At 52.1% G+C, this 115,343-nt stretch carries 101 protein-coding genes and 1 riboswitch (1 of these 102 only partly in view); of the genes, 52 read left to right on the top strand and 49 right to left on the bottom strand.

Annotated elements, in window-relative coordinates; all coding sequences use genetic code 11:
- Positions 1-151 precede the first annotated feature (151 nt).
- A complete protein-coding gene (lysP, locus tag OGY04_RS20035) occupies positions 152-1,621 on the top strand; it encodes a lysine-specific permease (protein WP_003834517.1) in 1,470 nt (489 codons plus the stop codon).
- 65 nt (positions 1,622-1,686) lie between these two features.
- Here the strand turns inward: lysP and OGY04_RS20030 are convergent, their stop codons facing one another.
- Positions 1,687-3,672: a ligand-gated channel protein gene (locus tag OGY04_RS20030; RefSeq protein ID WP_079934542.1), complete on the bottom strand. Its 1,986-nt coding sequence runs from the start codon at positions 3,670-3,672 to the stop codon at positions 1,687-1,689.
- Positions 3,673-3,951: 279 nt separating this feature from the next.
- Positions 3,952-4,788: an S-formylglutathione hydrolase gene (gene fghA / locus OGY04_RS20025; protein WP_008785267.1), complete on the bottom strand. Its 837-nt coding sequence runs from the start codon at positions 4,786-4,788 to the stop codon at positions 3,952-3,954.
- A 322-nt stretch (positions 4,789-5,110) separates the two neighbouring features.
- Between fghA and folE the strand changes: the two genes are divergently transcribed.
- The 6 genes from folE (at position 5,111) to mglC (ending at position 12,031) form a co-directional block, all read left to right on the top strand.
- Complete coding sequence (gene folE, locus OGY04_RS20020) at positions 5,111-5,779, top strand: GTP cyclohydrolase I FolE (RefSeq protein ID WP_003027410.1); 669 nt, start codon at positions 5,111-5,113, stop codon at positions 5,777-5,779.
- A gap of 14 nt (positions 5,780-5,793) precedes the next feature.
- Positions 5,794-6,951 (top strand): DUF418 domain-containing protein YeiB, encoded by a 1,158-nt coding sequence (gene yeiB, locus OGY04_RS20015; RefSeq protein ID WP_071444681.1) that lies wholly within the window; start codon positions 5,794-5,796, stop codon positions 6,949-6,951.
- A 144-nt stretch (positions 6,952-7,095) separates the two neighbouring features.
- The gene (gene galS / locus OGY04_RS20010; protein WP_020996668.1) at positions 7,096-8,121 is read left to right on the top strand and encodes an HTH-type transcriptional regulator GalS; all 1,026 of its coding nucleotides are present in this window, start codon (positions 7,096-7,098) and stop codon (positions 8,119-8,121) included.
- A 293-nt stretch (positions 8,122-8,414) separates the two neighbouring features.
- The gene (gene mglB / locus OGY04_RS20005; protein WP_003027399.1) at positions 8,415-9,413 is read left to right on the top strand and encodes a galactose/glucose ABC transporter substrate-binding protein MglB; all 999 of its coding nucleotides are present in this window, start codon (positions 8,415-8,417) and stop codon (positions 9,411-9,413) included.
- A gap of 71 nt (positions 9,414-9,484) precedes the next feature.
- Positions 9,485-11,005, top strand: a complete 1,521-nt coding sequence (gene mglA, locus OGY04_RS20000; RefSeq protein WP_003027396.1) for a galactose/methyl galactoside ABC transporter ATP-binding protein MglA — start codon at positions 9,485-9,487, stop codon at positions 11,003-11,005.
- 15 nt (positions 11,006-11,020) lie between these two features.
- Positions 11,021-12,031: a galactose/methyl galactoside ABC transporter permease MglC gene (mglC, locus tag OGY04_RS19995; protein ID WP_003027393.1), complete on the top strand. Its 1,011-nt coding sequence runs from the start codon at positions 11,021-11,023 to the stop codon at positions 12,029-12,031.
- A gap of 52 nt (positions 12,032-12,083) precedes the next feature.
- On the opposite strand, the gene OGY04_RS19990 is transcribed toward mglC, so the two are convergent.
- The 6 genes from OGY04_RS19990 to OGY04_RS19965 form a co-directional block, all read right to left on the bottom strand.
- Positions 12,084-12,323, bottom strand: coding sequence for a DUF2542 family protein (locus OGY04_RS19990; RefSeq protein ID WP_003834502.1), 240 nt, complete (start codon positions 12,321-12,323; stop codon positions 12,084-12,086).
- Positions 12,324-12,325: 2 nt separating this feature from the next.
- Positions 12,326-13,045 (bottom strand): outer membrane permeability protein SanA, encoded by a 720-nt coding sequence (sanA, locus tag OGY04_RS19985; RefSeq protein ID WP_003027383.1) that lies wholly within the window; start codon positions 13,043-13,045, stop codon positions 12,326-12,328.
- A 163-nt stretch (positions 13,046-13,208) separates the two neighbouring features.
- Positions 13,209-14,093: a cytidine deaminase gene (gene cdd, locus OGY04_RS19980; protein WP_234096350.1), complete on the bottom strand. Its 885-nt coding sequence runs from the start codon at positions 14,091-14,093 to the stop codon at positions 13,209-13,211.
- A gap of 148 nt (positions 14,094-14,241) precedes the next feature.
- The gene (locus OGY04_RS19975; RefSeq protein ID WP_003027380.1) at positions 14,242-14,937 is read right to left on the bottom strand and encodes a CidB/LrgB family autolysis modulator; all 696 of its coding nucleotides are present in this window, start codon (positions 14,935-14,937) and stop codon (positions 14,242-14,244) included.
- The gene (locus OGY04_RS19970; RefSeq protein WP_003834497.1) at positions 14,934-15,338 is read right to left on the bottom strand and encodes a CidA/LrgA family protein; all 405 of its coding nucleotides are present in this window, start codon (positions 15,336-15,338) and stop codon (positions 14,934-14,936) included. The genes OGY04_RS19975 and OGY04_RS19970 overlap by 4 nt, the downstream gene beginning before the upstream one ends.
- Positions 15,339-15,469: 131 nt before the next feature.
- Entirely contained in the window at positions 15,470-16,378 is a 909-nt protein-coding gene (locus tag OGY04_RS19965) for a LysR substrate-binding domain-containing protein (RefSeq protein WP_008785262.1), read from the bottom strand.
- Between the two features lie 126 nt (positions 16,379-16,504).
- Between OGY04_RS19965 and mhbT the strand changes: the two genes are divergently transcribed.
- From mhbT to dusC, 6 genes are all read left to right on the top strand, one after another.
- On the top strand, positions 16,505-17,863 hold the full coding sequence (mhbT, locus tag OGY04_RS19960; RefSeq protein ID WP_008785261.1) for a 3-hydroxybenzoate transporter MhbT: 1,359 nt from the start codon (positions 16,505-16,507) through the stop codon (positions 17,861-17,863).
- A gap of 11 nt (positions 17,864-17,874) precedes the next feature.
- A complete protein-coding gene (gtdA, locus tag OGY04_RS19955) occupies positions 17,875-18,912 on the top strand; it encodes a gentisate 1,2-dioxygenase (RefSeq protein ID WP_008785260.1) in 1,038 nt (345 codons plus the stop codon).
- Between the two features lie 15 nt (positions 18,913-18,927).
- On the top strand, positions 18,928-19,629 hold the full coding sequence (locus OGY04_RS19950; RefSeq protein WP_060683539.1) for a fumarylacetoacetate hydrolase family protein: 702 nt from the start codon (positions 18,928-18,930) through the stop codon (positions 19,627-19,629).
- 8 nt (positions 19,630-19,637) lie between these two features.
- Entirely contained in the window at positions 19,638-20,282 is a 645-nt protein-coding gene (gene maiA / locus OGY04_RS19945) for a maleylacetoacetate isomerase (RefSeq protein WP_003834489.1), read from the top strand.
- Positions 20,283-20,296: 14 nt separating this feature from the next.
- On the top strand, positions 20,297-21,490 hold the full coding sequence (locus OGY04_RS19940; RefSeq protein ID WP_286585945.1) for a 3-hydroxybenzoate 6-monooxygenase: 1,194 nt from the start codon (positions 20,297-20,299) through the stop codon (positions 21,488-21,490).
- Between the two features lie 61 nt (positions 21,491-21,551).
- Positions 21,552-22,496, top strand: coding sequence for a tRNA dihydrouridine(16) synthase DusC (dusC, locus tag OGY04_RS19935; RefSeq protein WP_286585944.1), 945 nt, complete (start codon positions 21,552-21,554; stop codon positions 22,494-22,496).
- A 103-nt stretch (positions 22,497-22,599) separates the two neighbouring features.
- Here dusC and yohP read toward each other — a convergent pair whose 3' ends face one another.
- Together yohP and OGY04_RS19930 are read right to left on the bottom strand one after the other, a co-directional pair.
- Positions 22,600-22,683: a small membrane protein YohP gene (yohP, locus tag OGY04_RS23255; RefSeq protein WP_015572324.1), complete on the bottom strand. Its 84-nt coding sequence runs from the start codon at positions 22,681-22,683 to the stop codon at positions 22,600-22,602.
- 70 nt (positions 22,684-22,753) lie between these two features.
- On the bottom strand, positions 22,754-23,488 hold the full coding sequence (locus OGY04_RS19930; RefSeq protein WP_048224585.1) for a class I SAM-dependent methyltransferase: 735 nt from the start codon (positions 23,486-23,488) through the stop codon (positions 22,754-22,756).
- A 169-nt stretch (positions 23,489-23,657) separates the two neighbouring features.
- On the opposite strand from OGY04_RS19930, the gene mdtQ reads away from it, so the two are divergent.
- Positions 23,658-25,097 carry a multidrug resistance outer membrane protein MdtQ gene (mdtQ, locus tag OGY04_RS19925; RefSeq protein ID WP_286585943.1) on the top strand — a complete coding sequence of 480 codons (1,440 nt, stop codon included), beginning with the start codon at positions 23,658-23,660 and terminating at the stop codon, positions 25,095-25,097.
- 38 nt (positions 25,098-25,135) lie between these two features.
- Here the strand turns inward: mdtQ and OGY04_RS19920 are convergent, their stop codons facing one another.
- Entirely contained in the window at positions 25,136-25,705 is a 570-nt protein-coding gene (locus OGY04_RS19920; protein ID WP_286585942.1) for a DedA family protein, read from the bottom strand.
- Between the two features lie 240 nt (positions 25,706-25,945).
- On the opposite strand from OGY04_RS19920, the gene OGY04_RS19915 reads away from it, so the two are divergent.
- Positions 25,946-26,533, top strand: a complete 588-nt coding sequence (locus OGY04_RS19915) for a Yip1 family protein (protein ID WP_003834475.1) — start codon at positions 25,946-25,948, stop codon at positions 26,531-26,533.
- A gap of 180 nt (positions 26,534-26,713) precedes the next feature.
- A complete protein-coding gene (gene pbpG / locus OGY04_RS19910) occupies positions 26,714-27,661 on the top strand; it encodes a D-alanyl-D-alanine endopeptidase (RefSeq protein ID WP_048234922.1) in 948 nt (315 codons plus the stop codon).
- 100 nt (positions 27,662-27,761) lie between these two features.
- Here the strand turns inward: pbpG and dld are convergent, their stop codons facing one another.
- Positions 27,762-29,471: a D-lactate dehydrogenase gene (dld, locus tag OGY04_RS19905; protein ID WP_020996666.1), complete on the bottom strand. Its 1,710-nt coding sequence runs from the start codon at positions 29,469-29,471 to the stop codon at positions 27,762-27,764.
- 232 nt (positions 29,472-29,703) lie between these two features.
- On the opposite strand from dld, the gene bglX reads away from it, so the two are divergent.
- The 5 genes from bglX (at position 29,704) to OGY04_RS19880 (ending at position 35,988) form a co-directional block, all read left to right on the top strand.
- Entirely contained in the window at positions 29,704-32,001 is a 2,298-nt protein-coding gene (bglX, locus tag OGY04_RS19900; protein ID WP_191215566.1) for a beta-glucosidase BglX, read from the top strand.
- A gap of 232 nt (positions 32,002-32,233) precedes the next feature.
- A complete protein-coding gene (osmF, locus tag OGY04_RS19895) occupies positions 32,234-33,151 on the top strand; it encodes a glycine betaine ABC transporter substrate-binding protein OsmF (protein WP_008785251.1) in 918 nt (305 codons plus the stop codon).
- A gap of 15 nt (positions 33,152-33,166) precedes the next feature.
- Positions 33,167-34,333, top strand: a complete 1,167-nt coding sequence (locus OGY04_RS19890) for an ABC transporter permease (RefSeq protein WP_286585939.1) — start codon at positions 33,167-33,169, stop codon at positions 34,331-34,333.
- Entirely contained in the window at positions 34,326-35,273 is a 948-nt protein-coding gene (locus OGY04_RS19885; RefSeq protein WP_060683543.1) for an ABC transporter ATP-binding protein, read from the top strand. Before OGY04_RS19890 ends, OGY04_RS19885 begins: the two co-directional genes overlap by 8 nt.
- On the top strand, positions 35,257-35,988 hold the full coding sequence (locus OGY04_RS19880; RefSeq protein ID WP_048234924.1) for an ABC transporter permease: 732 nt from the start codon (positions 35,257-35,259) through the stop codon (positions 35,986-35,988). The genes OGY04_RS19885 and OGY04_RS19880 overlap by 17 nt, the downstream gene beginning before the upstream one ends.
- On the opposite strand, the gene OGY04_RS19875 is transcribed toward OGY04_RS19880, so the two are convergent.
- Both OGY04_RS19875 and mlrA read right to left on the bottom strand, forming a co-directional pair.
- Positions 35,969-36,076 (bottom strand): protein YohO, encoded by a 108-nt coding sequence (locus OGY04_RS19875; RefSeq protein WP_003027354.1) that lies wholly within the window; start codon positions 36,074-36,076, stop codon positions 35,969-35,971. The two genes, OGY04_RS19880 and OGY04_RS19875, sit on opposite strands and share 20 nt — an antisense overlap.
- A 259-nt stretch (positions 36,077-36,335) precedes the next feature.
- A complete protein-coding gene (gene mlrA, locus OGY04_RS19870) occupies positions 36,336-37,067 on the bottom strand; it encodes an HTH-type transcriptional regulator MlrA (protein ID WP_008785248.1) in 732 nt (243 codons plus the stop codon).
- Positions 37,068-37,292: 225 nt separating this feature from the next.
- Between mlrA and OGY04_RS19865 the strand changes: the two genes are divergently transcribed.
- The 3 genes from OGY04_RS19865 to OGY04_RS19855 are packed head-to-tail and all read left to right on the top strand — an operon-like array spanning position 37,293 to position 40,211.
- Positions 37,293-38,978, top strand: a complete 1,686-nt coding sequence (locus OGY04_RS19865) for a sensor histidine kinase (RefSeq protein WP_020996665.1) — start codon at positions 37,293-37,295, stop codon at positions 38,976-38,978.
- Positions 38,975-39,694: a two-component system response regulator BtsR gene (gene btsR, locus OGY04_RS19860; protein ID WP_003840155.1), complete on the top strand. Its 720-nt coding sequence runs from the start codon at positions 38,975-38,977 to the stop codon at positions 39,692-39,694. Before OGY04_RS19865 ends, btsR begins: the two co-directional genes overlap by 4 nt.
- 46 nt (positions 39,695-39,740) lie before the next feature.
- On the top strand, positions 39,741-40,211 hold the full coding sequence (locus tag OGY04_RS19855; protein WP_003834454.1) for a YehS family protein: 471 nt from the start codon (positions 39,741-39,743) through the stop codon (positions 40,209-40,211).
- Positions 40,212-40,254: 43 nt separating this feature from the next.
- Here the strand turns inward: OGY04_RS19855 and OGY04_RS19850 are convergent, their stop codons facing one another.
- Entirely contained in the window at positions 40,255-40,713 is a 459-nt protein-coding gene (locus OGY04_RS19850) for a YehR family lipoprotein (protein WP_020996664.1), read from the bottom strand.
- A 205-nt stretch (positions 40,714-40,918) separates the two neighbouring features.
- Positions 40,919-42,952 (bottom strand): methionine--tRNA ligase, encoded by a 2,034-nt coding sequence (gene metG, locus OGY04_RS19845; protein WP_048224563.1) that lies wholly within the window; start codon positions 42,950-42,952, stop codon positions 40,919-40,921.
- 164 nt (positions 42,953-43,116) lie between these two features.
- Here metG and apbC point away from each other — a divergent pair, with 164 nt between their 5' ends.
- From apbC to OGY04_RS19815, 6 genes are all read left to right on the top strand, one after another.
- Positions 43,117-44,226: an iron-sulfur cluster carrier protein ApbC gene (gene apbC / locus OGY04_RS19840; RefSeq protein WP_003027343.1), complete on the top strand. Its 1,110-nt coding sequence runs from the start codon at positions 43,117-43,119 to the stop codon at positions 44,224-44,226.
- 265 nt (positions 44,227-44,491) lie between these two features.
- Positions 44,492-44,773, top strand: coding sequence for a DUF2574 family protein (locus OGY04_RS19835; RefSeq protein WP_048234930.1), 282 nt, complete (start codon positions 44,492-44,494; stop codon positions 44,771-44,773).
- A 285-nt stretch (positions 44,774-45,058) separates the two neighbouring features.
- Complete coding sequence (gene yehD, locus OGY04_RS19830; RefSeq protein ID WP_286585936.1) at positions 45,059-45,601, top strand: fimbrial protein YehD; 543 nt, start codon at positions 45,059-45,061, stop codon at positions 45,599-45,601.
- 51 nt (positions 45,602-45,652) lie between these two features.
- Entirely contained in the window at positions 45,653-46,336 is a 684-nt protein-coding gene (locus tag OGY04_RS19825) for a fimbria/pilus periplasmic chaperone (RefSeq protein ID WP_286585934.1), read from the top strand.
- A 12-nt stretch (positions 46,337-46,348) separates the two neighbouring features.
- On the top strand, positions 46,349-48,829 hold the full coding sequence (locus OGY04_RS19820; protein ID WP_286585932.1) for a fimbrial biogenesis outer membrane usher protein: 2,481 nt from the start codon (positions 46,349-46,351) through the stop codon (positions 48,827-48,829).
- Positions 48,830-48,844: 15 nt separating this feature from the next.
- Positions 48,845-49,873, top strand: a complete 1,029-nt coding sequence (locus tag OGY04_RS19815; RefSeq protein WP_286585930.1) for a fimbrial protein — start codon at positions 48,845-48,847, stop codon at positions 49,871-49,873.
- 51 nt (positions 49,874-49,924) lie between these two features.
- Here the strand turns inward: OGY04_RS19815 and OGY04_RS19810 are convergent, their stop codons facing one another.
- Positions 49,925-50,257 carry an RcnB family protein gene (locus OGY04_RS19810; protein WP_286585929.1) on the bottom strand — a complete coding sequence of 111 codons (333 nt, stop codon included), beginning with the start codon at positions 50,255-50,257 and terminating at the stop codon, positions 49,925-49,927.
- A gap of 234 nt (positions 50,258-50,491) precedes the next feature.
- Positions 50,492-50,587, top strand: a riboswitch (TPP riboswitch).
- A 31-nt stretch (positions 50,588-50,618) separates the two neighbouring features.
- Here OGY04_RS19810 and thiM point away from each other — a divergent pair.
- The 3 genes from thiM to OGY04_RS19795 are packed head-to-tail and all read left to right on the top strand — an operon-like array spanning position 50,619 to position 52,993.
- Positions 50,619-51,407: a hydroxyethylthiazole kinase gene (gene thiM / locus OGY04_RS19805; RefSeq protein WP_079934526.1), complete on the top strand. Its 789-nt coding sequence runs from the start codon at positions 50,619-50,621 to the stop codon at positions 51,405-51,407.
- Entirely contained in the window at positions 51,404-52,204 is an 801-nt protein-coding gene (gene thiD / locus OGY04_RS19800; RefSeq protein WP_057068846.1) for a bifunctional hydroxymethylpyrimidine kinase/phosphomethylpyrimidine kinase, read from the top strand. The genes thiM and thiD overlap by 4 nt, the downstream gene beginning before the upstream one ends.
- A 42-nt stretch (positions 52,205-52,246) precedes the next feature.
- Positions 52,247-52,993, top strand: coding sequence for a GntR family transcriptional regulator (locus OGY04_RS19795; RefSeq protein WP_008785236.1), 747 nt, complete (start codon positions 52,247-52,249; stop codon positions 52,991-52,993).
- On the opposite strand, the gene OGY04_RS19790 is transcribed toward OGY04_RS19795, so the two are convergent.
- From OGY04_RS19790 to OGY04_RS19780, 3 genes are read right to left on the bottom strand one after another with little or no spacing between them, the layout of a single operon-like run.
- On the bottom strand, positions 52,967-53,932 hold the full coding sequence (locus OGY04_RS19790; protein ID WP_286585926.1) for a PfkB family carbohydrate kinase: 966 nt from the start codon (positions 53,930-53,932) through the stop codon (positions 52,967-52,969). The two genes, OGY04_RS19795 and OGY04_RS19790, sit on opposite strands and share 27 nt — an antisense overlap.
- Positions 53,929-54,933, bottom strand: coding sequence for an ADP-ribosylglycohydrolase family protein (locus OGY04_RS19785; protein WP_060683555.1), 1,005 nt, complete (start codon positions 54,931-54,933; stop codon positions 53,929-53,931). Before OGY04_RS19785 ends, OGY04_RS19790 begins: the two co-directional genes overlap by 4 nt.
- On the bottom strand, positions 54,930-56,207 hold the full coding sequence (locus OGY04_RS19780; RefSeq protein WP_008785233.1) for a nucleoside permease: 1,278 nt from the start codon (positions 56,205-56,207) through the stop codon (positions 54,930-54,932). Before OGY04_RS19780 ends, OGY04_RS19785 begins: the two co-directional genes overlap by 4 nt.
- A 252-nt stretch (positions 56,208-56,459) precedes the next feature.
- On the opposite strand from OGY04_RS19780, the gene fbaB reads away from it, so the two are divergent.
- A complete protein-coding gene (gene fbaB / locus OGY04_RS19775; RefSeq protein WP_286585925.1) occupies positions 56,460-57,512 on the top strand; it encodes a class I fructose-bisphosphate aldolase in 1,053 nt (350 codons plus the stop codon).
- 20 nt (positions 57,513-57,532) lie between these two features.
- On the opposite strand, the gene yegS is transcribed toward fbaB, so the two are convergent.
- From yegS to OGY04_RS19740, 7 genes are all read right to left on the bottom strand, one after another.
- Positions 57,533-58,432: a lipid kinase YegS gene (gene yegS / locus OGY04_RS19770; RefSeq protein ID WP_048215937.1), complete on the bottom strand. Its 900-nt coding sequence runs from the start codon at positions 58,430-58,432 to the stop codon at positions 57,533-57,535.
- Between the two features lie 131 nt (positions 58,433-58,563).
- The gene (gene artJ, locus OGY04_RS19765) at positions 58,564-59,295 is read right to left on the bottom strand and encodes an arginine ABC transporter substrate-binding protein ArtJ (RefSeq protein WP_003027308.1); all 732 of its coding nucleotides are present in this window, start codon (positions 59,293-59,295) and stop codon (positions 58,564-58,566) included.
- Between the two features lie 260 nt (positions 59,296-59,555).
- Positions 59,556-60,224 carry an arginine ABC transporter permease ArtM gene (gene artM, locus OGY04_RS19760; protein WP_003840185.1) on the bottom strand — a complete coding sequence of 223 codons (669 nt, stop codon included), beginning with the start codon at positions 60,222-60,224 and terminating at the stop codon, positions 59,556-59,558.
- Positions 60,224-60,940 carry an arginine ABC transporter permease ArtQ gene (gene artQ, locus OGY04_RS19755; protein ID WP_003027301.1) on the bottom strand — a complete coding sequence of 239 codons (717 nt, stop codon included), beginning with the start codon at positions 60,938-60,940 and terminating at the stop codon, positions 60,224-60,226. Before artQ ends, artM begins: the two co-directional genes overlap by 1 nt.
- Before the next feature lie 6 nt (positions 60,941-60,946).
- Complete coding sequence (gene artI, locus OGY04_RS19750; RefSeq protein ID WP_003027298.1) at positions 60,947-61,678, bottom strand: arginine ABC transporter substrate-binding protein ArtI; 732 nt, start codon at positions 61,676-61,678, stop codon at positions 60,947-60,949.
- Positions 61,679-61,694: 16 nt separating this feature from the next.
- Positions 61,695-62,423, bottom strand: a complete 729-nt coding sequence (gene artP / locus OGY04_RS19745; protein WP_003027295.1) for an arginine ABC transporter ATP-binding protein ArtP — start codon at positions 62,421-62,423, stop codon at positions 61,695-61,697.
- Between the two features lie 225 nt (positions 62,424-62,648).
- Positions 62,649-63,164: a lipoprotein gene (locus OGY04_RS19740; RefSeq protein WP_003834409.1), complete on the bottom strand. Its 516-nt coding sequence runs from the start codon at positions 63,162-63,164 to the stop codon at positions 62,649-62,651.
- Between the two features lie 520 nt (positions 63,165-63,684).
- Between OGY04_RS19740 and cspG the strand changes: the two genes are divergently transcribed.
- The 4 genes from cspG to OGY04_RS19720 all read left to right on the top strand — a co-directional run bounded on the left by cspG (position 63,685) and on the right by OGY04_RS19720 (position 65,451).
- Complete coding sequence (cspG, locus tag OGY04_RS19735) at positions 63,685-63,897, top strand: cold shock protein CspG (RefSeq protein WP_020996661.1); 213 nt, start codon at positions 63,685-63,687, stop codon at positions 63,895-63,897.
- A 10-nt stretch (positions 63,898-63,907) separates the two neighbouring features.
- A complete protein-coding gene (gene ymcF / locus OGY04_RS19730; RefSeq protein WP_239606550.1) occupies positions 63,908-64,096 on the top strand; it encodes a cold shock small protein YmcF in 189 nt (62 codons plus the stop codon).
- Positions 64,097-64,300: 204 nt separating this feature from the next.
- Positions 64,301-64,624 (top strand): heavy metal-binding domain-containing protein, encoded by a 324-nt coding sequence (locus tag OGY04_RS19725; protein ID WP_001160725.1) that lies wholly within the window; start codon positions 64,301-64,303, stop codon positions 64,622-64,624.
- Positions 64,621-65,451 carry an N-acetylmuramoyl-L-alanine amidase gene (locus OGY04_RS19720; protein ID WP_286585924.1) on the top strand — a complete coding sequence of 277 codons (831 nt, stop codon included), beginning with the start codon at positions 64,621-64,623 and terminating at the stop codon, positions 65,449-65,451. Before OGY04_RS19725 ends, OGY04_RS19720 begins: the two co-directional genes overlap by 4 nt.
- A gap of 100 nt (positions 65,452-65,551) precedes the next feature.
- Here the strand turns inward: OGY04_RS19720 and OGY04_RS19715 are convergent, their stop codons facing one another.
- The 4 genes from OGY04_RS19715 to poxB form a co-directional block, all read right to left on the bottom strand.
- Positions 65,552-66,565, bottom strand: coding sequence for a 3-beta-hydroxysteroid dehydrogenase (locus tag OGY04_RS19715; RefSeq protein WP_063940500.1), 1,014 nt, complete (start codon positions 66,563-66,565; stop codon positions 65,552-65,554).
- Between the two features lie 97 nt (positions 66,566-66,662).
- Positions 66,663-68,093 (bottom strand): SDR family oxidoreductase, encoded by a 1,431-nt coding sequence (locus OGY04_RS19710; RefSeq protein ID WP_048216410.1) that lies wholly within the window; start codon positions 68,091-68,093, stop codon positions 66,663-66,665.
- A 10-nt stretch (positions 68,094-68,103) separates the two neighbouring features.
- Positions 68,104-69,105 (bottom strand): low-specificity L-threonine aldolase, encoded by a 1,002-nt coding sequence (gene ltaE, locus OGY04_RS19705; protein ID WP_079934522.1) that lies wholly within the window; start codon positions 69,103-69,105, stop codon positions 68,104-68,106.
- Positions 69,106-69,260: 155 nt separating this feature from the next.
- A complete protein-coding gene (gene poxB / locus OGY04_RS19700; protein WP_032943955.1) occupies positions 69,261-70,979 on the bottom strand; it encodes a ubiquinone-dependent pyruvate dehydrogenase in 1,719 nt (572 codons plus the stop codon).
- 153 nt (positions 70,980-71,132) lie between these two features.
- On the opposite strand from poxB, the gene OGY04_RS19695 reads away from it, so the two are divergent.
- Positions 71,133-71,567, top strand: coding sequence for a DoxX family protein (locus tag OGY04_RS19695; protein ID WP_257119506.1), 435 nt, complete (start codon positions 71,133-71,135; stop codon positions 71,565-71,567).
- A 69-nt stretch (positions 71,568-71,636) separates the two neighbouring features.
- Here OGY04_RS19695 and OGY04_RS19690 read toward each other — a convergent pair whose 3' ends face one another.
- The 5 genes from OGY04_RS19690 to aqpZ form a co-directional block, all read right to left on the bottom strand.
- Positions 71,637-73,253 carry an FAD-NAD(P)-binding protein gene (locus OGY04_RS19690; RefSeq protein ID WP_286585919.1) on the bottom strand — a complete coding sequence of 539 codons (1,617 nt, stop codon included), beginning with the start codon at positions 73,251-73,253 and terminating at the stop codon, positions 71,637-71,639.
- A 179-nt stretch (positions 73,254-73,432) separates the two neighbouring features.
- The gene (hcr, locus tag OGY04_RS19685) at positions 73,433-74,401 is read right to left on the bottom strand and encodes an NADH oxidoreductase (RefSeq protein ID WP_003027256.1); all 969 of its coding nucleotides are present in this window, start codon (positions 74,399-74,401) and stop codon (positions 73,433-73,435) included.
- A gap of 10 nt (positions 74,402-74,411) precedes the next feature.
- Complete coding sequence (hcp, locus tag OGY04_RS19680) at positions 74,412-76,064, bottom strand: hydroxylamine reductase (RefSeq protein WP_008785224.1); 1,653 nt, start codon at positions 76,062-76,064, stop codon at positions 74,412-74,414.
- Between the two features lie 155 nt (positions 76,065-76,219).
- Entirely contained in the window at positions 76,220-77,119 is a 900-nt protein-coding gene (locus tag OGY04_RS19675) for a LysO family transporter (protein ID WP_003834295.1), read from the bottom strand.
- Between the two features lie 268 nt (positions 77,120-77,387).
- Positions 77,388-78,083, bottom strand: a complete 696-nt coding sequence (gene aqpZ, locus OGY04_RS19670; RefSeq protein ID WP_003840208.1) for an aquaporin Z — start codon at positions 78,081-78,083, stop codon at positions 77,388-77,390.
- A gap of 371 nt (positions 78,084-78,454) precedes the next feature.
- On the opposite strand from aqpZ, the gene OGY04_RS19665 reads away from it, so the two are divergent.
- Positions 78,455-80,113 (top strand): ATP-dependent endonuclease, encoded by a 1,659-nt coding sequence (locus tag OGY04_RS19665; RefSeq protein WP_003834292.1) that lies wholly within the window; start codon positions 78,455-78,457, stop codon positions 80,111-80,113.
- On the opposite strand, the gene OGY04_RS19660 is transcribed toward OGY04_RS19665, so the two are convergent.
- On the bottom strand, positions 80,110-81,057 hold the full coding sequence (locus OGY04_RS19660) for a VirK/YbjX family protein (protein ID WP_048234957.1): 948 nt from the start codon (positions 81,055-81,057) through the stop codon (positions 80,110-80,112). The two genes, OGY04_RS19665 and OGY04_RS19660, sit on opposite strands and share 4 nt — an antisense overlap.
- A gap of 159 nt (positions 81,058-81,216) precedes the next feature.
- On the opposite strand from OGY04_RS19660, the gene macA reads away from it, so the two are divergent.
- Both macA and macB read left to right on the top strand, forming a co-directional pair.
- Positions 81,217-82,332: a macrolide transporter subunit MacA gene (macA, locus tag OGY04_RS19655; RefSeq protein ID WP_286585918.1), complete on the top strand. Its 1,116-nt coding sequence runs from the start codon at positions 81,217-81,219 to the stop codon at positions 82,330-82,332.
- Positions 82,329-84,275, top strand: coding sequence for a macrolide ABC transporter ATP-binding protein/permease MacB (macB, locus tag OGY04_RS19650; protein ID WP_286585916.1), 1,947 nt, complete (start codon positions 82,329-82,331; stop codon positions 84,273-84,275). Before macA ends, macB begins: the two co-directional genes overlap by 4 nt.
- Before the next feature lie 74 nt (positions 84,276-84,349).
- Here the strand turns inward: macB and cspD are convergent, their stop codons facing one another.
- Positions 84,350-84,574 carry a cold shock-like protein CspD gene (gene cspD, locus OGY04_RS19645; protein ID WP_003036813.1) on the bottom strand — a complete coding sequence of 75 codons (225 nt, stop codon included), beginning with the start codon at positions 84,572-84,574 and terminating at the stop codon, positions 84,350-84,352.
- 323 nt (positions 84,575-84,897) lie between these two features.
- On the opposite strand from cspD, the gene clpS reads away from it, so the two are divergent.
- Both clpS and clpA read left to right on the top strand, forming a co-directional pair.
- A complete protein-coding gene (gene clpS, locus OGY04_RS19640) occupies positions 84,898-85,218 on the top strand; it encodes an ATP-dependent Clp protease adapter ClpS (protein ID WP_003036810.1) in 321 nt (106 codons plus the stop codon).
- A 30-nt stretch (positions 85,219-85,248) separates the two neighbouring features.
- Positions 85,249-87,525: an ATP-dependent Clp protease ATP-binding subunit ClpA gene (gene clpA / locus OGY04_RS19635; protein ID WP_003036804.1), complete on the top strand. Its 2,277-nt coding sequence runs from the start codon at positions 85,249-85,251 to the stop codon at positions 87,523-87,525.
- Positions 87,526-87,794: 269 nt separating this feature from the next.
- Here the strand turns inward: clpA and trhP are convergent, their stop codons facing one another.
- From trhP to OGY04_RS19595, 8 genes are all read right to left on the bottom strand, one after another.
- Positions 87,795-89,156 (bottom strand): prephenate-dependent tRNA uridine(34) hydroxylase TrhP, encoded by a 1,362-nt coding sequence (gene trhP / locus OGY04_RS19630; RefSeq protein WP_286585913.1) that lies wholly within the window; start codon positions 89,154-89,156, stop codon positions 87,795-87,797.
- Positions 89,157-89,315: 159 nt separating this feature from the next.
- Entirely contained in the window at positions 89,316-89,648 is a 333-nt protein-coding gene (locus OGY04_RS19625) for a YegP family protein (protein ID WP_048224506.1), read from the bottom strand.
- A 135-nt stretch (positions 89,649-89,783) separates the two neighbouring features.
- Positions 89,784-90,506: an envelope stress response regulator BaeR gene (gene baeR / locus OGY04_RS19620; protein WP_032943946.1), complete on the bottom strand. Its 723-nt coding sequence runs from the start codon at positions 90,504-90,506 to the stop codon at positions 89,784-89,786.
- The gene (gene baeS, locus OGY04_RS19615) at positions 90,503-91,906 is read right to left on the bottom strand and encodes an envelope stress sensor histidine kinase BaeS (RefSeq protein WP_003834277.1); all 1,404 of its coding nucleotides are present in this window, start codon (positions 91,904-91,906) and stop codon (positions 90,503-90,505) included. Before baeS ends, baeR begins: the two co-directional genes overlap by 4 nt.
- A complete protein-coding gene (locus OGY04_RS19610; RefSeq protein ID WP_003834276.1) occupies positions 91,906-93,318 on the bottom strand; it encodes an MFS transporter in 1,413 nt (470 codons plus the stop codon). The genes baeS and OGY04_RS19610 overlap by 1 nt, the downstream gene beginning before the upstream one ends.
- Positions 93,315-96,395 (bottom strand): multidrug efflux RND transporter permease subunit MdtC, encoded by a 3,081-nt coding sequence (gene mdtC / locus OGY04_RS19605; protein WP_137377507.1) that lies wholly within the window; start codon positions 96,393-96,395, stop codon positions 93,315-93,317. Before mdtC ends, OGY04_RS19610 begins: the two co-directional genes overlap by 4 nt.
- Positions 96,396-99,518 (bottom strand): MdtB/MuxB family multidrug efflux RND transporter permease subunit, encoded by a 3,123-nt coding sequence (locus OGY04_RS19600; RefSeq protein ID WP_286585908.1) that lies wholly within the window; start codon positions 99,516-99,518, stop codon positions 96,396-96,398.
- Positions 99,518-100,765 carry an MdtA/MuxA family multidrug efflux RND transporter periplasmic adaptor subunit gene (locus tag OGY04_RS19595; RefSeq protein WP_057067263.1) on the bottom strand — a complete coding sequence of 416 codons (1,248 nt, stop codon included), beginning with the start codon at positions 100,763-100,765 and terminating at the stop codon, positions 99,518-99,520. The genes OGY04_RS19600 and OGY04_RS19595 overlap by 1 nt, the downstream gene beginning before the upstream one ends.
- A gap of 279 nt (positions 100,766-101,044) precedes the next feature.
- Between OGY04_RS19595 and OGY04_RS19590 the strand changes: the two genes are divergently transcribed.
- The gene (locus tag OGY04_RS19590) at positions 101,045-101,104 is read left to right on the top strand and encodes a type I toxin-antitoxin system Ibs family toxin (RefSeq protein WP_106672390.1); all 60 of its coding nucleotides are present in this window, start codon (positions 101,045-101,047) and stop codon (positions 101,102-101,104) included.
- Between the two features lie 99 nt (positions 101,105-101,203).
- Here the strand turns inward: OGY04_RS19590 and yegD are convergent, their stop codons facing one another.
- Positions 101,204-102,556, bottom strand: coding sequence for a molecular chaperone (gene yegD, locus OGY04_RS19585; protein WP_032943940.1), 1,353 nt, complete (start codon positions 102,554-102,556; stop codon positions 101,204-101,206).
- A gap of 136 nt (positions 102,557-102,692) precedes the next feature.
- On the opposite strand from yegD, the gene alkA reads away from it, so the two are divergent.
- Entirely contained in the window at positions 102,693-103,562 is an 870-nt protein-coding gene (gene alkA, locus OGY04_RS19580) for a DNA-3-methyladenine glycosylase 2 (RefSeq protein ID WP_234692127.1), read from the top strand.
- Here the strand turns inward: alkA and OGY04_RS19575 are convergent.
- The gene (locus OGY04_RS19575) at positions 103,530-106,859 is read right to left on the bottom strand and encodes a diguanylate cyclase (RefSeq protein ID WP_286585906.1); all 3,330 of its coding nucleotides are present in this window, start codon (positions 106,857-106,859) and stop codon (positions 103,530-103,532) included. The genes alkA and OGY04_RS19575 overlap by 33 nt on opposite strands.
- A 315-nt stretch (positions 106,860-107,174) precedes the next feature.
- On the opposite strand from OGY04_RS19575, the gene udk reads away from it, so the two are divergent.
- From udk to asmA, 3 genes are all read left to right on the top strand, one after another.
- On the top strand, positions 107,175-107,816 hold the full coding sequence (udk, locus tag OGY04_RS19570; RefSeq protein ID WP_003036776.1) for a uridine kinase: 642 nt from the start codon (positions 107,175-107,177) through the stop codon (positions 107,814-107,816).
- Between the two features lie 91 nt (positions 107,817-107,907).
- The gene (gene dcd, locus OGY04_RS19565) at positions 107,908-108,489 is read left to right on the top strand and encodes a dCTP deaminase (RefSeq protein ID WP_003834269.1); all 582 of its coding nucleotides are present in this window, start codon (positions 107,908-107,910) and stop codon (positions 108,487-108,489) included.
- Between the two features lie 26 nt (positions 108,490-108,515).
- Positions 108,516-110,369: an outer membrane assembly protein AsmA gene (asmA, locus tag OGY04_RS19560; RefSeq protein ID WP_267457601.1), complete on the top strand. Its 1,854-nt coding sequence runs from the start codon at positions 108,516-108,518 to the stop codon at positions 110,367-110,369.
- 44 nt (positions 110,370-110,413) lie between these two features.
- Here asmA and OGY04_RS19555 read toward each other — a convergent pair whose 3' ends face one another.
- Complete coding sequence (locus OGY04_RS19555; protein ID WP_032941964.1) at positions 110,414-111,997, bottom strand: TerC family protein; 1,584 nt, start codon at positions 111,995-111,997, stop codon at positions 110,414-110,416.
- A 655-nt stretch (positions 111,998-112,652) separates the two neighbouring features.
- On the opposite strand from OGY04_RS19555, the gene OGY04_RS19550 reads away from it, so the two are divergent.
- The 3 genes in view from OGY04_RS19550 to wzc are tightly spaced (at most 5 nt apart) and all read left to right on the top strand, a layout consistent with a single transcriptional unit that may run on beyond the window.
- Positions 112,653-113,792 (top strand): polysaccharide export protein, encoded by a 1,140-nt coding sequence (locus OGY04_RS19550; protein ID WP_003834266.1) that lies wholly within the window; start codon positions 112,653-112,655, stop codon positions 113,790-113,792.
- 5 nt (positions 113,793-113,797) lie between these two features.
- Entirely contained in the window at positions 113,798-114,247 is a 450-nt protein-coding gene (gene wzb / locus OGY04_RS19545) for a low molecular weight protein-tyrosine-phosphatase Wzb (RefSeq protein ID WP_032949610.1), read from the top strand.
- A protein-coding gene (wzc, locus tag OGY04_RS19540) for a tyrosine-protein kinase Wzc (protein WP_286585903.1) crosses the window boundary here: on the top strand, positions 114,244-115,343 show its 5' portion. Its footprint extends 1,063 nt past the window's final position; the window shows 1,100 of its 2,163 coding nt (coding positions 1-1,100); its start codon is at positions 114,244-114,246; its stop codon lies off the right edge, out of view. The genes wzb and wzc overlap by 4 nt, the downstream gene beginning before the upstream one ends.

Below are 115,343 nucleotides of genomic sequence, written 5' to 3'. Positions count from 1 at the left end.
TATCTTAACCGCTGTGCGCCGCATATTTTCTGCTTTACTTATAATCCGCGGCCAGTCATGAAGGTCTCTTATAACAGCGTATTTGTGCCGGAAGAATGCCATTTCGTCTGCTACAATCGCGCCTCATTTTTTGGATGGATAGCATTTTCACATGGTTTCCGAAACTAAAACCACAGAAGCGCCCACGCTACGTCGTGAACTGAAGGCGCGTCACCTGACGATGATTGCCATTGGAGGCTCCATCGGTACAGGTCTTTTCGTTGCATCTGGTGCAACTATTTCTGCAGCGGGTCCAGGCGGCGCGTTGTTCTCTTATATTCTGATCGGTCTGATGGTGTACTTCCTGATGACCAGCCTCGGTGAACTGGCTGCCTATATGCCGGTTTCCGGCTCGTTTTCCACCTACGGTCAGAACTACGTAGAAGAGGGCTTTGGCTTCGCGCTGGGCTGGAACTACTGGTACAACTGGGCGGTAACGATTGCCGTTGACCTGGTGGCCGCACAGCTGGTGATGAGCTGGTGGTTCCCGGACACGCCGGGCTGGATCTGGAGTGCGCTGTTCCTCGGCGTTATCTTCCTGCTGAACTACATTTCCGTTCGCGGGTTTGGTGAAGCGGAATATTGGTTCTCACTGATCAAAGTTACCACCGTCATTATCTTCATCGTGGTTGGTGTGATGATGATTTTCGGTATCTTCAAAGGCGCTCAGCCGGTGGGCTGGAGCAACTGGACGACCGGTGATGCACCGTTTGCCGGTGGTTTTGCTGCGATGATTGGCGTGGCGATGATAGTCGGCTTCTCCTTCCAGGGGACAGAGCTTATCGGTATCGCGGCTGGCGAATCTGAAGATCCTGAAAAGAACATTCCACGTGCGGTACGTCAGGTATTCTGGCGAATCCTGCTGTTCTATGTGTTCGCGATTTTGATTATCAGCCTGATCATTCCGTACACCGATCCAAGCCTGCTGCGTAACGATGTAAAAGACATCAGCGTTAGCCCGTTCACGCTGGTATTCCAGCATGCGGGTCTGCTGTCTGCGGCAGCGGTGATGAACGCAGTTATCCTGACGGCGGTGCTGTCGGCAGGTAACTCCGGGATGTACGCCTCCACGCGTATGCTTTATACCCTGGCATGTGACGGTAAAGCGCCGCGTATTTTCGGCAAACTGTCTCGTGGCGGCGTACCGCGTAACGCGCTGTATGCGACCACCGTGGTGGCGGGGCTGTGCTTCCTGACTTCAATGTTTGGCAACCAGACCGTGTATCTGTGGCTGCTGAATACTTCCGGGATGACGGGCTTTATCGCCTGGCTGGGGATTGCTATTAGCCACTATCGCTTCCGTCGCGGTTATGTGCTGCAGGGTCACGATGTGAAGGACCTGCCGTACCGTTCTGGCTTTTTCCCGCTGGGGCCGATCTTCGCCTTTGTGCTGTGCCTGATTATCACCCTGGGTCAGAACTACGAAGCGTTCCTGAAAGACAGCATTGACTGGGGCGGCGTGATGGCTACCTATATCGGTATCCCGCTGTTCCTGATTATCTGGTTTGGCTATAAGCTGACCAAAGGAACCCGTTTTGTTCGCTACAGCGAAATGAAATTCCCGGGTCGCGTGAAGAAGTAACAGTATAAAAAAGCATAACAAAAACCCCGGTATGATGAGTACCGGGGTTTTTTATTGCGTCAGACTTAGAAGCTGTAAGTCATGCCAACCGTGTAACGACGTCCATCAAGGACGGTGTCGTAGGTATCGTAATCGATTTGTTTATCCAGCACGTTATACACGCCAGCGGTCATCAACAGATCCTTGGTAGCATAGTAACGTAAACCAACGTCGACCTGAGTATAGGACGGGGTGCCCTGTGCCATAGAGGTTCGGCTCAGGTATTCAGACGTTTTCCCGCGCAGATTCAGACGGCTCCAGAAACCGAGATCCTGCGTAGCCTGCCAGTCCAGCGTCGTGTTAAACATATGCTTTGGCATTTTGTTCAACGGCTGGCCAGAGAACTGACCGCTTTTCTGCTCAGATTCCGTGTAGGTGTAGTTCGCGGTCCAGTTGACGTCGGAGGTTATTTTCCAGCCGAAGGTGGATTCTACGCCGCGCATATTGGCTTTATCGACGTTAACGCGATCGCTGACGAAGTCATAATGGGTGCCGCCGATGGTGCAGGCCGGATCGGAACTGCTGTTACAACGGCGAACTTCGGTGATTTTGTTTTTAAAGTCGGTATTGAACAGCGTAACGCCTGCGTTGAGGTCGTTGCCGTTATCCCACAGTAAACCGATCTCTTCGCTGAGGCTTTTCTCTGGCTTCAGATCCGGGTTGCCGACAATGATTCCGTTCAGACGGCCGCCGCCGGTAACCTGTCCCCAGCTGGCAGAGGACTGGCGCAGATCCGGTGCGCGATAGCCCGCGGAAACGCCACCTTTTAAGGTCCACTGATCGCTCAGATGCCATACGCCATAGCCGCGCGGCGTCCAGTTGTCACCGTAGTTTTCATCCTTATCCATACGCAGACCGCCGGTCAGCGTGAAGGTATCGGTAATGGCCCATTCATCTTCAGCAAACAGCGCCCAGCTCCAGCGGGTCAGTTTGTTCAGTCCATCAGCCGCTTGCAGTTGGTTGCCGTTATCGCGCAGTTTTTCATAACGGTATTGTCCACCCAACGTCAGGGTGTGCGCCCCAAGGAAGACCTGGTTCTGGTTATTGAAAATCGTGTTGTAGGACTTCATCTGGCGACCGGGGTTATCGGTTTCTTCCTGCTGGACATAGCTGGTGGAGTTGAAGTCGTCGTAATAACCGCTGTGGGTTATTGAGTACGTGGTGTGCACATACTTGTTTTCGCTTTTACTGTTGGGCTTACAGCTTCCGTTACGGCAGTTTTCCTCTGCCATGGATTTGCCTGGCGTACTGTCGCGATCCTGCAATTCACGTGCGTAATCGAAATCGATGTCGTTTTTATCATCTGGCGTAAAGTTCAGGGTTAATCCCCCGCTACGCATACGCTGTTCATTGTAGCCATTTACGATTTCATCTTCCGCGCGGTGGGAGAATAATCCGGTCACCTTCGCGCCAAGTAATCCGTCAATCAGTGGTCCAGACGCATAGGCGTTGGTCTGGTAAATATCGCCGGAGTCTCTGTCTTCCTGGAAAGTGGCATCGCCGTGCAAAGAGCCGGTCCAGGCTTTAGTATTCGACACTTTTTTGGTGATGACGTTAATGACGCCGCCCATCGCATCGGAGCCGTAGAGGGATGACATCGGGCCGCGGATTACCTCGATACGCTCGATGGATTCCAGCGGCGGCAGCCAACCTTGCTCAATACCTGAGTTGTCGCTGTTAGGACGTGTACCGCGGGTGCTGATGCGTTTACCGTTGACCAGGAAGAGTGTGTATTGCGAAGCCATACCGCGAATACTGATATCGCTACTGCTCCCCCCGCCAGTGACGACGACGCCAGGGACATCTTTTAGCGCATCGGTGACATCTCGATAGGCTTTGTCCTCAATCTGCTGCTTGGTAATAACAGATATTGAAGCCGGGGCATCCTGAATTTTCTGCTCGAAACCGGTAGCGGTAACGACCACGGTGTCTTGTTCAGCGGCATGGCCGAGTGATGGGAGGCAGGCGACGCATACTGCGGCAGCTACAGCCTTAACGTGAGGTATAGTCATTTGTATCATTCCATTTAAATGAATCAAACTGCGCGTCATGTGAAAGGCCATGACAATTGTATGTGTTTGTCTTTTAAGGACTCTTTTCAGTAAAGAAGCGGGGGGATTGTACAAAAGTATGAATATTTGTAAACACAAATGATAATAGAAATCATTTGTGTTTAATATGATTTGGAGTGAAATGCTTTTTTAATCAATAAGATAGTGGGGGAAGAAAAAAGGAGAAAAAGTGAAGGAATGATGGAGAAATGAAGAGGGCTTCCGCCCTCAACTCAGGAATTACTTCAGCAAATACTGGGCGTGGAAGCGCAGGTGATCCTCAATAAACGACGCAATAAAGTAATAGCTGTGGTCGTAACCAGGCTGGATGCGTAGCGTCATTGGCCATGCGGTCTGACGGGCAGTTTCGGCCAGTACCGCGGGCTGCAACTGATCGGCAAGAAACTGATCGCTGTCTCCCTGATCGATTAACGTCGGGATCGCGTCTGCGGGTTTGCTGGCCAGCATTAACGCGCAGCTATCCCACTCTGCCCACTGTGTTTTATCTTCGCCCAGATAAGCGCTAAACGCCTTCTCACCCCACGGAACGCGACAAGGGTTGACGATCGGCGCAAAGGCGGAAACGCTGGTGTATCTCCCGGGATTTTTCAGCGCCATAATCAATGCGCCGTGGCCGCCCATGGAGTGTCCGCTGATGGCGCAGCGATCGCTGACGTTAAACTGCGACTGAATCAGTGCCGGAAGCTCATCACGCAGATAGTCATACATACGAAAATGCGTTGCCCACGGCTGCTGGGTGGCATTGAGGTAAAATCCGGCCCCTTGACCTAAATCGTAGCCATCATCGTTGGCAACCTGCTCGCCGCGCGGGCTGGTGTCCGGCATCACGAGAACAATACCCAGCTCAGCTGCAATGCGCTGCGCGCCTGCTTTGGTAGTGAAGTTTTCATCATTACAGGTCAGGCCCGACAGCCAGTACAGCACCGGAGGCGCGGCGTTATCACGGGGTGGTGGAAGAAAAATACTGAAGGTCATGGCGCAATTTAACGTGGCGGAGTCGTGACGCCAACGTTGCTGCCAGCCTTCAAAACAGCGGTGCTCTTCAAGCATTTCCATGCGTGGCTCCTTGTTGTGTTGAACCTGAATGTGTTTGCGAACTCATCATAATACAGATTATTCATAGCACTGTGAGTAACTTTCACTTCCGCATTGAGCAAACATACTTCATCATCTATATAACTTTACATTAACACTCGACGTCACCGGGCTGAACGACAAGTGAAATCAGCAACGCTGAAAGGCTGTGCCAATTTCAATAATTATCACGGTGAATACTGGATTATGTGCGCCGCCTCACGCACAATGTTCTGGCTGTGACACAGCCTAAAAACTTTGCCCCATGCAGGGCAGAGGCGCCCCACCTGCAGGAGAAGAAGAAATGTCATCACTCAGTAAAGAAGCGGCACTGGTTCATGAAGCGCTGGTTGCGCGTGGTCTCGAAACCCCGCTGCGCCCGCCCGTGCAAGAGATGGATAACGAAACACGCAAACGTCTTATCTCTGGCCATATGACCGAGATTATGCAATTGCTCAATCTCGATTTGAGCGATGACAGTTTGATGGAAACTCCGCATCGCATTGCGAAAATGTATGTCGATGAGATTTTCTCCGGCCTCGATTACGCCAACTTCCCGAAAATCACCGTCATTGAAAACAAAATGAAGGTGGACGAGATGGTCACGGTTCGTGATATCACGCTGACCAGCACCTGCGAACACCACTTTGTCACTATCGATGGCAAAGCGACGGTGGCGTATATTCCGAAAGATTCGGTCATTGGTCTGTCGAAGATTAACCGCATTGTGCAGTTCTTTGCGCAACGTCCGCAGGTACAGGAACGTCTGACTCAGCAAATTCTCACCGCGCTGCAAACGCTGCTCGGGACGAATAATGTGGCGGTATCGATTGATGCGGTGCATTACTGTGTGAAAGCGCGCGGCATTCGCGATGCGACCAGTGCGACCACCACCACTTCTCTTGGCGGATTGTTTAAGTCCAGCCAGAACACGCGTCAGGAATTTCTGCGCGCAGTACGTCATCACAACTGATTAGGACAGGAACCATGGAGCGTAATGTCACGCTGGATTTTATTCGTGGCGTTGCCATTCTTGGTATCCTGCTTCTCAATATTAGCGCCTTTGGCTTGCCGAAGGCGGCATATCTCAACCCCGCCTGGTATGGCGACATTACCTTATCTGACGCCTGGACCTGGGCGCTGCTCGATCTCTTCGCGCAGGTAAAATTCCTCACGCTGTTTGCTCTGCTGTTTGGTGCTGGTCTGCAAATGCTGCTCCCGCGTGGTAAACGCTGGATCCAGTCGCGGCTTACGTTGCTGGTGCTGTTGGGATTTATTCACGGTTTACTCTTCTGGGATGGCGATATCCTGCTGGCATATGGCTTGATCGGCCTGATTTGCTGGCGGCTGATCCGGGATGCGCCGTCGGTGAAAAGCTTGTTTAACACCGGCGTGGTGCTTTATTTGGCGGGCGTTGGTGTATTGCTGCTGTTGGGTGTGATCTCCGGGAGCGAAACCAGCCGGGCCTGGACGCCGGATGCTTCAGCGCTGCTGTATGAAAAATACTGGAAAGTGAACGGCGGAATGGAAGCAATCAGCAATCGCGTGGATATGATGTCCAATAGCTTGCTGGCGTTAGGCGCGCAATATGGCTGGCAACTGGCGGGGATGATGCTGCTCGGCGCGGCATTAATGCGTAGCGGCTGGCTAAAAGGGCAGTACAGTTTGCAGCATTATCGACGCACTGGCGTTCTGCTGGTTATTATCGGCATGGCGATTAACCTGCCTGCTATCGTCGCCCAGTGGCAACTGGACTGGTCCTACCGCTGGTGTGCCTTCCTGTTACAAGCCCCGCGAGAGCTGGGGGCGCCTTTGCAAACCATTGGTTATGCTGCGCTGATGTTTGGTTTCTGGCCGCAGCTTAGTCGCTTCAAATGGGTCATTGCTATCGCCTGTGTGGGGCGCATGGCATTAACCAACTATCTGTTACAAACCTTAATCTGCACCACGTTGTTTTATCAGGCCGGTTTATTTATGAAATTTGACCGGCTGGAGCTGCTGTTTTTCGTTATCCCGGTCTGGGCGATTAACTTACTTTTCTCTGTCATATGGCTGCGTTTTTACCGCCAGGGCCCGGTGGAATGGCTGTGGCGTCAATTAACCCTGCGTGCTGCGGGGACATCATTACCGCGAACATCCAGATAACGATCTGGATCACATTCATTAACAAAATGGATGTAAGCGCTTTCATTCCTGTGACATCACTCACGCAGTCCGTTTCATTGTGCTGACAAAATACCCAGCCTGGGGTGTCTGCGGGCAGCCGCAATCTAAAACAGGGCAGTGAATATGGTAACCATTCGTGATGTGGCACGGCAGTCTGGCGTTTCTGTAGCGACCGTTTCCCGCGTACTGAACAACAGTGCGCTGGTGAGTCCCGATACGCGTGAAGCGGTAATGAAGGCAGTCACTCAGCTTGGCTATCGACCTAATGCCAACGCACAAGCGCTGGCGACGCAGGTTAGCGACACGATTGGTGTTGTCGTCATGGATGTATCAGATGCGTTTTTTGGCGCGCTGGTAAAAGCCGTGGATATGGTTGCCCAGCAGCATCAGAAGTATGTCCTGATTGGCAACAGCTACCATGAGGCGGAAAAAGAACGTCATGCCATTGAGGTGTTGATTCGCCAACGTTGTAACGCGCTGATTGTACACTCTAAAGCACTGAGCGATCGGGAACTGGCCGAGTTTATGGATCAAATCCCCGGCATGGTACTGATCAACCGCCTTGTTCCGGGTTATGCTCACCGTTGCGTATGCCTGGATAACATCAGCGGTGCCAAAATGGCTACCCGAATGCTGCTAAATAATGGTCATCAACGCATAGGTTATCTGGCATCAAGCCACCGCATTGAAGATGACGCCATGCGCAAAGAAGGGTGGTTAACTGCCCTGCAAGAGCAGGGGATTGTTGCGGCAGAAAGCTGGGTCGGCACCGGTTCGCCCGATATGCAGGGCGGAGAGTCCGCGATGGTGGAACTGCTGGGGCGTAACTTACAACTGACGGCGGTCTTTGCTTACAACGACAATATGGCAGCCGGCGCGCTGACTGCGCTAAAAGATAACGGCATCGCTATTCCATTACACCTTTCTATCATTGGCTTCGATGATATTCCCATCGCGCGTTACACCGATCCGCAGCTAACCACTGTGCGCTATCCCATTGCCTCAATGGCAAAAATGGCGACGGAGCTTGCGCTACAGGGGGCGGCTGGCACGTTGGATCCGCAGGCGTCACATTGTTTTATGCCAACGCTGGTGCGTCGCCATTCAGTAGCGCTGCGGCAGAATGCGGCACCGATCACTAACTCATAACGTTGCGCGATGTAACCGCTTTCAATATGTGAGTAAATTCACAGTATATTAACAATGCGATAGCTATGATGACACTGTTTGTTGCGCTGTAACTACTATGTAACGGTGAATAATCACTTTCATCGAGGTATAGGTGCCTTAAACAAAAATTAAAGCCTGTTTTTGGAGCGTTGCCAGACACGGAAGAAATATTTTTTAAAAGTGAGCTTCGGCGTTCAGTAACACTTCAGTAACGTTCTGCCTGCCGAGCATTTATCTCAAGTACTACCCTGCATAATAAAACCGGAGATACCATGAATAAGAAGGTGTTGACCCTGTCTGCTGTAATGGCAAGCATGTTATTCGGCGCGGCTGCGCACGCTGCTGATACCCGCATTGGTGTGACTATCTATAAGTATGACGATAACTTTATGTCTGTAGTACGTAAGGCTATTGAAAAAGATGCCAAAGCGGCACCAGATGTACAGCTGCTGATGAACGACTCGCAGAACGACCAGTCCAAACAAAACGATCAGATCGACGTGCTGCTGGCAAAAGGCGTTAAAGCACTGGCGATTAACCTGGTTGACCCGGCAGCTGCTGGCACGGTCATTGAAAAAGCACGCGGACAGAACGTACCGATCGTATTCTTCAACAAAGAACCTTCTCGTAAAGCGCTGGACAGCTATGACAAAGCGTATTACGTCGGTACCGACTCTAAAGAGTCCGGCATTATTCAGGGTGATTTGATTGCCAAACACTGGGCAGCTAACCCGAACTGGGACCTGAACAAAGACGGCAAAATTCAGTTTGTTCTGCTGAAAGGCGAACCGGGACACCCGGATGCTGAAGCACGTACCACTTACGTGATTAAAGAGCTGAACGACAAAGGCATTAAAACTGAGCAGCTGCAGTTAGATACTGCAATGTGGGATACCGCTCAGGCGAAAGATAAGATGGATGCGTGGATGTCTGGTCCAAACGCGAACAAAATTGAAGTGGTTATCGCTAACAACGATGCGATGGCAATGGGTGCAGTTGAAGCGCTGAAAGCGCACAACAAAACCAGCGTACCAGTATTTGGTGTGGATGCGCTGCCTGAAGCGCTGGCTCTGGTGAAATCTGGCGCCATGGCCGGTACCGTCCTGAACGATGCCAACAACCAGGCGAAAGCCACCTTCGATCTGGCGAAAAACCTGGCTGACGGCAAAGGAGCGGCAGATGGCACTAACTGGAAAATTGAGAACAAGATTGTTCGCGTACCGTACGTAGGTGTCGATAAAGATAATCTGGCAGAGTTCACCAACAAATAAATACTCCGTATGTGGGCGCAATTTCATTGCGCCCTTAATAACGCACTCTGCAAGGCCAACAAGGTATAATTATGGTCAGCACACATACTCAGTCGTCAGGCGAATACTTGTTGGAAATGACCGGCATCAACAAGTCCTTCCCCGGCGTTAAGGCGCTTGATAATGTCAATTTAAAAGTCCGCCCGCATTCTATTCACGCCCTCATGGGAGAGAATGGCGCGGGGAAATCAACATTATTGAAATGTCTTTTCGGCATCTATCAAAAAGATTCCGGCAGTATTTTATTTCAGGGTAAAGAAATCGATTTTCATTCTGCGAAAGAAGCGCTTGAAAATGGTATTTCGATGGTACACCAGGAATTAAACCTGGTATTACAACGTTCTGTAATGGACAACATGTGGCTGGGACGCTATCCCACCAAAGGCATGTTTGTCGATCAGGAAAAAATGTACCGCGATACCAAAGCGATATTTGATGAACTGGATATTGATATCGATCCGCGTGCGCGTGTCGGCACATTATCCGTTTCACAAATGCAGATGATTGAAATTGCGAAAGCATTCTCCTATGACGCCAAAATCGTCATCATGGATGAGCCAACTTCATCGTTAACCGAAAAAGAAGTTAACCATCTGTTCACCATCATCCGTAAGCTGAAAGAGCGTGGATGCGGTATTGTTTATATCTCTCACAAAATGGAAGAAATCTTCCAGCTGTGCGATGAAATTACCGTTCTGCGCGATGGCCAGTGGATTGCGACCCAGCCGCTGGAAGGGCTGGATATGGATAAGATCATCGCCATGATGGTTGGACGTTCACTGAACCAACGTTTTCCGGATAAAGAAAACAAACCTGGTGAAGTCATTCTGCAAGTGCGTAACCTGACCTCGCTGCGCCAGCCGTCGATTCGTGATATCTCGTTTGATTTGCACAAAGGGGAGATTCTTGGGATTGCAGGTCTGGTAGGCGCAAAACGCACGGATATCGTTGAAACGCTTTTTGGTATTCGTGAGAAATCATCGGGTACGATTACGCTACACGGCAAAAAAATTAATAACCACAGTGCAAATGAAGCCATCAACCATGGTTTTGCACTGGTCACGGAAGAGCGCCGCTCAACCGGTATTTATGCGTATCTGGACATTGGTTTTAACTCGTTAATCTCCAATATCCAAAACTATAAAAACAAAGTTGGTCTGTTGGATAATTCCCGCATGAAGAGTGATACCCAGTGGGTAATTGACTCTATGAGGGTAAAAACACCGGGTCATCGCACGCAAATCGGTTCACTTTCTGGCGGTAATCAGCAAAAGGTGGTTATTGGTCGTTGGTTATTAACCCAGCCAGAAATTCTGATGCTGGATGAACCGACGCGCGGAATCGATGTTGGTGCGAAATTTGAAATTTATCAGTTGATTGCCGAACTCGCGAAAAAGGATAAGGGGATTATTATTATTTCCTCTGAAATGCCGGAGCTGCTGGGTATTACCGATCGTATTCTGGTGATGAGCAATGGTCTCGTTGCTGGAATTGTTGACACTAAAACAACAACGCAAAACGAAATCCTCCGTCTTGCGTCTTTGCACCTTTAAGATTAGGGGCTCCTCATGAGTGCGTTAAATAAGAAAAGTTTTCTTACTTACCTGAAAGAAGGCGGAATTTACGTTGTTCTTTTGGTTTTGCTGGCGATTATTATTTTCCAGGATCCCACTTTCTTAAGCTTACTGAACCTGAGTAATATTCTCACGCAATCCTCGGTGCGTATTATTATCGCATTGGGTGTGGCTGGACTGATTGTTACCCAAGGGACCGACCTGTCGGCGGGGCGTCAGGTTGGCCTGGCGGCAGTGGTGGCGGCAACTCTGTTGCAGTCGATGGAGAATGCCAACAAGGTGTTCCCGGAAATGGCGACAATGCCGATCATTGTAGTGGTGCTGATTGTTTGCGTGATTGGCGCCATTATCGGTCTGGTGAACGGTATTATCATTGCTTATCTGAACGTAACGCCGTTTATTACCACACTGGGTACGATGATTATCGTTTACGGGATCAACTCCCTGTACTACGACTTCGTCGGCGCATCGCCAATTTCTGGCTTTGACAGTGGATTCTCAACCTTTGCGCAGGGCTTTATTGCACTGGGCAGTTTCCGACTCTCCTACATCACATTCTATGCGCTGATTGCGGTGGCCTTTGTGTGGGTGCTGTGGAACAAGACCCGCTTCGGTAAAAACATTTTCGCCATCGGCGGAAACCCGGAAGCTGCGAAAGTGTCCGGTGTAAACGTTGCGCTGAACCTGCTGATTATCTATGCGTTGTCTGGCGTGTTCTATGCCTTCGGTGGTTTGCTGGAAGCCGGACGTATCGGCTCAGCGACCAACAACCTCGGCTTTATGTATGAGCTGGATGCGATTGCGGCGTGCGTGGTTGGCGGCGTGTCGTTCAGTGGCGGGGTAGGTACCGTGTTTGGCGTAGTGACCGGTGTGATTATCTTCACCGTCATCAACTACGGTTTGACCTACATCGGCGTGAACCCATACTGGCAGTATATTATCAAGGGTGGCATTATTATCTTCGCGGTCGCGCTGGACTCACTGAAGTACGCGCGTAAGAAGTAATCTGGGAAGAGAAAAATAAAACCGGTGCAGAGGCATTCTGCATCGGTTTTTTTTATTTGATAAAGAGTAACCAGATACCAGTGAACAGTGCACCAATGGCCATACCGAAATAAACGATGATATAGCTCCAGTAAGTGCTGGGTTCTTTAGCGCGAGAAATGATCATTGGCGTCTGCGAACCTTTCACGGTTTTCTCGACGATACCGGAACGCAGTCCCTTCAGGCCTTCTCTGCACGTCCAGAGAACAATCATCAGTACGCCAATAACGATAAAGATCGTTTTTCCTTCCATGCTTATTTTCCTTGTTTCTTTTGTAATTCGAGTAATTGTTCAGGCGTGACCGCCGGATACCCCTGCGCATCGTCCGGTACCTGATGCATGGTAGGGATGGGCACCAGTGGGCCTAAAAAACGGGGCTCACGTTTGAAAATGTAGAGATCGGCGAGTGCGCCAAAACGGGCGCCAAATTCACGTACCCGCACGGTGAGCATATCTTTTGGCGAAGGTACCGCATAGCACTGGGCCTGGATACCCATATGCAGCGCAATAAACAAGGCGCGCTCACAGTGGAATCGTTGAGTAATAATAATGAAATCGTTGGTGTCGAATACTTTACGCGTACGCACGATGGAGTCGAGCGTGCGGAACCCGGCGTAATCAAGCACGATGTCAGCGGGATCAACGCCTGCGGCAATCAGATCCTTACGCATCGTCATGGGTTCGTTGTAGCTTTGCTGGGCATTGTCGCCGCTTAACAGCAGATAGTTTACCTTCCCGCTGTTATAGGCGTTCAATGCGCCCTGAATGCGGTAGCGGTAATACTGATTGATGACGCCGGTGCGGTAATACTTCGCCGTGCCCAGAACCACACCGACCTGGCGGTAGGGTAAATCCTGCAGTTCGTCGTAAATGTAGGGAGCAGTCTTCCAGCTCATCCAGCGATCGAGTCCAAGCACAGTCAAAAGCAGCAAGCCTAACAGGACTAACAGGCTGTAAAACACGCGCTTTAACATGCAGAAAACTCGTTATTTGGATGGAATTTCAATCAGGCTACTGTACCGGAAGACGTAGCGCAAGAAACAGCAGTCTGATTGAGGGGATTTTAGGCATTCTGCATAGTGCCGGATGGCGGTGTAAACACCTTATCCGGCCTACGAACCGGCGTTATTGAGTCGATTAACCCAGGAGAACGCGCTCAATATTATTGCAGCCCAGTGCTTTCAGCGTGGCGGAGGTCGCATCCCACTGAATCAACGGCGCGTCGGCTTTTTCAGCCAGCACGGCGCGTTGGATATCTGGATAATCATAACCGTTCAGATTCAACAGGTTTAACGCGCCTTGCAGCGGTGGCAGGGTCGGGTTAAAGGCGGCATTTTCAGCATAGCTGCCGCTAAAAATACGGCCATCTTTACACTCCAGCGCCACGCCGCTTGGGGATTTGCTGTATGGCATATGACATCTGTTGGCAGCGGTGATTGCCGCTTGGGTCAACGTATCGCCCTGCAGCGCGAAGCCGTGATCCTGATCGTCCATCAGCAGCGTTTTAATCTCCAGATCTTTCGGGCCGAAGGCATCTGGCAGGTAATCACGCAGCACGTGTGGCGCACGTCCCGGCAGATGAATCCGTAAATCCAGTCCGCTGTTCAGTTCGTTCATAAACTGGCGGCAGTGGCCGCACGGCGTGTAGTTGACGGTGATGGCGGCGAGCCCTTTTTCACCGCGCAGCCAGGCGTGGCTGATAGCGCTTTGCTCGGCATGAACAGTTTGCTGCATGGTCGCGCCCAGGAACTCCATGTTCCCACCGAAGTACCAGTTGCCGCTGATGCCGCGAGAAATTGCCCCAACGTTGAAGTTGGACAGCGGAGTACGTGCGCAGGCCGCAGCCAGCGGCAGCAGAGCGAATGCCAGCGCGTCTTCGTCCAGTCCCGATTCGCGTTTTAGCAAAGAGACCTGCTCAGCAGTCAGCATGGCGGGGAAATGTGCATCCGCCAGAACAGGGGCCAGGGCTGATTGCAAGTTATCCGCGAGTTGGGCAAAAGCAGTTTGAAAACGTGGATGCATGGCGATGCCTCATAACAATGTAATGGAATCGTAGTTTACGGGCCTGTTATGGCTTTATATGTGATCCAAATCTCATTGTGTATGCAACTTATGAAACTTAAATGAAAAATGTGCAACGCATCGCAAATAAATAGCTAAAAAATGAAGATTAACCCACCACTGCCAGAATAATCGGGAACAGGAACGGGGCTACCAGCGAGGTAATAATGCCGCAAATGACCAGCGCCAGTGAGCTAAACGCACCTTCCTGATAGTCCAGTTCCGCACAGCGTGCGGTGCCCAGGGCGTGCGACGCGGTGCCCATTGCCAGCCCACGAGCGGCCTTAGTGCGAATACGCATGGCATTGAGTAACGTATGTCCAAATACCGCCCCGAGAATGCCGACAAAAATGACGCATACGGCGCTGATCGCCGGAATACCGCCAATACTGCCTCCCACGGCCATAGCGATAGGTGTAGTGACCGATTTTGGCATGATAGACGCAGCAATTTGCGGTGATGCGCCCATCAACAAGGCGATTGTTGTACCTGTTACCATCGCCACAACGCTCCCGGCAAAACAGATAGCAATGATTGATTTCCAGCGGGCGCGAATCTGATGCAACTGTTCGTATAACGGATAGGCCAGCGCGACCACGGCAGGTTGCAGCAAATCGTTCAGCACTTCGCTGCCTTTGAAATAGTGATCGTAGGGAATACCTGTCAGCAGCAGAATGGGAATAATTACCACCATGGCGACCAGCAGAGGGTTCAGCAAAGGCATTTTAAAGCGAGCTGCCAGCTTACGTGCGCCAAAAAATACCGCCAGCGTAAGAGGTAATGACCACCAGATATACGACATCATTTTTTTGCTTTAGCCTCTTTTTGCCCAACGATTTTGCGCTCACCGTGCACAATGTGCGAGCTCCAGCTCACCACCAGGAAAACGACCAGCGTACTGATGGTACAAGACACCACCACCGGACCAAATTGCGCGCGCAGCAGGTCAAAGTACTGCATGATCCCCACGCCAATCGGGACAAACAACAGGGCCATATAGCGAATCAGCACGTAGCAGCCGGGGTTAACCCATTTTGCCGGTAACACCTGCAAAGCCAGTAAAACAAACAGAATCAGCATGCCGATAATGCTGCCCGGAATGGTGATAGGGAGTAGCGATGCAAGAAAAATACCTGCATAGAGGCAGGCATAAATCAGGACGAATGCGCGCAAATATTGCCAGATAACGTTCAGTGCTTTGCTCATAGTTGAAACCCTTGACGAGACTCATTCATCATACAATTAAACTTAAAAACGTGCTACCGATCACATCATGAATTCTAAGCATAGAGGAAATAGATATCTGGAACATCGGGCGATGGCCCTAACTCTCCGCGCTAAACTTGTGCCAGGTAGTACAGAAAACGGTTCAGGGCGGTAGTAGGCGTTTCGTTGTTGCGCCAGAATACGCCGACGCTGCCTTTTTGTTCAATCTTCGGCAGATTCAGGATAGCCAGTTGTCCCTGGGCGGCATACCGTTGTGCCAGCCGTAGAGAAAGAATAGAGATCATGTCGCTACTTTGCAGCAGGTTGGTACTGACGTTGATTGATGCCGATTCAATGATGTTTTCCGGCAACATTACGCCGTTATCAACCAGCGCGTTATCAATGCTTATCCGGATAGGGGTTCCTGTCGGCCAGACAATCCAGCGCCAGTTAGCCAGATCGTGCCAGGTGAGCAGGGGATATTTTGCCAAGGGATGATCGGGGCGGGCGACGAAACAGACCGGCTCGGTATACAGCACTTGATAATTGAGCGGCAACTGAAGCGCCCGACCGCCGACGCGACCGACGACGACATCCACCGAACCCGCGAGCAGATCGTGCAGCAGCGGGGTCATCACCTTCTCTTCAATATTAAGATGCAGGGTTGGCAGTTCTGTGAGCAAACCCAGTATTGCCTGTGAAACACAATCGGTCGCTACCGGCGAGCAGCCAATCTTCAGACTCCCTACAAGTCCGCCTTGCTTAAAACGGGCGATTTCATACTGCGAACGCTCCATATCATTGATCAGGCGTTGGGCATGTTGCAGTAGCAACTTGCCGCCTTCGGAAGGGCGCAAGCCTTTACTGTGACGTTCAAAGAGCGTGATGCCAATCTCATCTTCGAGCTGTGATAACCATTTCGACAATGCGGGCTGGGTGATATTCATCATCCGGGCGACGTGCGTCAGATTTCCCTGTTCGCCCAGCGCGATAAGCGTTTGCAGGTGTTGCAACTTCAGTTTCTGCGCCCAGTTTGCCATTTGCTATAACCTCCAGGTTATGCCTCTGCATGAAAAGCCATTGTACATTTCATCTCCAAACATACAAAGTCGCAACATACCTAAAACAAAACAGAAATCTACTCTACCTGCACTGAGGCATTCACTATGACTCAACAACGTGATCTACAAGCACTGATCGATTCCGCCCCCGTCGGTAAGACCCAGTGGCGCGTTATCATCTGCTGTTTTCTGGTTGTCATGCTCGACGGATTTGATACCGCGGCGATTGGTTTTATCGCACCCGATATTCGCACTCACTGGCAGCTGACTGCTGGCGATCTGGCACCGCTGTTTGGTGCAGGTCTGCTGGGGCTGACCGCTGGCGCGCTGCTCTGTGGCCCACTGTCCGACCGTTTTGGCCGCAAACGGGTGATAGAACTCTGCGTGGCGCTGTTCGGTGCACTGAGCCTGCTCTCGGCTTTTTCACCCGATCTGCAAACGCTGGTTATTTTGCGCTTTCTTACCGGCTTAGGGCTGGGCGGGGCAATGCCGAATACCATTACTATGACCTCGGAATACCTGCCCGCGCGTCGGCGTGGCGCACTGGTCACCATGATGTTCTGTGGCTTTACTCTGGGATCGGCAATGGGCGGTATCGTCAGCGCACAGCTGGTGCCGGTGATTGGTTGGCACGGCATTCTGGTGCTGGGAGGCGTTCTTCCGCTAATGCTGTTTGTTGCTCTGCTGTTTGCGCTACCGGAATCCCCGCGCTGGCAGGTTCGTCGTCAACTGCCGCAAAACGTGATTGCCAGAACCGTCAGTGCCATCACCCGGGAACGTTATGACAATACCCATTTTTATCTCAACGAAGGTGCCGCGATAGCTAAAGGCAGCATTCGCCAGCTGTTCGTTGGGCGACAGTTGCCTATTACTCTGATGCTATGGGTAGTGTTCTTTATGAGCCTGCTGATTATTTATCTGCTCTCCAGCTGGATGCCAACGCTGCTTAACCATCGTGGAATTGATCTGCAGCATGCCTCCTGGGTAACTGCCGCCTTCCAGATTGGAGGAACGCTGGGGGCACTGGCGCTGGGCGTGCTGATGGACAAATACAATCCTTTCCGCGTGCTGGCCGTGAGTTATGCGCTGGGCGCAGTGTGCATCGTCATGATTGGCCTGAGCGAAAACGGTCTGTGGCTGATGGCACTGGCTATTTTTGGCACCGGCATCGGCATTAGCGGTTCTCAGGTTGGTCTTAATGCGTTAACCGCCACGCTTTATCCGACACAAAGCCGGGCGACGGGCGTCAGCTGGTCTAATGCAGTGGGGCGCTGCGGCGCGATTGTCGGCTCGCTTTCCGGCGGGGTGATGATGGCGATGAATTTCTCATTCGATAACCTGTTTTTCATTATTGCCGTCCCGGCGGCCATCAGCGCGGTAATGCTTACGCTGCTGACGGTTGTTATCCGCCAGTCGGCCTCTGCCTCAAATACTCTGCCACGCGCAGGTGTTGTGAATGAATAAGGAGAATCCCTATGTCTGAACTGAATCAGGACGTTAAGAACAGCCGTCAGCAGTTTTACCAGCATATTTCCGGGCAGAATCTGACCCCGCTGTGGGAGTCGCTGCACCGCCTGGTGCCGCCAACACCGAACGCACATTGCGCGCCTGCGTACTGGAACTATCAGGAGATCCGCCCGCTGCTGCTGGAAAGTGGCGATCTGATTGGCGCGAAAGAGGCGATTCGCCGCGTGCTGGTGCTGGAAAACCCAATGCTGCGTGGACAGTCTTCAATCACCCCAACGCTGTACGCGGGATTGCAGTTAATTATGCCGGGCGAGGTTGCGCCGAGTCATCGTCATAATCAGTCTGCGCTGCGCTTTATTGTCGAAGGGAAAGGGGCATTTACCGCTGTGGACGGTGAGCGCACCCAGATGCATGAAGGCGATTTTATTCTGACGCCGCAGTGGCGCTGGCACGATCACGGCAACCCGGGCAGTGAACCGGTGGTGTGGCTGGACGGTCTGGACCTGCCGTTGGTGAACCTGCTGGGCTGTGGCTTTGCGGAAGACTACCCGGAAGATCAGCAGCCGGTCACGCGCAAGGAAGGGGATTACTTACCGCGCTACGCGGCCAATATGCTGCCGCTGCGTCATCAGAAAGGTAACTCATCGCCGATTTTTAACTATCGCTACGATCGCAGCCGTGAAGCTCTGCATGACCTGACGCGCATGGGCGACGCCGATGAGTGGGACGGTTACAAGATGCGTTACGTCAACCCGGTAACCGGCGGTTATCCCATGCCTTCGATGGGAACCTTCCTGCAACTGTTGCCGCAGGGCTTTTCCTCACGGATGGCGCGTACCACCGACAGCACTATCTACCACGTGGTGGAAGGATGTGGGCAGGTCACCATTGGTAACGAGACCTTCAACTTTTCGCCAAAAGATATCTTTGTGGTGCCAACCTGGCACGGCGTGTCGTTCCAGACCCACGAAGATACCGTCTTATTCAGTTTTTCGGACAGACCGGTTCAGGAAGCACTGGGGTTGTTCCGCGAAGCACGCTATTAATTTGGGAGAGAGAAAATGACGCAATACGTATTTGAACCACAAGCGCCTGTTACCGTTCCGGTTGTTGGCTGTGATGAACAATTTCCTGTGCGCCGTGTTTACTGTGTGGGCCGTAACTATGCCGCTCATGCCCGTGAAATGGGCTTTGATCCGGATCGCGAACCACCGTTCTTTTTCTGTAAACCTGCCGATGCGGTAGTCCCGGTGGCGGCTGGTCAGATCCTCGAACTGCCGTACCCATCGCAAACCGATAACTATCACTATGAGATAGAGCTGGTGGTGGCGATTGGCAAAAAAGGCAGCGATATTCCGCTGGAAAAAGCGCACGAATATATCTGGGGCTATGCCACCGGTCTGGATATGACCCGCCGTGACCGGCAGATGGAGATGCGCCAGATGGGGCGTCCGTGGGAAATTGGCAAAGCGTTTGATCTCTCCGCGCCCATCGCGCCGCTGCATAAAGCCAGCGAAAGTGTGGATGTTAACCATGCGCCAATCTGGTTGCAGGTCAACGGCGACGATCATCAGCGGAGCGATATTCGCCACCTCATCTGGTCTGTGAATGAAACCATCAGCTATCTGTCTGGTTTCTTCGAACTGCAGCCGGGCGATCTGATCTACACCGGTACCCCAGAAGGCGTGGGGGCGGTAGTGAAAGGGGATGTGATCACCGGAAACGTAGACGGTTTAACCCCCATCGCCGTGAAGATTATCTGAGGTGGATGATGAAGCTGTACAGTTTCTTTAATAGCTCGGCGTCATATCGGGTGCGCATTGCGCTGGCGCTGAAGGGGCTGGATTACCAGACGGTGGGCGTCAACATTCGCATCGGTCAGCAGAACGAACTGGCCTACCGACGGATGAACCCGGTGGGACTGGTGCCGACTCTGGTGACCGATGACGGAGAATCACTTGGGCAGTCGCTGGCAATAATTGACTGGCTGGATGGCCACTTTCCGCAAACGCCACTGCTGCCTGCCGACTTCCCGGTGCGCAGTAAGGTGCTGGAAATTGTCTATGCCATCGCCTGTGATATCCACCCGGTGAATAACATGCGGGTACTGCGCTACCTGAGCGAAGAGTTAAAGGTCAGTGAAGAAGATAAAAAACGCTGGTATGCACACTGGATCCAGCAAGGGTTAAGCGCGGTGGAACAGATGCTGCGCCAGAGTCATTCGGGGAAGTTCTGCGTGGGTGATGCGCCGACGCTGGCGGATTGCTGTCTGATCCCACAGTGGGCGAATGCGTTACGTATGGGGTGCGATCTGAGCGGATATCCGCGCTGTAAGGCGGTATATGATGCCTGTACTCAGCTTCCGGCGTTTATCGCCGCCGCGCCCGAGAATCAACAAGATAAAATTCCAGCCTGATAAGGAGAACGACAATGGCTAAAGTGACACGCGCAATTATCGTGGGTGGCGGGATTGGCGGCGCGGCGACCGCGCTATCGCTGGCTCGTCAGGGCATTAAAGTGATGTTGCTGGAGAAAGCGCACGAGATTGGTGAAATTGGCGCGGGTATTCAGCTCGGGCCGAATGCATTCTCTGCTCTGGACAGCCTTGGCGTGGGGGAAGTCGCCCGTCAGCGTGCCGTTTTTACCGACCACATCACGATGATGGATGCGGTAAACGCAAAAGAGGTGGTCCGCATTGAAACCGGCCAGGCGTTCCGCGATCACTTTGGCGGTCCTTATGCGGTTATCCATCGGGTTGATATTCACGCCAGCGTTTGGGAAGCGGCGCTGGTGCATCCTAACGTTGAGTATCGCACTTCAACTAACGTGGTTGATATCCGCCAGACAGAGAATGACGTGACGGTATTTGACGAGCACGGCAACAGCTGGACGGCGGATATTTTGGTCGGCTGTGACGGTGTGAAGTCGGTTGTCCGCCGGTCTCTGATTGGCGATGCGCCACGGGTTACCGGACACGTGGTCTATCGCGCCGTGATTGATTGCGATGATATGCCGGAGGATTTACGCATTAACGCACCGGTGCTGTGGGCCGGACCACACTGTCACCTGGTGCACTATCCGCTGCGCGGCGGTAAGCAATATAACCTGGTGGTGACCTTCCACAGTCGTCAGCAGGAAGAGTGGGGCGTGAAGGATGGCAGCAAAGAGGAAGTGCTCTCCTATTTTGCGGGTATCCATCCGCGCCCGCGCCAGATGCTGGATAAACCGACATCATGGCGGCGCTGGTCCACTGCCGACCGCGAGCCGGTAGAAAAATGGGGAACCGACCGCATCACGCTGGTGGGAGACGCCGCGCACCCGGTTGCGCAATATATGGCGCAGGGTGCCTGTATGGCGTTGGAAGACGCGGTAACGCTCGGTAAAGCGCTACAGCAGTGTGGTGGCGATGCGGCTGATGCCTTTGCGTTGTATGAGTCGGTGCGTATTCCGCGTACCGCACGCATCGTCTGGTCAACGCGTGAAATGGGCCGTGTCTACCACGCCGCAGGCGTCGAGCGTCAGGTACGTAATCTGCTGTGGAAAGACAAATCGCAGGTGGAGTTTTATCGCGGTATGGAATGGCTGTACGGTTGGAAAGAAGATAACTGCCTGTTGCCGCGCTGAGCCTCTTTAATCTCCCGAACGGAGGCGCTACCATAGCGCCTCTTTTTTTGCGGATAACGATATGCGTGTTTTACTGGCGCCGATGGAAGGCGTGCTCGACTCACTGGTGCGCGAGCTGCTGACTGAAGTGAATGATTACGATCTGTGCATCACCGAGTTTGTGCGCGTGGTGGATCAGCTCCTGCCGGCAAAAGTATTTCATCGACTCTGCCCGGAACTCCATAACAACAGCCGGACGCCATCCGGCACGTTGGTTCGCATTCAGCTGTTAGGACAGTATCCGCAGTGGCTGGCGGAGAATGCCGCGCGCGCGGTAGAACTGGGCTCATACGGTGTCGATCTAAACTGTGGCTGTCCATCGAAGCTGGTGAACGGTAGCGGCGGTGGCGCAACGCTATTGAAAGATCCTGAGCTTATCTACCGGGGCGCAAAAGCTATGCGCGAGGCGGTCCCGGCTCATCTTCCGGTGACAGTGAAAGTTCGTCTGGGCTGGGACAACAGCGACCGGCAGTTTGAAATTGCCGATGCCGTCCAGCAGGCTGGTGCCAGCGAACTGGCGGTGCATGGCCGAACCAAAGAGCAGGGCTACAAGGCGGAACATATCAACTGGCAGGCGATTGGCGAGATCCGCCAGCGGCTGACCATTCCGGTTATTGCGAATGGCGAAATCTGGGACTGGCAGAGCGCCCAGGATTGTATGGCCATCAGCGGATGCGATGCGGTGATGATCGGACGTGGCGCATTAAATATTCCGAACCTGAGCCGCGTGGTGAAATACAACGAGCCGCGTATGCCGTGGCCTGAAGTCGTGATGCTGTTGCAAAAATATACCCGCCTTGAAAAGCAGGGGGACACCGGGCTGTATCATGTAGCGCGGATTAAGCAGTGGTTAGGGTATTTGCGCAAAGAATATTCAGAGGCAACAGAACTGTTTCAGGAAATTCGTGCGTTAAATAATTCGCCGGATATCGCACGTGCGATTCAGACTATTGAGATTACTGCCTGAACTCAGCTCCAGTAGGCCGGATAAGGCGTTTACGCCGCCATCCGGCATCAGAGAGAATAATAGCCTGAGATTTCTGCTATCAGGCCTGGGCGAAATGACGACATCAGAAAATCATCTTAAACACGCCTGTTACCACCAATAGCCCAATCAGAAAAATAATCAGAATTACCCACAGCAGAATTTTCATTAACTTTCCTTTTTTTGGTAAGTTCAGATTGAGTATAGGAAAGTATCAATCATTCTGCCTGGAGGCGTTGTTATGCAGGTTTACGTGCGCTGAGCAGAAACACCATCGGCCGCTCTTTTTCTTCATCTAAAGCCGGGTTTTCAGCAATCTGTTGCGCGGACGGTCCCCATTCATCGACACAAACGATCTCGAATCCGGCGGCAATCAGCGCATTAATCCAGGTCGCCAGCTTACGGTGCTGTTTTTTGACGCCTTCAGCAAACCAGTTACTGATGCGCTCACCTTCCTGCTGATAATGATTAACCGGCCAGGACAGCTGCCCAGTTTTATCTTTTATCCAACCCTGATTAAGCGGTGCGGTATAAATTGGATGCTCGGCAGAGAAAACTAACATACCGCCTGGTGTTAATGACTGGTAAATGGTTACGAATAATCGTTCTATATCGTGCAAATAGTGCAGGGCAAGCGAGCTATAAACCAGGTCAAAAGAATTTGGGGACAGGGTTAGCGTTTCGAGATCTTCACGCTGATAAACGATGCCATTACCCTGCGTCATACTGTGTGCCTGGGTTAACATTTTTTGTGAAATATCCAGTCCCATTACGCTGGCTGCCTGATTATCGCGCGCGTAGCGGCAAAACCAACCATATCCACAGCCCAAATCAAGAATGTTTTTGCCTTGAAGAGAGGGGAGCATCGCTTGTATTGTCGGCCATTCTGGCGCGCCGTCGAGTCCCTTTACTGAACGATCCAGCGTGGCATATCCGGCAAAGAACTCAGGATTGTCATAGATATTCTGTGACATAACATCTCCATCCATTAATTATTAAAATTATTTAATCTATATTATTCACTAGGTGTATATTTTGCTGATTATATATTTTTATTGCCAAAGATGTATTGCCACGCGTAACTAAAAAAGCAACAGCGACAAGTCGTAATCTCTGCACATCTTTTCTTACCTGTATATCTCCATGAATCGTAATTCTGTGTTTGTCACGACGGCATTGTTGCCGCTTTTTGTTCTGATGTCTGGCTGCGCGCCGATGCATGATGACCGCCAGTCTCTGTCACAGCAGACGCCTTCCGCAAATGTCGATACCACATTGCCTGCCGCGTTAAAAAATGGCTGGCCGGACAGCCAGTGGTGGAAGGCATATCACGACCCCCAGCTTAATGCGTTGATTGACAGCACCTTGCGAAATTCTCCTGATATGCAGGTCGCGGAACAGCGCATTCAACTGGCGGAGGCGCAGGCTAAGGCCGTGGAAGCGCAAGATGGCCCGGAGATCGACTTCTCCGCAGACGTTGAGCGTCAGAGAATGTCAGCTGAGGGGCTGATGGGACCTTTCGCCATAACCGATCCCGCAGCAGGAACCACGGGGCCGTGGTACACCAACGGTACTTTTGGTTTAACCGCCGGCTGGAATCTGGATCTGTGGGGTAAGAATCGGGCCGAAGTGACTGCGCGCATTGGAGCCGTTAAGGCGCGTGAGGCTGAGCGCGAGCAAACCCGGCAGCTGCTGGCGAGCGGTGTCTCCCGTCTTTACTGGGAATGGCAGACGCAGGCCGCACTGAAAACCGTGCTGACGCAAATCGAAAGCGAGCAGCAAAATGTGATTACCGTCGATCGTCAACTGTATCAAAACGGCCTCACTTCTTCGGTGGAAGGCGTCGAAACCGATATCGATTCCAGCAAAACAGAGCAGCAGCTGAATGATGTCAGCGGTAAAATGAAGGTGATTGAGGCGCGCCTAAGCGCGTTGAGCAACTCGCAGTCCGTTGCCCTGAAGCTCCATTCGACCAAACTGCCCGTGGTTGAAAGTCAGCTCCCGTCCCAGCTAGGTTATTCGCTGCTGGCCCGTCGACCAGATTTGCAGGCAGCACACTGGTACATTGAGTCATCGCTGAGCAGTATTGATGCGGCGAAAGCGGCGTTTTATCCCGATGTGAATCTGATGGCATTTTTACAACAGGATGCGTTACATCTGAGTGACCTGTTCCGCCATTCCGCGCAGCAAATGGGCGTAACCGCCGGGCTGACGCTGCCTATCTTTGACAGTGGCAGGCTGAATGCGAATCTCGATATTACGAAAGCGCAAAGTAACCTGACGGTGGCGAATTACAACAAAGCTGTGGTGGATGCGGTGAATGACGTGGCACGTGCGGCATCGCAGGTAGAAACACTGGCGCAGAAAAATCAGCATCAGCAGCAGATTGAACATGACGCTCAGCGCGTAGTGGGGCTGGCACAGGCGCGCTTTAATGCGGGTATTATTGCGGGCTCCAGGGTTAGCGAGGCAAAGATCCCGGCATTACGTGAGCAGTGCAACGGTCTGCTTTTGCAAGGCCAGTGGCTGGATGCCTCAATCCAGTTGACCAGCGCGCTGGGCGGCGGTTATCACGCATCCTGATTTAATCGGCCCGCCGGTGTTCCGCTGTCGGGCCATCTTCATTGCGCTTTACGCGTGCTTCGGCGTTTCATCCACCAGCGGACGCCCGCGACTATCGCGATAACCAGCACCAGCCAGATGCCACGCTTGATATGCTGGTCGAGGCTGTGCAGCCACGGCGCGATCACTTCGCCACCGACGTAGCCGAGGGTGGTAAATAGCAATGCCCAGACAAATGCGCCAAGAATATTTAGCGGTAAAAAGATCTTCGGCGGCAGGTGACTGGCGCCAATCAGTAAGGGACCAATAACGCGAAAGCCGTACATAAAGCGCGTACCGACCACAAACAGGTAAGGACGCCGTTGGATCATTTTCTGCGCATAATGAATTTTCGCCTGATGGCGCGAGAAACGACGCAGAATTTTGCCGCCAAAACGACGTCCGAGTAAATAGAGCAACTGATCGCCAATCATCCCACCCAGCGCGACCGAGAGTACCACCAGCGGGAATTTCAGGACTCCCTGATGCGCCACGACGCCGCCTAACAGGGTAATGGTTTCACCTTCCGCCAGGCTGCCGATGATTAACGCAGCATAGCCGTACTGCGCAACATAATGCGTTATATCCATACGTTGTATGACCTCCACTGGTCATAGCATACACCCTATGAATACTTGATGCCGGAAAAGACGCATAGTAGCGCTTAACGTCGTTCAGTTCCCTAATGCCTGATGGCGCTTCGCTTATCAGGCCTACGGCTTACACACTTTTTACCCGGCGCTTCGGTATTTTTCATGTGTACATAAAATAATCAAAAGCTGAATTATACTTGAAGTGTTGAGGTCCGGAGCTGACAAGAAGGGGGCGGTATGAACCATGTCTGGGGGCTATTTTCCCATCCCGATCGTGAAATGCACGTGATCAACAGCGAAAACGAAAGTGTTTCGCATCACTATACCCACCATGTACTGCTGATGGCGGCAATTCCGGTTGTTTGCGCGTTTATCGGCACGACGCAAATCGGCTGGAATTTTGGCGATGGCAATATCCTGAAGTTATCTCTGTTGACCGGATTTGCGATGGCAATTCTGTTTTACGGGGTGATGCTGGCAGGCGTCGCCGTCATGGGCCGGGTTATCTGGTGGATGGCACGTAATTACCCGCAGCGCCCATCGTTGGCGCATTGCATGGTCTTTGCCGGATATGTCGCGACGCCGCTGTTTTTAAGCGGGCTGGTCGCACTTTATCCGCTGGTCTGGCTGTGCGCATTGGTGGGGACCATTGCGCTGTTTTACACCGGTTATTTACTCTATCTCGGCATTCCGACGTTCCTGAATATCTCTAAAGAGGAAGGCCTGAGCTTTTCCAGTTCGACGCTGGCGATCGGTGTGCTGGTGCTGGAAGTTCTGCTGGCGATTACGGTAATCCTGTGGGGTTACGGCTATCGGTTATTCTGACGGATAAACCTGTCTGCGCTGCGTTGTTGACGTAAAAGTCAGCAACGCAGCATTTCGAGACGATTCTCCTGTGGCGGCAAACCTGCCGGATCGCTATGATGCCTGAGCTAGCTTGAGATAATACTTAGTCTCTGGCGGTGTGCGTTGTGACGTGCGTGAACCATTATCAGAAATCTCATCATGCTGAAATTCCGAGTTTCATTATTAAGCCTTGCCCTGGTGCTGGCCGTTCCTTTTGCACCCCAAGCCGTGGCGAAAACGGCAACTACCGCAGCAGCTTCTCAGCCTGAGATAGCGTCCGGTAGCGCGATGATTGTTGATCTGAATACCAACAAAGTTATCTATTCGAACCACCCGGACCTTGTGCGTCCGATTGCGTCGATTACCAAATTAATGACCGCGATGGTGGTGCTTGATGCACGACTGCCGTTGGATGAGAAGCTGAAAGTTGATATCAGCCAGACGCCGGAAATGAAAGGCATCTACTCTCGTGTGCGACTGAACAGTGAAATTAGCCGTAAAGACATGCTGCTGCTGGCGCTGATGTCATCAGAAAACCGTGCGGCGGCGAGCCTGGCGCATCATTACCCTGGCGGTTATAACGCGTTTATTAAGGCTATGAATGCCAAAGCGAAAGCGCTCGGCATGACTCAGACACGCTTTGTGGAACCAACCGGCTTATCGATTCATAACGTCTCGACCGCTCGTGATTTAACCAAGCTGCTGATCGCCAGCAAGCAGTATCCGCTGATTGGCCAGTTAAGCACCACGCGTGAAGATATGGCGACCTTTGCCAACCCGGCTTATACGCTGCCATTCCGTAACACTAACCATCTGGTATACCGCGATAACTGGAATATTCAGTTAACCAAAACCGGGTTTACCAATGCGGCAGGCCACTGTCTGGTGATGCGCACCGTGATCAATAACAAACCGGTGGCGCTGGTGGTGATGGATGCGTTCGGTAAATATACCCACTTTGCCGATGCCAGCCGTTTACGTACCTGGATCGAAACGGGCAAGGTGATGCCGGTTCCGGCAGCGGCGCTGAGCTATAAAAAGCAAAAAGCGGCGCAGATGGCAGCGGCGGGTTCAGCGACGAGCGAGCAAACTGCACAGAACGATTAAATAAGACAACTTATCCGGCATACACATAGCTAATGTAGCGGTAGGCCGGGCAAGCGAAGCGCCCCCGGCAACATGCCCGGTGGCGCTTATCTTTTTTGCTTTATGACTCTTTCCAGAACTTCTGCTTACTCGTTTTCCCAATACCCGGATTCATACTGTTGGTGGGATCGTTCTCACGGTAAAAACGGGTTAATGTTTCCGGTGCTTTATACAGATGTCCGACGTTATGCTCTGCTGGATACTGTGCTCCGCGCTCGTGCAGAAGCTCCAGCATCTGCTCTTTCAGCGCATGCGCATCCACGCCTTTTTTCACGATGTAATCCTGATGGAAGACGTAGCACATAAAGTGGCCGTAATAGAGTTTGTGCACCAGTTGGCTGTCGATCTCTGCAGGCAGATGCTCGTACCATTCGGTGTCGTTACGGCGCAGCGCGATATCCAGCGCCAGAATATCTTCCACTTCATCGGCATGTACGGCCTGATAACGAATCGCCGCGCCAGCCGCCGCAAAGCGATGCAAAAACGCCTTGCTGCCTTCTTCCGGCGTACAGGCAAAGAAGTCGCCTTCAGCGGTTTTGAAAAACTCGCTTAGCCAGTTTTGCGCTTCAGCCACGCCACCACCGGCCATTTTTAACAGCAGGTGATGTTCGTACTTATCGCGCCAGCTTTTCATGCGCGCGGGTAAGTGGCTGGGGAACAAATGGCCAAATTTCTGCATTGCCCGATCGGTGAAATGTGGACGGAAAATTTTCACTTTTTCCAGCATTGCATCGGTGCGACCTTTCAGGGTGAAGAAGAACGGCATTTTGTCGGTGCCGAGCTTGTCGATCATCAGAAACGTATCTTTGCCGTATTGCTCAGCGATGTCATAAATATCGCGGTGCATATATTCACCGGCGACCGGCAGATGCTCAAATTTTGCCAAAATATGACGGCGGATCTCCGTCAGCACCTCTGGCTGGTTGGTACCGATGTAAAAGACCTGCTGGTTTTTTTCGGCTTCGAAGGTGTCCAGACGCACCGCAAAAACCGCGAGCTTGCCTGCACAACCGGATGATTCAAACAACCGATCCGGGTCGGCGTTATAGCGAGCGGGCGTGTCCGCCTCAATATCTCTGACGCGGGTAACGTAGTCGTGATCGTGTGCATGACGCCCGTCATGGCGCACATCGTCATCTTTGATCCGCTCGTCATCAAGTTTGCTCAGGATCTGTTCCGGTGTCTGGCCCAGTTCGATACCCAGATGGTTAACCAGCTGTAATTTACCCTGCTCGTCAATACGCGCAAACAGCGACATCTCCGTGTATGCCGGACCGCGCTGAACCAGCGAGCCGCCGGAGTTGTTACAAATACCGCCAATCACTGAAGCGCCGATACAGGAAGATCCGATCACCGAATGCGGCTCACGGCCAAACGGTTTGAGCGCTTTTTCCAGTGAATAAAGCGTGGTGCCGGGATAGGCCAGCACCTGTTCGCCTTTGCCGATGACGTGCAGCTTATCAAGGCGCAGGGTGCTGATAATGACAATCTCGCGGTCGTAATCATTACCGCTCGGCGTAGAGCCTTCGGTCAGGCCAGTGTTGGCGGCCTGCATCAGGATAATTTTATCTGCGGCGACGCAAGCGTTGAGGACGCGCCACAGTTCTAAAAGCGAGCCAGGGAACACCACGGCGAGTGCATCGCCCTGACCGGAGCGGAATCCCTTGCGATAGCGGGCGGTTTTAGCAGGGTCTGTGAGCAGGTGTGAATGACCTACCAGACGGGTCAGTTCATTCAGAAAAGCTTTATTATCTGTTGTAATGGAAGACATTCTCCACTCCTTGTGGTGGGACTCAATATCAGAAACAAGCATAGCGCTTTGTATGACAATACGCTTTCTCATTCACATTGTCTCTGGGTTGTCTTCCACTGAGTCGCGTTGGTTTCGAAAATTAGGAGAATAACCTTAGCTTTCTTTATCGCTCCCGTTTAGTCTTACGGCAAACTGCGGTTTTTGTTATATTTTCGCTGCCTCGTCGGGAAAAAATAAAGAGAGAATCAACATGAAATGGCTATGTTCTGTAGGTGTCGCGGTGAGTCTGGCGTTGCAACCAGCGCTGGCGGACACGCTGTTTGGTAACCATCCTCTGACGCCAGAAGCGCGGGATGCATTCGTTACCGATTTACTTAAACAGATGACCGTGGATGAGAAAATTGGGCAACTACGCTTGATAAGCGTAGGGCCTGATAACCCGAAAGAAGCCATCCGCGAGATGATCAAAGACGGGCAGGTTGGGGCAATTTTTAACACCGTCACGCGCCAGGATATCCGCAAAATGCAGGATCAGGTGATGGAGCTCAGCCGCCTGAAAATTCCTCTCTTTTTTGCCTACGACGTATTGCACGGCCAGCGTACCGTGTTCCCGATAAGTCTCGGCCTGGCGTCCTCTTTTAATCTCGATGCGGTCAGAACCGTTGGCCGTATTTCCGCGTATGAGGCTGCCGATGATGGTCTGAATATGACCTGGGCGCCAATGGTCGATGTCTCTCGCGATCCGCGCTGGGGCCGTGCTTCAGAAGGTTTTGGTGAAGACACGTATTTAACGGCTACGATGGGTAAAACCATGGTGGAAGCGATGCAGGGGAAAAGCCCGGCTGACCGCTATTCGGTGATGACCAGCGTCAAGCACTTCGCCGCCTATGGCGCGGTTGAAGGTGGCAAGGAATATAACACCGTCGATATGAGCCCACAGCGTCTGTTCAACGACTATATGCCGCCGTATAAAGCCGGGCTGGATGCCGGTAGCGGTGCGGTGATGGTGGGTCTTAATTCGCTGAACGGTACACCAGCAACCTCAGATGCATGGCTGCTAAAAGACGTGCTGCGAGATGAATGGGGCTTTAAGGGGATTACCGTTTCCGATCACGGCGCGATTAAGGAACTGATTAAGCACGGTACCGCCTCCGATCCTGAAGATGCGGTGCGTGTGGCGATCAAGTCCGGCATCAACATGAGTATGAGCGATGAGTATTACAGCAAATATCTGCCGGGCTTGATTAAATCCGGCAAAGTGACGATGGCGGAGCTGGACGACGCCGCGCGTCATGTGCTGAACGTGAAATATGATATGGGGTTGTTTAACGATCCGTACAGCCATCTGGGGGCCAAAGAATCTGACCCACAGGACACCAACGCAGAAAGCCGTTTGCATCGCAAAGAGGCGCGTGAAGTGGCGCGCGAAAGCCTGGTGCTGCTGAAAAACCGTCTGGAAACGTTGCCGCTTAAAAAATCCGCCACCGTGGCGGTTGTCGGACCGCTGGCCGACAGCAAGCGTGATGTAATGGGCAGTTGGTCCGCCGCCGGTGTTGCCGATCAGTCGGTAACGGTGCTGACGGGGATTAAAAATGCCGTCGGCGAACAGGGCAAAGTGCTGTACGCCAAAGGGGCGAATATCACCAACGACAAAGGCATTGTCGATTTCCTCAACCTGTATGAAGAAGCGGTAAAGGTTGACCCGCGTTCGCCGCAGGCGATGATCAATGAAGCCGTTAACGCCGCGAAGCAATCTGATGTGGTTGTCGCGGTAGTCGGTGAAGCGCAGGGCATGGCGCATGAAGCCTCCAGCCGCACCGATATCACCATTCCGCAAAGTCAGCGTGACCTGATTGCCGCGCTGAAAGCCACGGGTAAACCGCTGGTTCTGGTGTTGATGAACGGTCGTCCGCTGGCGCTGGTGAAGGAAGATCAACAAGCCGATGCGATCCTCGAAACCTGGTTTGCCGGGACGGAGGGCGGTAACGCCATCGCCGATGTGCTGTTTGGTGATTACAATCCGTCAGGCAAGCTGCCGATGTCTTTCCCGCGCTCTGTTGGACAGATCCCGGTCTATTACAGCCATCTCAATACCGGTCGTCCGTATAACGCCGATAAGCCGAACAAGTACACGTCGCGCTACTTTGATGAAGCCAATGGTCCGTTGTATCCCTTTGGTTATGGCCTGAGCTACACCACGTTTACGGTTTCTGATGTGAAGCTCTCTTCTCCGACGATGAAGCGTGACGGAACCGTGACGGCCAGCGTGCAGGTGACCAACACCGGCAAGCGCGAAGGTGCAACGGTGATTCAGATGTATTTACAGGATGTGACCGCCTCCATGAGTCGTCCGGTAAAACAGCTGAAAGGTTTTGAAAAAGTGAATCTTAAGCCAGGTGAAACCCAGACAGTCAGCTTCCCGATTGATATTGAAGCGCTCAAATTCTGGAACCAGCAGATGAAATACGATGCAGAACCTGGCAAATTTAACGTTTTCATCGGCGTGGATTCCGCCAGAGTGAAGCAGGGCGAATTTGAACTGCTGTAATAGATGAATAAAGTCATGCAGCATGCCTGATGGCTCTACGCTTATCAGGCTGACAAAGTCGTATCATCCGGCAAATTCATATTGGGTTTGCCGGATTTTTTTTATTTTATTATCGCCTTACCGCTAATAACTCTCAGCGTTACCACCCAATTGCCAGGTTAAGGCTTGATTTTTCGACTATGCTTTTTCCTCAAGTCTCTGAAAAGGGCCGCAAAAGGATGAGGAGTACAGCATGATAATCTCAAAAGTATCGGTGGGTTCGCTGGTGCTGTTAGCCGCGATAAGCCTACCCTTACAGGCCGCGTCACCCGTCACAGTTGGTTCAAAAATAGATACCGAAGGGGCGCTGCTCGGCAACATTATTTTGCAGGTGCTCGAAAGCCATGGCGTGAAAACTGTCAATAAAGTACAGCTGGGCACCACCCCAGTAGTACGTGGGGCAATCACCTCCGGTGAGCTGGATATTTATCCGGAATATACCGGTAATGGCGCATTCTTTTTTAAAGATGAAAATGATCCCGCGTGGAAAAATGCGCAGGCCGGTTTCGAGAAAGTGAAAAAGCTGGATGCAGAGCAAAATAAGCTGGTCTGGCTAACACCTGCACCCGCCAATAATACCTGGACCATTGCGGTACGCCAGGATGTCGCGCAAAAGAACAAGCTTGAGTCCCTTGCTGATTTAGGCCGCTACCTGAAAGACGGGGGAACGTTCAAACTTGCTGCCTCTGCTGAATTTATCGAACGGGCTGACGCGTTGCCTGCGTTTGAAAAAGCCTATGATTTCAAACTGAATCAAAATCAGCTGTTGTCGCTGGCAGGAGGAGATACCGCGGTGACGATTAAAGCAGCGGCGCAGCAGACTTCTGGCGTCAATGCGGCGATGGCTTATGGCACCGATGGCCCGGTAGCGGCGCTCGGTCTGCAAACTTTAAGCGATCCCAAAGGTGTCCAGCCCATTTATGCGCCAGCACCCGTCGTACGTGAATCGGTGCTGAAAGACTACCCGCAAATGGGAGAATGGCTACAACCGGTTTTTGCCAGCCTGGATGAAAAAACATTGCAGCAGCTGAATGCCAGTATTGCCGTGGAGGGGCTGGATGCGAAAAAAGTTGCAGCAGACTACCTGAAGCAAAAAGGATGGGTGAAGTAACGGAGTTTGCAGCAGGTGGGTGTTTTGTCAAAGATTTCAGTTAATCGGGTGCTGTTGTTACTGGTACTTCTTACCTTCGCGGCGGCAGCGCTGCCTTTCATTAGCTATGCGCCTAATCGCCTGGTCTCCGGTGAGGGGCGCCAACTCTGGGATATCCGGCCCGACATGGCGTGGGGATTGGCAGTAGCCTGTTCGCTGCTGTTTCTTCTGTGCTTTGTACCGGGAAAGCCCGGCAATATATTGACGCTTGTTATTAGCCAGTTGCTGGTGATTGCGGCGCTGGTAACCGCAGGAACAACGGCAACGTATCTGGCCCAGACGGGAAGTCCACTGGCCAGAACCAGCCTGGGCAGCGGGTTCTGGTTGGGGCTAGGACTAATGTTGCTGGCCGCCAGTGACGCCATTCGTCGCATAACCGAGCTGGCATCATGGCGTTGGCTGTTGCACGCGCAAATGTTTATTTTTCCGCTGGTGCTTTTGTTCTCCGGCACGTTTAACGATCTTTCCCTGCTTAAAGAATATGCCAACCGTCAGGATGTCTTCAACGACGCCCTGGCGCAGCATCTGACAATTCTGTTCGCTACCGTGGTGCCCGCGCTGCTTATTGGTGTGCCGTTGGGCATCTGGTGTGCTTTCTCTGTCTCCCGTCAGGGGCCGGTTTTTGCGGTACTGAATATCATCCAAACCATTCCCTCAGTCGCGCTGTTTGGCCTGTTAATTGCGCCCCTTTCCGGGTTGGTGAAGCACTTTCCTGTGTTGGGTTCGCTCGGCGTCGCCGGAACCGGCCTGACGCCTGCGCTTATTGCGTTAGTGCTGTATGCGCTGTTACCGCTGGTACGTGGCGTTGTGGCTGGGTTGAATCAGGTGCCGCAGGATGTACTGGAAAGCGCCCGAGCGATGGGGATGAACACTTTCCAGCGGTTTGTCTCGGTGCAGTTCCCGCTGGCATTGCCGGTCTTCTTGCGCAGTTTACGGGTAGTGATGGTGCAAACGGTGGGAATGGCGGTGATTGCTGCGCTGATTGGCGCAGGGGGATTTGGCGCGCTGGTCTTTCAGGGATTGCTCAGTAGCGCCGTCGATTTAGTGTTGCTGGGCGTGATCCCGGTTGTGGTACTGGCAGTATTGATTGATGCGCTGTTTGATTTAGGGCTCGCGCTGTTGAAGGTAACAAACAATGATTGAATTTCGCCATGTCAGTAAAACCTATGGTCAGCAAACAGCCGTTGACGACCTTAATCTGCGGTTGGGGGAGGGCAGCTTTTCGGTGTTAATTGGCACGTCAGGTTCCGGGAAATCCACCACGCTGAAAATGATCAATCGGCTGGTTGAACATGACAGCGGACAGATTCGCTTTGCCGGGGAAGAGATCCGCAGCCTACCGGTGCTGGAGTTAAGGCGGCGCATGGGATACGCGATTCAGTCGATTGGCTTGTTTCCCCACTGGACAGTCGCGCAGAACATCGCCACGGTGCCGCAGCTACAAAAGTGGTCGCGTTCTCGTATTGATGACCGAACAGACGAACTGATGGCGCTGCTGGGTCTTGAGGACAGTTTGCGCCATCGTTATCCGCATCAGCTGTCTGGCGGGCAACAGCAGCGGGTCGGAGTGGCGCGTGCCCTGGCGGCAGATCCGCAGGTACTGCTGATGGATGAGCCTTTTGGCGCGCTGGATCCGGTCACCCGCGGTGCGCTGCAGCAGGAGATGACGCGTATTCATCGTCTGCTCGGGCGTACCATTGTGCTGGTGACGCATGATATCGACGAGGCGCTAAGGCTGGCGGAGCATCTGGTTCTGATGGATGCAGGAAAGGTAGTGCAGCAAGGCACGCCGCTGTCGATGCTGACAGCACCGGCGAACGAATTCGTGCAAACATTCTTTGGCCGTAGTGAACTGGGCGTACGTCTGTTGTCGCTTCGCACGGTAGGGGATTTTATCCGTCGCGGTGAACACACAGCCGGTGAACCGTTGGTAGATGAAATGACGCTGCGTGATGCGTTGTCGGTGTTCGTAGCGCGCGGTTGCGACGTCTTGCCGGTCGTGACCCCGCAGGGGGTGTCCTGCGGGACGCTTCATTTTCGTGATTTGCTTTCGGAGATGCCGACCCGTGAAACGTCTTGCTGATCCGTTGTTATGGCTTATTGTTCTGTTTCTGGTCCTGTTAGTTGGGTTGCCTCATAGTCAGGCCTTGTTCAGTGCGCTATTTCCGGCGCTACCGCGTCCCGTGTATCAGCAGGAAAGTTTTGCGGCGCTGGCATTGAGCCATTTTGGCCTGGTGGGGATTTCAAGCCTGATTGCCGTACTCATTGGCACCGGGGCCGGTATAGCGGTAACCCGGCCCTGGGGCGCGGAATTCCGGCCGATGGTGGAAACCATTGCCGCCGTGGGGCAGACCTTTCCGCCAGTTGCGGTGTTGGCGATAGCTGTACCGGTGATGGGATTTGGTCCTGAACCGGCAATTATCGCGTTGATCCTGTATGGCGTATTACCGATCTTGCAGGCAACACTGGCGGGACTCGGCGGAATTTCACCCAGCGTGATGGATATTGCCAGCGGAATGGGTATGAGTCAGGGGCAGCGGCTGCGTAAAGTCGAGTTGCCGCTGGCGGCCCCGGTGATTCTGGCCGGGATTCGCACGTCGGTGATTATTAATATCGGCACCGCAACCATCGCCTCAACCGTTGGGGCGAACACGCTGGGTACGCCGATTATTATCGGGCTGAGTGGGTTCAATACCGCCTATGTGATTCAAGGGGCGCTGTTGGTCGCGCTGGCGGCGGTAATTGTTGACCGCGGGTTTGAGAAATTAGCGAGACATCTTACCCGGCACGTAAAATAAAGGTATAGCCTGCCAGCATGACACCGCCGATACCGCCGATGGCCATCAGCAGGAAGAGGGTAATGACACCGATTTTAGCTGCGCTCATTATGCACTCCTTATGTGAATCCAAGGATTGTACACGTTTGTTAATAGAATATTAAGAGCCTGGATCATTAGGCGTTATTGGCGCAGACAGTTTGAACACGGCCAGCGCGGAAGAACCGGAGCGTACACGTAGTACGTGAGGATTATTCGCTACGCTCACCCTCCGGGCCGCCCTAAAGGGCGTTCAAAACTCTCTGAGTGTTGTCTGAGCACTGCCCAGGTTCGAAATGGCAAGCAAAATAGCCCTAATGGGCCAGGCTCTAAATACCGAGTGGATAAATATCGTGACCCAACGCGCGCCATTCATTCAGCTGTTGCTGCTGAGCGGGTGTTTGGTTCTCGCCGCACCAGACAAGCAAGGTGCGACCTTCAAACAGCTCCGGTCGCAGTTGGTTCAGCGAGTGGGCAAGGACGTCAATGCGCCATCCCTGCTGGCTGGCGACCCAACCTTCCAGCCATAAACGGGTGGTATCCTGAATGTTCCAGCCAACCACCAGAGCATCTTTCCCCTGTTTCTTACGCGCCGAAGCCAGACAAATTGCGATGTAGTTGATCAGTACGCCGTCGAGGATCCCCAGTAACGCCTGCAGGATCGGCTGTTGGCATTGCAGACGTCGGCGCAGCGGAATGAACAAATGGGTGTTGAGCGTTTGCGCGGGATAATCCTGGCCGCGCTCTTTGATCCACAGTCTGAGGCTATGCAGATTATTACTTTGCAAATAGCTCAACAGCGTCTCTTGTTGTTCGCGCCAGCCGTTATGGACATCAATGTTCTCATTGCTGAGCAGCATTTTTACCTTACTGACCTGAACGCCGTTGTTTATCCAGCGTTTTATCTCGCGGATCCGGTCGATATCCGCGTCGTTAAACAGACGATGCCCGCCGTCTGTCCGCTGCGGTTTAAGTAATCCGTAACGCCTCTGCCACGCGCGTAAAGTGACAGGGTTGATATCACAAAGCAAAGCCACTTCACCTATTGTGTAAAGCGCCATCGTCGTCTCACTCTTGCTCGCGAGGTCCCAGTTTTACTTTAGACGCTCTTTTGCGAACCAGGTAGTTTTGTCTGTTTTTTGATCTATGAATGGGTGAATTTGTAACCATGCTCGCGCTTTCGAGTGATCGTTCTCACAAATTCGTCTTTTTTTGCAACACTTCAAAGAAAGTTACACGCAGCCCATGTATGTTACGCGCTTTTAAGTGATGTGTGGTTGGCGGGTATGTACGAGTTTAATCTGGTGTTGCTGCTGCTTCAGCAGATGTGTGTGTTCCTCGTTATCGCGTGGCTCATGAGCAAAACGCGTTTGTTTATTCCGCTGATGCAGGTGACTATCCGACTCCCGCATAAACTGCTTTGCTATGTTACTTTTTCCATTTTCTGCATTTTAGGTACCTATTTCGGGCTGCACATTGATGATTCTATTGCCAACACTCGCGCTATAGGCGCGGTGATGGGCGGGCTGCTTGGCGGCCCTGTGGTCGGTGGTTTAGTTGGTCTTACCGGCGGTTTGCATCGTTATTCGATGGGTGGGATGACAGCGCTTAGCTGCATGATCTCGACCATTGTGGAAGGGTTGCTCGGCGGGCTGGTGCACAGCGTGCTCACCCGTCGTGGTCGTACCGATAAAGTCTTTAGTCCGCTGACAGCGGGGGCGATTACCTTTGTCGCCGAACTGGTGCAGATGCTGATCATCTTATTAATTGCCCGTCCGTTTGACGATGCGTTTCGGTTGGTCAGCAATATTGCCGCGCCTATGATGGTGACCAATACCGTGGGCGCCGCCTTGTTTATGCGTATTTTGCTCGATAAACGGGCGATGTTTGAAAAATATACCTCCGCTTTTTCCGCCACAGCACTCAAAGTTGCCGCCTCAACGGAAGGTATTTTACGCCAGGGGTTCAACGAGGTTAACAGCATGAAGGTTGCTCAGGTGCTGTATGAAGAGCTGGATATCGGTGCGGTGGCGATTACCGATCGTGAGAAACTGCTGGCATTTACCGGTATTGGTGACGATCACCATCTACCCGGAAAACCTATTTCATCGTCATATACCCAACGCGCGATTGAAACCGGAGAGGTGGTGTATGCCGATGGGAATGAAGTTCCTTACCGTTGCTCTTTGCACCCGCAATGCAAATTAGGCTCGACGCTGGTGATCCCTCTGCGAGGTGAAAACCAGCGGGTAATGGGGACCATCAAACTGTATGAAGCCAAAAACCGCCTCTTTAGTTCGATCAACCGTACGCTGGGGGAAGGGATCGCCCAACTGCTTTCGGCGCAAATTCTGGCCGGGCAGTATGAGCGGCAAAAAGCGATGCTCACGCAGTCGGAAATAAAACTCCTGCACGCCCAGGTCAATCCCCATTTTCTGTTTAATGCTCTCAACACCATCAAAGCTGTGATCCGACGCGATAGCGAGCAGGCCAGCCAACTGGTGCAGTATCTGTCGACGTTCTTTCGTAAAAATTTAAAACGCCCGTCGGAAATTGTGACGCTGGCCGATGAAATTGAACACGTTAATGCTTATCTGCAAATTGAAAAGGCACGATTCCAGTCGCGTCTTCAGGTGACCTTGACGGTGCCAGAAGAACTTTCGCATCAGCAATTACCCGCCTTTACTCTGCAACCCATCGTGGAGAATGCCATTAAACACGGTACTTCTCAGTTACTGGATACCGGTGAAGTATCGATTACCGCCCATCGCGAAGGGCAATATCTGATGCTGGATATCGAAGACAATGCCGGGCTGTATCAGCCAACCTCAGAAGCCAGTGGACTGGGTATGAATCTGGTCGATAAACGACTGCGCGAGCGGTTTGGCGATGATTTTGGCATCAGCGTAGCGTGTGAACCTGACCGCTTTACCCGAATCACTTTACGACTTCCTCTGGAGGAACTGGCATGATCAAAGTGCTGATTGTCGATGACGAACCGTTAGCCCGGGAGAATCTGCGGATCCTGTTGCAAGAGCAAAGCGACATCGAGATTGTCGGTGAATGTTCGAATGCGGTGGAAGCCATTGGCGCGGTGCATAAATTGCGTCCGGATGTTCTGTTCCTTGACATTCAGATGCCGCGAATCAGCGGCCTGGAAATGGTTGGCATGCTTGATCCCGAGCATCGTCCGTACATTGTTTTTCTGACCGCCTTTGATGAGTATGCGGTGAAAGCCTTCGAAGAACATGCGTTTGATTATCTGCTCAAGCCGATTGAAGAAGCACGGCTGGAAAAAACGCTGATCCGTTTGCGTCAGGAGCGCACTAAGCAGGATGTATCACTGCTGCCAGAAAATCAGCAGGCGCTGAAGTTTATTCCGTGCAGCGGCCATAGCCGGATTTATTTGCTGCAAATGGATGATGTGGCGTTTATCAGCAGTCGCATGAGTGGTGTGTATGTGACGAGCAGCGATGGCAAAGAAGGCTTCACTGAGTTGACGCTCAGGACGCTGGAGAGCCGAACTCCTCTGCTGCGTTGTCATCGGCAATATCTGGTAAATATGGCGCAATTGCAGGAGATCCGTCTGGAAGACAACGGTCAGGCGGAACTGATTTTGCGTAACGGACTGACCGTTCCGGTGAGTCGTCGTTATCTTAAAAGTCTAAAAGAGGCGATTGGACTGTAAAACTGATACACTGCGCGCCATTGCATCACCGACAGTTGAAGGCTCTATGCTAAGTAACGATATTCTTCGTAGCCTGCGCTACACCCTGAAAGCGAACAATAACGACATGGTGCGTATTCTTGCGCTTGCTGACATGGAATCCACCTCCGCAGGTTTCGATACCTGGATGACAAAAGAAGATGAGGCTGGGTTTGTTCGTTGCCCGGATATCATTCTCTCCGGTTTTTTAAACGGCCTGATTTATCATCTGCGTGGTAAAGATGATTCTGCACCGGAACTGGCGCTGGAGCGTCGTGTTAATAACAATACGGTGCTGAAAAAGCTGCGTATCGCCTTTTCGCTGAAAACCGATGATATTCTGGCTATTATGACCGAGCAGAAATTCCGTGTGTCGATGCCGGAAATTACCGCCATGATGCGTGCACCTGATCATAAGAACTATCGCGAATGCGGCGATCAGTTCCTGCGTTATTTTCTGCGTGGTTTGACATCACGGGTACATAACGCGAAGCCATAAAGAAAAAATGGGCGACGCCGATTAACATCGGGTCGCCGATGGTTTACTTCACTTCTTTAAAACCCGCCGATTCCATTACCGTTTGCATTTGCTTCATGCTGATGTTTTTATTGGCGTTTTCAGATAGCTTCATCCCTGAAATGGCCTGCAACGCTTTTATATCAACTTTTTCCATATCGATAGTGACATTTTCTTGCGCGTAGGTATCTGAATAGGTGAGTTTTTCTTCTATGCCAGGAATGTTCTGATATTTGGCGCTTAATGCGTCGAATACTTTTGCTGCTTCCTCTTTATTGCTGGCACCGACTGACGCATAGCTAATTTTACTTTCGGAGATTTGCTTCAGGACCTTATCACCTTTATAGGTGTAAGAGACGGTGATATCAGAACCATTAATGTTGGCATTGAATGTTTTTGTCTCTTCTTTATCACCACATCCCGCCAGGGAAAAAACCACAATCGATGCCACGGCGAGAGAAAATAATTTTTGTAACGCTTTCATGTAAAACTCCATTTCATGAATATCGGATGTTAAATAATAACGTCCACGAATCTGGTGAGCCCGGACTACCTTGATACCAGAGCAGTATAGAATAAATCTAATATTAACAACGAAGCAGTCCGAAAATGGAGCGGGGGTTAAGATTAGAGGAAGCACTTGCGTAGCAAAAAAAAGCGCTGCGGTTGCAGCGCTTGAGATGTTTGATTTACTTCACCTGTTGGCCTGGTTTTGCACCTTCGTCCGGGCTTAACAGGAAGATATCTTTCCCGCCAGGACCTGCGGCCATCACCATCCCTTCGGAAATGCCGAAGCGCATCTTACGTGGTGCCAGGTTGGCAACCATAATGGTCTGGCGGCCAATCAGGACCTGCGGATCTGGATACGCAGAACGAATACCAGAGAAGACGTTACGTTTCTCACCACCGAGATCCAGCGTCAGACGCAGCAGTTTGTCGGAACCTTCCACGAATTCGGCGTTTTCAATCAGCGCTACACGCAGGTCAACTTTGGCGAAATCGTCAAAGGTGATGGTTTCCTGAATCGGGTCATCAGCCAGCGGGCCGGTAACCGGTGCTGCAGCTGCTTTCACTTCTTCTTTCGACGCCTCAACCAGCGCTTCAACTTGTTTCATGTCGATGCGATTGTACAGCGCTTTAAAGGTGTTGACCTTGTGGCCGAGCAGTGGCTGTTCAATGGCATCCCAGCTCAGTTCGCTGTTCAGGAAAGCTTCAACACGTTCAGCAAGCGTTGGCAGAACCGGTTTCAGGTAGGTCATCAGCACGCGGAACAGGTTGATACCCATGGAGCAGATCGCCTGCAGGTCGGCATCGCGGCCTTCCTGTTTAGCTACGACCCACGGTGCCTGTTCGTCAACGTAGCGGTTTGCCACGTCGGCCAGCGCCATGATTTCACGGATAGCTTTACCAAATTCACGGCTTTCCCATGCTTCGCCAATCACCGCCGCGGCGTCGGTGAAGGTTTTATACAGCGCCGGGTCGGCCAGTTCATTCGCCAGAACGCCGTCAAAACGCTTAGCAATAAAGCCGGCGTTACGGGATGCCAGGTTGACTACTTTGTTGACGATATCGGCGTTAACGCGCTGGACAAAGTCTTCCAGGTTCAGGTCGATGTCATCAATACGTGAAGAAAGCTTCGCGGTGTAGTAATAGCGCAGACTGTCGGCATCGAAGTGCTTCAGCCAGGTGCTGGCCTTAATGAAGGTGCCGCGAGATTTGGACATCTTCGCGCCGTTCACCGTCACATAACCGTGTACGAACAGGTTGGTCGGCTTACGGAAGTTGCTGCCTTCCAGCATGGCAGGCCAGAACAGGCTGTGGAAGTAAACGATATCCTTACCGATGAAATGATACAGCTCGGCGTCGGAATCTTTCTTCCAGTATTCGTCAAAACTGGTGGTGTCACCGCGCTTATCGCACAGGTTTTTGAATGAACCCATATAGCCAATTGGCGCGTCCAGCCACACGTAGAAGTACTTGCCAGGCGCATTCGGGATTTCAAAACCGAAGTACGGGGAATCGCGAGAGATATCCCACTGTTGCAGGCCGGATTCGAACCATTCCTGCATTTTGTTGGCGACCTGCTCCTGTAACGCGCCGCTGCGCGTCCACGCCTGCAGCATTTCGCTGAATGACGGCAGATCAAAGAAGAAGTGTTCGGAGTCACGCATCACCGGCGTTGCGCCAGACACGACGGATTTCGGCTCGATAAGTTCGGTCGGGCTGTAGGTTGCGCCGCAGACTTCACAGTTATCGCCGTACTGATCCGGAGACTTACATTTCGGGCAGGTGCCTTTAACAAAACGGTCCGGCAGGAACATGCCTTTTTCCGGATCGTAAAGCTGGGAGATTGTACGGTTCTTAATAAAACCGTTCTCCTTCAGGCGAGTATAAATCAGCTCAGACAACTCACGGTTCTCTTCGCTGTGCGTCGAGTGGTAGTTGTCATAGCTGATGTCAAAACCTGCAAAATCAGTCTGATGCTCCTGACTCATTTCACCGATCATCTGCTCTGGCGTGATCCCAAGCTGCTGTGCTTTCAGCATGATTGGCGTACCGTGTGCGTCGTCCGCGCAGATGAAGTTAACCTGGTGGCCGCGCATTCGCTGGTAACGGACCCAGACATCAGCCTGGATGTGCTCCAGCATATGGCCGAGGTGGATTGAGCCGTTGGCGTACGGCAGCGCGCACGTTACCAGAATTTTCTTCGCGACTTGAGTCATAGTGGGCAATTACTTCTTTTGTAGTGAAAAGGGCTTTGATAGTACCAAAATGGTAATTACTGCGCCAAGCGATAAGGGCATTTATCCGTAAATGAATAATTGTTGCGGTTGGAGTAAACTACCTGGTGACTATTGTATATTCAGAACAACAAAAAGGAGTCGGGATGAACGCACAATCCCAGGCCAAATCACCAGAGACCCTGCGCGCCATGGTTGCCGGGACGCTGGCGAATTTTCAGCATTCAACCCTGAAGCATAATCTGACGACGCTTAAAGCGTTGCACCACGTCGCCTGGATGGATGACACGTTGCACGTTGAGCTGGTCATGCCGTTTGTCTGGCATAGCGCGTTTGAGGACTTAAAAGAGCAATGTAGCGCCGATCTGCTGCGTATTACCGGTGCTAAAGCGATCGACTGGAAACTGTCGCATAACATCGCGACGCTGAAACGCGTGAAAAACCAGCCGGGTATTAATGGTGTGAAAAACATCATCGCCGTCAGTTCAGGTAAAGGTGGCGTGGGTAAATCCTCTACCGCCGTGAACCTGGCGCTGGCGCTGGCTGCAGAAGGGGCGAAGGTAGGGATTCTGGACGCCGATATTTATGGTCCGTCTATCCCGACAATGCTTGGCGCGGAAAACCAGCGTCCAACCTCGCCAGATGGTACCCACATGGCACCGATCATGTCTCATGGTCTGGCAACGAACTCCATTGGTTATCTGGTCACTGACGATAACGCGATGGTATGGCGCGGCCCGATGGCCAGCAAAGCGCTGCTGCAGATGTTGCAGGAAACCTTATGGCCGGATCTTGATTATCTGGTACTGGATATGCCGCCGGGCACCGGTGACATCCAGCTGACGCTGGCGCAGAACATTCCGGTAACGGGCGCAGTTGTTGTCACTACGCCGCAGGACATCGCGCTGATCGATGCGAAAAAGGGCATCGTGATGTTCGAAAAAGTCGAAGTGCCGGTACTGGGTATTGTTGAGAATATGAGTATGCATATTTGCAGCAACTGCGGTCACCATGAACCGATCTTTGGTACCGGTGGGGCACAGAAGTTGGCTGAGCAGTATCACACTCAACTGCTGGGACAGATGCCACTGCATATTTCTCTGCGTGAGGACCTCGATCGTGGTACACCGACGGTGATTAGCCGTCCTGATAGCGAATTTACTGCTATTTACCGCGACCTGGCAGGACGAGTGGCTGCACAGCTCTACTGGCAAGGAGAAGTTATTCCGGGCGAGATTGCCTTCCGCGCGGTGTAATTTATAGCGTTACAGATATTCACCGTATCAATGTATTATTGATGCGGTGAATATATTAAATTTAAAAATCTTACGATATTGTTCACTCTGCGTTTATAATTCATGCCTTTTTCCGAATAAATCACCTCGATGCATCATTATAATTGATCAAATCTATCTCATTAATCTACAATTTCAATTGGTTCAAACAGGGTGTTATGCCCATAATCTGCTGAACAGGTCCTCTGTATGCTATTTGATGCTAACCACAGGAATAACGATTAAAATGAAAAAAAGTTTACTGATGGGAATTATAGCTCTGACTTATGGAATGAGCGCCCCTACCTTCGCTTCCGATACTGCGACCTTAACAATCAGTGGGCGAGTCGTTGAACCAACCTGTAGTGCTGACGTCGTGAATAACAACGTTCAACAGAAATGTGGTCAATCTCTTCATCTTTCAAATGTCAGTCATGTGGATCCTGTTCCAGCGAAGGGCGTCGTGACCGAGATCGTTTCTGTACCAGGGGATTCTATGCGACAGATAGTGTTAAACCGTTACGATTAGACTAAGAATCTCAGCGTTGATATTAAGCACTCATCATTTGCATGAATGATGAGTGCTTTTTTATTTCTCTAGAAAATAAAAAACGACAATTAATAACGCTAATTTATTAAATATATAAATAATATTTATCTTAACTTATTTGTTGCAATTATATTGCAATTAGTAACTTGTTTTAAATCAACAAAACAACGCGTTCACATTGCGATAACGTTTTTGTTGTGCGAATTTAATTTCAAGAGATAACAACTCTTAATAAATAGAAATTACTTGATTAAGGAAGATACTATGAAACGTTCAATTATTTCTGCTGCTGTATTGTCTGCTGTATTTATGAGCGCTGGGGCTTTTGCTGTTGATTCTGATTCCGGAGTTTTAAATATTAGCGGTAAGGTAACCGGAACTTCATGTCAGTTTGTTGATGGCGCGACAGAAGCTACAATTACATTGTCTAGCATTCCGGATTCTTTATTCAATGAGGTTAACGTCGGAGATGATGTAACCTATGGAGAGGGACGTGCCAGTTCACCATTGGAAATTAAATGTAAAAACGCTTCAAATGTTAAGGTTTTCATTTCTGCTAATGACGTTGACAATAACGATATTATTATACCTAATATTGGCTTGGATACTGGAGTAGGTTTTAAACTGTTCCATAACAATAAATCGATTGCTAAATCTGGAAGCGAAGGTATTCCTTTAAGCGAGTTTCCAGCAACAGAAGATGGTGTATATAAACTCGATCTTGCAGCTCGTTACGCTAAAAGGGCAACGGATGTGAACACTGGTGATGTAAATGCCACTGTGACTCTGAAAGTTGTTCAGGAATAAATTATAACCGGCAGTATTGTACTGCCGGTAGTTAATCTGAAGGGATAATGAATGAAAGGATTTTACGCATTAATTATATCATCAATCATTATGCCCGCCCATGCGGGAATTGTGATCTACGGTACTCGCGTTATCTACCCAGCAGATAAAAAGGAAGTATTAGTCCAGTTGATGAACCAAGGGAACCGATCTTCACTGGTACAGTCATGGATTGATGACGGCGATAGTTCTTTACCTCCGGAAAAAATTCATGTGCCATTTATGATTACCCCCCCGGTTGCAAAGGTGGCTGGAAACTCAGGCCAGCAGTTAAAAATTAAAAAAATGTCTAATATGCTGCCTAACAATAAAGAAAGCTTGTTTTATCTCAATGTACTGGATATTCCACCGAATAATCCTGACAGCGCAGGAAGAAATATACTCAAGTTCGCGATGCAGAATAGGATAAAACTAATTTATAGACCTACAGGTATTTCTCAAGTTAATAAGCATACGTTTCAAAAACTGTCTATGAAACGTAGCGGCGGTATTTACTCCATTAAAAATGATGCGGCTAACTGGATCACGGTGACGGAAGTAAAAGCTAACAATGTCAAGATAAATAACGAAAGCATTATGCTCGCACCGCTCTCCAGTGCAGATGTGGCGTTAAAAAGTGCTAATACCAATCAATATAAAATGACCATTATAGACGATCACGGTAATTATATTAGCGATAACGTCAGCCTAAAATAACAGGAGCTGGTTATGTTAAGGATGACTCCGATTGCTTCGGCGGTATTACTGTTGCTACTCGGCATTGATGCTCATGCCGCAGAAGAAACGTTTGATACAAATTTTATGATGGGTGGAATGAAGGGTGAAAAGATTTCTGATTTTCGCCTCGATGATAATCAACCACTGCCTGGCCAATATGATATTGATATCTACGTCAATAAACAGTGGCGTGGTAAGTATGAAATTACCGTTAAGGATCATCCGGATGACACCTGTTTATCCCGCGATGCATTAACGCGTCTGGGGATAAATATACAAGCGTTGGACCAGAAGAATGAATGCCCAACCTTGAAGCAGGCGGTACAAGGGGGCAGTTATGCCTGGAATATCGGCACGTTTCGTCTGGATCTTAGCGTTCCGCAGGCGTTTGTCGATGAACTTGAGCAAGGGTACGTTCCTCCTGAGAACTGGGATCGTGGCATTAATGCCTTCTATACCTCGTACTATGCCAGCCAGTATTACAGCGACTATAAGGATTCTGGCAACAGTAAAAGTACTTACGCGCGTTTCACCAGCGGGTTAAACCTGCTGGGCTGGCAGCTGCATTCCGATGCCAGTTATAACAAAACCGATGACAGCAGCGGGGAGTGGAAAAGCAACACCCTGTATCTGGAACGCGGCATCCCGCAAATTCTCGGAACGCTGCGTGCCGGGGATATGTATACCTCATCAGATATTTTTGATGCAGTGCGTTTTCGCGGCGTACGGTTGTATCGTGATATGCAGATGCTGCCGAACTCAAAACAGAATTTTACGCCGCTGGTGCAGGGGATTGCGCAAAGTAACGCGCTGGTCACCATCGAACAGAACGGCTTTGTGGTCTACCAGAAAGAGGTTCCGCCAGGCCCGTTCTCTATTGCGGATTTACAGCTTGCAGGCGGCGGTGCGGATCTTGATGTTAGCATCAAAGAGGCTGACGGATCGGTAACAACCTATCTGGTGCCCTATGCTGCGGTGCCCAATATGTTGCAGCCGGGTGTCTCAAAATATGATTTTGCGGCTGGGCGTAGCCATATCGAAGGCGCCAGTAACCAGACCGACTTTGCACAGATGAGCTATCAGTACGGGCTGAATAATCTGTTAACGCTGTACGGCGGTACCATGCTGGCGGATAACTACAATGCGTTTACGTTGGGTACTGGCTGGAATACGCGTATTGGCGCGATTTCTGTTGATGCAACACAGTCCCATAGTAAGCAGGATAATGGCGATGTATTTGACGGGCAAAGTTATCAGATCGCCTATAACAAGTATTTGACGCAAACAGCCACCCGTTTTGGCTTAGCGGCGTATCGCTACTCTTCCAAGGACTATCGCACGTTTAACGATCACGTCTGGTCAAATAACAAAAATAACTACCGTCGTGATGAAGACGATGTGTATGACATTGCAGATTATTATCAGAATGATTTTGGCCGTAAGAACAGCTTTTCGGCGAACGTCAGTCAGTCTTTGCCGCAAGGCTGGGGCTCGTTTTCGCTCAGTACGCTTTGGCGCGATTACTGGGGGCGTAGCGGTAGCAGCAAAGATTATCAGCTGAGTTATTCCAATAGCTGGCAACGGATAAGCTATACCTTTTCAGCTAGTCAGACTTACAACGAGGATCATCACGAAGATAAACGTTTTAATATCTTTATCTCCATTCCGTTTGACTGGGGAGATGATATTAGCGCTCCGCGCAGACATTTGTATGTGTCTAACTCAACGACTTTTGATGATGATGGTTTTGCTTCTAACAATACCGGGCTTTCCGGTACCGCAGGAAGTCGCGATCAGTTTAATTACGGCGTTAATCTTAGCCATCAACGGCAGGGCAGTGAAACAACGGCGGGCGGCAATCTGACGTGGAATGCGCCAGTTGCTACGCTTAACGGCAGCTACAGCCAGTCGTCTAAATATACGCAAGCTGGTGGCAGCATTTCGGGTGGTCTTGTGGCCTGGTCTGGTGGCTTGAATTTAGCCAACCGATTATCAGAAACCTTTGCCGTGATGCATGCGCCAGGGCTGGAAGGGGCGTATGTGAACGGGCAGAAATACCGCACCACCAACCGTAATGGCGTGGTGGTCTACGATGGCTTAACGCCTTATCGTGAAAACCACTTGATGCTGGATGTTTCTAATACTAATAGTGAAACCGATCTGCAAGGGAATCGGCGTAATGCAGCCCCATATCGGGGAGCAGTTGTTCTGGCGAGGTTTGATACCGACCAACGTAAACCCTGGTATATCCGGGCGTTGCGTCCTGATGGTTCACCGCTGACGTTTGGTTATGAAGTAGAAGATATTCATGGACACAATATTGGCGTGGTCGGCCAGGGAAGCCAGCTCTTTATTCGCACTAATGAAGTGCCATCAGAGATAAAAGTAGCTGTCGATAAACAACAGGGACTTTCATGCTCAATCACCTTCGATAAAACGATTGATGAAAGTAAAATTTATATTTGTCGGTAAGGTGGAGAGTCAATCATGAAAATTATCTTTTTTATGTTAACACTTTTTTTTTCATTTGATTTATATGCAACCTGTACATCCGAGAATACTACAGTTACTGGAGTGATTAATATCCCTCAGTCATTTTCATCCTCGGGGAGTTATACTGAGTCTATTATTAGTTCCTTTGGTCCGATAAAATGCACCGCATCGGGTGAATCACTTGACTATTGGTTGCCATTAAAAGTGATATATTTTTCTCTTTATAATGATTCACTTAAGCTAAAAATGGAAATATCAGATCCAGAAAAAGGTCAGGTAATAATAGGGAACAGCACCAAGGTAGTGAGTGTTAGCCATTCGCTACATATTACCCCTGCGAATAATTCAGATAAGATGGATTTCTCCTCTTCCAATGGCTCCGTTACCATTGAAAGTATTATTCAGGCGTCTACAATTAGAAATTTGGAAGAAAGGGTAAGAAGTGAATGTGAAAACCCACTTACAACAAAAAATATATGCATGGCTTTAAGGATGTTGTGGTACAATTTTACTAATCCAAGTCAGGTAAGTTTTGCTAAAAACGTTACCATTAGCTATGTCCCACCTGATTCAACGTGTGATATAGAAAATGATGTTAACATCACACTACCGGATGTATCGCTTTCAGCATTGCCGCAAAGTGGTATGGTTAGCAACATTATAGGCCAGGGGAATATCATTCTTAACTGTATTAACTCCTTGAACGGCAATTCAACAAGAAATGCTTCGGTTTTTCTTAGCAGTGTAGATTTAAAAAATATCGGTAATGATAATATATTGATAGATAACAATTTCGATGGTATAGGTTTTATTTTAAGTGATCAGAATGATAATAAAATAAAAATATCATCATCCCAAAGTACGCGAGCTGGTGCAACGTCATTGCAGGATATTCAAAAAGGTTTGCCGCTTAGAGCGTCTTACAATATACCAATTAAAGCAAGATATTATGTGTATGATAAGAATAAAATTCACCCAGGCGATTTTAGTGCTCTTGCAAAAATTAACATAATTTATGATTGAATATCAATTTTCATTTGAATCCCCCTCGCAATTGCGCAAGGGGGAAATTAATTACCGATGATAAAAAATCTCGCCGTCGTAGGCTTTAATGATCTTAGCATCGGCATCGTTGACCAGCACATACGCGCCGCCCATGTAGGTCCAGTGGGTGCCTGCCGTCGGCGCGGGCAGGTTGCGCAGATTCCACTGTTTAATGGTGTATTCTTCGGTGAGATATAGTGGTGGAACCTTGTCACCGGGTTTGAAATGGGTGAAGTCAGCAATAAAGCTGCTCAGTTCATACTTATCGATACCGGTGGGGGCAGCTGTTGCAGTTGGTGCGGCCCAGGCGACGCTGCTTGCAAGCAGAAGTGCACCCAGCAACATTTTATTCTTCATACCCATCCTCTCTACCTCTTCGGGTCATCAAAATCAGTCATGTATCATTCCTGGCATACCGGATGTCTGACAAGCACTATTTTGTGATCACTCCAGTCATTTCGTAAAAAGTGTAAATGAAAGTACAGAATTGCAACAACCTTGACCAGTAGTTTCACTGCGGGAGTGGGGAGTGCGCCAATTTACATCGTTAAGCACAGGCAGTATCCTGTTACTGAAACCAGCGTATTACGTTTGTGTTTCAACGACTCGGGGTGCCCTTCTGGTGAAGGCTGAGAAATACCCGTACCACCTGATCTGGATAATGCCAGCGTAGGGAAGTCTGACACTGCTCGTGTCCCTTCTTCGCGCGGGCAGGAGCTGAACCATGCAGCCTGACCTGCACAGCCGCGCGCTCGCGGCTCACACTTTGCACCAATTTAGAACCTTATCCCCGCTCACACACTGTATGACCAATGAGGTCGTGCAAAGCTTTACTGCCAATACGTTACTGGCGCTGGGCGCATCGCCTGCGATGGTGATCGAGCCTGAAGAAGCCAGCCAATTCGCCGCTATTGCCAGTGCATTGCTGGTTAATGTCGGCACCTTAACTCGGGAACGGGCCACGGCGATGCGTGCCGCAGTTGAGCAGGCTCATCATGCTAAAACCCCGTGGACGCTCGATCCCGTTGCCGTAGGCGCGCTTGAGTTTCGCCGCCGCTTCTGCCTGGAATTATTGTCACTACAGCCTGCGGCTATTCGTGGCAACGCTTCGGAAATACTTGCTCTGGCCGGCATGAACGGTGGGGGACGCGGCGTGGATACAACCGATACGGCTGTCGCTGCGCTTCCGGCAGCGCAGGCGCTGGCTCGTCAGATTGGGACCATTGTCGTGGTTACCGGCGAAGTGGATTACGTCACCGATGGTCAGCGTACCGTTTGCGTAGACGGTGGTGACCCGTTGATGACTCGCGTGGTGGGCACCGGATGCGCGCTATCAGCGGTTGTTGCGGCCAGTTGCGCTTTACGTGGTGACCGACTTGATAACGTCGCCTCCGCCTGTAGCTGGATGAAACAGGCCGGGCAAATAGCCACACAACAATCAAACGGACCGGGCAGCTTTGTCCCGGCATTTCTCGACGCCCTCTATAACCTGAACGCCCAGGAGCAAGCATGAAACGGATTAACGCATTAACGATCGCCGGAACCGACCCAAGCGGTGGCGCGGGTATTCAGGCTGATTTAAAAACCTTCTCGGCGCTGGGCGCTTACGGCTGTTCCGTTATCACGGCGTTGGTGGCGCAAAATACGCGTGGGGTGCAGTCGGTGTATCGCATTGAACCTGATTTTGTCGCCGCGCAGTTGGATTCTGTGTTCAATGATGTGCGTATTGATACGACTAAAATCGGTATGCTGGCTGAGACGGATATTGTCGAAGCTGTTGCCGAACGTTTACGTCGCCATCGAGTACAAAATGTGGTGCTGGACACGGTGATGTTGGCGAAAAGCGGCGATCCGTTGCTGTCGCCCTCGGCGGTAGAAACGTTGCGTACCCGTTTGCTGCCGCAGGTTTCAATTATCACCCCTAATTTACCCGAAGCTGCTGCACTGCTCGGGGCATCGCATGCGCAGACTGAGCAGGAGATGTTAGAGCAGGGAAGGGCGCTACGGGCGCTGGGCTGCGAGGCAGTGTTGATGAAGGGCGGTCATCTGGATGGTGCACAAAGCCCCGACTGGCTCTTTACGCGCGATGGTGAGCAGCGTTTTACCGCACCAAGGGTGATGACCAAAAATACCCATGGCACCGGTTGTACGCTATCGGCGGCGTTGGCAGCCCTGCGTCCGCGCCATAACAACTGGGCCGATACCGTACAGGAAGCCAAACTGTGGCTTTCAGCGGCGCTGGCACAGGCCGACACGCTGGAAGTTGGCGAAGGAATCGGTCCGGTGCATCATTTCCACGCGTGGTGGTAATGGGTATACTGGCTGCAGAAACGGCGGCCAGGAAAAAGATAAATGGAACAAGCGCATACCCAGCTTATCGCACAACTGAATGAACGGATTTCAGCGGCGGATAACACGCCGCTGTATATGAAATTTGCGCAGACGGTGAAGAATGCTGTGCGCAGTGGGATCCTGGAGCACGGCAATATCCTGCCCGGCGAGCGCGACCTCAGCCAGTTGACCGGCGTTTCTCGGATTACGGTACGCAAGGCGATGCAGGCTCTGGAAGAAGAAGGTGTAGTAACACGTGCCCGCGGTTACGGAACGCAAATTAACAATATCTTCGAGTATTCGCTTAAAGAAGCGCGCGGTTTTTCTCAGCAGGTGGTGTTGCGCGGTAAAAAACCGGATACGTTGTGGGTTAACAAAAGAATTGTGCCTTGCCCGGAAGAGGTGGCACAGCAGTTGGCTGTTGTCGCAGGGAGTGATGTCTTCCTGCTCAAACGCATTCGTTACGTTGACGAAGACGCAGTCTCTATTGAAGAGTCCTGGGTACCCGCACATCTAATTCATGACGTGGATGCCATCGGTGTTTCGCTGTATGACTATTTTCGTAGCCAGCATATTTTCCCGCAGCGCACGCGCTCACGTGTTAGCGCCAGAATGCCTGACGCAGAGTTCCAGGCGCACATTCAAATGGATAGCAAAGTGCCGGTACTGGTGATCAAGCAGGTAGCGCTTGACCAGCAGCAACGGCCTATTGAATACAGCATCAGTTACTGTCGTAGCGATCTATACGTTTTTGTGTGCGAGGAGTAGCTCCTCGCGTGACGGGGCGCAATCGCCGCCGCGATGTCCAACTACCCAGGACGCCACCGCGTTACCTAACAGCACTGAGTCGGCCAGCGTCCAGCCAGACGCCAGCCCAGCCAGCATGCCGCCAGCGTGGCTGTCACCTGCGCCGATAGTATCAACGACCGCCGTTGCAAATGCCGGTACGCAGCCGGATGTCTGTGTGCTGAAATACCATGCGCCGTCTTTATCGTGACGCACGACCACCGGTGCGGTGAAACGCTGCACCCATTCTGCGCCAAAACCTTCCACATCCTGACTTAATGCAAACCGCTCGGCAGCAATTTCCGCCTCCTGACGATTAAGTGACACCAGCGGACGACAGGCCATAATTCTTGCCAGTAAGGGCTCGGGAATGTCGCCGATGCGCGGGCCAAAATCGATAAATGGTGTCACCTCTTCCAGACCTTCCAGCCACTGCACCAGCAATTCACCGCACGGGGACGCTAGCTGATAACCCGAAAGATACACCAGGCTATGACGCGGGATATCCAGCTGTGCCAGCCAGGCGGCATTCCACTGATTCTCAACGCCGCTAAAAGACATAAAGGTACGCTCGCCATCCGGCTCCACCAGCGCCAGACACCAGCCGTTATCGCCTTCGGCATTGTCGATCAGGCTATGCAGTCCCTCTTTTGTCATCCGGTTGCGGATAATGTCGGCCCACACTCCCTGACCCAGTGGTAGAGCATTGCAGGCATCGATACCTAAACGCTTAAGCGTGACGGCGATATTGAGTGCGCAGCCGCCAACGTTAACACCTTGCTGCTTGAGCTCGATGTCACAGCCGCGCCAGGGGAGGGCATACGCATCGGCAATGACATCAATCACCGCCGCACCCACCACCGTTACTGGCCGCTGTGTACGTAACTGCGAGAGAAGTTGTTGCAGATGCGTGTTGCTCATAGCGCCTCCCGCTGCTCGCGCAGTCGCATTAACCCGTTGGCGTAGTGGGTAAAGTCCAGCTGATTCACCGCGTCCAACTCCTGCTTCAATGCTGGGTTGATCGCGCTCACGCCGTGTAATGCACCACAAATGGCGGTTGCCATCGCCCCGATGGTGTCGGTATCGCCGCCGAGGTTAGCGCACAAAATGGCGCAGCGGTTAGGATCGGTCTGTGCCAGCTCAACCATGGCGATAGCGCAAGGAACGGACTCAATGGTGCTGGTTCCTGCCCCCACAACCTGATACAACTGCTCGCTGGCGGACTCGACGCCATCGGCGTTACGGACGATTTTCAGCGCCAGTTCAAGGCGTGCACAAAGCGATGCGCTAAAAGTGGTGATTCGTTTTTGCTGCGCATGCAGGGCAATGGCAGGTAGCGCGTCGACAATCTCTGACCATTTTCCTCCGTCGATGGCGCGCGATACCGCCCACGCGACGACAACGGCTCCCGCGATAGCCAGATCCGATTTATGCGTTGGGCTGGAGGCCAGTGCCACATCATCGATAAAGGCATCAAGATCGCGGGCGGGCAGCAGGCATCCCAGCGGGGAAACGCGCATTGCCGCGCCATTGGTCACGCCGTTGTTTTCAAGTTCGGCGACCGGTTTACCGTCACGAATAGCGTTCAACGCAATTTTCGAGGTCGGGCCGAGCACGTTTTTATTAAAGGCATCAAACTGCTCGGCCCAGGCCAGAATATTGCGACCAATAACGTCTGGCACAATTTCGCCGTCGCACTCAAGCAGGGCATCTGCCAGACATAGTGCCATGGACGTGTCATCAGTGAACTCCGCCTGGTTAAAATAGCAGGCGGCATTATTTTCCGCAGGGCCGGGCAAAAAACGGTCGATCCAACCGAAGTGTGCTTTTACCCGGGTTCTTGGCCACAGTTCCGACGGCATGCCCATCGCATCCCCTAACGCCTGCCCATAAAGAGCACCGAGAATACGTTCTGCTTTCATTTTACTTCCCCTTGTTTCAACGCTACATCGCGATCGTCCACCTTAATGGCGGTGATTTCTTTGTCTGATTCGCGAAAGAAAATCATAAACATCACGGCAATGACGGCAATCATGACCGCGCCAAATCCCCACATGCCAGCCCAGTTAAAGGTGAGACCATTAACCGGTTCCTGATAAGCAAACATTTTTTCCATCATCACGCCGCCCAGACGGTAACCGAGCAGGCTGCCGAACCCCTGACAGCAGAGGGTGATAAGCCCTTGAGCTGCGGTGCGCATGTGGACCGGCGCTTTTTTATCGACATAGATGTAAGCCGTGACGTAATAGAAGTCGTAACTGACGCCGTGCAGCAGAATGCCGAGAAACAGCAGGGCGTAAGTGAAATATTCTTCCGCACCGCCGTAAACGAAAAATCCGTAGCGGATCGCCGCAGTAATAAGACCAAGCAACAATACCTTTTTAATGCCAAAGCGTTTGGTGAAAAACGGTAGCGCCAGCATGAAGAAGATTTCAGAGAATTGGCCCAGTGTCATCCAGCCGGTGGCGTTTTTCATACCGACTTCTGTCAGGTAACCGTTGGCAAAGATGTAATAGAACGCCAGTGGCATCGCAAACAGGAAAGAGCAAAAGAAGAAGACGAGGAAGTTCTTATCGCGCAGCAGGATCAGCGCATCCAGACCCAGCATAACTTTGAAATCCATTTTGCCGGTACTTTTTGGCGGCGTATCCGGTAAAAAGAAGGCAAAAACGCCTAACAATGCGGAGCTTCCGGCAGTGATAAGCAGGGGAATATTGGTCGGTGAGATGTCGTTATAGCCAAGCATTTGCGGTAAGAAACCGCAGGCCAAACCGGAGGCAATCCAGCCAATGGTGCCCATCACGCGGATGCGCGGGAAATCACGTTCAACATCCGGTACGTTGGCAAAAGCAATACTGTTGGTCAGCGCAATCGTCGGCATATAGGTCAACGAATAGGCCAGTAACAGAGGGAAGAATCCGCTAAAGGTGGTTTGCTGGGCGGCGAAGTACATCAGAATAGCGCCGACGAACATCAACACCGCCAGCACTTTTTGCGCGGAGAAAAAGCGGTCAGTGATTGAACCGACCAGAATGGGCGACAGGATCGCCGCAATGGCGGTGCAGGCGTAGGACCAGCCGATCTCACCGGCACTAAAGCCACTTTTACTCAGCCACAGCCACAGTGGTACAAACCAGGCGCCCCAGATAAACCACTCTACAAACATCATGAACGACAGCTTAACTGTAGTTTTCATCTTTAAATCCTTCATGACAGGTAAGGTACGCGCTGATAGTACCATTCAATAATACCTTTAAAATACCTTTGAGATTAAACTTTGACCGTCTTAACATTATTTTTTCCTGAATCGAGCCAGCAGAAGTTGCTGAAAAGTGCGCTAAAGATGGAAAAAAAGCGCAGTCGGTACCAGGCTTAATGCTGCCCGCAAAAAGGCGGGTCAGGACAATCCATATTCCGGTTTTAAACCGGAACTTACGGGAGCATAGCTATGACTGATATTGCGCAGTTGCTTGGCAAAGATGCCGACAGCCTTTTACAGCATCGTTGTATGACCATTCCTTCTGACCAACTTTACCTGCCTGGACATGATTACGTCGATCGCGTGATGGTGGATAACAACCGGCCGCCTGCCGTGCTGCGTAATATGCAGACGCTGTATAACACGGGGCGACTTGCCGGGACAGGGTATCTGTCGATCCTACCGGTGGATCAGGGGGTAGAGCATTCTGCTGGGGCTTCGTTTGCCGCTAACCCGCTATACTTTGATCCGAAGAATATTGTGGAGTTGGCTATCGAAGCAGGGTGCAACTGCGTGGCATCGACTTACGGTGTGCTGGCTTCAGTCTCCCGCCGCTACGCGCACCGTATCCCGTTCCTCGTTAAAATTAACCACAACGAAACGCTCAGCTATCCGAATACCTTTGACCAGACGCTGTATGCCAGCGTAGAGCAGGCGTTCAATATGGGTGCGGTTGCGGTAGGGGCAACCATCTATTTCGGTTCTGAGGAATCTCGCCGCCAGATTGAAGAGATTTCAGCAGCGTTTGAGCGCGCACATGAGTTGGGTATGGTTACCGTGCTGTGGGCGTATCTGCGTAACTCCGCGTTTAAAAAAGATGGCGTGGATTACCATGTTTCCGCCGATCTTACCGGGCAGGCTAACCATCTGGCTGCCACTATTGGAGCGGATATCGTTAAGCAGAAAATGGCGGAAAATAACGGCGGGTATAAAGCGGTTAATTTTGGCTACACCGACGATCGCGTCTATACCAAGTTGACCAGCGATAATCCAATTGACCTGGTGCGTTACCAACTGGCGAACTGTTATATGGGACGTGCCGGGTTAATTAACTCTGGCGGGGCGGCCGGCGGCGACACCGACCTGAGCGATGCAGTGCGTACGGCGGTTATTAACAAACGTGCGGGTGGTATGGGGCTGATTCTGGGGCGTAAAGCGTTCAAGAAAACCATGGCCGACGGCGTTAAGTTGATTAACGCCGTACAGGACGTTTATCTGGACAGCAAAGTCACTATTGCCTGATCCCTCGGATTGTCGTTGGGTTAGCGCAATAGCGGACAACCCGGCGGCAGTCGGCAACGTAACGCCGCGGGCAAGATTTCAATATGAAACTCTTGTCCGCTGAGCGGTTCGCCATCGAGATTAAAGGTAATTTCATGCGGGGCGCGGATATCAAACCACGATGATGCGCCGTCAATAATGTTAGGGTTGTCTTCGGATTGCGTTAACGCCGAAAGCAGTCCTGGTAGTAGTTCTTCGCCGGTAAAAATGCGCAGTTGCAGCAGGCCGTCGTTGATCAGCGCCGTCGGGCAAAGCTGTTGCCCACCACCGGCCTGGCGACCGTTACCGATACCAATCACCAGCGCTTTACCCTGCCAGTGAAAATCCTCCCCACGAATGTCACAGATGTCGGGCTTGAGCGTATCCATGCGCATTAATCCGTGAATAAAATACGATACACCGCCCAGTGCGGCCTTGAGTTTTTCCGGCGTTTCGGTGGTGATGCGCGTGCCAAATCCCCCGGTCGCCATGTTGATAAAACAGGTTTTATCGTTGACCTGCACCATATCGATCGCAGTCGCATTTGCAGCGATAGCCAGCTTTAACGCCTTATCAAGGTCGTCGGGTATACCAACGCTGGTGGCAAAGTCATTCGCCGTTCCCAACGGTAAAATACCCAGCGCTGGAATATTGCCACCCTGCGACTGAATCAGCGCTGTCGAAACTTCGTTGATGGTGCCGTCACCGCCGCCGGCTATCACCGTAGCAACGCCTAGCTGACGAGCTTCATCAACGTAGCGTTGGGCATCGCCTTTTTCCCAGGTCACGCGAACATGGATTTCCACGCCTTCATCGCGAAGCTTCGCAATGGCATCACGCAGGGGGAGATTATCAGCACTTTTTCCATTGAGGATCAGTAAACTGGCAGGGAACGCTATCATCCGTTTGCCTCACTTTTTTTCGTTTTAACAAGTGTATGCCAGGAAAGCGTTTATGGCGTAAGAACTGACTGAAAGCGCAGGCGAAGAGATAAAAAAAGCCGCAGAGTGCGGCTTTTCAGATTGGGCAGACGTTACTGCGGGAACCATTGATCGCTGATTTTCTGGTACGTGCCGTCAGCTTTGATTGCCGCCAGCGCGCTGTTCAGTTTTTCCAGCAGGGCTTTGTTATCCGGGCGAACCGCGATGCCAAGGCCAGTACCGAAGTATTGCGGATCGGTTACTTTGTCAGTGGCAACGCCTAACTGCGGGTTGGTTTTCAGCCATTCGTTAACCACAGCGGTATCGCCAAATACGCCATCAATACGGCCATTTTTCAGGTCGATAATCGCATTCTGATAGCTATCGTAGGCCACGGTTTTCACTTCAGGATGTTTGTCCTGCAGGTATTTCTGATGGGTGGTGCCGTTTTCCATACCGATGCGCTTACCTTTCAGGTCGGCAAAGGTTTTATAGGTGTCTTTTTTCGCAATCACCAGTGCGGAGTTGGCATAGTAAGGCTGAGTAAATGCAACCTGCTTGCTACGCTCAGGTGTGATATCCATTCCGGAAATTACCGCATCATATTTCTTGAATTTCAGCGCGGGGATCAGGCTGTCGAAAGCGTGATTGGTGAAAGTACATTCTGCCTGCATTTGTTTGCACAGCGCCGTTGCCAGGTCGATGTCAAAACCGACAATTTTATTGCTCGCGTCCAGTGATTCAAATGGCGGATACGTGGCTGATACACCGAAACTAATTTTATCAGCAGCTGAGGCGCCAGCGGCGAAAGTAGCAAGTAATGCAGCCAGTACTAACTTTTTCATGGTGGAACTCCCGTCTGTCAATCTTATGATTATTACCGTGTCTGCGGCGTGGAGTAACAATGCCATTTAATGAATTTATATGCAATAAAAATGATTAAATATTTTTATAGTATAAAAAAAGACGGACAATTTAGGTTCTTGTCCATCTTCATTATTTTGCTTTATGCATATTTTCCGGATGGCGGTGCTAGCACCTTATCCGGCCTACAAAAGGTGCATGAACCGTAGGCCTGATAAGCGTAGCGCCATCAGGCATATGCTTAATTCCGGTGTTCAAACGCCAGCGCTTTACGTTCGATTAAGCGCATCATCAGCGTCAGCAAACCGTTGACGATCAGATAAATCACACCTGCCGCACCGAAGACCATAACGTCATAAGTACGACCGTACAGCAGCTGGCTATAGCCCATGACTTCCATCAGCGTGATAGTGTAAGCCAGTGAGGTACTTTTAAATACCAGCACCACTTCGTTGGAATACGAGGAGAGGGCGCGTTTAAAGGCGTACGGCAACAGAATCGCCAGCGTATCCTTTTTGCTCATCCCTAACGCTCCGCAGGACTGCCACTGGCCTTCCGGGATTGCACGGATAGCGCCGTAGAACAGTTGCGTAGTGTAGGCCGCACTGTTTAACGACAGCGCAATTAAGGCGCATAACCAGGGTTCAGAGAGCAGATGCCACAGTACCGGATATTCTTGCAATGCCGGAAACTGTCCTGGTCCGTAGTAGATCAGGAAGATTTGCACCAGCAGCGGTGTACCGGTAAACAGCGTGATATAAGCGCGAACCAGCCACACCAGCACCGGCGTTTTCAGCGTCAGGATGACGGTGAAGATCAGCGCCAGCACCAGAGCAACCACGATGGAGGCGACCGTCAGCGTCAGGCTGGTATGCAGCCCTTTCAACAATTCAGGTAAATACTCAAGCATCAGCCTGGTCTCCGCTCAAAACGTGTCGCGCGTAGGTCAATGCGTTTGAGAATGTACTGACTCACCAGCGTAATCACCAGGTAAATAGCGGCCGCCACAATGTACCAGGTAAACGGCTCCTGGGTGCGGGTGGCAATACTCTTCGTTTGCAGCATCAGATCGTTCACGCTGATAAGGCTGACCAGCGCGGTATCTTTCAGCAATACCAGCCACTGGTTACCCAGTCCCGGTAAGGCATGACGCCACATCTGCGGCATCACCAGACGAAAGAAGATCGCGGCTTTAGACAAACCCAACGCCTGACCTGATTCCCATTGTCCGAGTGGCACGGCCTTCAGCGCGCCACGCAGCGTTTGTGATGCGTAAGCGGCGTACAGTAATGACAGTGCAATGACACCGCACAGGAACGGGCTGACGTCGAAGTTTTCGATCTGCATCTGAACCGGGATTTGTACAAACCCGAGATTGATCGTAAAGCCATCGGCCAGCGTCAGCAGCAGCTGTGAGGAGCCGAAATAGATAAACAGAACCACCAGAATTTCTGGCAGACCGCGCAGGATGGTGACCAGGGCCGAGCCCGCCCATGCCACCGGGCGCCATTTTACTGACTCCCAGACGGCAAAAAACATGGCGAGTGCAAGGCCAATGATCAGCGCACAAACGGCAAGGCCGACGGTCATCCCGGCGGCGCTTGCTAAAGGAAAAAATTCATTCATCAAATATTACTTCTGGAACCATTTGTTGTAGATGGTTTCGTAAGTCCCATCTTTCTTCACTTTTTCCAGCGCAGCGTTAAACTTCTGCTGCAGCTCGGTATTGCCCTGGCGTACCGCGATGCCCAGACCTGTACCGAAGTAATCTTTATCCGTCACTTTGTCACCAACCGCGGCAAGCTTAGGATTGTCTTTCAGCCACTCGGTTACTACTGCGGTATCACCAAAGACGCCGTCAATACGACCGTTTTGCAGATCGAGTTTGGCATTCTGGTAGCTGTCATACGGCACAGTGGTCACTTCCGGATGTTTATCCATGATGAATTTCTGGTGCGTAGTACCGTTTTGAACGCCGACTTTTTTACCTTTCAGCTGGTCAATGCTGGTGTATTTACCCTGCTGGCCCACAAACAGCGCAGAGTTGTCGTAGTAAGGGGTGGTGAACAGCACCTGTTTTTCACGCTCTGGGGTGATGTCCATACCGGCCATTACCGCGTCAAAACGACGGAATTTAAGGCTTGGGATCAGGCTGTCGAAGGCCTGATTGGTGAAGGTACAAGTAGCGTCAATCTCTTTACACAGCGCGTTTGCCAGATCAACGTCAAAACCTACGATCTTGTTATTCGCATCGATAGATTCAAACGGAGGATAAGACGCTTCGGTGGCGAAACGAATGGTTTGGGCTGCGGTAGCGGAAAGACTAAAACCTGCGATTAGCGCGGCAATCAGAACTTTTTTCATTGTATTGTCCCGAATCTTAGTGAGAAAGATAGTTTTTAAACGCTTCGGTTTGCGGGTTGGCAAAGCAGCTCGCATCCCCAAACTCGACGATATGACCGTTTTCCATATACACCACACGACTGGCCGTTTTACGTGCAACTTCCACTTCGTGGGTGACGATCACCTGAGTAATGTTGGTTTCCGCCAGTTCGCGAATGATGCTGACGATTTGGGCGGTAATTTCCGGGTCAAGCGCGGCGGTCGGTTCATCAAACAGCAGCACCTGCGGCTCCATCATCAACGCGCGGGCAATGGCTACACGCTGTTGCTGGCCACCGGAAAGATGTAATGGGTAACGATCGCTGTAAGGCTTGAGGCGCAGACGTTCCAGCAGTTTCTCGGCGCGCGCCATCGCTTGCTCTTTTGTCAGACCCAGTACGCGGCAGGGTGCTTCAATCAGGTTCTGCACAACCGTGAGATGCGGCCAGAGATTATATTGTTGAAAGACCATGCCTACGTTCTGACGCAGATCCCGAATGGCTTTATCTGACGGGGTCTTCGTGAAGTCGAAACGGTTGCCTGCAATAGAGAGCGTGCCCGAGCGCGGCATCTCAAGCAGGTTGAGTACGCGCAGCAGCGAGCTTTTCCCGGCTCCACTTGGGCCAAGTAACACCAGTGTTTCACCCTGAGGGCAATCCAGCGTGATATCGAACAGCGCCTGATGTGCGCCGTAGAAGCAGTTAATGCCGTTTAATTGAATACTCATTGACACTCGATACTGGCAGTCTGATAGCTATTGAAGCCGCAGATACTACCTTTGACAGAATAGTTATGCAATATTTATGCGTTAAAAGTTAAATGCAAACCGCATTCTTCTCTAAACATAGCACAAAATAGCGGGGCCACCAGTGGTCAAGAATAAATGTCGGCATTCTATGCAGAATGCCAGACAATTTATGGGGGTTATGATTTAAGCGGGTGAATGGGGCGGTTAGCGGTTTTCGACAGACTGGCGCAGCGTCCCGGCTGGCGCGTGTACGCTGCCGCCCAGATAGCGTACATCATCAACGACCCAGCACTGACCTTCACGGATCATCAGCACTTCATCACGCCAGCTTTGGTCACCTTGTTTCAGCTCTACGCGCAGTGGAATGTTGCGTGCATCACTATTCGGAATAGTCGATGCGCTGGCGACACTGGCGCTGTCTGGTAACGTAGCGCGACTGGAGAACGGATCGCTGTTAAACAGGTCGCGGTGTGCATTATCACGGCTGGCATCGGTCAGCAGTTTAGCCAGATTGTCGCTCAGGTACGGACGAAGGGCGGTAATGTCATTGTTTCGATGCTGAATACGGTAATCATAGAATTGTTGAGCCACGCTGTCTGGCCCACCTTCTATGCATGAACCACTACGCGTGCCGTTATCTTTATAGACCGGCGTCACGGTCGTACAGGCGCTGAGAAGTAGTGCACATGGAACCAGCAGAGAGAGTTTCGAATAGCGCATAATGATTTCCTTATAAGCTTCCTACTAATTGTGTTCTACGATGAACAATTCGGTCTCACTAAAGATTGTATGATCGATTAACACATTGTTTTTGCTAAAGCAAATTCGCGGACACCCCACCTGAAGCATGTTGGTGGCGCTCGTTGCCAGCTTCAGCTTTAGTATATCAACCTGCAACGGGGCGTTGGCGGCCATTCATGCTTCTTATACTGTATAGACCATCTGAGCATTTGCATGTTCCATTTGCCGCGCTTTACGCCTGGCTAAACAAAACTCATGCCGTGTTGTTGGCTATAAGGGACTCCGGATGGCTAAAATAAGAGTTGCTTAATCTCGGTGCCCGTGCGTTAATGATCCGGTCGGTTTGAATAACAGACGATATACAAAGTAGTTTACTCAAGCAGTTCTCATTTTCAGGTGTAATCCGTTTATCCCCTCTTTGAGTCTCTTCATTAAGCACTACGAAGTTTCTGTCATAAAAACCAAGCTTGCCGAAAGGCTCAAATTAAGGAATAAATATATGTCTACTAAAATGACTGGTTTAGTTAAATGGTTCAATCCTGAAAAAGGTTTTGGCTTCATTACGCCTGCAGATGGCAGCAAAGATGTCTTTGTTCATTTCTCAGCGATTCAAAGTAATGAGTTTAAGACACTGAATGAAAACCAGAAAGTCGAATTCGGTGTGGAGCAGGGACCTAAAGGTCCATCCGCAATTAATGTTGTGGCGCTTTGAGGTAACTATTATTACTAATCATATTCACTTTCGCTGTCCATGTTGCCATGGTTCCCAATACAGAACATCAACCTTTGATGTTACTGAAGGAAACCCATTCGGGGCAAAATGTATTTTTTGTAAATCAAAAATGATTACATTTGATAACGTAGCAATGTACATTCAGTCCGGCCAGGTGCCATTAGATTTCAGAAAATAATAACTTCAGGCCCCCAAATATCTGGGGGCTTTTTTATTTCTGGCGGCATGCCAGTCAAATAAAAATAAAAAACGCACCACCTGAAACCGCTACACATCAACAAGGATAGCAGTTTTATTTGGCGGGCTTTCCTTTGAGTGTCATAGTGTATTGGTTTGATAATGCTTTTGAGGTCGTGCTCTTAGCGCAAAAAGGAGATTAATGATGCAGTTTTCGACAACCCCTACGCTGGAAGGACAGAGCATCGTGGAGTACTGCGGTGTTGTTACCGGCGAAGCCATTTTAGGCGCGAATATCTTCCGCGATTTCTTCGCCGGCATTCGCGATATTGTTGGCGGTCGCTCCGGCGCGTATGAAAAAGAGCTGCGTAAAGCGCGTGAAATTGCTTTTCAGGAGCTGGGCGAACAGGCGAAAGCGCTGGGTGCTGATGCGGTGGTCGGTATCGATATCGATTACGAAACCGTAGGCAAAGACGGTAGCATGCTGATGGTGAGCGTCAGCGGTACCGCGGTGAAAACTCGCCGATGAAACGTCTGTTGTGTCTGCTGGCATTTACGCTGTTGCTGGTGGGATGTGCTGGCGAAAAAGGGATTGTCGACAAAAACGGGTATCAGTTAGATACCCGCCGTCAGGCCCAGGCTGCTTATCCGCGCATTAAAGTACTGGTTATCCATTACACGGCCGATGATTTTGACTCTTCCCTGGCTACGCTGACCGATAAAAACGTCAGTTCACACTATTTGATCCCCGCAGTGCCGCCGCTTTACCATGGTAAACCGCGTATCTGGCAACTGGTGCCGGAAAAAGATCTGGCCTGGCATGCGGGGATTAGCTTCTGGCGCGGTGCTACGCGTATTAACGATACCTCAATTGGCATTGAGCTGGAAAACCGCGGCTGGCAAAAATCAGCGGGCAGCAAGTATTTTGCGCCGTTTGAGCCCGCGCAGATTCAGGCGTTAATCCCATTGGCGAAAGATATTATCGCCCGCTACGATATAAAACCGCAAAACGTGGTGGCTCATGCAGACATTGCGCCGCAGCGTAAGGACGATCCCGGTCCGCTGTTTCCGTGGCAAGCACTGGCCGCTCAGGGCATTGGCGCATGGCCGGATGCTCAGCGTGTGGCATTTTATCTCGCCGGACGAGCGCCCCATATGCCGGTAGAAATCGCGTCATTGCTCGATCTGCTGTCACGCTATGGTTATGAGGTAAAACCTGAGATGACGCCGCGTGAACAGCAGCGGGTGATTATGGCGTTCCAGATGCACTTCCGCCCGACGTTGTGGAATGGCGTGGCGGATGCGGAAACGCAGGCGATTGCCGAAGCGTTACTGGAGAAATACGGGCAGGGTTAACGCAGACACCAATGCCTGATGGCGCTTCGCTTATCAGGCCTACGGTTAATTTGGCAGGATTTTGTGGCGCTTGTGCCGCCACCCTGCAATGGCTATCAGCCTAACGCGGCAGCTTACCGTGGTCGCGCAGCCAGGCCGCGGTACGCTCAATCCCTTCATCCAGCGTCACAACTGGCTGATAACCTAACTCTTCCTGGGCGCGGCTGGTATCCAGCGTAAAGTCAAAATTCAGCTTCGAAACGCCGTAATGCGTAAGCTTTGGCTCTTTCGCCGATTTATTGCCTAAACGCTCCATGCTGCGGGCAATCATGTCCAGCATCGGGTAGGGCACGGAGCGGATACGGCAATCAATATTCAGCTCGTCGATAAGTTTCTGCACAATACTGCGCAGGGTGCGATGTTCACCGTTGGTTATATTGTACGCGCGACCCGACGGCAGCATATCGCAGGCTTCCTGACTCGCCAGCCACATCGCGTGAACCGCGTTCTCGTAATAGGTCATATCCACCAGCGCACTCCCGCCGTGCGGCAACAGGATGCTGCCGTAGTGGTACATCATATGGGCGAGGCGGGGAATAAAGACTTTATCGTGAGGTCCGAACAAGCTTTGTGGGCGCAAGACAGTAAAGCGAGTCTGCGGGTTAGCCTGGGCGAGCAGTGCAATCACCTCTTCACCAGCCGCTTTGCTGCGGGCGAATTCGTTGGCGAAGCGATGGGGACGGAAGTCTTCTTTGATATCGCGATGATGGTGATAATCAAAATACAGCGACGGAGAGGAGATATGAATAAAGTTACGTACGCCCCAGGCTACGGCCCACTCGCCCAGACGGCGGGTAGCACGAACGTTGGCCAGATCAAAAGCTTCCTGAGTTCCCCATGGAGAGGTGAAACTGGAGCAGTGCCACAGCGTGTCAATGCCGGCCAGCATCACTTTTGCCTGCGAAGAAACCAGCTCGGTCAAATCCGCATGCACAAATTCTGCGCCCATTTTCTCCAGCAGCTTGCCCATCGCTTCGTTGCGACCGGTGGCTCTGACGCTGACGCCTTTGCTGCATAAAAACTCAACCGCGTTTCGGCCCAAGCCGCTGGTGGCTCCGGTAACCAGTACCTTCATATCAATCCACTGTGTTTAAAAAACGTCGTGCGCATTCTTCCGTGAATTACGCCTGTATGCAATGGGAAACATGAAAGAATACAGGCTCTTTTTATCATTAGTCTGTGATTTGTTCTGCAAGTTTGGCTATACGCTTCGCCATCCCCCTGAAAATGAACAGGTGGGCGGGGATCATCAACAGCCAGTAGAAGAGGCCAGGCATACCGTGCGGATGCCACCACGCGCGTACATCAATGCGTCGGTGGTCACCTTTATCTTCCAGTGTGAAGCTCAGGCGACCCAGTCCCGGCGCTTTCATCCCAAACAGCAGCGTCAGCTGTTTCTCCGGCTCAACGATGATGACTTTCCAGCTATCAACGGTGTCGCCAACTTGCAATAGTGGGTGTTCGGGACGACCTTTTGCCAGCTTATGGCCGACCAGCAGGTCCAACGCCGCGCGCGTCTTCCATAGAATATTGCCAAAGAAATAGCCTTCTTTGCCGCCGAGTCGATTCACAACCTGCCACAGCGCTTTTGTGCTGGCAGAGGTTTCAACGCTAAAGCCAGCTTGTTTGGCGAAATAGCCATATTCTGGACGCCAGCGGGCAAACGCCTGTGCGTCGTAACCCCAGTCGCTGGAGTTGACCAGCTTCTCTTCTTCCTTCAACGTGCTGCGCACGGCGTCATCAAAGGCAATCAGTTTTTGTGGGATCAGCGCACGTAATTCGGTGTCATCGGCCAGCAGGTCGTGTTTTAAGCCCTGGATCAGCGCTTTGGCCGTGGTTGGCGGCACTGACGTAATGACGTTCAAAAACCAGACCGAAATCCAGCGGGTAGGAAAGGGGATGGGGATGAGCAGGCGATGTTTACCGCTGACCGCCATAAAATGCTCGAACTGTTCCTGATAGCTCAACACCTGCGGCCCGGCGGCTTCGAGGACGCGGTGATGTGGTGTGGGATTTTCCAACAATGCCACCAGATAGTACATTAAATTCTCCAGCGCGATAGGCGTGGTACGCGAGCGTACCCAGCGTGGAGGGGTGAGAACCGGTAGGTTGTAAACCATATCGCGCATGACTTCAAAAGCAGCGGAACCCGCTCCCACGATAATGCCCGCGCGCAATTCCGTCATCGGCACGCCTGACTCGCGCAGGGTGTCTGCGGTTATCTGTCGCGCACGCAGATGATCGGATTGTTCATGCCGGGGAGCCTGCAATGAGCTCAGGAAAATAAGCTGTTTAACTGGCGTATTACGCAGCGCATCGCGCACGTTCATCGCCACCTGACGTTCGTGGGCAATAAAATCACCGCCTTCGCCCATACCATGAACCAGATAATAAACCGTATCAACACCCGTCAGCAGCGGGGTGAGGTTATCTGGCCAATTCAAATCGACCTTGTGGCAACTGACATTGGCCAGTTGCTGCTTTTCCAGCCGTTCAATGCGACGTGCCGCAGCCAACACCTGGTGCCCTTGCTGACTGAGCGCCTGTACCAAATGCTGACCAATGTAGCCACTGGCGCCAAGAACCAAAATCCGTTGCGGCACGCCCATCTCCTTATTGGGTTAAAAAAGCGCGCCAGTGGGCGACGACTTCAGCAAGTTGTTCACGTGATACGTCCAGGTGCATCACCAGGCGCACAATCGGGGAGGCGTTAATCAGCACACCTTGCGCTTTCATATACTCGCCCAGCGCGGCAGCGTGCTCTTCGCCAACGCGAACAAACAGCATATTGGTGTCGTGGCGCATGACGTCCGCCCCTGCTTCGCGCAGCTGCTCCGCCATCCAGGCGGCGTTGTCATGATCTTCCTGCAAACGCGCCACGTTATTTTTCAGCGCATACAGCCCGGCTGCTGCCAGAATACCGGCCTGACGCATTCCGCCGCCGGTCATTTTGCGCCAGCGAATAGCGCGTTTGATGTACTCGTGGCTGCCGACCAGCAGTGAACCAACGGGGGTACCGAGGCCTTTGGAGAGGCAAATGGTGAACGAATCACAGTATTGCGTGACATCTTTAAGTTCACAGCCGTAGGCGACGATGGCGTTAAAAATACGTGCGCCGTCGACGTGCAGGGCAAGATTACGCTCACGGGTGAATTCCCAGGCGTCTTTCAGATACTCGCGCGGCAGCACTTTGCCGTTGTGGGTATTTTCCAGGCTGAGCAAGCGGGTGCGGGCAAAATGGATATCGTCCACTTTGATTTTTGCAGCTACTTTGTCCAGAGGCAGGGAGCCATCCGGTGCGGCGTCGATAGGTTGCGGTTGAATGCTACCGAGCACCGCTGCGCCACCTGCTTCGTAGAGATAGTTATGCGCGCCCTGGCCGGCAATGTACTCTTCGCCACGCTGACAATGGCTGAGCAGCGCCACCAGGTTAGCCTGAGTACCGGTAGGTAAGAAAATAGCGGCTTCTTTACCAGAAAGCTCTGCGGCGTATTGCTGGAGGGCGTTAACGGTAGGGTCGTCTCCATACACGTCATCCCCGACCGGGGCTGCCATCATCTCTTCCAGCATGGCGCGACTCGGCCGGGTGACGGTATCACTGCGTAAATCAATCATGGTGTCTCCTTATTACACTTCATCCTTCAGGCTGCCTCGGCGTTGGCCGCACCCTTAAACCCCAGTCACATAGTATACCTATGCTCCTGGGGATTTTCGGGCTAGCCGCCTTGATGCATCATGAATGATTTTGTGTGTGATTTAATAAGGATGTTTTACCTGAGCCAGTTCGTTTTCGCCAGTTCGATCACTTCATCACCGCGTCCACTGATGATTGCACGCAGCATATACAGGCTAAAACCTTTGGCCTGTTCGAGTTTGATCTGCGGCGGGATCGCCAGCTCTTCTTTCGCCACGACCACATCGACCAGCACCGGGCCGTCAATCGACATCGCCCTTTGTAGCGCTTCATCAACCTCTGAGGATTTTTCCACGCGAATGCCTGTAATGCCACAGGCTTCGGCAATCCGTGCGAAGTTGGTGTCGTGCAGTTCGGTGCCGTCGGTCAGATAACCGCCCGCTTTCATCTCCATTGCGACAAATCCCAGTACGCTGTTGTTGAAGACAATAATCTTCACCGGCAGCTTCATCTGGACAACCGACAGAAAATCTCCCATCAGCATGCTAAAGCCGCCGTCACCGCACATTGCCACAACCTGGCGTCCTGGTTCGGTGGCTTGTGCACCGAGTGCCTGCGGCATGGCATTCGCCATCGACCCGTGGTTAAACGATCCGAGCAGGCGACGTTTGCCGTTCATTTTCAGATAGCGTGCTGCCCACACCGTTGGCGTACCAACGTCGCAGGTAAAGATTGCATCGTCAGCGGCAAAGTGGCTGATCTGTTGCGCCAGATACTGCGGGTGAATGGCTTTATCGCTGGGTTTGGCTAAATCATCCAGCCCTTTGCGCGCCTCGCGATAGTGCTCCAGCGCTTTGTCCAGGAACTGCCGCTCGGTTTTCTCTTCCACCAGAGGCAGTAGGGCACGGAGAGTGGATTTAATATCGCCTACCAGCGCCATATCCACTTTACTGTGCGCGCCAATGCTCGCCGGATTGATATCAATCTGAATAATTTTGGCGTCGGTGGGGTAGAACGGGCGATAGGGGAACTGGGTGCCAAGCAGGATCAGCGTGTCGGCATTCATCATGGTATGGAAGCCGGATGAAAAGCCAATCAGCCCGGTCATACCCACGTCATAGGGGTTATCGTACTCAACATGCTCTTTACCACGCAGGGCGTGAACAATCGGCGCTTTGATTTTAGCCGCAAACTCAACCAGTTCTTTATGCGCACCGGCGCAGCCACTACCGCACATCAGGGCGATATTGCTGGAGTAGCGCAGCAGTTGCGCCAGTTTTCTCAGCTCTTCTTCTTGTGGAGTCACCACCGGGAGCGGCGCATGATACCAGTGCGTGGTGGCGCTTTCAGGTGCAGGTTTTAGCGCCACGTCACCGGGTAAAACCACCACGGAAACGCCACGGTTGAGCACCGCCTTACGCATGGCAATTGCCAGCACCTGTGGGATTTGTTCTGGGCTGGAAACCAGCTCGCAATAGTGGCTACATTCGCGGAACAACTCTTGCGGGTGGGTCTCCTGAAAATAACCGCTGCCTATTTCACTGGAGGGAATATGCGCGGCGATTGCCAGTACCGGGACGTGGTTACGGTGACAATCAAACAGCCCGTTGATCAGGTGCAGGTTGCCTGGCCCGCACGAGCCTGCGCAGACGGCCAGTTCGCCCGTCAACTGCGCTTCAGCGCCCGCAGCGAAGGCTGCAACCTCTTCATGACGGGTTGGCATCCAGTCAATTGTTCCCATACGATTCAGACTGTCACTCAGACCATTAAGTGAGTCACCCGTTACACCCCAAATGCGTTTTACGCCAGCCTGTTCGAGTGTTTTAGCAATAAAAGCGGCAACCGTTTGTTTCATGGTTTTCCTTCTCCTCTAATGTGATACCGGTTACAAGTTTAGATGAAGATAATAGTTATGCTTCTCATTTCCCCCTTATTTCCGGCAGGTTTCATTTAACCTGTATTAAGCGTAGTTTGTTATTGGACATGGTGAAACAAGGAATAAATTCAAATGGTTACAAAACTATTAAATTCAGTTAACCGAGTACTGACTCACGAAGATTTTGGCAAGTTATTGTTACGCTTTGCCGTCGGTGGGCTGATGCTGTTTCATGGGCTGCATAAACTCTTTGCGGGTATTGATGGCATCAGCGGTATGTTGATAGCGAAAGGTTTCCCAGGCTTTATTGCGTATGGCGTTCTGTTGGGAGAGGTTGTGGCACCGTGCCTGATTATTCTTGGCATCCTGACGCGTCCGGCGGCGTTAGGGCTGGCGTTTACGATGGTTGTTGCATGGCTGATGGTCGGGATGGGTGAAACCTGGACACTGGATAAAACCGGTGCATGGGCGATTGAAAGTCTGGTTTATTTCTTTATCGGCGCGCTGGCCGTGGCGTTTTTGGGGGCGGGGCGTTACTCCGTTGCCGGGAATTCTGCCTGGCGATAGTTACCATCTGAGAGTCTATACCGAGGCGGGAAAGCGTAGCATTGCTCCGCCTCGTCGTTCAATTTGTCGCTACTCTATGTCGTCACTGTTCCATAGTTTGTGCCGACGTCTCAGCGCTCGCTGCGTCAATGCCCTTGCCATCGCGGCGCCTATTTCAGCGCTGACCACCAGTCCCTGAATAAACGGACGATCGTGCATCAACCACGGCAGCCCGCCAAAAGCGATGCGATTGCGGGCGTTTTCCGGCGCTTGCAGCGTGTAATCTTCGCCGATATCCGGGATCTCATCGCCACAGGCCAGCAGTTGATCGCGTAGTGTTGGGAACGGGATATCTTTGTTCTGCAATGCCCGTTGTCCTCGGGCGTCAATAAACACATCAAATTCGCAGCGCTGACCGTGGTGGGAAATTACCGTCATTTCCTGTTCATTCATACGCTCATAATCTGTGCCAAGCGCGAGGATCTCAATCAGCCCGGCTTCGTGCAGCGCCAGCAGTCGGCGAACTGACTCTGACGGGATTGCCGCATAGTTATCAATAAATACCCGCGCCAGTCCGCACCTGAAACGTTTTTTGTCGCGGGTATCAAGATGAGGGACTATCTCCTCGATAACCTCGTGCAGGCGCAGCAAGGTATAGCGCCAGGCGACGGTATGTTGTTTTTGCTTGTTGCGCTCAACTTCTACCAGGTTACGTCTCGCCCAGTCAAAAGGGTCATGCCTGAGCCTGTCGGCGAAATAGGCCTCGGGGAACGTGTCGGCGTTAAGCGTCGCAAGCGCCACCTGTTGGCACCAGCCTGGCGCTGCGTCTTGCAGTTGTTGCGCCATAAGCTGAAAGATGCGGTCCAGTAATCCGTTTCGGCCCAGGGCAATGGCATCTTCAATCGCTTCTGGCGTCGCGATATTCAGCGATTCATACGGAAGGGGGCAGTAAAAATCCGCTTCAGGCAGTACCCCGCTGCGCGACATCAGGGTCAGTTTCAGGTTTTGACTGTCGGATTTAGGTGTGAATTGCAGTGAATGGTCGGTATTGGTAGTGAAGGTGCCATGCTGACTGGCCACAGCCATCGCGGCGTCTATAGCGCTTAACGAGGTGCCCAGAATCCCTACCCGGCAAGCACCAATCTGCGCGTCCATCAGACCGGTCCACGGACTGGGGAAAAATTTGCGTGCCTGAGCATCCGTTTCAGGCCACAGATGACCAGTGGCGATAGCGGCGAAATCCACCTCAACGGGCTGTGACGCGTGGTTGATCCACAAAGAAACCCCATTCGGGTCTGCTCGCAGGTCGGTGACTTCGCTTGATTCATGTACGCGAATCGTGAAACCGGCTTGTTGCGCTTTCTCGACAATGGCTAAGAAACGATCGCGATAATAGTCGCCGAGGATCACGCGGGGCAAAAATTGCCGCTCATGCAAAGAGGTGCGTTCAATCTGAAACTGGGCCAGATAGTCATCACTTTGATTCTGAAGCCACGTGAGATAACTGATATAGATCGGCGGGATCTCAATGCTAGCTATATTTGCCAGCATGTGGTCTGCGTTGTTGTCGCTATTGTAAGGCATGCCAACGCCCGCCTCTTCAGCTTGCTCGTAAAGCGCTATTTCCAGCGGTTCACCGCGCTCAACCAGGGCATGAAACGTATAAATCCCGGTGGGACCTACGCCAACAATGGCCACTTTTTTCATGGGGATCCTTGTAGAAAGTTCGACGTGGTAGTCAGGGATTATGTTTAATCTGCGCAGGGTAAGTGTGGTCGATAATTTGCGGGGAGAGTGAAAACATCAGAATTTTGCAACGCCTGACAGCATAAAAAAAGGCCACCCGGTACAGCCAGGCGGCCTTTTGCACATCAGATACCGGCCAATTACGCCAGCACTAAATCACCCTGCGGATGACAGGAACAAGCCAGCACATAACCTTCAGCGATTTCTGCGTCGGTCAGCGTCATGGTGCTGCTGACCGTGTAGTTACCGTCAACCACTTTGGTTTTGCAGCAGCCGCAAACACCTGCACGGCATGCGGCGACAACCGGAACCTTGTTGCTTTCCAGCGCTTCCAGCAGCGTACTGCCCACCGGCGCGTAGAACTCTTTCGCCGGCTGTAGCTTGGTAAACTTCAGGCCACTGGTGGCGGCTTCGGCAACAGGTGTGAAGAACTGCTCTTTAAAGAAGCGCGTCACACCCAGCGCTTTGACTTCTTTCTCGACCAGATCCATATACGGTGCCGGGCCACAGGTCATCACGGTACGCGAGGTCAGATCCGGTACGCTTTTCAGCAGTTCGGTCGTCAGTCGGCCGGAAACAAAACCTTCTGTGGCATTGTTTTCAGCAACTAATGTCACCGGATATTCGCGCCACTCGTCGGCAAAAATGACATCTTGCGGCGAGCGAACGTTAAAGATTACCTGTACATCCGCTTGCGGGCGGTACTTTGCCAACCAGCGACGCATTGACATGATTGGCGTGACACCACAGCCGGCGGCCAGCATCAGGAACTTGTCTTCCGCTTTATCTTCACAGGTGAACTCACCCATTGCATCCGACAGCCAGATATAGTCGCCGCGCTTCACGTCGCGGGTTAGCCACTGTGAACCTGCGCCATCGTCAATCCGGCGGATGGTCAACGTGATGTACTCGCTAACGCCCGGCGTTGAAGAAATGGTGTAAGCACGCAGCGTATCCGCTGAATTACGTACGCTGACCAGTGCATACTGCCCGGCGCGGTAAGGATAATAATCGTGGCATAGCAACGAAATTGTCCATACATCCGGCGTTTCCTGATGGATGTGGTGAACCTGCATCCGCCATGGGCACTGATGAGTTGGCATTGTCATTCTTTACTCCTTACGCGCTCAGCAGTTGCTTCATGTCTTCTTCAACGGTGGTCACGGAACGCAGACCAAATTTCTCGTTGAGAACTGCCAGCAGATCCGGTGTGAAGAAACCAGGTGCAGTCGGGCCAGTGACGATGTTTTTCACGCCCAGAGACAGCAGGGTCAGCAGAATAACAATCGCTTTCTGTTCGAACCAGGAGAGCACCAGAGACAGCGGCAGATCGTTCACACCACAGCCCAGTTTCTCAGCCAGGGTTACCGCCAGGATGATGGCAGAGTAAGCATCGTTACACTGACCAGCATCCACCAGACGCGGCAGGCCTTCGATATCGCCGAACTCCAGTTTGTTGAAGCGGTATTTACCGCAAGCAAGGGTCAGGATCAGGCAGTCATCCGGCACGCTGGTGGCGAAGTCGGTGAAGTAGTTACGTTCACCACGTGCACCGTCACAACCGCCAACCAGGAAGATGTGACGCAGTTTTTCGCGGCTCACCAGGTCGATCAGGGTATCAGCAGCGCCCAGCAGGGTCTGACGACCGAAACCTACGGTGATCAGGTGCGGGATTTCGCTGTACGGGAAGCCAGCCATCTGCTGTGCCTGAGCGATAACCGGACCGAAGTTGTCGCCTTCGAGGTGGCTCACACCCGGCCAACCGACGATGCTACGGGTCCAGATACGGTCGTCGTACGCGCCAACGGTCGGGTCGATGATGCAGTTAGAGGTCATGACGATCGGACCTGGGAAGCGGGCAAACTCTACCTGCTGGTTCTGCCAGCCGCTGCCGTAGTTGCCGATCAGGTGCTTGAACTTACGCAGTTCCGGGTAGCCGTGCGCCGGCAGCATTTCACCGTGGGTATAAACGTTAACACCGGTACCTTCGGTCTGCTCCAGCAGGTTGTACAGATCTTTCAGGTCGTGACCGGAGATCAGGATGCACTTACCTTCGGTTGCTTTTACGTTGACCTGAGTCGGGGTTGGGTGGCCGTATTTGGTGGTTTCACCGGCGTCCAGAATGCTCATCACTTTGAAGTTCATCTGGCCGATTTCCATTGAACACTCCAGCAGAGCGTTCATATCGGCAGGCCAGGTACCCAGCCATGCCATGATTTTGTGGTACTGAGCGTAGATTTCGTTGTCGTACTGACCGAGAACGTGCGCGTGCTCCATGTAAGCTGCCGCACCTTTCAGGCCGTACAGACACAGCAGACGCAGGCCGAGAATGTTCTCGCCAATGGCTGCTTTGTCTTTGTTCGGGGTAAATTCAGCGGCCTGACGTTGCAGGTCGCCCAGATCGTCGCTGACCAGTTGCAGATCGGCCATCGGGTTGGTGACCGCTGCGTTCGCGTCGATGTTCAGGCATTGCGCTTTTAGGGCGTCGCGCATGGCGATAGCTTCACGGGCATAGCCAACAATACGCGGGGAATCGAAGTTAACGTTAGTCAGCGTGGAGAAGAATGCACGCGGCGCAAAGTTATCAACCTCATGGTCGATGATGCCGTATTCACGTGCTTTAACAGCCCATGCAGACAGACCTTGTAGGGAAGCAATCAGCAGATCCTGCAAATCGGAGGTTTCAGCCGTTTTACCGCACATACCCTGCGCGTAAGAGCAGCCGTTTCCTGCCGGAGTACGGATGGTTTGTTCACATTGCACACAAAACATGGTCACACCTTTTAAAGTTATATTTAATATACATGTTTAAGGTTATGCCTGTGCGCGAAGGGATAAAAGGGATTTCTGCTACTACTTGCAGGGAGATTGATTTAGCGCAATTTTGGCGGTAGCTGACTACCGCCAGAGAGGTATTTGTCCCGGCGTCAGGCGGAGAAAAACGCCATTAGCAGAGGCACTAACAGACTCAGAATAAAGCCGTGGACGATGGCTGCCGGGACCATTTCCAGACCGCCGCTGCGTTGTAAAACGGGCAGGGTGAAATCCATTGATGTCGCGCCGCATAATCCCAGCGCGGTAGAGCGGCTGCGGCCCACCATTCCTGGAATCAACATAATGGCGATCAGCTCACGGGCCAGGTCGTTAAAGAAGGCGGCACTACCAATTACGGGCCCGAACGATTCGGTTAACAGAATACCGGACAGGGAATACCAGCCAAAACCTGATGCCATAGCCAGCGCGGTTTTCAGCGGTAGACCGAGGATCAAGGCATTGATAACCCCCGCCAGCATCGAACTGGCGACGACGACGACGGCCACGATCATCCCCCGACGGTTCAGCACAATTTGCTTTAAGGTCATGCCGCTGTTGCGCAGTTGAATCCCCACCAGGAACAGTAAAAAGATTAACGTATATTCGCTTGCTTCGGTGGCATGCTGCAGAATGGGAAGCCCAGTGAGGCCGAGCAGGAAACCGACGACGACGACGCCGCAAAGCTGAAGCGACTCAAGCGCCATTGCAATTCGCGAGGGGAGCTTTTCTTGCTTGTGGTTGTGTCTCCAGGGCAGCGAACGCTCCAGCCAGAACAGCGCCGCAATATTACACAGTATAATGACCGTCACGCTGACCGCAGAATAATGAAGAATGGCTAACAGGTTGCTGGCGAGATTATCCAGAAACGCCAGGCTAATACCCATAAAAAAGAGAATAAGGTAGACGATCCAGCTTAACAGGCGATTGATAAGTTGTAATGCAGTCCTGTGCCGGAGCGGAATAAGGTAGCCCACAATAAGGGGAACCAGAATGATTAACAGCCCTGAAAACATGAAAATCAGATCCTTGCTGAGAAGTAAGACGAAGTGCGCCACTATAACCTAAATAATTCAAGTTGCAGGAAGGCGGCAAGGGAGTGAATCCCCGGGAGCGTACATAAGTACGTGACTGGGGGGAGCGAGCGCAGTCAACACATCTGCAACTTGAAGTATAACGGGTATACACACTACTCAATGCAAAGAGGGGAGTAAAGTTGCAAATAAAAGGAAATATAGAGAGGAAAAAAAAGACCTGGCTTTCGCCAGGCCTTTTTGTTAGCGATTAATCGCGTTTTTCCAGCAGGGTGCGGTAAATAAGACCGCCGAGAACCCCACCGATAATCGGCATGACCCAGAAGAACCACAATTGTTGCAATGCCCAGCCGCCCTGGAAAATGGCTACTGCGGTACTACGCGCCGGGTTTACGGAGGTGTTGGTGACCGGAATACTGATCAAGTGAATCAGTGTTAACGCCAGACCAATTGCGATAGGTGCAAAACCTGCCGGAGCATGTTTATCGGTCGCGCCGTGGATCACTAATAAGAAACCTGCGGTCAGAATAATTTCAATGACGACGGCAGAAAGCATGGAATAACCGCCTGGTGAATGTTCACCAAAGCCGTTCGAAGCAAAACCACTGGCCGTTGCATCAAAACCTGCTTTACCGCTGGCAATAAGATACAGTGCCGCAGCTGCAACAATACCGCCCACAACCTGAGCAATAACGTAACCAATAACATCTTTTGCCGGGAAACGACCGCCAGCCCATAAACCGAAGGTTACCGCCGGGTTAAAATGCCCACCTGAAATATGACCCACAGCGAATGCCATGGTTAATACTGTCAGGCCGAATGCCAGCGCGACACCGGCAAATCCAATTCCCAATTCCGGGAATGCGGCTGCCAGCACTGCACTACCGCACCCACCAAAAACGAGCCAAAACGTACCGAAGAATTCAGCTGCTAATTTCCTGAACATAACCACCTCAATTAAAAGTTCCGGGTTCGTGTTCCTTGCCCGGTAATTCATCGCTAAAAGGGACGATGATGAAAGAGCGGGTATTTTAGAAAAAAATATCATCCCTTCGCCAGTTAAATTGATGAAAAAATTTGATTTAAGGCAATATGTTGCGATTCCTTTTTGAATCTTGGGTGAATGAAGCATAGTTCAATTAGCGAAAGGACGATGATTAAGTTCTGAAATTATATTCAGGAGAAAACATAAGAAGAATATTCTTATTTTTTTTGCTTTTGCGATTCACGCCAGATTGATATCGGGTGTCCTGAGCGCCCGCTTGCCGTTATACTCCTGATAACTTGAAGGAAAAAGTTAGCATTTCCGGAGGCTATATGATTCTCGAACGCGTTGAGATTGTTGGATTTCGCGGTATTAACCGTCTGTCGTTGATGCTGGAGCAGAGCAACGTGCTGATTGGGGAGAACGCGTGGGGTAAATCCAGTCTGCTGGATGCCTTGACCCTGCTGCTGTCGCCGGAGTCAGACTTGTATCATTTTGTCCGCGAGGATTTCTGGTTCCCGCCGGGTGATATACAGGGCCGGGAACACCACCTGCACATTATCCTGACGTTTCGTGAATCCCAGCCGGGTCGTCACCGGGTGCGTCGCTATCGTCCTCTGGAAGCCAGCTGGACGCCGTGCCAGGATGGCTATCACCGCATTTTTTATCGCCTGGAAGGCGAGTGTGCGGATGACGGTAGCGTTCTGACCTTGCGCAGTTTTCTTGACGGCGACGGCCATCCATTACCTCTCGATGACATTAACGATCAGGCGCGCCACCTTGTGCGTCTGATGCCGGTACTGCGTCTGCGCGACGCGCGATTTATGCGACGGATCCGCAACGGTACCGTGCCGGACTCGGCGGATGTCGAAGTCACCGCCCGCCAACTGGATTTTCTGGCGCGTGAGCTGGCTACCCGGCCGCAAAACCTGACCGACGGGCAGATCCGCCAGGGGTTATCGGCCATGGTTCAGTTGTTGGAGCACTATTTTTCCGAGCAGGGGGCTGGCCAGTCCCGCTACCGTCTGATGCGCCGTCGCTCCAATAACGAACAACGGAGCTGGCGCTATCTGGACATTATTAACCGCATGATTGATAAACCCGGCGGACGTACGCACCGGGTTATTCTGTTGGGCCTGTTTTCGACCTTGTTGCAGGCCAAAGGCACGCTAAGGCTGGATAAAGACGCCCGACCTTTACTGCTGGTGGAAGATCCGGAAACGCGTTTACATCCCATCATGCTGTCGGTGGCCTGGCACTTGTTGAATTTACTGCCTCTGCAGCGAGTGGCGACCACCAACTCCGGTGAGCTGCTGTCCCTTACGCCTGTTGAGCATGTTGTTCGTCTGGTACGTGAATCATCCCGCGTCGCTGCCTGGCGGCTGGGGCCGGGTGGGATCAGTGCAGAAGATGGTCGGCGAATCGCATTTCATATTCGTTTTAATCGTGCGTCATCGTTGTTTGCCCGCTGCTGGCTGCTGGTGGAAGGTGAAACGGAAACCTGGGTTATTAACGAACTGGCCCGCCAGTGCGGACATCACTTTGATGCAGAAGGGATTAAAGTCATTGAATTTGCCCAGTCCGGTCTTAAGCCGCTGGTTAAATTCGCCCGCCGGATGGGGATAGAGTGGCATGTGCTGGTCGATGGCGATGAAGCCGGGAAAAAGTACGCGGCCACGGTACGTAGCCTATTGAATGACGACAGAGAGGAAGAGCGTGAGCATTTGACCATGCTCCCCGCGCTGGATATGGAACACTTTATGTATCGCCAGGGATTTGCTGACGTCTTTCACCGGGTGGCGCAAATTCCGGAGAATGTGCCTATGAATATGCGCAAAATAATCTCCAAGGCGATACATCGTTCGTCAAAACCGGATTTGGCCATTGAGGTGGCGATGGAAGCCGGGCGGCGGGGCGTTGATGCGGTGCCAACGCTGCTGCGAAAAATGTTTTCCCGCGTGCTGTGGCTGGCACGCGGCAGAGCGGATTAGTGGCGAAACATCGACGACAGCTGCGAATGGATGCTGTCCAGTAGCTGATAGCGGCGGCGGTATTCTGCGCGTTTTTTGCTCGCAATATCCGCCTCGCTTTTTCGCGCCAGCGTGCGCGGAATATGATAGTACCCGTTGCTGTCGCACTCACCGCCAACCGACTCCCAAAAAGCGTTGTAGTCAGAATGGATCACCTTGTTTTTATCGTGGTAGCGTTGACTGCGAAAGATATGCTGTTCATTACTTACAGCCATAACTTTTTCAATATTCAACTGTTCGGCTAAACGGCAAATGGTTTCCATCACAATACGTTTTGGGAAAATTCCATGGCAGGACTTCGTCGCTTTTTGGATTGCTTCGTGCGGTAGTTGCGCATTGCCCTGCACACCGCCAATAAATAATGTCCTTTTCCCATTATATTCGCAGAACGTAAACGTCATTTTAGTTAGCACGTCTCCGTCACCATTGCGCACCTGAATGGTGGCTTCACCCTCTTTATCCAATACCGGAAACATCATCATGGTGATGGTAAATATATCGCCGTCTTTACCTTCAGTTTGCGCCAGATGTAAGCCGTCATTGCTTAATAAGGCGTTAAATTCAGCGGGTAAGAATGCGTGGCGGATAAAATGGTAATGAAAACGCACCGCATCTAAACGCATTTTGCGGGAGAAGTTTGCCGCAAGATAAGGACGGTGCAAACGAACCGGCAGTCGGGGTTGACGGGCGAGCAGGGGGCCAAGATCCGGCCATTGGGCCAGTTCAGTCATCCATTCCTGAGTGAGGCGGGGTATCAATAATGAACGCCAGATAAACTTACGACGAAAGCTCCGTTTATCCCAGCAATGTGCGGGCCGTAAATGACCGCTGCTCAGGCTGAAAAAAAGGCCAAAACGCGTGACTGGTTTGGTGGAAAGAAAAGTGCTTTCAGTTAGCTGGCTCATAATATAAATCCGATTGATACCTTTGTGCTAATTTCAGCACAGCGGATCTTAACCATTCATCAATAACTCTGTTATTCTTGCGCTTTTCAACGGCGATTTATTTAACGTTGATGTTTAGCACTCCACTCTGGTGGGCGTATTGGGGGAATTGGGACATTTATGAAGCTCAAGGGAAAAATCAAAAAACGCTATTTTCTGTTCGCCGTCATCCTTATTGTGGCGGCAATTGCACTTTGGCGAACGCTTAATGCACCTTTACCTCAGTATCAAACATTAATTGTTCGACCTGGCGATCTGCAACAAAGCGTACTGGCTACCGGTAAGCTGGATGCGCTGCGTAAAGTTGACGTCGGGGCGCAGGTCAGCGGGCAGTTAAAAACGCTGTCGGTCGCGATTGGCGATAAAGTGAAAAAAGATCAGTTGCTCGGTGTTATCGATCCTGAACAGGCGCAAAACCAAATCAAAGAGGTTGAAGCGACGCTAATGGAATTGCGCGCCCAGCGTTTACAAGCCGAAGCTGAGTGGAAGCTGGCGCGGGTCACTCTCTCCCGCCAACAACAGCTGGCGAAAACCCAGGCCGTTTCACAGCAGGATCTCGACACGGCGGCCACCGAAATGGCGGTCAAACAGGCGCAAATTGGCACAATTGACGCGCAAATTAAGCGTAATCAGGCCTCTCTCGATACGGCGAAAACCAACCTTGATTACACCCGCATCGTTGCGCCAATGGCTGGTGAAGTAACACAAATTACTACCCTGCAGGGGCAAACCGTTATTGCCGCCCAGCAGGCACCTAACATTCTGACCCTGGCCGATATGAGCACCATGCTGGTAAAAGCGCAGGTTTCTGAGGCTGATGTAATTCACCTGCATCCGGGGCAAAATGCCTGGTTTACCGTGCTGGGCGATCCGCAGACGCGTTACGAAGGTAAGCTCAAAGATGTTCTTCCGACGCCAGAGAAAGTGAATGATGCGATTTTCTACTATGCCCGCTTCGAAGTTCCCAACCCGAAAGGGATCCTGCGTCTGGATATGACCGCGCAGGTCCATATCCAGCTCACGGATGTCAAAAATGTCCTGACCATTCCGCTGTCGGCGCTGGGCGATCCTATTGGCAACAACCGCTATAACGTCAGACTACTGCGCAACGGTGAAACCCGCGAACGTGAAGTGGTTATCGGCGCGCGTAATGACACCGATGTGGAGATCGTGAAAGGGCTGGAAGAGGGGGATGAAGTCATTACCGGTGAGGGCAACGCTGGAGCTGCAAAATGACAGCATTGCTTGAGCTGAGCCATATCCGCCGCAGCTATCCGTCAGGCGAAGGCCAAGTTGAGGTGTTGAAGGACGTATCCTTGAGCATTCAGGCCGGGGAAATGGTGGCGATTGTCGGGGCGTCGGGTTCGGGTAAATCGACGCTGATGAACATTCTCGGCTGTCTGGATAAGCCAACCAGCGGTACGTATCGGGTTGCCGGACGTGATGTCTCTACGCTGGATAGCGATGCGCTAGCGCAACTGCGTCGTGAGCATTTCGGTTTTATCTTCCAGCGCTATCACTTGCTGTCGCATTTAACCGCCGCACAAAACGTTGAGGTTCCGGCGGTCTACGCGGGCACTGAACGTAAGCAGCGCCTGGCGCGTGCGCAGGAATTACTCCAGCGGCTGGGGCTGGGTGACCGGGTTGACTATCAACCTTCCCAGCTTTCCGGTGGTCAGCAGCAGCGGGTCAGTATCGCGCGTGCGCTGATGAACGGGGGGCAGGTTATTCTTGCCGATGAACCCACCGGCGCACTGGATAGCCATTCCGGCGAAGAGGTGATGGCGATTTTGCATCAGCTGCGCGATCGCGGGCATACGGTAATTATCGTTACTCACGACAGCCAGGTCGCCGCGCAGGCCGAACGGGTTATTGAAATTCGTGACGGCGAGATTGTGAGCAATCCGCCGCCACAGAAACCCTCTGGCGGACGCGATATCGCGGAGCCAACGGTGAAAACGGCATCCGGCTGGAGCCAGTTTGTCAGCGGTTTTCGTGAAGCGCTTACGATGGCTTGGCTGGCAATGGCCGCGAATAAGATGCGTACGCTACTGACCATGCTTGGGATCATCATCGGTATTGCTTCGGTGGTGTCGATCGTGGTGGTAGGCGATGCGGCTAAACAGCTGGTACTGGCAGATATTCGCGCTATTGGTACTAACACCATTGATATCTATCCAGGCAAAGACTTCGGCGACGACGATCCGCAATATCAACAGGCGTTGAAGTATGACGATTTGACGGCGCTACAGAAGCAGCCCTGGGTCAGTTCAGTAACGCCTGCGGTGTCGAAGAACCTGCGGTTACGCTATGGCAATATCGATGTTGCTGCTAGTGCTAATGGCGTTAGCGGCGACTATTTCAACGTCTATGGCATGACATTTAGCGAAGGGACCACCTTTAACGCCGAGCAACTGGCGGGGCGCGCTCAGGTGGTGGTGCTCGACAGCAATACCCGTCGTCAGTTGTTCCCCAATAAAGCGAAAGTTGTTGGCGAAGTCGTGCTGGTGGGGAATATGCCTGCCACGGTGATTGGTGTTGCAGAAGAGAAACAGTCGATGTTTGGCAGTAGCAAGATCCTGCGAGTCTGGCTGCCTTATAGCACTATGTCCGGGCGCATTATGGGACAGTCGTGGCTGAACTCGATCACCGTGCGAGTGAAGGATGGTTTTGACAGTGCCCAGGCCGAACAGCAACTGACCCGACTGTTGACGTTGCGCCACGGTAAGAAGGATTTCTTCACCTGGAATATGGACGGCATCTTGAAAACCGCCGAAAAGACCACACGTACATTACAACTCTTCCTGACGCTGGTGGCGGTGATTTCGCTGGTGGTCGGTGGGATTGGCGTGATGAATATTATGCTGGTTTCAGTAACCGAACGAACGCGTGAGATTGGCATTCGTATGGCGGTTGGCGCTCGCGCCAGTGACGTGCTGCAACAGTTCTTAATTGAAGCGGTGTTAGTGTGTCTGGTTGGCGGCGCGTTGGGCATTAGCCTGTCGATGCTAATCGCTTTTACGCTACAGCTATTTCTGCCGGGCTGGGAAATTGGATTTTCACCCGTCGCGCTGTTGACGGCGTTTCTGTGTTCGACTGCAACCGGTGTGTTGTTTGGCTGGCTACCGGCGCGGAATGCGGCACGTCTGGATCCAGTAGATGCTCTGGCGCGGGAATAATGCCACAGAGATAAAAATGCCAGCCGCAAGGGCTGGCATTTTGACTGCGGGATGTACACAATGAGACAGAAGAGCTATGCGACAGCTTCTGCTTCAATGACAGGCACGATGACACTGGCATGATTGCCTTTTGGCCCCTGGTGGACATCAAACTGGACAGACTGTCCGGCTTTTAGCGTTCTGTAACCATCCATCTGAATGGTGGAGTAATGGGCGAAAATATCTTCGCCGCCGCCTTCGGGGCAAATGAAACCAAACCCTTTGGCGTTGTTGAACCACTTAACAGTACCCGTTTCCATACTTCGACATCCTTCGTAAATCTTATATAAGTAAGATGGAATGAACCGGTGGCGGAGTGGGGGCTGTTCAAAACCTCGCCAACTCTCGAGACTACAATTTAGAGAAATCAGGCGGGGCGTCAAGCGCCATGCAGACGGAATAGGGTAAAAATGCATCAAAATTTGAAGCAGTTAACGCTATTGTCGGTTATGTGACAGATGTCGCGGATGGCACTAATAGATGATAGTTATCTAATACTTGAGGTAGATTGATTGTGCGCATAGGCTGCTTGTCAGCGGCAAGATTTTCTGCCGGAAACCGTAACTGAAGATGACGACTGACAATGGGTAAGACGAACGACTGGCTGGATTTCGATCTGCTGGCGGAAGACAAATTGCGCGACGCGCTAAAACCGCCATCTATGTATAAAGTGATATTAGTCAATGATGATTACACTCCGATGGAGTTTGTTATTGACGTGTTACAAAAATTCTTTTCTTATGATGTAGAACGTGCAACGCAACTGATGCTTGCAGTTCACTATCAAGGCAAAGCTATCTGCGGTGTGTTCACTGCCGAAGTGGCTGAAACCAAAGTAGCGATGGTGAACAAATATGCGAGGGAGAACGAGCATCCGTTGCTGTGTACGCTGGAAAAAGCCTGAATGCAGGCATAAACATTGGGGGAGGTGCCTATGCTCAATCAAGAACTGGAACTCAGTTTAAACATGGCTTTCGCCAGAGCGCGCGAGCACCGACATGAGTTTATGACCGTCGAGCACTTGTTACTGGCGTTGCTCAGTAACCCATCGGCCCGCGAAGCGCTGGAAGCGTGTTCTGTGGATCTGGTGGCGCTCCGTCAGGAACTCGAAGCCTTCATTGAACAGACCACACCTGTATTGCCTGCCAGTGAGGAAGAACGCGACACGCAGCCAACGTTGAGTTTTCAGCGTGTACTGCAACGTGCGGTCTTTCATGTTCAGTCCTCCGGGCGTAATGAAGTTACCGGCGCAAATGTGCTGGTCGCTATCTTCAGCGAGCAGGAATCTCAGGCGGCTTATCTGCTGCGTAAGCATGAAGTGAGCCGCCTTGATGTGGTGAATTTTATTTCTCATGGCACGCGCAAAGACGAACCCAGTCAGTCTTCTGACTCTGGGAATCAGCCAAATAACGAAGAGCAAGCTGGCGGGGAGGACCGTATGGAAAACTTCACGACTAACCTTAACCAGCTTGCCCGAGTGGGCGGAATTGATCCGCTCATTGGCCGGGACAAAGAGCTGGAGCGCGCCATTCAGGTACTGTGCCGTCGCAGAAAAAACAACCCGCTGCTGGTGGGAGAGTCTGGTGTCGGTAAAACCGCCATTGCTGAAGGCCTTGCCTGGCGTATCGTCCAGGGTGATGTGCCTGAAATCATGGCTGATTGCACCCTTTACTCCCTGGATATCGGCTCGCTTTTGGCTGGCACCAAATATCGCGGTGATTTTGAAAAACGCTTTAAGGCGCTGCTGAAACAGCTGGAACAGGATACTAACAGCATTCTGTTTATCGATGAGATCCACACCATTATCGGTGCGGGTGCGGCATCGGGCGGCCAGGTGGATGCGGCTAACCTGATCAAGCCGCTGCTCTCCAGCGGTAAGATCCGTGTGATAGGGTCCACAACCTATCAGGAATTCAGCAATATCTTTGAAAAAGATCGTGCGTTAGCGCGCCGTTTCCAGAAAATCGATGTCACTGAGCCATCGGTAGAAGAGACCGTGCAGATAATCAACGGTCTGAAGCCGAAATACGAAGCGCACCATGACGTCCGCTATACCGCCAAAGCGGTGCGTGCAGCGGTTGAACTGGCGGTGAAATACATTAACGATCGTCATCTGCCGGATAAAGCGATTGACGTGATCGATGAGGCGGGCGCGCGTGCGCGTCTGATGCCGGTCAGCAAGCGCAAGAAAACCGTCAACGTGGCGGATATCGAGTCCGTTGTGGCCCGCATTGCGCGGATCCCGGAGAAGAGCGTTTCGCAGAGCGATCGCGACACGCTGAAAAACCTGGGCAACCGTCTGAAAATGCTGGTATTCGGACAGGATAAAGCCATTGAGGCGCTGACTGAAGCGATCAAAATGAGCCGTGCCGGTCTGGGACACGAACATAAACCGGTCGGTTCGTTCCTCTTTGCCGGACCAACTGGCGTCGGTAAGACCGAAGTCACGGTGCAGTTGTCCAAAGCGCTGGGTATTGAACTGCTGCGTTTTGATATGTCCGAATATATGGAACGCCACACCGTCAGCCGCCTGATTGGTGCGCCTCCGGGGTATGTCGGTTTCGACCAGGGCGGTTTGCTGACCGATGCTGTTATTAAGCATCCGCATGCGGTACTGCTGCTGGATGAAATCGAAAAAGCGCACCCGGATGTCTTTAACCTGCTGCTGCAAGTGATGGATAACGGCACGCTGACCGACAATAACGGGCGTAAAGCGGATTTCCGCAACGTGGTGCTGGTCATGACCACCAACGCCGGTGTGCGTGAAACTGAGCGTAAATCGATTGGGTTGATTCATCAGGACAACAGTACTGATGCAATGGGCGAAATCAAAAAAGTGTTTACGCCGGAATTCCGTAACCGTCTCGACAACATTATCTGGTTTGATCATCTCTCTACCGAGGTGATTCATCAGGTTGTTGATAAGTTTATCGTCGAGCTTCAGGTTCAGCTGGATCAGAAAGGTGTCTCTCTGGAAGTGAGTCAGGAAGCGCGTGACTGGCTGGCAGAGAAAGGCTACGACCGCGCAATGGGCGCACGTCCAATGACGCGTGTGGTCCAGGATAACCTGAAAAAACCATTGGCTAATGAACTGCTGTTCGGTTCGCTGGTGGATGGTGGCCAGGTGACCGTTGCGCTGGATAAAGAGAAAAATGAGCTGACCTATGGCTTCCAGAGTGCGCAAAAGCACAAGCCAGAAGCTGCACATTAATCTTTAATCACCTAATCAGCCGGGCGTAATGCCCGGTTTTTTTTCGCCTGATAATCGTGATTTGAAATGGGATATTCGGGGGAGTTTAAACAGTAGGCAAAAAATAAGCCTGCGTAAGGGAGATTACGCAGGCTAAGGAGGTGGTTCCTGGTACAGCTAGCATTTATGGGTTATGTTTTTCAGCGGAGGGGATAATACCCTTAATGAACGCAACGGTATGTGATCGATTTCTAAGAATCTTCCGAACGCTGAAAAATAACCGTAATTAACTACTTAGCATGCGGGTTGCGCGTGGACTCACCGGTAAAATTACGCATCAACAATGCATAATTCAGATCGATATCCTCTGGTACTGGCATCCACACGGTGTAACCATCGCCCGGCGCAACCGGCATGGCTTCGCCTTTCGCGTTTTCCATCTGCTCGAGGGTAAAGTTGATGTTGCCTTGTGGGGTCATCAGCTCCAGGCTGTCGCCGACGGTGAATTTGTTTTTCACCAGTACGGCTGCCAGTTCACCTTTACGTTCGCTGGTGAATTCGCCGACAAACTGCTGACGCTCGGAAACAGAGAAGCCGTATTCGTAGTTCTGATAGTCGTCATGCGTATGACGGCGCAGGAACCCTTCGGTGTAACCACGATGCGCCAGGCCTTCCAGCGTTTCCAGCAGTTGCGGGTCGAACGGTTTACCGGCTGCGGCATCATCAATGGCTTTACGATAGACCTGCGCGGTACGTGCACAGTAATAGTATGACTTGGTGCGGCCTTCGATCTTCAGGGAATGCACGCCCATCTGCGTCAGGCGTTCAACGTGGGCAATGGCACGCAAATCCTTTGAGTTCATGATGTAAGTGCCATGTTCGTCTTCGAACGCGGTCATATACTCACCCGGACGCTGGGCTTCTTCAATCATAAAGACTTTATCTGTCGGTGCGCCGATACCCAGCGTAGGCTCAACGTTTTGTACCGGGATAGGCTCGTACTTATGCACGATATTGCCCACCACGTCTTCTTTGCCTTCCTGCACGTTGTATTCCCAGCGGCAGGCATTGGTGCAGGTACCCTGGTTAGGGTCACGCTTGTTGATATAGCCAGAAAGCAGGCAACGGCCGGAGTAGGCCATACACAGCGCGCCGTGAACGAAGATCTCAAGCTCCATATCCGGCACCTGGGTGCGGATCTCTTCGATTTCTTCCAGCGACAGCTCGCGGGAGAGGATCACGCGGGTCAGCCCCATCTGCTTCCAGAATTTCACCGTTGCCCAGTTTACGGCGTTAGCCTGTACTGAAAGATGAATGTCCATGTCAGGGAAGTTTTCGCGCACCAGCATAATCAGACCAGGGTCTGACATGATCAGTGCATCCGGCCCCATTTCCACCACCGGTTTCAGATCACGAATGAAGGTCTTCAGCTTGGCATTGTGTGGGGCAATGTTAACCACCACATAGAATTTTTTACCCAGTTCATGGGCTTCATTAATGCCGAGCTGCAGGTTTTCGTGGTTGAATTCGTTGTTGCGTACGCGCAGTGAGTAACGCGGTTGGCCCGCATACACAGCGTCAGCGCCATAGGCGAAAGCGTAACGCATGTTTTTCAGCGTTCCCGCCGGGGAAAGGAGTTCCGGTTTAAACATAATTTTCTCGTTCTGATGACAGGTCAGACTCGCCTCACTCAATGAGGCGGTTAGGGGAGTGCCCCCATATTAAGGGCGGGCATTGTAGCGCTGCGAGGAAGTCAGGTAAAGAAAAACGCCGGGCGACAGCGTTGCGTTACCCGGCTGAGCAAATAATTATCAGGTCTTATCTTTTATCGTCTGACTGACACCATTGGTCTTAACTGAAGCAATACCGGTCTCGCGTGACTGTTCATTCGCATACAGTTGACTGCTACCAATAATCTGGTGGTTTGCAGCTTTCAGGTTGAAATGTAATTTGCCATTAGACGCTGTTTTTTTCTCATAACGCTCATCCAGAGGGCTGTTAGCCTGGACAGATGCGATCCCTTTTTCTGCAGCGCCTTTTGTAGTGTAAAGCTCACTGGTAAGGATTATTTCCCCGTTCCCAGCTTTAAGAACAAAGCGGTACTGATCATCGCTACTCTTACTTAATTCAAACCAACCAGCCATATGAACTCCTTGATTAAAAGTTTTATATCAAACAGTTATTGACGACAGTATTGTCAGAAAGAGTATGAGCGATATTTGGAGAGTTGCTAGTTACCAGGGCTCACGGAGCAGCGGAGCCCTGAAGTGCAGGAGAGTTTAAGCAATTCGGCAGGCGTCGGCTTCCCAGCGATACCCCACGCCATAGACCGCGCGGATAAACGACTGCTCGGCATCAAGCGACTCCAGCTTGCGTCGCAGGTTCTTAATATGGCTGTCGATGGTGCGGTCTGTAACGACGCGGTAATCGTCATAGAGATGATTGAGCAACTGTTCACGGGAGAACACTTTTCCCGGCTCATGTGACAACGTTTTAAGTAAGCGGAATTCGGCGGGCGTTAAATCGAGCATCTTCCCACGCCAGGAGGCCTGAAAACGGCCTTCATCGACGATAAGCGGGCTGTCTGCATCCATTTGTTGCAGTTCGCGCTGCGGTTTGCAACGACGCAGGATCGTTTTTACGCGCGCGACAACTTCGCGCGGGCTGTAAGGTTTACAAATATAATCATCAGCACCGATCTCCAGCCCCAGCAGGCGATCAATCTCTTCGATTTTAGCGGTTACCATCATGATGGGGACTTCTGAGAAGCGGCGAATTTCCCGACACAGAGTCAGACCGTCGGTACCGGGCAGCATCAGATCCAACAAGATCAGATCGGGCGGCGTTTGGCGCACGTAAGGCAGAACCAGGTCGCCGTGGTTGATCAGCGTAGGGGCATAGCTCGCTGCCCGCAGGTAGTCGATCAGCAGTTGCCCCAGCTTAGGCTCATCTTCCACGATCAGAATACGCGGTGTGTTTTCATCAATGGGTAACTCAGTCATACATCTCTCTGTAAATCGCGTTCCAGCGGTAACTCTACTGTAATGCTAACCCCACCAAAAGGCGAATGGGCGGCACGAATCAGACCATTATGCGCTTGTACGATATTGACGCAAATCGCCAGCCCCAACCCGGAACCTCCACTGGCGCGGTTGCGCGAGCCTTCGGTGCGATAAAATCGTTCAAACAGCTTCTGTAACTGCTCGTCACTTACGCCGGGAGCGGAATCAGCGAAGGTTAATAACACCATGCGTTCGCGTTGTTCGGCGCTGATATGCAACCCGCCACCGCTATCGGTGTAGCGCAGACTGTTTTCCAGCAGGTTGTTGAACAGCTGCATCAGACGATCCCTGTCACCAAATACCGTCATGCTGTCGGGGAGCGAAAGCTGTATGGTCAATCCACGGCTGGCGAAGCGTTCACGAAATGCGCCGCTTGCCACTTCCAATAGGGGGATGAGGTCCAGCGATGTTTTCTGGTAGGCCAGCGCGCCTTCATCTGACATGGAGAGCTGATGAAGGTCGTCAACCAGTTTGGTGAGCGTACCGACTTCAGCCTGCAACGAGGCAACGGAGTCAGGGGTAAACTGGCGGACACCATCCTGAATGGCCTCCAGTTCACCGCGCAACACCGCCAACGGCGTACGCAGTTCGTGAGAAATATCGGCCATAAAGTCACGACGCATCTGCTGGTTTTTTTCCAGTGTACTGGCGAGCTGGTTGAAGTCCTGCGCCAGCTTGCCCAGCTCATCCGTACTGGTTGGCGTAACGCGAGTGGTGAAATCGCCCGCCGCCAGTTTGTGCGTGCCTTCCACCAACCGTTTAACCGGGGCCAGCAGGCTGCGCGCCAGCGTAAACGTCGCCAGCGCGGCCAGGATCGTGGAGAGCGCAACGATAAGCCAACTGGATCGTCTTTGCTGCATGTCGAAATTGATATCCGTATTCCGCGTTAAGCGTTCCACAGGAGAGGCAATCACGGCGCCCACTTCGCTACCGTTAACGCGTATGGGATGGCGCATGCCGTCGCGAGGAACTGGGCCGCGCGGGCCGACCAGCACGCGGGCATTTTGGTCGACAACCCAAAACTGTGTACGCCAGCCGTGTGGCGGCATGCCTGGACCCGGTTTATCATCGTCGTTGTCGTGTTCAAAAGAGCGCAGGATCTGGAAAACAAAACGATCGTTATTGCGTAAGAATCGCCAGTTGCCATGTTGCTCGTACTGCTCGCTTAATGCGTCGCTGAGCATTTGCAGCCGCTGCTCGTTGCCGTGCTTGATATAGTCAATAAAACCACGTTCGAAGCTAATGCGTACGGCCCAGTGCATGCTGATCAGCAACACAATGCAGGTGGCGAAAATCGCCAGAAACAGTTTGCCAGTGATACCGGGCCGCCAGAACTTCATCAGGTGCTCCTTTTGCGCCGTGAAATCACCGCGTTGGTTTGCGTGTCGTTCGGCACGCGGGCAAAAATAATGGCGGGCAGCGCAATAATGAAGGCGATGCACAGCCAGGTATACATAAAGACGGTATGCGTACTTCCGCTGTCGATGGCGATATGCTGTTGGCCGAACATGCCCAGCAGCAGGCCTGCGATGGTCACACCAATACTCATCGATAGCTGCATGATCATCGACAGCAGGCTGTTACCGCTGCTGGCCAGATCGTCAGGCAGATCTTTTAACGTAAGTGTGTTCATGGATGAAAAACGCGTTGAGTTGACCATTCCCTGTAAAAACAGCACGAAGGGCAGGGCGTAATACCAGCCCAGCAGTGCCGTGGTCATTAGCAACAGACTGACCAGCGACAGGCCAAGCGTAGTGGTAATCAGCACACGACGGTAACCAAAGCGGTTAACGACCTGCACCACAATGCGCTTCATGCCCATACTGCCCAGCACCATCGGGATCATCATCAGCCCGGCATGAAAAGGTGAAAAACCGAGGCCAATCTGTAAAAACACCGGTGTCATAAACGGCAACATGCCGCTGCCGATGCGTCCGGCAAAACTGCCGAACAGACCTAGCGAGAAGGTTGGTGTGCGAAACAGATTCAGGCTGAATAGCGCACGCGGATTACGATGGGCGTGTTTCAGATACAGCGCAATAGCCAATACCCCGCAGATAACCAGCGCCGCCAGCGTGATACTGGAGAGGCCGGTTCCTTTGCTGCCATCGAGCGCCAGCGTCAGTACCGCCATGCCGACCGCCAGCATCGCGAACCCTGAGAGGTCGAAACGTCGGGTTTGCATGGTGTAGTTGGGCATCAGCATTAACGTCGCTATTGCGCCGACAATGCCTACCGGAATGTTAATCAAAAATATCCAGTGCCAGGAGGCGTATTCAACCAGAATCCCGCCTAACGCCGGGCCCAGCAGCGGGCCGATTTGACCGGGTAAAGTGACAAACGTCATTGCCGCCATATATTGCTCACGCGGGACGATTTTCATCACCGTTAGCCTGCCGACCGGCACCATCATCGCGCCGCCAACGCCTTGTAAGACGCGCGCCATCACCAGCTCGTTGAGTGTGCTGGACCCGGCGCAAAACAGCGAGCCAAGCGTAAACAGGATGATGGCGGTGAAGAAGATATTACGCACACCAACTTTGTCCGCCAGCCATCCGCTGGCGGGCAGCATCACGGCAACAGTTAAAACATATGACACAATGACCATATGCATGTGTAACGGGCTTTCCCCGAGGCTTGCCGCCATCGAAGGAAGCGCGGTGTTAACGATGGTGGTATCCAGCGACTGCATAAAAAAGCCAAATGCCACAATCCAAAGTTGCCAGCGGGTGCTGTCGGGAAGTTCTGTCATAACTCTGCTACCGGTTTGCTGTTTTTACGCGAAAAACGCAGACGCAGGCGGTCGAAAAAGAGATAGACCACGGGCGTGGTGTACAGCGTCAGGAGCTGGCTCACGACCAGCCCACCGACAATGGTTATCCCCAAAGGCTGACGCAGTTCAGAGCCATCCCCTGCGGATAACACCAACGGCAACGCGCCAAACAACGCCGCCAGCGTGGTCATCATTATTGGGCGAAAGCGCAACAGGCAGGCCTGGAAAATAGCTTCTTCCGGCTGTAGCTTGCCGTTTCTCTGCGCTTCCAGCGCAAAATCGACCATCATGATGGCGTTTTTCTTCACAATGCCAATTAATAGCATGATCCCTATCAGGGCGATTAGGCTGAACGGGGCATTGAACAGTTCCAGCGCCAGCAACGCCCCGACGCCAGCCGAAGGTAGCGTGGAGAGGATGGTCAGCGGATGGACATAGCTTTCATACAGCATACCCAGCACGATATAGACCGTGGCGATGGCGGCGATAATCAGGATCACCTGCGAATTCATGGTGTCCTGAAATACCTGTGCGGTACCGGCAAAGCTACCGCGAACCGTGGAAGGGACGCCGAGCTGGGTCATGGTTCTGTTGATGGCCTCTGTCGCTTCTGACAGTGAAGAACCTGTCGGCAGGTTAAACGACACGGTTGAGGCGGCAGACAAACCCTGATGGTTTACAGATAGCGGCGCATTCGCTGGTTGCCATTTAGCAAAGTACGATAACGGGATCGCTTTACCGTCATTGTTGATGACGAACATTTTGTCCAGTGCGCTGATGTCCTGGGTGTAACGTCGATCGACCTCCATCACCACTTTGTACTGGTTCATCGGCTGATAGATGGTAGAGATCTGTCGTTGTCCGAAAGCATTATTCAACAGGCTGTTGGCGGCTGCCACGTCGATCCCCAGACGAGACATAGTGTCGCGATCGTAAATCAGATTCATCTCCGCGCCATTGTCCTGCTGATCGGAGTTGACGTCTGCCAGTTGGGGCAGGGCGGCAAGCGCCTTACGGATCTTCGGTTCCCACTCACGCAGCGCCGCGAGATCGTCGGACAGCAATGTGTATTGATAGCTGGCGTTGGCCTGGCGTCCACCAACGCGAATATCTTGCACCGCCATTAAAAACAGATTCGCACCTGGCTCTTTTGAAAGCGCGACGCGCAGGCGGTCGATCACCTGCTGAGCCGTTTCACGGCGTTCATCACGTGGCTTGAGGGTAATAAACATCATCCCGCTGTTGACCCGCGAACCACCGGTAAAACCGGTGACGTTATTCACCGCCGGGTCGTCGCGGATGATCTTCATAAAGTCCTGCAGTTTGCCGCGCATGGCCTGAAATGAGATGCTCTGATCGGCCTGGATCCCACCCATCAATACACCCGTATCCTGCTCCGGGAAGAAGGTTTTGGGGATGGAAATATAAAGCCAGATATTCAGCGCGATGGTACCGAGTAACACCACGCCTACCAGCCGCGTATGGCGCAGCACCCATTTAAGCGAGGTGCCGTAACTCTGTTGCAGCGCCACCAGCACACGACCAAAACCCCGTTTACGAGACTGTTCGCGCGGGGTGCTGGATTTGAGCATCCAGCCGCACATCATTGGCGTTAATGTCAGCGACACCAGCAGTGAGATACCGATAGCAACCGACAGCGTGACGGCAAATTCGCGTAGCAAGCGTCCAGGCAATCCGCCCATTAACAGCAGTGGCAGGAACACCGCCACCAGCGACAGGCTCATGGAGAGCACGGTGAATCCCACTTCGCGCGTACCCTGTAACGCTGCCTGGAGCGGCTTCATTCCTGCTTCCAGGTGGCGGGCAATATTTTCCAGCACCACGATGGCGTCATCGACGACAAATCCCGTAGCAATGGTTAACGCCATCAACGACAGGTTGTTCAGGCTGAATCCACACAGATACATGGCGGCAAAGGTACCGATCAGCGAGACCGGAACAGCTACCGCGGGTATCAGCGTCGCACGCCCGGAGCGCAGGAAAATAAAGACCACCAGGATAACCAGCGCCACGGAGATAATCAGCGTCTGTTCGACTTCTTCCAGCGAGGCGCGAATAGTCGGCGAGCGGTCCTGGGCGATTTGCAGATCGATAGCGGCCGGGACCAGCGTTTGTAGCTCCGGCAATTTGGCGCGAATGCTGTCTACCGTCTGAATAATATTGGCTTCCGGTAGCTTGCGGATCATCAGCAGAATGGCCGGTTTGGCATTGGTCATCCCCGCGTTGCGTACGTCCTGCACCGAGTCGGTTACAGACGCAACGTCGCCCAGTCGTACCGCCGCGCCGTTATTGTAGTGGATGATAATCGGCTGGTATTCGGCGGCGGTTTTCAGCTCATCGTTGGTTTGGACCTGCCAGCGGTGGGTATCATTCTCGATAGCGCCCTGCGGCTTACGCACGTTGGCGTTGTCAATTGCGCTACGTACGTCGTCCAGCGACACGCCCTGGTTAAACAGCGCTTGAGGATTAAGCCCTACACGCACGGCAGGCAGAGAGCTGCCTCCAACGTCCACGTCGCCCACGCCGTCGATCTGTGCGATGGTCTGCGCCAGCTGGGTTGATGCGAAATCGTACAATTCACCTTGCGAGTACGTGTCCGACGTCAGCGTTAGGATCATGATTGGCGCATCGGAAGGGTTGGCTTTGCGATACGTTGGTCGGCTCGGCATCCCGCTGGGTAGCAGACTTTGCGCGGCGTTAATTGCGGCCTGAACGTCCCGCGCCGCGCCATTGATGTCACGGTCGAATTTGAATTCGAGAATAATACGCGTACTGCCAAGTGAACTGCTTGATGTCATTTCGTTCACGCCCGCAATGCGCCCCAGCGAGCGCTCCAGCGGAGTTGCGACCGAGGACGCCATCGTTTCGGGTGAGGCACCCGGTAACGATGCGCTGACCATGATCACCGGAAAATCCACCTGCGGTAGCGGAGCGACCGGCAGCAGACGAAATCCGAGTATGCCGCACAGGGTGATGGCCACCGAAATGAGAATGGTCGCCACCGGACGATGAATGAAAAGCGCGAAAAATTTCATTTACGCTTCCTCTTCCTGACGTGGGAAGCGGCTTTTCACGTACAACGACAGACGGTCAAACAGCAGATAAATCACCGGGGTGGTAAACAGGGTTAATACCTGACTCACCAGCAGCCCACCGACCATGCCAATACCTAATGGACGACGTAACTCTGCGCCCACGCCGGTACTTAACATCAGTGGCAACGCGCCGAGCAGTGCCGCCAGTGTAGTCATCAGGATCGGGCGAAAACGCAGCAGACAGGCCTGAAAAATGGCATCGCGTGGTGACATTCCCTGTTCGCGCTCCGCGGCAAGGGCAAAGTCGATCATCATGATGGCGTTTTTCTTGACGATACCGATGAGCAAAATAATGCCGATAATCGCGATGACGTCCAGTTCGCTCCCGGCAATCATTAACGCCAGGAGCGCCCCGACGCCCGCCGTCGGCAACGTGGAGAGAATAGTAATTGGGTGAATAAAGCTCTCATACAGCACGCCGAGGACGATATACATCGCGACAACCGCAGCCACAATCAACCAGATGGTATTTCCCAGCGCAGCCTGGAAGGCGAGCGTGCTGCCCTGGAACTGGGTGGTAATATTTGCGGGCAGGTTAAGCGTTTTTTCGGTATCCAGAATGGCCTGTACCGCATCACCCAGCGAATGTTCGTCTGGCACGTTGAACGAGATGGTGGTGACCGGGAACTGATCGAGGTGGTTAATCGACAGCGGGGCAAAACGCTGTTCAATACTGGCGATCGCGCTGAGCGGTACTATGCCACCGTCGCTACTGGTCAGGCGTATTGTATCCAGTGCCGCAAGCCCCGGTGTATTGTTGGTGTCATGTTCTAACACCACGCGATACTGATTTGCCTGGGTGTAGATGGTTGAAATCAGTCGCTGGCCGAAAGCGTTGTACAGAGCGTTGTCGACATCTGACATGCTGATGCCCAAACGGCTGGCGCTGTCGCGATTGACGTTCACATACGCTACCAGCCCTTTGTCCTGCCAGTCGCTACTGACATCGGACAGTTGCGGTAGCTGATTTAATTTTGCTAACAGCTGTGGAACCCAGATGCTAAGGGCATCAAGGGATGTCGCTTGCAGCGTGAACTGATATTGCGTCCGGCTGACTTGAGTATCAATCGTCAGATCCTGAGTGGGCTGAAGATAAAGGTCAACGCCGGGGACTCTGTCAACCGCGTCCTGTAGGCGCGCAATCACTTTCTGCACCCGATCGTCGCGTTCATCCAGCGGCTTAAGGTTGATTTGTAAGCGCGCGCTGTTCAATGCCGTATTAGTGCCGTCCACACCGACAAAAGCGGTCAGGCTTTCTACCGCCGGATCTTTCAGAATGACATCTGAAACCTGACGCTGGCGCTGGGCCATGCTGGCAAATGAGCTTGACTGCGGTGCCTGTAGCGTGCCCTGGATAATGCCGTTATCCTGGATCGGAAAGAAGCCTTTGGGGATAAAGACCCATAGCATAACGCTCAGCGCCAGCGTGCCGAGCGCAACGCTCAGCGTGAGCCACGGATGGTTGAGCACTTTCGCCAGCCAGTGGCCGTACCCGGCAATGACGCGATCGAACATGCGCTCTGAGGCGCGGGAGAAGCGGTTTTGCTTACGCAATGAGGCCTGATTCAGCATACGCGCGCACATCATCGGCGTAAGAGTGAGCGAGACAACAGCGGAAATCAGAATCGCTACGGCCAGCGTCACAGCGAACTCCCGGAACAATCGACCTACGATATCCCCCATAAACAGCAGTGGGATCAGTACGGCGATCAGTGAAAATGTCAGAGAGATGATGGTAAAACCAATCTCGCCCGCCCCCTTCAGGGCAGCAGTCAGCGGTTTTTCGCCTTTTTCGATATAGCGTGAAATATTCTCGATAACCACGATAGCGTCATCCACCACAAAACCTGTCGCAATGGTTAGCGCCATGAGGGTCAGGTTGTTGATGGAGAAATCAAGAAATACCATCACCGCGAAAGTACCGATTAACGATAACGGTACGGCGACTGCAGGAATAATAGTTGCCGGAATATTGCGCAAAAACAGGTAGATAATCATGACTACCAGCGCAATCGCCAGCATCAATTCAAATTGGGTATCCGCTACGGACGCACGAATATTGGTTGTACGATCGGAAAGTACGCTGACCTTAACCGATTTGGGCAGGCTCTCGGTGAGCTGCGGCAGCATCTGGCGGATACTGTCTGCCGTGGAGATGATGTTTGCGCCAGGTTGGCGCTGAACATTCATTACTATAGCTTGTTGCTTATTGGCCCATGCGCCCAGCCAGCTGTTTTCGGCCCCTTGCTCAACGGTGGCGACATCGCCCAGACGAACCGGCGCACCGTTTTTATAGGCAACAATGAGCTGACGATATTCATCCGCGGACTGCATCTGGTCGTTGGCTGAAAGGGTAACGGCACGCGTTGGACCATCAAGACTCCCTTTTGCCGAATTGACGTTGGCACCGGTAATGGCCGTACGGATGGTTTCGCTGGTCAGACCGAGTGCGGCAATGGCCTGAGCGTTAAGCTTCACGCGGACCGCCGGACGTTGCCCACCGGAAAGTGTTACCAGGCCCACGCCGGATACCTGAGAGATTTTCTGCGCGACGCGGGTTTCGACCATATCTTCCACCTGCGTCATCGGCATGGCGCTGGATGTGACCGCCAGCGTCATGATCGGCGGATCTGCCGGGTTTACCTTGCTGTAGACCGGAGGGTTAGGGAGATCGCTGGGTAATAAATTGGTGGCGGCGTTAATCGCGGCCTGAACTTCCTGCTCGGCAACATCCAACGGGAGCGTCAGTTGAAACTGTAACGTAACGACCGATGCGCCACCGGAGCTTTGTGATGACATCTGTTTTAAGCCAGACATCTGCCCAAACTGACGTTCAAGCGGTGCGGTGACCGCCGAGGTCATGACATCCGGGCTGGCACCGGGGTAGAGCGTAACGACCTGAATCGTGGGGTAATCCACTTCAGGTAAGGCGGCGATTGGCAGGAAGCGATAACCGATAATTCCGGCAAGCAAAATCGCGACCATCAGCAGCGTGGTGGCGACGGGGCGCAGAATAAACAGGCGCGATGGTCCGCCTGTGTTGTCCGGAGGTAACACCTGCATCAGGAGTTAGCTCCTTTTTTGCCGTATCCGCGTGGCGCTGTTTTCTCGTCCTGAACAGAGGCATCGTGCGCCTCAACGACTTCGACTTTTGCGCCTTCCGTCAGACGATCAATACCGTCGGTCACGACCCGATCGCCCGCAGACAACCCGGCAGTAATCACCACTTTTTGGCTATCCTGAATTCCCGGTTTAACCAGGTGTTTGCTCACTTTGTTATCGCTGTTCAGCACCCAGACAAAATGGCCTTCGTTACCCATTTGCAGGGCGGCAGTTGGGATCACAACGGCATTTTGTTGTGTGTCGACCAGCATGCGGGCGTTAACGAACTGGTTAGGGAATAAAGCATCATCCTGATTGTTAAAACGAGCCTTAACTTTGATTGTTCCGGTGGTGGCATCAATCTGATTGTCGAGACTGAGCAGGACACCTTCGCTCAGCTTTTGCGAATTGGTTCGGTCCCAGGCTTCGACCTTCAGCTGGCTCCCCGATTTTTGTGCCTGCAACACGGTAGCAATGTCGTTTTCAGGCAACGTAAATATCAGGTCGATGGGATGCGTTTGCGTAATGACGACGATTCCGGTGGTATCGCCGCTGGAAATTTGGTTACCGACATCGACCTGTTTCAGGCCGACACGACCATCGACAGGTGCGGTTATCCGGCTCCAGTCGAGCTGCAACTGAGCGCTGGCGACGCTGGCTTCATCTGCTTTGATTGTGCCTAACGTCTCATTGACCAACGCCTGCTGGGCGTCCAGCTCCTGACGGGAGACCAGATTGGTTTTAACCAACTGTTGATAGCGGGCAAGATCGCGACGGGCATTCGCCAGTGTGGCTTTATCTTTTGCCAGTTGTCCCTGCGCCTGAGCCAGAGCAACTTTGAATTGGCTGGGATCTATTTCTGCTAGCAGGTCACCGGCTTTAACCTGTTGTCCTTCCTCAAAGTGTAAGGCGATGAGTTGACCATCCACCCGACTACGCACCGTGGCGGTATTTGCGGCAGTAACGGTCCCCAGCCCTGTCAGGTAACGTGGCACGGCTTCCTCGGTGGCGGTGGCAGCCTGCACGGGAGCCAACGGTCCGGAGCGCATTCCACGCCGTCCTGACCCCGCAGTGTGCTGCGCGGGTTTGGTTGCGCCCGGTGCGGTTCCCTGGGATGCGCTACGGCTTTGCCAGAACCAGATGGCGGCGACGGCGGCCACGACGATCACGATTGCTATCACCCAGCGGGATTTATTACTGCCTTTCATTGTTATGAGTTTCTCATCCTGAAACGATTCGCGGAATGATACTAGTTTAGCCAGCGAACAAGGGAGAAAAATGGAGGAATTATGAAACACTGTCGGGATTCGTCTGAATGCTGACGCGGCTTTGCGAGGCGTTACGCAACAATCGGTGGTGAAGATAGCGAATACGCAATTGTGCGATAGAGTGCTGACAAGGCAAAAAGGAGGAAAGCCAGAGATTTCAGCGGGACGCTGGAACGGGAAAGCCCCTCCCGAGGAAGGGGCCAAAATAAGGAAAGGGTTATGATGAAGTACGTCATCATACTGGTGATACTCTTAGTCATTAGCTTACCGGCTTACTAAGACACCAGGGGGAGGGGAAACCTTCCCTAACCCTCACTCCTGAAAATAAGCCACAGCAAGGATGATGTCAATACGCACACTTTTCAGCATGCGAGCGGCTTAGCGGAAAACAACGTCAGCCCAGCGGGCCAGTCCGGCGGTGACAGAACCGAAGTCATCGCCACCCGCGATAGGGATCCCGGGAAGCTGCTGGGCGAGGGCTTTTTTAATCAGCGGCGAACGCGCGCTGCCGCCGGTCAGATAAATCACGTCTGGTTTTTCCTGTGCGTTGTCCAGCGCCAGCTGGACCTGCTCGAGAATACGCGCCAGGGGCTGATTGAGCGCAGCTTCCAGTCCGTGTTGATTGATATCGGTTGCCAGCGTGTCGCTGATAAACGGTATCGCCGCCGTTACAATAGTCTGGTCGGAAAGTGCGATTTTGCTCTCTTCTGCACTGCGCACCAGGCGATAGCTCAGACGCTCGCGCCAGACTTTAAGCAGCAGAGCGACTTTATCGGCTTCTCTCGCGTCGCGGACAAGATCGTTGAGCAGTCGACCGTTGGCGCTGCTATAGAAATCACTTTGCGCGGGAACGTCGTTGATTGCGACCGCGTTCCACCACGGGAGAATCGGTAAGGCGATACCTTTTTCTGTCTCACCGCCCATACCTAGCAGTGGCATCAGGTGTTTAAACGCCAGCGCGATATCCAGATCGTTCCCGCCTACGCGGCAGCCACTGTGTCCCAGCAGGCTGTTTTCGCGATCGGCACGCTGATGCCATTGCGGCCCCATCAGCAGCAGCGAACAGTCGGTCGTACCCCCGCCGATATCCACCACCAACACGCGTTTTTCTTCCTGCAGCGTCGCTTCGTAATCCAGTCCCGCCGCTACCGGCTCGTACTGGAAGACGACATCCTGAAAACCGGCGCGTTTGGCCGCACGTTCAAGAATACCCTGCGCCTGGGTGTTGGCGTCATCGCCACCTAATCCCTGGAAGTTGATGGGCCGACCAATCACGGCCTGAGTGATAGCTTCCGGCAGCTGGCTTTGCGCCTGGTTGCGAATGTGCAGCATCATTGCACAGACCAGATCTTCAAACAGCGCAACCTGCTGCGGCTTCAGACCGCTGGCGCCCAAAAATGATTTTGGCGATTTAACGAAGTACACCTCTTCCGGGTCTTCAATATACTGACCCAGCGATGCCAGACCGAACTGTACGCTGTTGGCGTTAACGTCGATATCTTCTTCGCGGTTGTAGCGCATCGCACGGCGAAGCAGCGCCTGCGTTTCATCGTCCGTAGTTGGGATGTCATGATGGCGATACAGCCACTCGCTAACCGCTTCGCGCGTTGGTGCGCACAGCATTGAGGGTAGCAGCGTGCTGTTATTTTCCATTTTGAGCAGGTGGGGCTGCCCGTCACGCATAACGGCCACTGAACAGTTTGCCGTACCGTAGTCAAAACCAATAAACACCGTAAAAATCCCCATGCCAGTGAAGAAGGGGCGTGACTTTAACGAATAGTTGACGCCCCGACAACTGGAATATGAAAGCAAGGCGTACTGATTGAATACCGTTTATGCTGTAGGTTTGCGTAAAAAGGAAAACTGAATGTTCACGCTGAGCTGGCAACCGCCTTATGATTGGCCCTGGATGCTGGGGTTTCTTGCCGCCCGTGCGGTTGAAGGTGTCGAAACCGTAGAGGAACTGAGCTATGTCAGAAGCCTGTGCGTAGGGGGGCATCGTGGTCTGGTGCGCGTTGTCCCGGATCTGCACGCCAACGTGCTACACGTGACGTTGAGCACAGGGTTACAGCCGGTCGCCTCCGAGTGTCTGGCAAAAATAACGCGCTTGTTCGATCTTGGCTGTTGCCCGCAGCAAATTATCGCCGCGCTGGGTAGCCTCGGTGCGGCGCGTCCGGGACTGCGCCTGCCGGGATGTGTCGATGCGTTTGAGCAAGGGGTACGGGCGATTTTAGGGCAGTTAGTCAGCGTATTGATGGCCGCTAAACTGACGGCGAAAGTGGCGCACGCTTACGGGGAAGCGCTGGAGGATGCGCCCGAGTATGTGTGTTTTCCTACGCCGGAAGCGCTTGCCAATGCCGATCCGCTGCACCTGAAAGCGTTAGGAATGCCGCTCAAACGCGCTGAGGCGTTGATCCACCTGGCTCATGCAACCCTTGAAGGAACGCTCGCGACAACAGCCCCTGCCGATATCGAACAAGGCGTTAAGCAGCTACAAACGTTTCCCGGGATAGGGCGCTGGACCGCCAACTATTTCGCGCTACGTGGTTGGCAGGCGAAGGACGTTTTTCTGCCGGATGATTATCTGATTAAACAGCGTTTTCCCGGCATGACACCGGCCCAGATCCGACGGTATGCAGAGCGCTGGAAACCCTGGCGCTCCTATGCCCTGTTGCATATCTGGTATACGGATGGCTGGCAGCCGTCAGTTGATGGCGAAATTACTGGTATTCAGTAACAGATCCAGTGGTTGGGCGTCGGCAATAATATCGCCATAAATCATATCAACACCGATGCCAGAAAGCGTATCCATGATGAGTGGCAACTGCACCGGACCGGCGATAGTTTTTATGTCCAGGCGCTGGGCATGACCCTGAATAATGGACATCCACATTTCGTCGATCAGGTTGCCGGGAGCGCTGGCACTTAGCTCGCTGTCGAGCAACAGGTAATCGACAATGCGATATTTCAGGTTGTCAAAGAGCTCTAAATCGCGACCAACCTGACTTAATACAATTCGACAGCCGTACTGGCGCAGCCGATGCAGGGCGGATATCGCCTGCGTTGGGTTGGTTTTGATGACGCTTGCCGGAACGGTCAGATGCAGCAATCGCGGCGGTAGTGGACTGCGTTGCAAGTGCTCCAGCAGCTCATCGATAAGTTCTGTGTTGAGCAGGCCGATGGCGGAAAGGGGCAGGGCAATACTGAGGCCCTTACTGGCTACTGCTTGGGCAGAGTTCTGGAAGAACTCGCTAAATACCCGACGGTCAAGCGCCTTGCTTAACGCGGGATCGACCAGCCCAGCGCGGAAGGCTTGCTCCTCAATGACTTCACCCTCAGCGGTGCCTAAGCGAAGCGAAATAATCCAGAAGCTAAACGTCTCCGGTATACGCGGGGAAGCCACACCTCTGGCGATCATCAGCATTGGGTTGTGCATAATGCTGTGTCTTTGTTCATCCAATGTCAGTTGACTACGCGCGGCATGGGCCTGGCTTTGCTGAGGTTCATAGACACAGACTCGCCCACGGCCGCTGTTTTTCGCCGCGTAGCAGGCGATATCGGCCTGAGACATCACATCGGTCGCGATATGGTTTTTCTCATCAATGAGCGTAATCCCTGCGCTGGCGCCAATACGGTGTAAGCGGCCTTCCCATATGAAGTGGTAATCATTAATGGCGCTGATGACGCGACCTGAAATAAAGCGGGCGCTTTCGATATTACAATCCGGTAGCAACAGACCAAACTCGTCGCCGCCCAGGCGTGCCAGCATATCGCTGGATCGCAACATGCTGAGCATAAGTGCAGAGAGTTCACGCAGCAGAGCATCGCCGGCGGCATGACCCGCGCTGTCGTTCACCGCTTTAAAACGATCCAAATCGATAAAAACCAGTACATGGCGCTGGTGCGTGTCGTGTACCGAATGCAGCAATTGTTTTAGATGGTTTTCGAAGCTGACCCGGTTTGCCAACTGGGTCAGGTCATCATGCGAGGCGCTGTAGCTAAGCTGGCGGAGCATCTTCCGCGACTCGGTAACGTCCTGAATAACCAACACCGAGCCAATGCTGCCGCCATCAAGGGTGCTGAGGGGCGTGATGCTGTACTGAATATCATAACTGTTGCCGTTACGACAATGCAGGACCACTTCCTGTTCGATTGCCGTACGTGACATGTCAGCACTGTAGATATTTTCCATCAGCGGACCGTTCTCGCCAAAAGTAATATGTAGTACCGTCAATAGCGGAATGCCGATGGCACTGTCCTGCTGCCAGCCGCTCATTTTCTCAGCAACCGGATTCATAAAGGTCACGTTCATATCGACATCAATACAAATCACCGCTTCGCCGATTGAATCCAGCGTAATGTGAAGGCGCTCTTTTTCCTGAAACAGCGCTTCGTTAAGCTGCTTGACTTCGGTCATATCCATATTGATACCAAGTAAGCGTTCAACTTCACCGTCTTTATTCAGTACCCGGTTGGCCAACGAGCGGATATGGCGTATGCCATCTTTTACCGCGATACGAAACTCAAGCTTAAACGGAGCCCGTGCGGCCAGTGAATCACGAATCACATTTTCGGCGTACTCACGATCTTCGGGTACCACGCACTCATACCAGACTTGCCAACTGGGCTTGATATGCGCAGGAACTTCGTAGAGATCGAACATCCGTTTATCCCAGCTGATCACGTCAGGCTGGAGTTCCCATTCCCAGATCCCAATCCCCCCGGCTTCATTGGCGAGGGTAATGCGCTCCATCAACCGTTTGTTAATCCACTCGGTATGCTTCAGGTCGTTAATGTCCTCAACCTGCGCGATAAAATAGAGTGGGGTATTGTCGCTATGACGCACCAACGAAACGGCCAGCAACGCCCAGACGACGTCGCCCGAACGGGTGTAATAGCGTTTTTCCATGGAATAGCTATTAATCTCTCCGCGTGCCAGCATGTTCAGCTGTTCAATGTCGTTGTTCAAATCTTCCGGCCAGGTTAATTGCTGGAAGGTCAGTGAACGTAACTCCTCCTGGCTATAGCCCAGAAACTGACACAAGGCTTTATTGGCCTGTAACCATTGCCCCTCGGTACCGACTAACGCCATGCCAATCGCGGAATATTCCATGGCGTTGCGAAAGCGTGACTCGCTTTCTGAAATGTGCTTGCGTTCGGCTCGAAACGCGTACATCACCATGGTCATCATATTAGCTGGCAACAGGATCATCAAAAACGGCAACCAGGGGATGTCCGTCATCATGTTCGGTTTCGGGGTGTAAAGCAGCGAAGGGTCGGCAGCCAGCATCAGCGAAACCATCATCACGGTGCTGAGGAATATTAAAAACGCCTCCATACGCGGCAGACGGACAGCGCTCCACATCAGCAGGACAATAACGCAGGTAAATGGCCATGGAATGTACATCATGGACAGCCAACTGAGCGTTAAGGTCACCAGCAGGGTAATCAGGGTCTCAAGCAATAATCGCGGGTCGCGATGGCGCAACAGGTAATGTGGTTTAAACAGTAAACCTAACGGCACCAACGCCAGTGCGCCAATGGATTCTGACAGTACCCAAATGAGAAAGGTATTTAACGACGTGTCCTTCGGCAGCAACAACCACATCAAAATGCCGCCCAACAGTGGCGGAACAACCGCGCTACCAAATGCCAGGCGCGCCCAGTCATTCAAATTTTGTAAGGGATTGTACCAGGGCAGCAGTTTACGCAATAACATTGCGCCAACAACAGCCTCAATAATGTTAATGACCGTATAGGAGAAATTAAGCGACTGTCCGGGGAAAAAAAGTAAAGAGGCGCCGATGCTACCGAATGAGCAAGCCAGCGCGATCCCAGGCCACATCTTTCCCGCGTGACGGTAAAAAGCCACCATCATGATAGAGGTTGGAAACCACAGAGGGGCAAGCTGTGCGCCGTAACGTGATAGTTCCAGCGAAAACAACGTAAAGATGAAAGCCACCAGACCTAAACTGGCCAGGCGCAGTAGAGGATGGGGTAAGGTAACTAAAACATGTTGGGATTGTTTACTCATTACCACTCTACCCAAATAGCCGTTGTCGCCCAGCAGAGATGCCGGACGCATCACATTTAATCTGGGATTATGCTAGTACAAACAATTTACAATTTATACGCCAGCTGCTCATAAATTAACACTCCCAAGCTATTAATTCCTAAGGCAGGTGAATAAATATAGCGGCTGTTCTAAATCTGACCATTTTAATTTGCGACAGGGACAGCATTGGTGCAGCCTGGGGTGGCATCGCGCCGCTGAAATCCCTATAATTGCCGCGTTTGGCGTTTCGACGCCGCCCTTCCTTACATCCAGGTTAATCAGGTCGCTAAATTTATGACTGATCAGTCCCATCAGTGCGTCATTATCGGCATTGCCGGCGCATCGGCTTCCGGCAAGAGCCTTATTGCCAGTACTCTTTATCGCGAATTGCGTGAACAAGTCGGTGACGAACATATTGGCGTTATTCCCGAAGACAGCTATTACAAAGATCAAAGCCATCTGTCGATGGAAGAACGCGTAAAAACCAACTACGACCATCCGAACGCGATGGATCACAGCCTGCTGTTTCAACATCTGCAAACGCTGAAACGCGGCTCTGCCATTGAGCTGCCGGTTTATAGCTATGTTGAGCACACGCGTACGCAAGACACTATTCATATCGAACCGAAGAAAGTCATTATCCTGGAAGGCATTTTGCTGCTGACGGATGCGCGTTTGCGCGATGAGATGAACTTTTCTATTTTTGTTGATACGCCGCTGGATATTTGTCTGATGCGCCGTATCAAGCGGGATGTGAATGAACGTGGTCGTTCAATGGATTCGGTGATGGCGCAATACCAGAAAACCGTCCGTCCAATGTTCCTGCAATTTATTGAGCCTTCAAAGCAATACGCCGACATCATTGTGCCGCGCGGGGGTAAAAACCGCATCGCCATCGATATTCTGAAGGCTAAAATCAGTCAGTTCTTTGAATAAGTTCAGCGAATTGTGTACCGTTCAGTGATAACCTGGTTCACCCTTAACGCACCTGGCATTAAGGGGTTGAAGCACGAAAGGAGAAAGTGCCATGCGTTTATGTGACCGAGATATTGAAGCCTGGTTGGATGAAGGTCGCCTGTCGATCACTCCACGCCCTCCTGTCGAGCGAATCAATGGCGCCACGGTAGATGTGCGTCTTGGCAACAAATTCCGTACGTTCCGCGGTCATACGGCGGCGTATATCGATTTGAGCGGACCGAAAGATGAAGTCAGCGCCGCGCTGGATCGCGTAATGAGTGATGAAATCGTCCTCAAGGACGGCGAGGCATTCTTCTTGCATCCGGGTGAGCTTGCGCTGGCGGTAACGTTCGAATCCGTGACGCTGCCTTCCGATCTCGTCGGTTGGTTAGATGGCCGTTCATCTCTGGCGCGTCTGGGACTGATGGTACACGTCACCGCACACCGTATCGATCCGGGCTGGTCTGGCTGTATCGTACTGGAGTTTTACAACTCCGGAAAATTACCCCTGGCTCTGCGTCCGGGCATGCCGATTGGCGCGTTAAGTTTCGAACCGCTTTCCGGTCCGGCAGCGCGACCATACAACCGTCGTCAGGATGCGAAGTATCGCGACCAGCAGGGCGCCGTTGCCAGCCGGATCGATAAAGACTGAGTGTTTATCAGTCCATTGGGGATAGCATGAGACGATTTCTGACGACGCTGATGATTCTTCTGGTCGTGCTGGTGGCCGGCTTTTCTGCGTTAGTACTGTTGGTGAATCCGAATGATTTCCGCGCGTATATGGTCAAGCAGGTTGCCGCACGTAGCGGGTATCAGCTGCAGTTGGATGGCCCCTTGCGTTGGCACGTATGGCCGCAACTGAGTATCCTCTCAGGGCGAGTGGTGTTAACAGCTGAAGGCGCCAGCGAGCCTCTGGTTCGTGCCGACAATATGCGTCTCGACGTTGCGTTATGGCCGCTGTTGAGCCACCAGCTCAGCGTGAAGCAGGTGATGCTCAAAGGCGCAGTGATTCAACTGACCCCGCAAACTGAGGCGGTGCGTGGTAAAGATGCGCCCGTTGCCCCAAAAGACAATATGTTGCCCGATCTGGCGGAAGACAAAGGATGGTCGTTTGATATCGCCCGTCTGCGCGTTGCCGACAGTGTTCTGGTATTCCAGCATGAAGACGACGAACAAGTTACCGTTCGTGATATTCGTCTGGAGATGGAACAAGATAGCCAGCACCGCGGCACGTTTGATTTTTCCGGGCGTGTGAACCGCGATCAGCGCGATCTCGCGTTATCCTTTAACGGCACGGTCGATGCCTCCGATTATCCGCATAACTTATCTGCGAATATTGAGCAGTTAAGCTGGCAATTACAGGGGGCCGATCTGCCGCCGCAGGGGATCAACGGTCAGGGACATCTTCAGGCGCAATGGCTGGAAGAGAAAAAACAGCTTTCGTTTAGCCAGATAAATTTGACCGCTAATGACTCTTCTTTCTCTGGGCAAGCGCATGTGGCCTTGTTGGAAAAACCGGAATGGGCCGTCGACTTAAAATTTGGTCAGCTCAATCTGGATAACCTGCTCGTACAACATGACGCAGCGGTGACAGCAAAAGGTGACGTTCAGCAAGGTCAGAGTCAGTCAACGCTGGCGCGCCCCGTCATTGCTTCCCAGGTTGATGCCGTTTCGTATCAAGGACTCAAGGGTTTTTCGGCAGACATCGCTTTGCAGGCTGACAAAGTGCTGTGGCGGAAAATGGCGTTTGAGAATGTTTCGGCAAAAATAGACAACCAGTTCGGCTTACTGAACATTGCGCAGTTGCAGGGAAAAAGTGATGGCGGGCTGATCTCACTGCCCGGCACGCTGGATGCCAGAAAGGGAGAACCGCGAGCGGTCTTTCATCCGCGCCTGGAAGGTGTGGAAATTGGCACGATTCTGAAGGCCTTTGATTACCCCATCGCACTCACCGGCAAGCTGTCGCTGGCGGGAGATTTTTCCGGCTCAGATATTGATGCCCAGGCGTTTCGCCATAGCTGGCAAGGGCAGGCCCATGTCGAAATGAACGATACGCGAATGGAAGGGATGAACTTCCAGCAGATGATTCAACAGGCTGTAGAACGCAGCGGTGGGGATGTTAAATCTCAGCAAAACCTCGATAACGTGACCCGGTTGGATCATTTTGTAACCGATATGACGCTGGATAACGGAGAGGTGACGCTGGATAACATGGCAGGCGAGTCCGCGATGTTGGCGCTAACCGGCAAAGGAACGTTAGATCTGGTGAAGCAGAATTGCGACACGCTGTTTAACATTCGCGTGCTGGGCGGTTGGGATGGCGAAAGTAAGTTAATTAGTTTCCTGAAGGCCACCCCGGTTCCTCTCAGGGTCTATGGCCAGTGGCAATCACTGAACTACAGTCTGCAAGTTGATCAGCTTTTGCGCAAGCATCTGCAGGATGAAGCAAAACGTCGTCTGAATGACTGGGCAGATCGCAATAAAGATTCCCGCAACGGCAAAGATGTTAAAAAGTTGCTGGATAAGCTCTGATTCATATTGCCGGATGGTGGCTAATGCCCCATCCGGCTCGTGACTTACACCTCGTAATCCATCTCTTCTTCACCGTGTAGCGGTATCAGCTGGACCTTTTGCACGCGATGATTTTCCACCTGCAGGGTTTTCAGTCGGTAGTCGCCAACCTGAACTTCCTCCCCGGTTTTTGGGATACGCTGCAAATACTCCATTAACAGCCCGGCAATGGTGTGATACTCACGCTTATCGTCTAACGGGATAGGCACGTACTGCACCAGGTCTTCCAGTGGCATATGTCCGTTAGCGGTCCACGAACCATCGGCGTTTTTCTGAATATCATGGCGGGCGTCGATTTCCTCTACCTCGTTTGGCAGATTGCCGGCGATGGTTTCCATCACATCACTCAGCGTCACAATCCCTTCGACGGAACCAAATTCATCGGCTACAAACGCGAAGTGCGTGCGGGCATTACGGAACTGCTCAAGCGCCGGAAGCAGCGGCAAGGTCTCCGGGAACACCAGCGGTTGGCGAATCAATACACGCAGGTCGAGCGGTTCGCCGCGCAGAGACTGTTGCAGCAAATCGATGACATGCACCACGCCCAGCAGTTCCTCCTGCTCGTCTTCGCCAGTGACCACCAGACGCGTATGCTGGTTTTTTTCCAGTAAGGCGCGGATTTCTGCTTCGGGCGCATTGAGGTCGATATGTTCAATATCGTGGCGCGAGGTCATGATACTGCTGACGGTACGCTGATTGAAGTTCAGCACACGTTCAATCATCCGCCGCTCCTGAGGCGCAAAAATCTGACCTTCATGATGATCCGCCAGCATCGCCGCGGTTTCGGCATCCAGTTCGGCATCTTCTTTTTGCCCGCTCAGCAGCCGCATTACCGCCTCGGCGGTGCGCTGGCGCAGAGTATGGTTGGCTGAGAGGAAGCGACGACGGTTAAAGATAGCCAACTGGTTCAATGCTTCGATCATGACCGAGAAGCCGATGGCTGCGTACAGGTAACCTTTCGGGATATGGAAACCAAACCCTTCGGCCACCAGACTGAAACCAATCATCAGCAGGAAGCTCAGACACAGAATAACAATAGTTGGATGGCTGTTAACAAAGCGCGTCAGCGACTTGCTGGCCAGCAACATCAGGCTGATGGCAATAATGACTGCCGCCATCATCACCGCCAGGTGATCGACCATGCCAACAGCGGTAATGACGGAATCCAGAGAGAAGATGGCGTCCAGCACCACGATCTGCGCGACCACACCCCAGAACTTAGCGCCTTTACGCTGGGTGGGGTTATCGCTGTCTTTCCCTTCCAGCCGTTCGTTGAGCTCCATAGTGGCTTTAAACAGTAGGAAGAAACCACCGAACAGCATGATCAGATCGCGGGCGCTGAAGCTGAGATCGCGAATGCTGAACAGCGGCGTGGTCAGCGTTACCAGCCAGGATATTGATGCCAGCAGCAGCAGGCGCATAACCATTGCCAGCAGTAGCCCTGTAATACGCGCCTTATCCCGCTGGGCAGGAGGTAGTTTCTCCGCGAGGATGGCAATAAAAACAAGATTATCAATGCCAAGAACAAGTTCGATCACGATTAACGTGACCAGTCCGGCCCAGATTGACGGATCGGCAATCCATTCCATAGTAAATGCTATACCCATAGTTGTATGACAATTGTCACAATTCGATCATGGGTAAAACTGGCGAAAAATGCAATGGCGAGAAGGGATTTCTCTGTCGGTTATATCATAACTGATGCAGGATAATAGCCTTAATGTAACTACAGGAAATGATTTTATTAATCTAAATATATTTAGGAAATATCGCAGGTGAAATATTTCTATATCAACATTGTCAATATCAATAAAATCCTAAAAATATATAAATCCTACGCTTAATATTAATCTTAAAAGCCAGGTATCGGCGGTTTGTTATCTTGCCTGATATTCGCATAGCTGCAACAATTCTTGCGGTAATAATCAAAAGATAAATATTTCCTCATCAATCAGTGGCGCCATTCCCGATGCGTTAACGCTGTAAATGTGATGAAAATAAAGGAGAAGATAAAAATTTAAATTAATCAGTGCATTGGTAGCTAGTGAAGCCAGGGGCGGTAGCGTGTCTGGTCGCCTGAAACAAGCCTAAATTATTCTGTCAAGAGACCGCAGATGAATTCATTTTTTTTAGGACTGATGCCAGTTAAATTCCATTTCAATTAACGGCAAGGTAAATACGTACAGGCGAAGTCGCTATTTAGATTGCATGTGATAAATACTCTGCCAAAGTGATAAATAATCAATGATGAAATCCAAACTTAAATTGATGCCAGTATTGGTATCGGTAATCTTGATAAACGGTTGTACCGTGCTTCCGGGCAGCAATATGTCTACGATGGGCAAAGATGTGATTAAACAGCAGGACGCTGATTTTGATATCGATCGCATGGTGAATGTTTATCCACTCACGCCACGGCTGGTCGAACAATTACGTCCTCGACCAAATGTTGCCCAGCCTAATATGTCGCTGGACCAGGAGATTTCCGGATATCAGTACCGGGTAGGCCCGGGGGATGTCCTGAATGTGACCGTCTGGGACCATCCTGAACTCACCACGCCAGCCGGGCAGTACCGTAGCTCAAGCGATACCGGCAACTGGGTGCAGCCTGATGGCACCATGTTTTACCCCTACATCGGCAAAGTCAGCGTGGTGGGAAAAACGTTGGCAGAGATTCGTAGTGATATTACCGGGCGCTTAGCGAAGTACATTGCTGACCCGCAGGTGGACGTTAATATCGCCGCTTTCCGCTCGCAGAAGGCCTATGTCTCCGGGCAGGTGAACAAATCCGGCCAGCAGGCCATCACCAACGTGCCGCTTACCGTTCTCGATGCCATTAACGCCGCTGGCGGTCTCACCGAGGCAGCAGACTGGCGCAACGTTGTGCTGACTCATAAAGGGCAGGAGCAACGTATTTCACTGCAAGCGCTGATGCAAAATGGCGACCTGAGCCAGAACCGCCTGCTTTATCCTGGCGACATTCTGTTTGTTCCGCGTAATGACGATCTGAAAGTCTTCGTAATGGGGGAAGTGAAAAAACAGAGCACCCTCAAAATGGACTTCAGCGGCATGACGCTCACCGAAGCGCTGGGCAATGCCGAAGGTATCGACCTGACCACCTCCAACGCCAGCGGCATTTTCGTTATTCGACCATTGAAAGGCGAGGGCGGGAACAACGGCAAGATCGCCAATATCTATCAGCTTGATATGTCCGATGCGACGTCGCTGGTGATGGCAACATCATTCCGACTCCAGCCATACGATGTGGTGTACGTCACTACCGCGCCGGTTGCTCGCTGGAACCGTTTGATCAATCAGTTGCTGCCGACTATTAGCGGTGTTCGCTATATGACGGACACGGCCAGCGACCTTCACAACTGGTAATCATCATGTTTAACAAAATCTTAGTTGTCTGTGTGGGGAACATTTGTCGTTCCCCGACGGCAGAGCGTTTATTAAGGCAATTTCATCCGGCGTTAACGGTCTCTTCAGCCGGTCTTGGGGCGCTGGTGGGGAAAGGCGCGGATCCGTGTGCTATTAGCGTGGCGCAGGCGCACAACCTGTCACTGGATAATCATTGTGCCCGGCAGATCTCGGGACGCATGTGCCGGGAGTATGACCTGATCCTGACCATGGAGAAGCGCCATATCTCTGCCCTGTGTGAAATGGTACCGGAGATGCGTGGCAAAGTGATGCTTTTTGGGCACTGGGACAGCGAGCGCGAAATTCCCGATCCGTATCGTAAAAGCCGTGATGCGTTTGACGCGGTGTACGCATTACTTGAACGGTCTGCCCGCCAATGGGCTCAGGCACTGAACGCAGAGCAGGGAAAACAATGACAGAAAAAGTTAAACAGTCTGCTGCGCCGGTAACGGGCAATGATGAAATCGATATTGGTCGTCTGGTTGCAACGGTGGTGGAGGCCCGCTGGTGGGTATTAGGCATTACCACGGCTTTTGCATTGTGTGCCGCGGTCTACACACTGTTCGCCACACCCATCTACAGTGCGGACGCGCTGGTGCAAATTGAGCAAAATACCGGAAATTCACTGGTGCAGGATATTGGCTCGGCGTTGTCGAACAAACCTCCGGCCTCGGAAGCGGAAATTCAGCTCATCCAGTCGCGTCTGGTATTAGGGAAAACGGTAGACGATCTTAACCTCGATATCGCCGTTACCAAAGATACATTCCCTATTTTTGGCGCGGGCTGGGACCGGCTGATGGGCCGCCAGAACGAAACGGTTAATGTGACCACCTTCACGTTGCCAAAGGCAATGAATGAACAGACCTTCACGCTCAATGTGCTGAATGACAAAAGCTATCAACTGGTGAGTGACGGGGGTTTTAGCGCCCGGGGGCAAGTCGGCAAGGTGTTGGAACATGATGGCGTGACGATGCTGGTTGAGGCGATTCATGCCAGCCCGGAGAGCCAATTTACCGTCAGCAAATTCTCCACGCTGGGCATGATAAACACCCTGCAAAATAACCTGATGGTGACGGAAACGGGCAAAGACACCGGCGTATTGAGCCTGACCTTTACCGGCGAAGACCGCGAGCAAATCCGCCAGATCCTCGACAGTATTACCCGCAACTATCTGCAACAAAACGTGGAACGTAAATCTGAAGAGGCCGCCAAAAGTCTGGCGTTTCTGGCAAAGCAACTGCCTGAGGTGCGTAATCGGCTGGACGTTGCTGAAAACAAGCTGAACGCCTTTCGTCAGGATAAAGACTCCGTGGATTTGCCGCTGGAAGCCAAAGCGGTGCTGGATTCGATGGTGAATATCGATGCGCAGTTGAATGAACTGACCTTCAAAGAAGCGGAGATTTCCAAGCTGTTCACCAAAGCGCATCCGGCGTACCGCACGCTGCTGGAAAAACGCCAGGCGCTGGAAGATGAGAAAAGTAAGCTGAACGGGCGCGTAACGGCGATGCCGAA

The organism is Citrobacter sp. Cpo091, from assembly GCF_030332645.1.
Lineage (GTDB): Bacteria > Pseudomonadota > Gammaproteobacteria > Enterobacterales > Enterobacteriaceae > Citrobacter > Citrobacter portucalensis.
This window is presented reverse-complemented; position numbering and strand designations above follow the sequence as displayed.

Bases quoted from the DNA above. Each gene is read 5' to 3' on its own strand.
- lysP (WP_003834517.1), top strand. From the start codon at position 152: ATGGTTTCCGAAACTAAAACCACAGAAGCGCCCACGCTACGTCGTGAA.
- OGY04_RS20030 (WP_079934542.1), bottom strand. From the start codon at position 3,672: ATGACTATACCTCACGTTAAGGCTGTAGCTGCCGCAGTATGCGTCGCC.
- fghA (WP_008785267.1), bottom strand. From the start codon at position 4,788: ATGGAAATGCTTGAAGAGCACCGCTGTTTTGAAGGCTGGCAGCAACGT.
- folE (WP_003027410.1), top strand. From the start codon at position 5,111: ATGTCATCACTCAGTAAAGAAGCGGCACTGGTTCATGAAGCGCTGGTT.
- yeiB (WP_071444681.1), top strand. From the start codon at position 5,794: ATGGAGCGTAATGTCACGCTGGATTTTATTCGTGGCGTTGCCATTCTT.
- galS (WP_020996668.1), top strand. From the start codon at position 7,096: ATGGTAACCATTCGTGATGTGGCACGGCAGTCTGGCGTTTCTGTAGCG.
- mglB (WP_003027399.1), top strand. From the start codon at position 8,415: ATGAATAAGAAGGTGTTGACCCTGTCTGCTGTAATGGCAAGCATGTTA.
- mglA (WP_003027396.1), top strand. From the start codon at position 9,485: ATGGTCAGCACACATACTCAGTCGTCAGGCGAATACTTGTTGGAAATG.
- mglC (WP_003027393.1), top strand. From the start codon at position 11,021: ATGAGTGCGTTAAATAAGAAAAGTTTTCTTACTTACCTGAAAGAAGGC.
- OGY04_RS19990 (WP_003834502.1), bottom strand. From the start codon at position 12,323: ATGGAAGGAAAAACGATCTTTATCGTTATTGGCGTACTGATGATTGTT.
- sanA (WP_003027383.1), bottom strand. From the start codon at position 13,045: ATGTTAAAGCGCGTGTTTTACAGCCTGTTAGTCCTGTTAGGCTTGCTG.
- cdd (WP_234096350.1), bottom strand. From the start codon at position 14,093: ATGCATCCACGTTTTCAAACTGCTTTTGCCCAACTCGCGGATAACTTG.
- OGY04_RS19975 (WP_003027380.1), bottom strand. From the start codon at position 14,937: ATGATGTCGTATATCTGGTGGTCATTACCTCTTACGCTGGCGGTATTT.
- OGY04_RS19970 (WP_003834497.1), bottom strand. From the start codon at position 15,338: ATGAGCAAAGCACTGAACGTTATCTGGCAATATTTGCGCGCATTCGTC.
- OGY04_RS19965 (WP_008785262.1), bottom strand. From the start codon at position 16,378: ATGGCAAACTGGGCGCAGAAACTGAAGTTGCAACACCTGCAAACGCTT.
- mhbT (WP_008785261.1), top strand. From the start codon at position 16,505: ATGACTCAACAACGTGATCTACAAGCACTGATCGATTCCGCCCCCGTC.
- gtdA (WP_008785260.1), top strand. From the start codon at position 17,875: ATGTCTGAACTGAATCAGGACGTTAAGAACAGCCGTCAGCAGTTTTAC.
- OGY04_RS19950 (WP_060683539.1), top strand. From the start codon at position 18,928: ATGACGCAATACGTATTTGAACCACAAGCGCCTGTTACCGTTCCGGTT.
- maiA (WP_003834489.1), top strand. From the start codon at position 19,638: ATGAAGCTGTACAGTTTCTTTAATAGCTCGGCGTCATATCGGGTGCGC.
- OGY04_RS19940 (WP_286585945.1), top strand. From the start codon at position 20,297: ATGGCTAAAGTGACACGCGCAATTATCGTGGGTGGCGGGATTGGCGGC.
- dusC (WP_286585944.1), top strand. From the start codon at position 21,552: ATGCGTGTTTTACTGGCGCCGATGGAAGGCGTGCTCGACTCACTGGTG.
- yohP (WP_015572324.1), bottom strand. From the start codon at position 22,683: ATGAAAATTCTGCTGTGGGTAATTCTGATTATTTTTCTGATTGGGCTA.
- OGY04_RS19930 (WP_048224585.1), bottom strand. From the start codon at position 23,488: ATGTCACAGAATATCTATGACAATCCTGAGTTCTTTGCCGGATATGCC.
- mdtQ (WP_286585943.1), top strand. From the start codon at position 23,658: ATGAATCGTAATTCTGTGTTTGTCACGACGGCATTGTTGCCGCTTTTT.
- OGY04_RS19920 (WP_286585942.1), bottom strand. From the start codon at position 25,705: ATGGATATAACGCATTATGTTGCGCAGTACGGCTATGCTGCGTTAATC.
- OGY04_RS19915 (WP_003834475.1), top strand. From the start codon at position 25,946: ATGAACCATGTCTGGGGGCTATTTTCCCATCCCGATCGTGAAATGCAC.
- pbpG (WP_048234922.1), top strand. From the start codon at position 26,714: ATGCTGAAATTCCGAGTTTCATTATTAAGCCTTGCCCTGGTGCTGGCC.
- dld (WP_020996666.1), bottom strand. From the start codon at position 29,471: ATGTCTTCCATTACAACAGATAATAAAGCTTTTCTGAATGAACTGACC.
- bglX (WP_191215566.1), top strand. From the start codon at position 29,704: ATGAAATGGCTATGTTCTGTAGGTGTCGCGGTGAGTCTGGCGTTGCAA.
- osmF (WP_008785251.1), top strand. From the start codon at position 32,234: ATGATAATCTCAAAAGTATCGGTGGGTTCGCTGGTGCTGTTAGCCGCG.
- OGY04_RS19885 (WP_060683543.1), top strand. From the start codon at position 34,326: ATGATTGAATTTCGCCATGTCAGTAAAACCTATGGTCAGCAAACAGCC.
- OGY04_RS19875 (WP_003027354.1), bottom strand. From the start codon at position 36,076: ATGAGCGCAGCTAAAATCGGTGTCATTACCCTCTTCCTGCTGATGGCC.
- mlrA (WP_008785248.1), bottom strand. From the start codon at position 37,067: ATGGCGCTTTACACAATAGGTGAAGTGGCTTTGCTTTGTGATATCAAC.
- OGY04_RS19865 (WP_020996665.1), top strand. From the start codon at position 37,293: ATGTACGAGTTTAATCTGGTGTTGCTGCTGCTTCAGCAGATGTGTGTG.
- btsR (WP_003840155.1), top strand. From the start codon at position 38,975: ATGATCAAAGTGCTGATTGTCGATGACGAACCGTTAGCCCGGGAGAAT.
- OGY04_RS19855 (WP_003834454.1), top strand. From the start codon at position 39,741: ATGCTAAGTAACGATATTCTTCGTAGCCTGCGCTACACCCTGAAAGCG.
- OGY04_RS19850 (WP_020996664.1), bottom strand. From the start codon at position 40,713: ATGAAAGCGTTACAAAAATTATTTTCTCTCGCCGTGGCATCGATTGTG.
- metG (WP_048224563.1), bottom strand. From the start codon at position 42,952: ATGACTCAAGTCGCGAAGAAAATTCTGGTAACGTGCGCGCTGCCGTAC.
- apbC (WP_003027343.1), top strand. From the start codon at position 43,117: ATGAACGCACAATCCCAGGCCAAATCACCAGAGACCCTGCGCGCCATG.
- OGY04_RS19835 (WP_048234930.1), top strand. From the start codon at position 44,492: ATGAAAAAAAGTTTACTGATGGGAATTATAGCTCTGACTTATGGAATG.
- yehD (WP_286585936.1), top strand. From the start codon at position 45,059: ATGAAACGTTCAATTATTTCTGCTGCTGTATTGTCTGCTGTATTTATG.
- OGY04_RS19825 (WP_286585934.1), top strand. From the start codon at position 45,653: ATGAAAGGATTTTACGCATTAATTATATCATCAATCATTATGCCCGCC.
- OGY04_RS19820 (WP_286585932.1), top strand. From the start codon at position 46,349: ATGTTAAGGATGACTCCGATTGCTTCGGCGGTATTACTGTTGCTACTC.
- OGY04_RS19815 (WP_286585930.1), top strand. From the start codon at position 48,845: ATGAAAATTATCTTTTTTATGTTAACACTTTTTTTTTCATTTGATTTA.
- OGY04_RS19810 (WP_286585929.1), bottom strand. From the start codon at position 50,257: ATGGGTATGAAGAATAAAATGTTGCTGGGTGCACTTCTGCTTGCAAGC.
- thiM (WP_079934526.1), top strand. From the start codon at position 50,619: ATGCAGCCTGACCTGCACAGCCGCGCGCTCGCGGCTCACACTTTGCAC.
- thiD (WP_057068846.1), top strand. From the start codon at position 51,404: ATGAAACGGATTAACGCATTAACGATCGCCGGAACCGACCCAAGCGGT.
- OGY04_RS19795 (WP_008785236.1), top strand. From the start codon at position 52,247: ATGGAACAAGCGCATACCCAGCTTATCGCACAACTGAATGAACGGATT.
- OGY04_RS19790 (WP_286585926.1), bottom strand. From the start codon at position 53,932: ATGAGCAACACGCATCTGCAACAACTTCTCTCGCAGTTACGTACACAG.
- OGY04_RS19785 (WP_060683555.1), bottom strand. From the start codon at position 54,933: ATGAAAGCAGAACGTATTCTCGGTGCTCTTTATGGGCAGGCGTTAGGG.
- OGY04_RS19780 (WP_008785233.1), bottom strand. From the start codon at position 56,207: ATGAAAACTACAGTTAAGCTGTCGTTCATGATGTTTGTAGAGTGGTTT.
- fbaB (WP_286585925.1), top strand. From the start codon at position 56,460: ATGACTGATATTGCGCAGTTGCTTGGCAAAGATGCCGACAGCCTTTTA.
- yegS (WP_048215937.1), bottom strand. From the start codon at position 58,432: ATGATAGCGTTCCCTGCCAGTTTACTGATCCTCAATGGAAAAAGTGCT.
- artJ (WP_003027308.1), bottom strand. From the start codon at position 59,295: ATGAAAAAGTTAGTACTGGCTGCATTACTTGCTACTTTCGCCGCTGGC.
- artM (WP_003840185.1), bottom strand. From the start codon at position 60,224: ATGCTTGAGTATTTACCTGAATTGTTGAAAGGGCTGCATACCAGCCTG.
- artQ (WP_003027301.1), bottom strand. From the start codon at position 60,940: ATGAATGAATTTTTTCCTTTAGCAAGCGCCGCCGGGATGACCGTCGGC.
- artI (WP_003027298.1), bottom strand. From the start codon at position 61,678: ATGAAAAAAGTTCTGATTGCCGCGCTAATCGCAGGTTTTAGTCTTTCC.
- artP (WP_003027295.1), bottom strand. From the start codon at position 62,423: ATGAGTATTCAATTAAACGGCATTAACTGCTTCTACGGCGCACATCAG.
- OGY04_RS19740 (WP_003834409.1), bottom strand. From the start codon at position 63,164: ATGCGCTATTCGAAACTCTCTCTGCTGGTTCCATGTGCACTACTTCTC.
- cspG (WP_020996661.1), top strand. From the start codon at position 63,685: ATGTCTACTAAAATGACTGGTTTAGTTAAATGGTTCAATCCTGAAAAA.
- OGY04_RS19725 (WP_001160725.1), top strand. From the start codon at position 64,301: ATGCAGTTTTCGACAACCCCTACGCTGGAAGGACAGAGCATCGTGGAG.
- OGY04_RS19720 (WP_286585924.1), top strand. From the start codon at position 64,621: ATGAAACGTCTGTTGTGTCTGCTGGCATTTACGCTGTTGCTGGTGGGA.
- OGY04_RS19715 (WP_063940500.1), bottom strand. From the start codon at position 66,565: ATGAAGGTACTGGTTACCGGAGCCACCAGCGGCTTGGGCCGAAACGCG.
- ltaE (WP_079934522.1), bottom strand. From the start codon at position 69,105: ATGATTGATTTACGCAGTGATACCGTCACCCGGCCGAGTCGCGCCATG.
- poxB (WP_032943955.1), bottom strand. From the start codon at position 70,979: ATGAAACAAACGGTTGCCGCTTTTATTGCTAAAACACTCGAACAGGCT.
- OGY04_RS19695 (WP_257119506.1), top strand. From the start codon at position 71,133: ATGGTTACAAAACTATTAAATTCAGTTAACCGAGTACTGACTCACGAA.
- OGY04_RS19690 (WP_286585919.1), bottom strand. From the start codon at position 73,253: ATGAAAAAAGTGGCCATTGTTGGCGTAGGTCCCACCGGGATTTATACG.
- hcr (WP_003027256.1), bottom strand. From the start codon at position 74,401: ATGACAATGCCAACTCATCAGTGCCCATGGCGGATGCAGGTTCACCAC.
- hcp (WP_008785224.1), bottom strand. From the start codon at position 76,064: ATGTTTTGTGTGCAATGTGAACAAACCATCCGTACTCCGGCAGGAAAC.
- OGY04_RS19675 (WP_003834295.1), bottom strand. From the start codon at position 77,119: ATGTTTTCAGGGCTGTTAATCATTCTGGTTCCCCTTATTGTGGGCTAC.
- aqpZ (WP_003840208.1), bottom strand. From the start codon at position 78,083: ATGTTCAGGAAATTAGCAGCTGAATTCTTCGGTACGTTTTGGCTCGTT.
- OGY04_RS19665 (WP_003834292.1), top strand. From the start codon at position 78,455: ATGATTCTCGAACGCGTTGAGATTGTTGGATTTCGCGGTATTAACCGT.
- OGY04_RS19660 (WP_048234957.1), bottom strand. From the start codon at position 81,057: ATGAGCCAGCTAACTGAAAGCACTTTTCTTTCCACCAAACCAGTCACG.
- macA (WP_286585918.1), top strand. From the start codon at position 81,217: ATGAAGCTCAAGGGAAAAATCAAAAAACGCTATTTTCTGTTCGCCGTC.
- macB (WP_286585916.1), top strand. From the start codon at position 82,329: ATGACAGCATTGCTTGAGCTGAGCCATATCCGCCGCAGCTATCCGTCA.
- cspD (WP_003036813.1), bottom strand. From the start codon at position 84,574: ATGGAAACGGGTACTGTTAAGTGGTTCAACAACGCCAAAGGGTTTGGT.
- clpS (WP_003036810.1), top strand. From the start codon at position 84,898: ATGGGTAAGACGAACGACTGGCTGGATTTCGATCTGCTGGCGGAAGAC.
- clpA (WP_003036804.1), top strand. From the start codon at position 85,249: ATGCTCAATCAAGAACTGGAACTCAGTTTAAACATGGCTTTCGCCAGA.
- trhP (WP_286585913.1), bottom strand. From the start codon at position 89,156: ATGTTTAAACCGGAACTCCTTTCCCCGGCGGGAACGCTGAAAAACATG.
- OGY04_RS19625 (WP_048224506.1), bottom strand. From the start codon at position 89,648: ATGGCTGGTTGGTTTGAATTAAGTAAGAGTAGCGATGATCAGTACCGC.
- baeR (WP_032943946.1), bottom strand. From the start codon at position 90,506: ATGACTGAGTTACCCATTGATGAAAACACACCGCGTATTCTGATCGTG.
- baeS (WP_003834277.1), bottom strand. From the start codon at position 91,906: ATGAAGTTCTGGCGGCCCGGTATCACTGGCAAACTGTTTCTGGCGATT.
- OGY04_RS19610 (WP_003834276.1), bottom strand. From the start codon at position 93,318: ATGACAGAACTTCCCGACAGCACCCGCTGGCAACTTTGGATTGTGGCA.
- mdtC (WP_137377507.1), bottom strand. From the start codon at position 96,395: ATGAAATTTTTCGCGCTTTTCATTCATCGTCCGGTGGCGACCATTCTC.
- OGY04_RS19600 (WP_286585908.1), bottom strand. From the start codon at position 99,518: ATGCAGGTGTTACCTCCGGACAACACAGGCGGACCATCGCGCCTGTTT.
- OGY04_RS19595 (WP_057067263.1), bottom strand. From the start codon at position 100,765: ATGAAAGGCAGTAATAAATCCCGCTGGGTGATAGCAATCGTGATCGTC.
- alkA (WP_234692127.1), top strand. From the start codon at position 102,693: ATGTTCACGCTGAGCTGGCAACCGCCTTATGATTGGCCCTGGATGCTG.
- OGY04_RS19575 (WP_286585906.1), bottom strand. From the start codon at position 106,859: ATGAGTAAACAATCCCAACATGTTTTAGTTACCTTACCCCATCCTCTA.
- udk (WP_003036776.1), top strand. From the start codon at position 107,175: ATGACTGATCAGTCCCATCAGTGCGTCATTATCGGCATTGCCGGCGCA.
- dcd (WP_003834269.1), top strand. From the start codon at position 107,908: ATGCGTTTATGTGACCGAGATATTGAAGCCTGGTTGGATGAAGGTCGC.
- asmA (WP_267457601.1), top strand. From the start codon at position 108,516: ATGAGACGATTTCTGACGACGCTGATGATTCTTCTGGTCGTGCTGGTG.
- OGY04_RS19555 (WP_032941964.1), bottom strand. From the start codon at position 111,997: ATGGAATGGATTGCCGATCCGTCAATCTGGGCCGGACTGGTCACGTTA.
- OGY04_RS19550 (WP_003834266.1), top strand. From the start codon at position 112,653: ATGATGAAATCCAAACTTAAATTGATGCCAGTATTGGTATCGGTAATC.
- wzb (WP_032949610.1), top strand. From the start codon at position 113,798: ATGTTTAACAAAATCTTAGTTGTCTGTGTGGGGAACATTTGTCGTTCC.